This window comes from Streptomyces sp. NPDC104814 (genome assembly GCF_055583185.1).
In genome coordinates this window covers 183,391-294,978 of record NZ_JBVJOL010000007.1, presented here as the reverse complement: position 1 = coordinate 294,978, position 111,588 = coordinate 183,391, and the positions used below count along the sequence as shown (strand labels likewise).

Genomic DNA, 111,588 nt, shown 5'->3' with positions numbered 1-111,588 from the left:
AGTACGTCTTGCCGTGCCGCGCGTTGAGGGTGCGGCAGCGCCGGTACGCGGCGCGCAGCACCGGGTCGCCGATGCCCGCCGCGTCCAGTTCCCGGTCGGTCATACGGTGGTCTCCTTCGACGGGGCCGGGCGGATGCCGGCCGGGATGCGGCCCGGTCGGCCGGTGACGCGGGCGGCGGCGAGCTTCCCCGACACGAGCACGGTCGGCACGCCGACGCCCGGGGTGGTGCCGCAGCCGGCGAGGACGGCGTTCTCGGTGCCGCGCACCAGGTTGCGGGGCCGGAACGGGCCGGTCTGGGCGAAGGTGTGGGCCGCGGAGAAGGGCGTACCGGCGGCGTGGCCCTGCGCCTGCCAGGCGGCCGGGGTGACCAGGCACTCCTCCTCGATCGCGTCCCCGATGCCGTGCAGGCCGCGCCGCTCCAGCTCTCGCAGCAGCGTCGCCCGGTAGCGGGGGGCGAGGTCGCCCCACGCGGCGGCGCCCGGGCCGATGTCGGTGTTGGGGCAGGGCGCGAGGATGTAGTGCAGGTGGCGGCCCGGCGGGGCCAGCCCGGGATCGGTCGCGGTGGGACGGGTGATCAGCAGGGACGGATCGCTCATCAGCCGCCCGGTGCGCGTCAGCTCGTCGAAGGTGCCGCTCCAGGCGGCCCCGAACGACAGGGTGTGGTGGGCGAGTTGCGGCCAGGTGCGGTCGGTGCCGGCGTGCAGGACGACGGCGGACGGGGAGTGCCGCAGCCGCACCGGGCGCCGGGGCCGGCGGCCCAGCAGGCGGTAGGAGACGGGCAGGTCCGGGGTGAGCACGACCGCGTCGCAGGGGATGCGGTCCTGGTCGGTGACGACCGCGGTGACCCGCGCGCCGGACCGCTCCAGCCGGGTCACCTGCCGGCCGAACCGCAGCTCGGCGCCCGCGTCGGCGGCGGCGTCCGCCATCGCCTGCGGCAGCGCGTGCATCCCGCCGCGCGGGAAGTAGACCCCGGCGACGGTGTCCATGTAGGCGATCACGGCGTACGCGGCCAGCGCTCGCGCCGGCGGCACACCGGCGTACAGCGCCTGGAAGGAGAAGACCCGCCGCAGCCGCTCGTCGTCCAGGAAACGGCCGATCCGGGCGTCCAGGCGGCCGAAGCCGCCGAGCGCCGCCAGCCGGGCCAGGTCCGCGTTGACCAGGCCGAGGGGCGAGTCGAAGTTCGCGTCGATGAAGCGGCCCATCTGCGCTCGGTACAGCCGCTCCAGCCAGGTCCGCAGCCGCCGGTACCCGGCCGCCTCACGGACTCCGGCGAAGCGTTCCACCTCCGCCGCCATGGCGTCCGCGTCGGTGTGCACGTCCAGCGTGCTGCCGTCCGCGAAGCAGGCCCGGTACGCCGGATGCAGGGCGATCAGCTCCATCCGCCGGTACAGGCTGTCGCCGACGGCGGCGAACGCCTCGTCGGCCAGGTCCGGCATGGTCAGCACGGTGGGTCCGGTGTCGATCCGGTAACCGCCGAGTTCGAGGCGTCCGGCCCGGCCGCCGGGCAGCGCGTCCCGTTCCACGACCGTGACCCGGCGCCCGGCGCCCAGCAGATGGAGCGCGGCCGACAGGCCCGCGAGGCCGGCCCCCACGACCACGACGTGGTCCGTACGACCGGGCAGCCGGTGTGTCATCGTCCGCACTCCCGCCCGCCGAGGCCCGGCGCCCGAGCCGGATCGGGGCCGCCCTCGGCGGCCCGGCGCAGCAGCGTCCGCAACCGGCTCCCGGCCTCCGCGTCGAGCGACGCGCCGTCGAAGTGCCGCAGCCCCCGCTCCACCAGGCGGGCGACCTTCGCCCCGACCACGGCCCGGGCACCGGTCGCCTCCAGCACCTCGCGCACGTCCGCGAGGCCCGCGTCCGTCAGGCCGGTGTCCCCGAGCGACCTGTCCAGCACGGCCAGAGCACGGTCGTCGCCGGCTGCCGCCGCCCGCGCCCGGGCCAGGGCCGTCAGATACGTCGGCTTGCCCTCACGGATGTCCGCGCCCCCGCTCTTCCCGGTCCGTCCGGGATCACCGAAGACGTCGTCCAGGTCGTCGCACAGCTGGAACGCCATGCCGACACAGCGCCCCGCGGCGTCCAGCGCGCTCACCGTCCGTTCGTCGGCGCCGGCGAGCGAGGCACCCAGCGCCAGGGGCCGCGCCACGGAGTACAGGGCGCTCTTGAGGCATGCGGTGTGCAGAGCGCGCGGCAGCGCCTGCGCGGAGGTCACCTGGCCGTGCACGTCGAGGTACTGGCCCGCGACCATCTCCGTGCGCATGTCGCTCCACAGCCGCCGCACCGGCCGTACCGCGGGCGCGGGGAGGACCGTCTCGGCGACCAGGTCGTCCGCCCAGGCGAGGGCCAGATCGCCGGCCAGGATGCCGGCCGCGTCCCCGAACCGTCCGGCGCGCCCGGCGGGGGCCGAACCGGCGTACCGGGTGCGCAGCTCCTGGTGCAGCGCGGGCCGGCCCCGCCGCAGCAGCGCACCGTCCATGACGTCGTCGTGCACCAGGGCGCAGGTCTGCAGCAGTTCCAGCGCGGCGCCGATCCGCAGGGCCGCCGTGACGCTCGCCCGCTCCTCGCCGCCGCCGCACGCGCGCAGCGCCCACCACAGCAGTTGCGACCTGGTGCGTTTGCCGCCGGCCCGGGTGAAGTCCGCGACGCCGGCCGCGAGGTCCGTGGCGAACTGCTCGTCCACGGCGTGCGCGCGGGCGACGCGCTCGGTGAGGACACCGTCGAGGACACGTCCGACGGCGGCGGGCACGTCGGCGTCGACCTGGCGCGCGTCACAGGTCTCCGCCGGGCGGATGGCACCCGTCCGGTCCGTGTGCGCCGGGCCTTTCGGCTCGTCCGGGCGCGTCCGTCCGGGCGATCCCGGCACCGGAAGCAGGCGCGGGACGGGCGGCGGCGCGGCGCCGTGGTGTTCCTTCGCCTGTGTGGGGCTCATCCCGCTTCCTCTCGTCGTGATCGCGATGCACTCGTCGCCACATGCTTCGGCGCGTCGGCCGGGTCCGGATGCGCAGGCGGCCGGCGACGTGTGCGCCGGTGACCGCGCGATGTCCTTTCCCCGTCCGTCGCCGGGGGAACGGCGGAGCACCGCACACGAGTGACCCGCATCCGTTCGGGCACACGGGCGGGAACACCGGCAGGCGGGCGAGGGGATCGGGCACACGGCCGGGTCCACCCGCGGGCGGGCGAGGGGATCGGGCACACGGCCCGGTCCACCGGCACGCGGGCGCGCGGGACATGGTCAGGAGGAGGCGTGGTGCTGGAGGCGGAGGTGGCGGTGGTCGGCGCCGGGGCCGCGGGGCTGTCCCTCGCCCACCGCCTGAGCGGGCACGCGCCGGGACTGCGGACGCCGTCCGTGATCCTGCTGGACGCCCCGCCCGGCCCGCTGCGCCCGCCGAGCCGCACCTGGTGCTTCTGGGAGCGCGGCCGGGGGCGGTTCGACGCCGCGGTCACGGCCTGCTGGGAGCGGCTGCGGGTGCGTCCCCCCGTGGGCACCCCGATCGAGGACGGCATCGCGCCGCTGCGCTACAAGATGATCCGCTCCGACGACTTCGAGGACCTGGTCGGCCGGGACCTCGCGCACAGCCCCAACGTGCGCCGGCTCCAGGCCACCGTGGAGACGGTGGAGGACGTCACCGGCGGCGCCCGCGTGCACCTGCGGGACACCGACGGCACGCACCGCGTCCTGCACACCCGCTGGGTCCTCGACTCCCGCCCACTGGGCAGCCTGCCGGCCGCACGCACCACCCTGCTCCAGCACTTCCACGGCTGGTTCGTCCGCACGGCCCGGCCGGCCTTCGACCCCGGCGTCGCCGACCTGATGGACTTCCGCACGCCCCAGCCCGCCGACGGCCTCTCCTTCGGCTACGTCCTGCCCACCGGACCGCACGAGGCGCTCGTCGAGTACACCGAGTTCTCACCGCGGACCCTGACCGCGAGTGGCTACGAGGCGGCGGTACGGCACTACGCCGACGACGTCCTGCGCCTCGGCGCGAGGGAGGTCCTCGCCACCGAGACCGGCGTCATCCCGATGACGGACGCTCCGATCGCCCGGCAGACCGGCGCGTCCGTCTTCCGGGTCGGCGCCGCCGGGGGCGCCACCCGCCCCGCCACCGGGTACACCTTCGCCGGTCTGCAACGCCAGACACGGGCCGTCGCCGCCGCGTTGCGCGAAGGGCGCCGCCCGATGCCGCCGTCCGCCCACTCCGTGCGTTCGCGCGCCATGGACGCCGTACTGCTGCGCGCCCTGGCGAGCGGCCGGGTCGACGGTCCGGCGCTGTTCAGCGGGTTGTTCGCCCGGGTCCCCATGGCCCGGCTGCTGCGTTTCCTGGACGGGGACACCCGCCTGCACGAGGACCTCGCCATCGGCCTGCGCACCCCGATCCGCCCGATGCTCCACTCGGCACTGGAACTCCCCTCCCTGCCCCGCCGCCCCTGCGACTGACGCCCCGACACCCGCCCCTCCCCTTCCCTCTCTGGAGACCGCATGACCCTGCTGCGCGACGAGGACCTCGCCGCCGCCTTCGACCACGCCTCCCGCAGCTACGACACGCTGGTGGCCGCGAACCCCGGCTACCACGCCCATCTGCGGCGCTCGGTACGCAGGCTCGGCCTGCCCGGGCACGGTGAGGGACTGCGCCTGCTCGACCTCGGCTGCGGCACCGGCGCCTCGACCGCCGCGCTGCGCTCCGCCCTGCCGGCCGCGGACATCACGGCCGTCGATGCCTCCGCCGGCATGCTGGAGCGGGCCGCCGCCAAGCCGTGGGCGGACGGCGTGACCTTCGTCCACGCGCCGGCGGAGCGGCTGGCGGAGGCGGGCGTCAAGGGTCCGTTCGACGCGGTCTTCGCCGCCTACCTGCTGCGCAACGTCGACGACCCCGACGCCGTGCTGGCCGCCGTGCGCGAGCTGCTGGCGCCCGGCGGACGGCTCGGCGTGCACGAGTACACCCTCAGCGGACGCGCCGTGGACCGCGCGGTGTGGACCCTGGTGTGCCGTGGTGTCGTCCAGCCCGCGGGCGCGGCCCTCGGCGACGGCGCCCTCTACCGTCATCTGTGGCGCAGCGTCGTCGACTTCGACACCGCCGGCCGTTTCGCGGACCGGCTGCGCACGGCCGGCTTCGACCACGTACGGGCCCTGCCGCTGCCGGGCTGGCAGACCGGCATCACCCACACCTTCGTCGCACGCCGCCCGAAGGCCACGCGATGACCGGCGACCACCGGGGGACCGGGGAGGCGGCAGCGGGCGGCGACCAGTGGGCGACCGGGGGTCCGGCGGTGGCCGAGGGCCGCGCCGTGCCCGGCGGGCGTCCGGCCGCCGGTCCGGCGGGCGTCCGGCGCGGGCGGGACCGACGGGCCCGGGTCGTGCCCGGCCCCCAGGGCAGGCGGCGCGCCGACGGCGCCCCTCCCACCGCGGCGGTCGTCGGCGGCGGCATCGCCGGGCTGGCGGCGGCCACGGCACTGGCCGAGCGCGGCGTGGCGGTCACCCTCTACGAGCGGCAGCCCTACCTCGGCGGCCGCGTCGGCGGCTGGCCCACCCGTCTGGCGGACGGCACCCCCGTGACGATGAGCCGGGGCTTCCACGCCTTCTTCCGCCAGTACTACAACCTGCGCGGACTGCTGCGCCGTACCGACCCCGCGCTGGAGCGGCTCACCGGTCTGCCGGACTATCCGCTGCTGCACGCCGGCGGGGCCCGGGACGGCTTCCGGCGCGTCCCGCGCACCCCGCCCTTCAGCGCCCTCGGCTTCGCCCTGCTCAGCCCGTCCTTCGGGCTGCGCGACCTGCGCGCCCTGGACCCGGTGGCGGCGCTGCCCCTGTTCGACGTGCGCGTCCCCGACGTGTACACCCGGCTGGACGGCATCAGCGCCCATGACTTCCTCGACGCCGTCCGCTTCCCTGACCAGGCCCGCCATCTGGCCTTCGAGGTGTTCTCCCGCAGCTTCTTCGCCGACCCGCGCCGGCTGTCCGCGGCCGAGCTGGCATTGATGTTCCACATCTACTTCCTCGGCTCCGCCGAGGGCCTGCTGTTCGACGTGCCCCGGGCACCCTTCCCGGCCGCCCTGTGGGACCCCCTCGCCGGCTACCTGAGGGGGCACGGCACCGTGGTGCGCACGGGCACATCCGTCGACCACGTGGCACCCCACGCAGACGGCGGCCACCGGATCACCACCGACCAGGACGAGACCCACCACGACGGCGTCGTCCTCGCTCTGGACACCACCGGACTGCGCTCCCTCGTCGCCCGCTCGGACCGCCTGGGCGACGCCCCCTGGCGTGAGCGGATCGCACGGCTGCGCACCGCCCCGCCGTTCCTGGTCACCCGCCTGTGGCTGGACCGGCCCGTCGCCGCGGACCGGCCGGGCTTCCTGGGCACCAGCGGGTTCGGCACCCTGGACAACATCAGTGTCCTGGAACGCTGGGAGGACGAGGCCGCCCGCTGGGCCACGCGCACCGGGGGGTCGGTCGTGGAACTCCACGCCTACGCGGTACCGCCCGAGGCGCCCCGCGACGTCGAGGAGAAGCGTCTCGTCGAGCAACTGCACCGGGTCTATCCGGAGACACGTGCGGCCACCGTCGTCGACAGCCGCCACGAATGGCGCGAGGACTGCCCGCTGTTCCCGGTGGGCGGCTACCTCGACCGCCCCACCGTCCGCACCCCCGACCCGCGCCTGACGGTGGCCGGTGACCTGGTGCGCACCGACCTCCCCGTGGCACTGATGGAACGGGCGGCGACGACCGGCTTCCAGGCCGCCAACGCCCTGCTGGAGCAATGGGGTCTGCGGGGCCAGACCCTCTGGACGGTCCCGGACCGCGGCCGCAACGCCGTGCTGCGGGGACTGGCGCGGTGGGTGAGCGGATGAGAGAGGCCGCCTGAGGGGCAGGAAGACGTCCACTCGGGAAGCCGTCTTGTAAGGTCCGCTCCCGTGGGAACGGACATCGACGGAGTGATCGAGTGCCACACGGACGGTCACCGCTGGCGGGTCGAGGCCGACGTGCTCGACCTCGGGCTGGGACGCGACTACGACGCGTGGGGGTGCCTCTTCGACGTCCGCGGAGCGGAGAGCATCGACAGACCGCTCTTCGCAGACCGCGGACTGCCGGACGACGTCTGTGACGCGGTACGGGAAGCCGCCGTCGGCGACCACCTGCACGGACACACCCATGTCACCTGGGCCGACGTCGAGGCGGCCGACTGGGACGCTCCGGTCACGGACCGGCCCGCCTGGTACTGGGCCGCCGAATGGCGGGAGGGCGCCCACGGACTCGTCTTCCACGACGTCGTCCGGGCCACGCCCGACCTGGGTGACGCGGCGGCCGACACCTTCGGCGGGCACAAGCTGCTCGCGCCCGCCGAGTGGCCGCCGGGCGGCGAAGTGCGGCTGGACGGTGCGGTGTACCGCCCCGTCGTCCTCACGGCGCGGATGCTCGCGCCGCCGGACGAGGAGCCGTGGATCCGGCTCTGGGCGGCGATGCGCGACCTCGCCGGCGTCCACGGGGACGACCACGTGCGACTGGTCGTCTGGTTCGGATGACGGGCCGGGCCCGCGGCCGCGGCCCGTCGGCGCGGCCGGCCGCCCTCAGCCCGCCGACCGGCCGGCGTGGGCGCGTACATCGCCGCCCCGGCTCCTGAGCGGCACACCCGCTTCACCGAGCACGCGGTGCACGAAGCCGTACGAGCGGCCGTGGGCCTCCGCTATCGCGCGGATCGAGCGCCCCTCCTCGTACTCCTTCTTCATCACCTCGGCCAGCTCCCTGCGCGCCGTACCCGTGATCCACTTCCGCTTGTCCACGACGATCTCCTCTCGCGACGTCGGATGTGATCACCGGTTGCCCGTCTCGCCGCGATCCATGTCGCCGATTCGGCGTCCGCTCCCGGCTAGAACGCGTACCGGATCCGCAGCCAGGGCGCGTGCGTGGCGACGAGCCGGCGCAGGGCGTCCACCGCCTCCGCCTTGACACCGTTGCGGTAACGGACGTTCAGGGCCCCGTTCTGCGAGCGTTTGGCCTGCTGGAGGCCGGGCTGCCACAGCAGTTCCTCGCCGCGGGGGTGCCAGCCGAGGTTGACCTCGTGCAGGTCCTCGTTGTGGGTCAGCATGATCACCTCGGCCGCCGCCTGCCGCTTGACCGGCTCGGGCAGCACATCGTCGAGGTGTCGCAGCAGCTCGGCCCACGCCTCCTGCCAGCCGGGGCGCAGCACGACGGGGGAGAGGTTGAAGTGCACCTCGTAGCCGGCCTCCAGGAAGTCCCCGGCGGCCGCGACGCGGTCGGCGACCGACGACGTGCGCAGGTCCAGGAGGCGGGAGTCCTCCGCGGGCATGAGGGAGAAGCGGATCCGGGTACGGCCGCGCGGGTCGTAGTCGAGCAGACCGGGATTGACGAACTTGGTCGCGAAGGACGCCTTGGCCGTGGGCCAGTGCCGGAAGGCGTGCACCAGATCGGCGGTGTTGTCGCAGATCAGGGCGTCCACCGAGCAGTCGCCGTTCTCCCCGATGTCGTAGACCCAGGCCGTGTCGTCGCACTGGTTCGGCTCGGGCTTCCTGCCCTGGCGTGCGATGTGCCGGCCGAGGTGGGCGATGATCCGGTCGATGTTGGTGAAGACGGTGATCGGATTGGCGTACCCCTTGCGGCGCGGCACATAGCAGTACGCGCAGGCCATCGCGCAGCCGTTGGAGGGCCCCGGGGCGATCCAGTCGGCCGAGCGGCCGTTGGGACGCGTGGTGAGGGTCTTCTTCTCGCCGAGGACCAGGGTCTCGCCCTTGACGCGGACCCAGCGCTCGACGTTGCCCTCGTTGCCGTGCAGGCCGGGGATGCCCCAGTGGGACGCCACCTCGATCACACGGGCCTGCGGGAACCGGTCCAGGATCTGGCGGCCACGGGGCGAGGCGGCGGCGGCCGGCTCGGCGTAGATCTCCCGCACGGGCAGCAGCCGACGGGCCGTGGCACTGCCCCGGAACGCCGGGTCCCGCGAACCTCTGCCCCGGTCGGGCGGGGCAGCGCCGGGTGCGCCCAGGGCCTCCAGGCCGAACAGGGCGTCGGAGCCGTCGTCCGGTGCGGCGTGGGTCATCGAAGGGCTCCGGGAAGTGGCTCGGCCGCTGCGGCGCGTGCGTGTCGGTGCTGGTCGGTCCACTGTAGGACGCTCACGCGCGTGGTGCGGCGGTACGCGGTCACGCGCGCGTGGTGGGCCGTGCCACGCGGTGACGCGCGTGCGAGGTGGTGCCACGCCGTCACGCGCGCGTGGGGCGGCGGCGGGCGCAGCGGCGTCCGGTGCCTGGCTGAAGGCGCGACGGCCGGGTAGACGAGCGCTACGCGCGACCGCCCCGCGGTCCCGTGACCCGACGGACGACAAGGAGCGTCATGGCCACCGTGATGGAACGGATCAAGCAGTTCGCGCGCAGCCCGCAGGGCCGCCGCACCATGGAGCAGATACGGCGCCAGGCCGCCGACCCGCGCCGGCGCGCCCAGGCCCAGCGCCTCCTCGAGCGGCTCCGATCCCGCCGGTGACGCGGACGCGCCGGAAGTGACGGCTGACACGTTTGCCGTAGGCTGGGGGCATGACTCGCGCAACGCCGGGTAACGGCCCGACAGGGACGGCCCGGGGGCACGGAGCGGGCCGGAGCGATCAGGGAGGGTTCGAGATGGCGACGCGCGTCGGCACGACGACGGACACCGGCACACCACTGCCGCAGATCACCGACCCGCAGAAGATCGCCCCTCAGGACGCCCGTACCCTCACCCAGCTGTTCCTCCAACGGCTCGCGGTGCTCGAGGAGGGCACCGCCGAGTACCAGTACGCCCGCAACACGCTCATCGAGATGAACATGTCGCTGGTGCGCTACGCGGCCGGCCGGTTCCGCAGCGGGAACGGCCAGACGATGGAGGACGTCGTCCAGGTCGGCGTCATCGGGCTGATCAAGGCCATCGACCGGTTCGAGATCTCCCGCGAGGTGCAGTTCACGAGTTTCGCCGTGCCGTACATCGTCGGCGAGATCAAGCGGTTCTTCCGTGACACCTCCTGGGCCGTGCACGTGCCGCGCCGTCTGCAGGAGGCCCGCGCCGAACTGGCCAAGGCCACCGAGGAACTCCACACCCGGCTCGGCCGCGCCCCCCGGGTCGCCGAGCTGGCGGCGCTGATGAACCTCAGTGAGGACGAGGTCGTCGAGGCGCAGATCGCGGCGAACGGATTCACCTCCGCCTCGCTCGACGCCAGCATCAGCCAGGACCCCGACGACCACGAGACCGCGCTGGCCGAGGTCATCGGCGTGGAGGACCCGGCGTTCGAACTCGTCGAGAACTTCCACACCCTGGCCCCGCTCATCGCCGAACTCGGCGAGCGCGACCGGCTGATCCTGCATCTGCGGTTCGTCGAGGAGCAGACGCAGGCGCAGATCGGGGAGCAGCTGAACATCTCCCAGATGCATGTCTCCCGGCTGATCTCCCGCATCGTCGCCGGACTGCGGTCGCGGATGCTCGTCACCCACTGAGACAGAGCCGAACCCCGGGCGGGGGCGCCGTCGGTGCCCCCGCCCTCCGCATGCCCTCCGGCGACACCCGTCAGTGTCACCGGCCCTCCGCGTGCCCTCCACGTCTTCTCCCGGCGCGGTGATCCCCCCTCTCCCTCGCGGCCAACTCGCCGCCTGTCGTGGTGTGTTCGGAAGAATCCGGGGCAATCGGGACGACATGACGGCGGCTGGCCGGCAGCCGCCACGGGTCGAGAGGGGGAAGACAAAGCATGCGGAACGCATGGACGAAGTCCGGTGCGCTCATGGTGGCCACGGCCGTGTTAGGCGGAGCCCTGGCCGGCTGCGGAACCGAGGACGGGTCGGACACGCCGGGGAAGGCAGGCCGGTCGGGCGGCGCGCGGGAACCGGGCACGGCTGCGGTGCGCGCCGCCTACGACAGGACGGCTCAGGCCGACACCGCGAAGCTGACCGTACGGGTCAGGGCCACGGCGGACGGGCAGACCGCCGTCTCCGACGGACGGGGCGTCGTCGACCTGAAGGACGGCGACAGCGCCCTGACGGTGACCAGCCAGGGCCGTCCGGTCGAGCAGCGGGTGGTGGACCAGATCCTCTACCAGAAGGTGCCGGGCGCCCGTACACCGGCCGGCAAGCCCTGGGTGCGGGTCGACCTGAAGCGGCTGGCCTCGCAACAGGGCCTGGGCACCCAGGGCATCGGGGATCCGGCCCACTCCGCCGCGTTCGCCAAGGCGGTCACGGACCGGGGGGTGACCGAGGCCGGTCACGAGAGCGTCGGCGGCGTGCCGACCACCCGCTACCGGGTCACCGTCGACGTGGCCGCCCTGCCCGACGGGGCGAACCTGCGCCTGCAGCTGGGCCCGACCGTGCCGATGCAGCTCTGGCTCGACGACGACGGCAGGATCCGGCGCCAGGAGATCCGGACGGCCGTCAAGACGCCGATCCCGGCGTCCGCGGCGGCCTCCGGACAGACCGCGGCCCCGCAGCAGCTGAGGATCGACACGGTCCTCGAGTACTCCGACTTCGGCACGGACGTCGACGTCGAGGCGCCGCCCGCCGCGCAGGTGACGGACCTGACCGACCGCGTGCCCCAGCGGGGCGGCACCCCGCGCGGCTGACACGGTGAACCGATCCCCGGGGCGATCGCTTGATCCGGCCGATCGCGGGCATCCGCGACACTGCCGACGCATGCCGCCAGGGGAGGACCTTCATGAGCCGAGGAAGCCGCATACTCACCGCTCTGCACGCAGCTGTCGGCCTGTGGCTGATCTGGTGCACCGTCCGCACCTGGGGCGTCACGACGACGTGGAGCAGTGTGATCATGGCGGCGGCCGCCGTCACCGTGCTGGCCGGCGTCCTCCACTCGCTGGTCGCCGGCCGGCGTCGCGCCGTGCGTGAGCGGGACGTCCGGCACGGGACGCGGCGCGCCGAGGCCGTCGAGGCGCTCGCCCAGCGGGAGATGTCGGCCGCGTGCTGCGAGCGCTGGTGGACGTCGCTCGGTGCCGACCACGACGGCGCCTGCGCCCGCCGGACGCCCCGCAGCAGCGCCGCGTGACGTCCGGCGGGCGCAGGCGTACCGCCGCGGGGTGTCAGCGCATACGGCGGTGACGGCGCCCCCCGCGGCGGAACCGCACGGCTCCGTAGACAAGGTCGGCCAGCAGGACGATGATGCCGATGATCAGCAGGTAGAGGAGGCCGTGGACGACGGCCCCGATGATGCCCAGGATCAGGGCCACGATGATCAGCAGCAGGAACAGGCTCATCCTGTCCTCCCGGTTCGGGGCGGGCCGGTCAGCGGCGGGCCAGGCGCCGTTCGCCGCCGACTCCAGGGGTGTACTCGAGTTCGTAGTGGGCGAAGACGGAGGGTTCGTCCTCGGCCGGGAGCACTCCGTCGACGTCGATGGACGGAGCCTTCTTGATCACGTTCTTGGAGTGGGTGACCCTGAGGTAGCCCGGTCCGACGGTGGCGCCGGTGAGCGGAACGAACACCAGGCGGCGGCGGGTGGGCAGCCCGACGGTGACGGTCGCGAAGTACGGCTGGTCGGTCGACGTGTCCACGTAGACCGACTCCAGTGTTCCGATCTTGTGGTCGTCGCTGTCGACGACGTCGTGGCCACGCCAGTTACGGATGTCGTCCGCCTCGAACATGTACGGCCTCCCGTTCCGGGCCCCTTCTTCATCTTGCCCGGCGCCGGGCCGCGGCGAGCCGCGGTGGGGGCACTCGGGTGAAGTGACTCCATGCCGGTACCACCGAGTGGTGCGCCTCACACTCATCGGGGCAAGAAACCCATGCGGTTGACCGTTCAACATAATGCGGGCGCGGAGGGGACAGTGTCCCCGGGCCTCACCCCTGGCCCGTGGGGACGATCGTTCGGCTGAAGCCCCACGGAGCCCCTCGCCGAGAGGCGACCGCCCTCCGCCCCGCTTTGACCGCCCCGGTCGGCCTCCCCCGAGCCGCCCAGGCCTTTCGCACGCGGTGACACCGCGACCCCTCGCACCCCGGTGAGTGCTCAACTTCGGCACCGGCCGAGCTGTTTCGGGCACGCCGACGGCCCCGCCGCCCCCCGCAGGTTCTAGCGGATCGAGGGAGTGAACCGGACCGGCAGGGTCGTCAGCCCGCGCATCCAGATCGACGGACGCCAGGTCAGCTCCTTGGCGTCGACCGCCAGCACCAGGTCCGGCAGATGCTCCAGCAGCGTCTCCACCGCCGTACGCGCCATCACGTCCGCCAGCAGCGGGGCCGGATAGGGGCAGCGGTGCTCGCCGTTGCTGAAGGACAGATGCGCGGAGTTCCCCTGGCCCACGTGCGCCTCCGGCCAGATCTGCGGATCGGTGTTGGCCGCGGCGAGGCCCAGCACCAGGCAGTCGCCCTCCCGGATGAGACGCCCGCCCAGTTGCGTGTCGCGCACGGCCCACCGGCCGATGAACGCCTGCGTCGGCGTGTCCAGCCACAGCACCTCGTTGAGCGCGTCCCCGACGCTGACCCGGCCGCCCGAGACGTTCACCGCGAAGCGCTCGTCCGTCAGCAGCAGCCGCAGGGTGTTGCAGATCCAGTGCGAGGTCGGCTGCTGGGCCGCGGCGATCACGGAGATGAGATCCTGCGCGATCTCCTCGTCACTGAGCCCGGCCGGATGCAGCAGCATGCGGGAGACGACATCGGGCCCCGGACGCTCGCGCTTCTCCTCCACCAGCCGGGCCAGGCGCTCACCGACCCGCACATACGCCGCGACCGGGTCGTCGCCCTCACCCGCGTCGAGCGAGATCCGCAGATCGTCGACCAGCTGCTCGGTGTCCGCGCTGCCCTGGTCCACCCCGCACATCCACAGCACGCCGCGGGCCGGCAGGACATGGGCGTACATGCTCATCAGCTCGGCCTGGCCGCTGCCCGCGAAGGCCGCGATCAACTGCTCGGCGATCGACTGGCACTCGCGGGCCAGCTCGAACTGGTCCACGCCCTCCAGCGCCTGAGTGATCACCCCGGCCCGCCGCTGGTGCTCCGGCCCCTCGGCGAACAGCACCGACGGCTGGTATCCGACGAACGGCAGCAGGGGCCAGTCCGGCGGGATGTGGGGCCACTGGTTCCAGCGCCGGGAGTCCCGCGCGAACAACTCGTCGTGACTGGTCACATAGCAGACCTCGGGGTAGCCGAGCACGAACCAGGCCGGGATTCCGCCGTCGAGCAGGACGGGCGCCACCGCTCCGTGTTCCTGGCGCAGGGCGCGGTACAGCTGTGCGGGGGTCTGCTGGTACTCCAGGCCGCCCAGGCGCACGGCGGAGGCGTGCGCGGGGCAGCGGGGTGCGGGCGCGCCGGCGTGGGGGGAGCCGGTGGTGTCGCTCACGGTGTTCTCTCCTGGGACAGGGCCATTGCGTACAGGTGGTCCACCAAGGTGATGAGAACCTCCTTGCCGGAGGACCTGACCCGCGCGTCGCAGTCGACCATCGGCACGTCCCCGTTCAGGGCGAGGGCCTGCCGGATCTCCTCGAGCGAGAAGCGGTTCTCGTCACCGTCGAAGCGGTTCACGGCCACCACAAAAGGGGTGTTGTGGTGTTCGAGCCGGTCTATCGCGTACCAGGACTCCTCCATACGGCGGGTGTCGACCAGGACGACCGCGCCCAGCGTGCCGGAGAACAGCCGCTCCCACAGGAACCAGAACCGCTCCTGCCCGGGCGCGCCGAACAGGTACAGGACCATGCGCTCGTTGAGCGTGATGCGCCCGAAGTCGAACGCGACGGTGGTGGTGTTCTTCCGCTCCACCCCGGCCGTCACGTCGACGCCCTGCCCCGCCTGCGTCATCAACTCCTCGGTGTTCAGCGGCCGGATCTCGCTGACCGAGCGCACCAGGGTGGTCTTGCCGACCCCGAACCCGCCCACGACCACGATCTTCAGGCCGGTGTCGGCGGCATCGGCCAGCGGCGTGCGCTGGGAGGGCACCTCAGAGGTTGCGGAGCCCATGGAGCACCTCCTGGAGCAGTGCGGTTTCGGGGAGGGACGCGACGGACGGAGCCGCGCGCGGGTGCCGGACGCTGATCCGGCCGGTGCTGTGCAGATCGCCGAGCAGGATCCGTACCACCGTGATCGGCAGTTTCAGCTCGGCCGCGATCTCGACCAGCGCCGTGGGATGCCGGCACAGGTCGAGGATCCGCGCGTGCTCGGACTGCATCCCGGCGGCCGGCTCGCACTCGCCGACGATCAGCGTCACCAGGTCGAAGCTCTCGTCGGCCTCGCTCCGGCCGCCCGTGACCGTGTAGAGCCGGTCCGGATCGCCGACGTCCACGGGGTGGTGCATCACGCGGTGGTGCCCCGGGCGACCGCGGCGCGGGGCTCCGCCCGCAGGTGCTCGCCGATCTGCTCCACCAGCTCCGTCATCTGGTGGCCCACGATGCCCGGGTCGGCGCTCTCCTGGGCGACGACCGCCAGATGCGCGCCCTGACCCGCCTGCACGATGAACAGCAGACCCCCGTGGAACTCCGTCATGGAGTGCCGGACGCCGCCCGAACCGTCGCCGAACTCCATGGACGCGCCCTGGGCGAGGGCCTGGATGCCGGAGCAGATCGCGGCCAGCTGGTCGGCCTGGTCCAGCGTCAGATGATCCGTCCAGCACAGCTTCAGACCGTCCCGGGACAGGACGAGCGCGTGGCGCGTGCCCGGCGTGCGCTCCAGGAGGTTCTTCAGGAGCCAGGTGAGGCTGTTGTCAGTGGTCTCCATGGTGGGTGGGCGGGGCGACCGGCTGGCGGTCGACCGGCCCCTTCCTCCAATCCAACGAGGTGCTGTGAATCGGTGCGGGGTCAGGCGGTTGGAGTCGCAGCGAAGGTGCGTGGCCCGACCCTAGTCGTCGGCCGTGGCGTCGGGCCTGTGCTCGGCGCCGGGCGTGGCGGCGGGGTCGGTGGCGCCGTGCCGGCCCCGGTGGAAGGCGCCGAACCGGCTCCCGGCATCGCGGGCCACCCGCCCCTGGTGCTCCTCGGCCCCGGGACCGTCGGCCACCGGCTGCTGCCGCGTCTGTTCCGCCTGCGCCATCGTGTGCCCCGGCGACCTGACCGGCAGCCCGTTGGGCGTGGCGGCGTGCCGCCGGGGCACCTCCGGGCGCGGCCCGGGCACGCCGTCGGCCGACGAGACCTGTGTCTGCCGTACCGGGAGGATCGCCTCGGCGACCGGGGCGGGCACAGCCGTCTCGGCCCCGACGGGCTCGCGCTGCTGGGCCACCAGCTGAGGCGGCACGAGGACGACGACACCCGTCCCCCCACGGGACGACGGACGGTAGTTGACGCCGATGCCGTACTTGGCCGCGATCCGGCCGACGACCGCCAGTCCGAGCCGCGTGCCCTGCAGCGAGGCGAGGTCGGTGAACTCGCCCGACACCGCGTCCTCCGCCCGGCGCAGGGCCGCGTCGGACATCTTCAGCCCGCTGTCCTCGATGGTGATCACGACACCGGCGCTGCGCTCCTCCACGTACACGTGGACCTCGTCGATGGGCGGTGAGAAATTGGCGGCGTTGTCCATGAGTTCGGCCAGCAGGTGCATCACGCCCTCGGCCGCGAAGCCGGCGATGGCCGCCTTGCTGGAGGAGTGCAGTCGCACCCGCCGGTAGGCGGCGATCCGGCCGACGGCCCCGCGCAGGATGCTCTCCATGACGATCGGCTTGTTCCAGACCCGGCTGGGACGGCCGCCCATCAGCAGCGCCAGCCGGTCGGTCATCAGCCCCAGCTGGGAGGTGCTGTGGTCCAGGCGCAGCAGATCGCCGAAGACCTCACCGGTGTGCCGGTCCTGCATCTCCCGCAGCGCCGCGAGCATGCTGACCGTCTTCGCCTGCACCCTGCTGAGTGCTTTGACGGAGGCGGCCTGGGCGGCGGCCGAACGCCGTTCGCTGTAGGCGAGTTGGCGGACCACCCACTCGGCGGGCCCTTGCAGCAGCGGGCTTTGCGGCCAGTCGAGGCGCGCGAGGACGGTGTCGGCGGAACTTCCCTCGCGCAGCAGTGCCATCGCGGTGGGCAGTGTCTCGCCGGTCAGCCGCTCGAGTTCCGCGGTGCCCCGGGCCAGTTCGGCCTGGGCGGCCCGCGCCGCGGCCTGGGCCTCCGCGCCCCGCCGAACCGATTCCGCCAGCTCGGCGACGACCAGGTGCAGCAGCCGGCTCTGGAGCGGGTCGGACGGCGCGGCGACACGGGAGAGAACCTCGTCCGCACTCGCCCCGCTGTGCAGCTGCTTGGTCACGGCCGGCAGCGTCACGTTGACCAACTGCGCCGTACCGGCGCTGTGCTGCGTCCAGTTCTGTCTGACCAGCTCCAGCTCCTCGGCCCGCTTGGCGGCCTGCCGCCGGGTGCGCAGCAGCAGCCCTGAGGCGGAGCCGGCGAGAGCCGCCACGCAGCCGAATCCGGCGATCGCCGTGCCCAGCGCCCACGCGCGCGCGGTGGCGGGAGCCAGGGCGGCCACTACGGCGACGCCCAGGGCCGCCACCGACAGCGCCACCGCGGCCAGAGCCGGCGAGGAGCGTGCCCCTTCGGCGGATCGACGCTGGCGGGGGTGGGGAGGCACTGGCATTGAGCGGTTCCTCGGTCGGTGCGAGCAGGACGTGCGGGCACGTCGGGGACGATCGCCGCGATCCGGTGGCCGGCCCGGCCGGGTGGACCGGGAGATCGGCACCCTTCCGGCCCCTTCCGGGCCCTTCCGGACCTTTCCGGATCAAGCGCGCCGCTCATGCTAGCCACGCCGTGCCCTACCGGTACGCCTCTTACCGGGCCACCCCACGCATGAGTTCACTTCGCCGGAAAGCATCCGAAGCATCCCCCGCATGTGATACGAGGCCTCTGTCGGATACGGCCGCACCTTCCGGCGCCGGCCGCATCCCGGGAAGTCCCGGCCGACGCAGGGAAGATGACGACAGCTCAGCAGGTCAGCGTGTCGTCCGCGGCGGCGTTCCCCACCGGTACCCAGGGAGCCGGCCCGCTGCCGTCGCTCCACGCGTGCAGCGCCGACCGGTCGACGCACACGATGCCGCACTGCGCGGCGTACTCGACGGCCGGTGCGGTGAAGTCGCTCGTGGTCACCAGGACGGCGACATCGGCCTCGTGCACGGTGTAGCAGGTGCCGCCGAACCGCTGGAGGTCCTGGGAGCCGACCCGGTGATCGCCGCTGTAGTGCTTGCACTGGACGACCACCCGCCGTCCGTCCGGCGTCACGGCCAGCACGTCCGCGCCCAGATCGCCGGCACCGCCGACGACTTCGACCCCGGTGCACCCGTCCCGTTCGCACAGTGCGGCCACGGCCTGCTCGAACTCGTCGGCGTCGAGGGCGTCGTAGTCGATCAGGGTGTGGCGCGGCACGACCTCGTCGGCCCCGTCGCGAGGCAAGGTGTCGCCGACAGGCTCGTACGGCAAGGTCTGACCGGCCTGTCGTGGCACGAGCGGCGAGGGCGGGGCAGGTGTCTCCAGCGCTTCCAGCGCCGTGTCCGTCGCCGCCTCCAGTGCCGCGGCGGCCTGCCGGGCGGTGCGGGCGGCGGTGACGCGGCGCTTGCGGCGGCCCAGTGCGAGGAGCGCGGAGACGGCCACGAGGCACAGGGCCGCCTGCCAGACCGGCCGCCGCACCGCGGCCGCGATCACGGTGCGGACGACGAACCCGAGGGCGCACACGACGAGGGCGAGAAGGCCGAAGTACACGGCGGTGGCGCGCAGGTCGAACCGGCGCCGCCCGGTGCCGCGTATGCGGCGTGCGGGTGTGGTCACGGTGATGCGTTCCCCCTCCTGACAGTGACGCGATCGACTCCCGCCGTCTGCCCGCGATCAGCGAGTTCACCGGTCGGCCTGTCATGCGGCGCGGCTTGACGGACGCCTGCGCGCCCCGTGGATACGCTCACCGGTGAGAGCGCCGCAGGAGGTTCTTCATGCAGATCTCGCCCCAAGTGATCCGCGTCGCACGTGCCTTCGACGGCGAACGCGTGCTGTCCGGCGGTGTGGCGGTGTTCGTCCGGGACGGCCGGATCGCCGGCGTGGGAGCGGCGGGGGCTCCGGTCCCGGACGGCTGGGAGCTGGTCGACCACCCCGACGCGATGCTGCTGCCGGGGCTCATCGACATGCACTGCCATCTCGGTGCCGACAGCGAGGACGGGGCGCTGGAGCGGATGGCCACCGACTCGCGGGCACGGCTGGAGGAGGTGATCGACGACTCCCTGCGGCGGCAGCTGGCGGCGGGCGTCACCACGGTGCGTGACCTGGGCGACCGTGACTGGTCCGTGGTCCGCCGCCGCGATCTGGCCCGCACCCCCGGCACGAGGGGTGTGCCGGCTCCCGAGATCCTCGCCGCCGGGCCGCCGATCACCACGCCCGACGGCCACTGCGCGTTCATGGGCGGCGGTGCCGAGGGCCCGGAGCAGTTGCGCGCCGCGGTGCGCGAGCGCGTCGAGCGCGGCGTCGACGTCGTGAAGGTGATGGGCAGCGGAGGGGTGCACACGCCGGGCACCGACGTGGCCCGCTGCCAGTTCACCCTGGAGGAGCTGCGGCTCGTCGTGGACGCCGCGCACGCCGCGCACCTTCCGGTGACCGTGCACGCGCATGCCCTCGCCGCCGTGGAACAGGCGCTGGACGCCGGGGTGGACGGCATCGAGCACTGCACCTGCCTGACCGCCGACGGCCTCCTCATCCCCGACGAGCTGCTGAAACGTCTGGCCCGGCGGAACACCGCGGTGTGCCCGACGCTCGGCAAGACGGCCGAGGGCGTGCCGCCGCCGCAGGTGCAGGCGGTCATGGACCGTTTCGGTCTCGGGCTGGAACAGCGGCAGAAGGCGGCCGCCCGGATGCACCGCGCAGGTGTCCGCCTCGTCTCGGGCTCGGACAGCGGTATCAACGGCGCCAAGGCCCACGGCATCCTTCCGGCGGCGGTCGCCGAACTGACCGCGGGGGGCATTCCCGCGGACGTCGCGCTCGCCACCGCCACCTCGCTCGCGGCGGACGAGTGCGGCATCGGCGACCGCAAGGGCAGGCTCCGCGAAGGACTCGACGCCGACCTGCTCGTCGTACGCGGCGACCCGGCCACGGACATGGCGGCCCTCGCGGATCCGGTCGCGGTGGCGGTACGGGGTACCTGGGTCTTTCCGGGGCGGTGACGACCGGGGGGAAGGGACCCATGGCCGAATCGACCCCTTTCCCCGGGTGGCCGAAAGAGAAGCCGCTCTTCCGCATGGCCGAAACGGGGGAGGCGCCGCGTGCGGGAGTGGTGGAGTGTGGGCGCCAGGGAAACCGTGCCGGAAGGAACCGTGCCCCAACGGAACGGAGAGGCAGGCGATGGCCACCACAGCGGGTGCAGAACGGGCGGTTGCGGCGGCGGGCAGCCTTCAGCTGCCGGGGATCATCCTCGGCGTCGGGCTCGGCGGCTTCGTGGACGGCATCGCGCTGCACCAACTCCTGCAGTGGCACCACATGCTCACCAGCACCAATCACGACCACATCGGCGTGAAGTACTACGACCCCCACACCGTCTCCGGACTGGAGATGAACACCCTGTGGGACGGCATCTTCCACACCGTGTGCTGGCTTGCCGTCCTGCTGGGCCTGGCCGTGCTCTACTCCCGTGTCACCCACCAGCGGCGGGCCGTGTGGGCATCGAGGGTGCTCTGGGGCTGGATCCTGGTCGGCTGGGGCCTGTTCAACCTCGTCGAAGGTCTCCTCGACCACCAGATCCTCGGCATCCACCACGTCCACGGCGGCCCCCACCAGGCCTGGTGGGACGCCGGATTCCTGCTCCTGGGCGCCGCGCTCGTCGTCGGCGGCCATCTCCTGCAGCGCAGCGGCCACCCCGTCGCGCCCGGTGCCGAGCGGGCCGGAGGCCACGCCTGATGCACCACACGCACCCCGGGAGCGGCGAGCACGGCGTCGCCGGCCCGTCGGCCGTCCTGATCGTCCTCGCACTGCTGGCTGCCGCCGCCGGCTACCTGCTCGCCGTGCGGCGGGCCCGGCGCCGCAATCCCGCCCAGGGCTGGAGCCGCCCCCGGACGCTCTCCTTCCTCACCGGGCTGGCCCTGCTGGCCGCGGCCCTGCTCCCCCCGCTGGCGCCGGCCGCGCACACCGACTTCCGCGGCCACATGACCCAGCACCTGCTCATCGGCATGTACGCGCCGACCGCGCTGGTGCTGGCCGCCCCGGTCACCCTCCTGCTGCGCGCGCTGCCGCCGCCCCGGGCCCGCCGGGTGACAGCCCTCCTGCACAGCACGCCCGCACGGCTGCTCGCGCACCCGGTCGTGGCGCTGACGCTGAGCACCGGGACGCTGGGGCTGCTGTACTTCACGCCGTTGTACAACACCGCCATGGCCCACCCGGCGGGGCACGGGCTGATGCACGCCCACTTCCTCGCCTCGGGGTTCGTCTTCGCTTACGTCGTCGCCGGCCCCGACCCCGCGCCCGCCCGGCCCGGCGTGCGCACCCGGCTGGTCTGCCTCGGCATCGCGATCGCCGCGCACGCGCTGATCGCCCAGGCCATGTACGGCGGCTTCTTCGTCGACATCCACGCCCCCATCGACCAGGTACAGCGAGGCGCGGAGATCATGTACTACGGCGGTGACATCGCCGAACTCCTCCTGGCGGCCGCGCTGGTGGCCACCTGGCGACCGGAGCGCCGCACCCCGCGCACAGCGCAGCGGGGGAGGGACGGTATCCGAGGCCCGGCCGGAACGGTCGGTCCGAGTCCCGTGCGATGAAACCCGGCCGCCGGCCGCGACCGCGCTCGACCACTCAGTCGTCGGTCACGCCGAGCAGGCGGTTGTGGTGTGGACCAGCTGCGTCGCGACGCTTCGCCGAGGGGCAGGGCGGGTGGCGAAGATTGGTGGTGGCGGGTCCGCGTGCCGGCGGCGGCTGCGACGGTCATGGGCCTGCGGTGGCCCGGCGGGAGCGGGCCCGGAAGGTACGGCGGTAACCGGTCGGGGTGATGGCGGCGTCCCTGGCCAGGTGCAGGCGGAGGTTGGCGGCTGTGCCCAGGCCGCAGCGGCGGGCGATCTCCTCGACGGGCAGATCGGTGACCTCCAGCAGACGGCGTACCTCGTGCAGGCGCTGCGCGGTCAGCCAGCGCAGCGGGGTCGTGCCCGTCTCGGCGGTGAAGCGTCGGGCGAACGTGCGCGGGGAGACGCCGGCCCGGCGCGCCAGATCGGCCACCGTGAGCGGCTGGTCGAGACGCTCAAGCGCCCAGGCGCACACCGCGGCCATGCCGGTACCGGTGCCGGGCATGGTGCGCGTCAGATACTGGGCCTGCCCGCCCTCCCGGTGGGCCGGGACGACGAGCCGGCGGGCCAGTTCGGCGGCCGCCTCGGCGCCGTGGTCCTCGCGCACCAGGTGCAGGCACAGGTCGATCCCGGCGGCGAAACCGGCACTGGTCAGGACGGGGCCGCGGTCGGTGTAGAGCAGGTCCGCGTCGACCTCGACCTCGGGGTGGCGCAGCGCGAGTTCACCGGCGTCCATCCAGTGCGTGGTGGCACGCCGGCCGTCGAGCAGGCCGGCCGCGGCGAGCGCGAACGCGCCGGTGCACACGGAGACCATGCGCGCCCCCCGTGCCGCCGCGGCGCGCAAGGCGTCGAGGACGGGCGGCGGTGGGGACGCCGGCGGTTCATAGCCGGGGACGACCACGGTGTCGGCCTCCGTGAGGGCCTCCAGGCCGCGGGGTGCGACCAGGTCGAAGCCCGTGGTGGTGGGGACCGGCCCGGGCTCCGCCGCGCACAGGGTGAACCGGTAGGAGCCCGGCCCGTTCGGATCGCCGAAGATCTGCGCGGGGATGGCGAGGTCGAAAGCGACCACGCGGGCGAGCGCGACTGCCACCACATGATGCATGGCAGCAATCTTACGGAAGCTGGCATTGCTGCCACTCGTGCCGTGCTCGCCGCGGAGGAGAGGCTGAAGCGTGCCGCACCGGCAGGACAGCCGACCTCACACCCGTGGAGCAGTTCCCATGCGATTCCTCGACGCCGCGCAGTACACCGCCGACCGCCCGTGGGGCGCCGTGGACCTGGCGGAACTCGACACGGCGACGGTCCGTCTGCACTGGACCGACCAGCCCTACGTCTGGCACGTCAACGACGAGCCGGAGGTCTTCGTCGTCCTCGACGGGGCCGTCGACATGCACTACCGCGAGGGCGGCGTCGAACGCATCGAGCGGCTCACACCCGGGCGGGTGTGCCTCGTCGAGCCAGGCGACGCCCACGTGGCACATCCCAGCCCGGAGGCACGCATCCTCGTGGTGGAGCGCAAGGGCAGCGTATGAGTCGTGCTGCACGGGCAGCGTATGAGTCGTGCGGCACGGCGGAGGGGTGCGGCCGAGGGGCATGGGCCCCGGCGGCCGCCGTGCCTCGTCGCTCACCGGGGATCAGGCGGGCCGTCGTGCCCCCGCCGCGCACCGGACGGCGGACGCCGATTCCTCCGTATGGTCCGTCCGGCCCTGTCGGGTACCCGGGGCGCGCGGGAGGGTGGGGGAGTGCGGACCGGCACGCCACCGCCCGACACCAGATCCGGAAGGGACCCGACATGTCCGTCGACAACCGGCAGGCGCCCACGCGACTCGGCGACGAGGAGCTGAGGACCCTGGACGCCCACTGGCGCGCCGCGAACTACCTGGCCGTCGGCCAGATCTACCTCATGGCCAACCCACTGTTGACCGAGCCGCTGCGGCCGGAGCACGTCAAGCCGCGGCTGCTCGGCCACTGGGGCACCTCACCCGGCCTCAACCTCGTCCACACCCACCTCAACCGGGTCATCCGCGCCCGTGACCTGAACGCCCTGTGCATCTGGGGGCCGGGGCACGGCGGGCCCGCGGTGCTGGCGAACTCCTGGCTCGAGGGGTCGTACACCGAGATCTACCCCGACGTCACCCGGGACGCGGCCGGGATGGCCCGGCTGTTCCGGCAGTTCTCCTTCCCCGGCGGTGTGCCCAGCCACGTCGCGCCCGAGACGCCCGGCTCGATCCACGAGGGCGGCGAACTCGGCTACTCGCTCTCCCACGCCTACGGCGCCGCCCTGGACAACCCCGACCTGGTCGTGGCGTGCGTGATCGGGGACGGGGAGGCGGAGACCGGTCCGCTGGCCGCGTCCTGGCACTCCAACAAGTTCCTCGATCCCGTGCACGACGGCGCCGTGCTGCCGATCCTCCATCTCAACGGCTACAAGATCGCCAACCCCGCGGTGCTGGCCCGGCTGCCCGAGAGCGAGCTCTCCGATCTGCTGCGCGGCTACGGCCATGAGCCTGTGCACGTCACCGGCGACGATCCGGCGGAAGTGCATCGCGCGCTGGCACAGGCGATGGACACCGCCCTCGACCGGATCGCCGAGCTTCAGCGGGCCGCCCGCGAGGACGGCGCCGACGAGCGCCCCCGCTGGCCGATGATCGTGCTGCGCACCCCCAAGGGCTGGACCGGCCCGCCGGAGGTCGACGGCCTGCCGGTCGCCGGCACGTGGCGCTCCCACCAGGTGCCGCTGGCCGCCGTACGCGACAACCCTCAGCACCTGCGGCAGCTGGAGGCGTGGCTGCGCTCCTACCGCCCCGACGAACTCTTCGACGAGCACGGCCGTCCCCACCCGGACGTCCTGGCCTGCGTCCCCGACGGTCGCCGCCGCCTCGGTGCCACCCCGCACGCCAACGGCGGGCTGCTGCTGCGGGAACTCCCGCTGCCCGCGCTGGAGAAGTACGCGGTCGATGTCGACAAGCCCGGCACCACGCTGCACGAACCGACCCGCGTCCTCGGCGACATGCTCCAGGACGTGATGGCGGCGACGGCACAGCGCCGCGACTTCAGGCTCGTCGGCCCCGACGAGACGGCCTCCAACCGGCTGCAGGCGGTCTACTCCGCCAGCGGCAAGGCATGGCAGGCACAGACCCTGCCGGTGGACGAACATCTGGACCGGCACGGCCGGGTGATGGAGATCCTCTCCGAACACACCTGCCAAGGCTGGCTGGAGGGTTACCTCCTGACGGGGCGCCACGGGCTGTTCTCGTGCTACGAGGCGTTCGTGCACATCGTGGACTCGATGGTCAACCAGCACGTCAAATGGCTGCGGGTGACGCGCCGTCTGCCCTGGCGGGCGCCCATCGCCTCCCTCAACTATCTGCTCACCTCACACGTGTGGCGCCAGGACCACAACGGCTTCTCCCACCAGGACCCCGGCTTCGTGGACCACATCCTCAACAAGAGCCCCGAGGCCGTCCGTGTCTATCTGCCGCCGGACGCCAACACGCTGCTGTCGGTGGCCGATCACGTGCTGCGCAGCCGCGACTACGTCAACGTCGTCGTCGCCGGGAAACAGCCGTGCTTCGACTGGCTCACCATGGAGCAGGCGAAGGCGCACTGTGCGCGCGGCGCCGGGATCTGGGACTGGGCCGGCACCGAGGACGGCGCCCGGGAACCCGACGTCGTGCTCGCCTGCGCGGGCGACGTGCCCACCCAGGAGGTCCTGGCGGCGGCCCAGTTGCTGCGCCGGCATCTGCCCCGGCTCGCGGTGCGCGTCGTCAACGTCGTCGACATCGCCCGGCTCCTGCCCGCGGAGGAACACCCGCACGGCATGGGTGACTTCGAGTACGACGGGCTGTTCACCAGCGACAAGCCCGTCATCTTCGCCTACCACGGCTACCCGTGGCTCATCCACCGCCTCGCCTACCGCCGCACCGGCCATGCGAACCTCCATGTGCGCGGGTACAAGGAGATCGGGACCACCACGACCCCGTTCGACATGGTCGTGCGCAACGACCTGGACCGCTACCGCCTCGTCATGGACGTCATCGACCGAGTCCCCGGCCTCGCGGTGCGCGCCGCGCCCCTGCGCCAGCGCATGGAGGACGCCCGCCAGCGCCACCACGAGTGGATCCGAACCCACGGCACGGACCTACCGGAGGTAGCAGACTGGACCTGGACCACCTGACCACCGAACACGCCGTGCGCGGCCCGGAGAGGCAGCGCCTAGGCGCCGGTGATCCGCGGAAGGAAGTACAGCGCTGTGTCCAGGTCGCGCGGTGTCCAGCTGCGGTATCGGTCCGGGGCCGCGGCCAGCAGGCGGTCGATGGTTTCGATGTAGCGGCCGTAACGTCCACGGCTGTCGCTGAGGGAGATGTGCAGGGAGCGCAGTCCGGCGTGGGCGCGGCGGTCGTAGACGGCCATGCGGTCGGGTGCGGCAGCTGTCAAGACGGCGGACGCCAGCGCGTCGCCGGAGCGGAACCCCGGCAACGCGGCCAGCGCCGCGCGGCCGTCCCGGGCCGCTGCGCCAGGGCTCAGCGAGGTGTCGCGGACGGCGGTGACGGCTGTGGCTGTCACCTTGCGTACGGTGCTCTCGGCGAGCGCGAGCTCTTGCCACTGGGCTTCGGAGAGGGCAACGTCCTGATCGTTCGCGTTCACCTGTGTTCTCCCGTCAGCGGATGGTGTCCGGGCGGTGTGCGAACTGCCGACCGGGCGCGGGGCGGTGGTCCGTCCCGCGACCGGGTTTCGGTGCCGTGTGGCTCAGCCGTGGTACGTGATGTAGCCGTTGCCGTCGCGGTCGTTGGCGCTCTTGGTGTAGGAGTGCACGTCCGCGCGGGCGCCGCCCGGCTTGTAGAGGTAGATGGTGTCCTTGTCGTTGTTCCATATGAAGTTGCAGTTCTGGCGGTACACGACGTTGTAGCGGTCGGAGTCGGTACCGCGGCCGCCGCGCAGCTGGACGTAGTCGCCCGGCTCGAGGGTGTGGTTCGCGGTGAAGGCGAACCTGTTGCCGGCGGCGTCCTTCACGACGTAACCCTTGAGGTTGACGGTCGTGCGCGAGTAGTTCTTGATCGTCAAATACTCGTTCTTGGTGTTGCCGCCGTTGCAGCGGTTGTCGTCGCGGCCCGGCGCGTCGTACTGGACGCCCTTGATCTTCAGGGCCGAGGAGTACTCGGCGGCCTGGGCGGGCGCGGCGGTCACGACGGCCATCATCGCGCCGGAGGCGGCGGCGAACGTGACAGCGTGGCGCAAGCGGATGTGCATGAGGTGATCCCCCCTCAGTTGTGGCAGTGGTGCGGGCTGGAGCCTACCGGTCGTATGAGATGTGTGGCGGCCATGTGGGGGAAATGTGAAGCGCAAGGCTCGGCGGCTGGATGCGTAATACGCATGATTCATGCCTCTTGCGCGATAGAGTGGACCCGTGGTGATGGGTCTCGATGAACGGATGCGGTCGGCTGTGGCCGCACTGCTGCATGCCTCAGGGGAATCGCAGGGGGATCTCGCCGCCGGGCTGGGGGTGAGCCAGGCCCAGGTGAGTCGCCGCCAGTCCGGTACGGCCTCGTGGAGTCTGGCGCACTGCGACGCGGTGGCCGCGCACTACGGTATCGACGTCCTCGATCTTCTCGCCGGACCGACCCGGGCCGTCCAGGCGCTGCCCGACGAGCGCCGCCGCGTGCCCGGCCGTAACACCGCCACCGCACATCCCGAGACCGTGAGGGAGGGTGGAGCGCGGTGACCGACTTCGAAGCGATCGACGCCCTGCTGGCCGGCGCCCGCAAAGAGGTACCGCTGCCGTCCGCCGAAGAGCGGCGCGCGCTGCGCGAAGGGCTGAACCTCTCGCGCGCCCAGCTCGCGCAGGCACTGAACGTCAGCCCGTCCACCGTGGGCGGCTGGGAGAGCGGACGGGACCCGAGCGGCGACGTACGCGAGAAGTACGCCTACTTCCTCAACGGCGCGCGCAGCAAGCTGGATGCCGCCGCGGCCGAGGAAACCGGGGAAGGGACAGAGGCCGAAGAGAAGGTGGAGGAGCAGGATCTGTCCGCCGGCCTCCCGGGCGACCCGCTCGCCGCCGCGGAGCCCGACCTGTACTCCGGCCAGGACGACGTCGAGGCTCTGGCCGCACCCGAGCCGTGCGTCCTGTGCGGGCAGCCCGCCCGGCACCAGGTCGCCGGTTTCCCTCAGCACCTCGACCCCGCCGAATGCGGCACGGCCGAGCCCGCGCAGACCGTACGCCCGCCGCAGCGACGGCCTGCCGCCGAGCAGGCCCCGCCCTCCCGGCGGCAGGGCGCCGAGCAGGCCCCGCACGTCCGGCGGCAGGGCGCCGAGCAGGGCCGCCCTTACGGACGGCAGGCGCCGGCATCCCGGTCGGACGCGCAGAAGGTCGTCCCGGTCGGCCGCCGGCTGAAGAGCGCCGACACCCCGGACATGATCGGGGCGGCCGTGTCCGCCGTCCTCGCCGAGCACGGCGGCGACGTCGACGCGGCCACGAAAGCACTGGTGAAGCGGGCCATCCCCGATGCGATGGCCTTGCTGGACGCCACCCGCAAGGGCGGCCGGTACGACATCGTGGCCCACCCCTGGCTGCCCGACATCCTGCGCAAGCAGACCGCGCGCGGCGCCGACGAGATCTGGGAGGCCCGGCCCAAGTGGTCGCGCACCCACCTCCCGCCCGGCGAGCACGAGGTGACCGCCCTCGACATCAACGGCGCCTACCTGTCCGCGCTCAAGACACATCTGCCGCTCGGCCAGCTGGAGCACAGCACTGGCGACCAGCACGACCGCCGCCGCGCCGGCGTCCACCTCATCACCCCGCCCGCCTGGGAGCACGACGCCTACCTGCCCAACCCGATCGGCAACCGGGACGAGCCGGGGCCGCTGTGGGTCACCGAGCCGACCCTGCGTCTGCTGCTGCGCCTGGCGGGACCCAAGTACGGCCTGTGCGACCCGCCGGAGATCCACGAGTCCTGGACCTCGGGGGCCACGGAGGGCCTGCTGGAGAAGTTCCGCGTCGCCTTGAAGGACGCCCGGGAACGGGCCCTCGCCGAGGACGACACGGTCACCCTGGAGTACGTCAAGGCGATGTACTCGAAGTTCGTCTCCACGATGGGGGAGTCGAACTACAACCGTGAGCTGTACCGCACCGACTGGATGCACCTCATCCGCTCCCAGGCGTTCGTCAACCTGTGGTGGAAGGCGCACCGCGCCTACGACGAGGGCCTGATGGTCGTCCGCGCCATGGGCACCGACGAGCTGCATGTGATCGGTGACTGGCGCGCGGTGTTCCCCGAGGGACGCGGTGTCACCGAGGTGAAGGTGAAGGACGTCTACACCGTCGGCACCCCGGCCACGGAGGACGAGGGCCCGCCACCGCAGTGAGGCGTCGCGTGGCCGCGTTCGGCAGGTTCCAGCCGGTGCCCCGGACCCGTCCCACAAGGTCAGCCCGCGTCGGTGAGCCGTTCCGGGAACCCTTCCTGGTCCGCCTTCCGCCGTGCCGCGGCCGCGTTGTAGTCACGCACCGCTGCCAGCCACCGCCACGGCTTGATCTCGTCCAGGGTCAGCCCGGGACAGGCCAGTTGGTGCGGGATCCGGCAGGTCTCACCGGGGCGCGGCTCGTCCAGGCCGCCGTTCCAGGCGACACCGTTGCCGTCGACGTGCCAGCGATGGCCGCCGGGAACGAGATGGGCCGGCACCTTGAGCCGGGGTTCGAGGAGCACGTGCTGCCCCGTGTAGGTGCGGCGGCGGTCACCGGTCAGTCCGCAGTGGGGGCACCGGGGAGGGTCGGGTGGCTCGGGGCCGGTCGCGCCCTCACGCGCGGCCTGGGCGCGATCAGCCCTCTCCCACGGCGCGGGCGTGCCCGGCGGCCGCTGCCGCTGACCGTCCGGGCCGGGCAACGCGATGATGCGTTCGGTGTCGTCCCCCATGGCTTCGAGCGTGGAGGCGAACCGCCCCGGGCGGGAAGGGCGCGATCCGGGCGCAACGGGAGCATGCGGGCGGGGCACACGGGGTCGCTCGGGTGTCGTGCGGGCCGCCGCCGCGTGCGCCACGACGGGCCGCCGCCGGGTACGCCTCGACGGCCCACCGACCCGACCGCCCCTAGCCGTTGATGTCGAGCGCCGTCCCGTACAGCCGGTCCACCTTCAACCGGACGACCACTCGTCGCTCGGCGACCAACTGCTCCAGGAACTCCTGCTCATCCGCCGGCCGCGCGTCCTGCGGGATCATGTCGAGCAGCTCCCGGCCGACGGCGTCACCGGGGACGGCCGTGGCCTGCGAGACCTCCGCCTCACCCTCGGCGACGGCGAACGACCAGACGTCGCCGCCCTGCACATGCAACGCCGCACGCGGGTCACGCCGCAGGTGCGTGACCTTGATGCGATCCCCGGTCGTCGAGAAGCGTGCGATCCGCGCCTCGGGATCCCAGCTGTACAGCATGGTCGTCAGATGCGGGTGACCACTGCGCTTGACGGTGGCGAGCGTACCGAAGCGCTGCGTGCCGAGCAGGTGCGAGAGGGCATCGTCGGACAGGGGGCGAGGGGCGGGTCCTTGAGTCATGACGTGATCAACACCCGTGGGTCCTGCGGTATTTCACCGTCACGGGGCAGTGAGCGGCACGGGTCGGCCCCGACCTGCCGTCACCCGGTTCCCGGCCGGCCCCAGTGCGGGTCGCCGGCCGACAGGTGGTGGACCGTCACCGATGTCACCGCGACCAGCACCAGAGCCAGGACGAGAGTGAGCACCAAGTGGCCGCGCACGACAAGGGCCCCACCGACGAGCGCGCCCAGGAACATCGCCAGCACCGACAGCAGGCGCCGGGCAGGCCCGGACGTCTCCCCGCCGGCCGGGGTGGAGTCGGCGGCCAGTCCCGTCAGGGTCTGGGTCAGCACCGTGGTGGTGAGGTCGGGGACGGCGAGCCGCCGGGCGACCGCGTTCTGCAAGCCCATGGCGAACCCCAGGAGCGCGATCAGCGCGTAGCGGACACCGTCCGTGACCTGCCCGTCCCCGGCCGCGGCGACCGCCACGGCCGCCGCGACCAGGACCGTCTGCACGCCCGTCGCCGTGCGCAGCAGGTGCCCGCGGTGCGCGACGCGCCGGCCGCCGACCCGGCCCCCTGCCACCGCTCCGATGAGGAACGTGCCCAGCGACACGGCGGACGCGAGCGCGGACAGGCTCGTGGTGCCGCCCAGGGCGAAGCCCAGGAGGACCACGTTCCCGGTCATGTTGGCGACGAAGACATGCCCGAGCGCGAGGTAGCTGACGGCGTCGACCAGCCCGGTGACCACGGTCAGCGTGAGCAGCAGCGGCGGCAGCGGCCCGTGCCGGTCCTTCTGGGGCGGCACCAGGGTGCGCAGGACGTCGCTGAGCAAGCGGCGCATACGGGGCTCTCCTCCCACGACGACGGACGGCCGGTACGGCCTCGCCTCGCCGGCGCCCGCTGCCGGCTGCGCACGCCGTCCCGGTGCGGTTCCAGGACATAGTGCAGGCCGCCCCGATGTCAGGCGCGGACGCGCGTCGGCCGGCCCGGCGCGAATCCAGGGGGAACAGCGCTGCGTGCGCTGAGGGAAAAGCAGACGTGCGCTCGTCGGCAATCCCGCCTTTCCGGGCGGATTTAGCGTGACGCCCGGCGCAATCGAAACACAGAGCCAGGAGACAGACATGCCCGATGCCGTCGAGCCCGTGCAGCCCGTACTGGAACCCGCGGCCGCCGCGTTCGCCGAGGCGACCGCCAACCCGCCCTACCTCTTCGACCTGACCCCCGCGGAAGGCCGCAAGGCCGTCGACGAGGTGCAGTCCGGTGAGATCGCCAAGCCGGCGATCGACGAGGCGTGGGTGACCGTACCGGGCGGACCCACCGGCAGCGTCCGGGCGCGGATCGTCCGGCCCGCCGGCGCCACCGGCACCCTGCCGGTCATCCTCTACATCCACGGCGCCGGCTGGGTCTTCGGCAACGCCCACACCCACGACCGCCTGGTGCGCGAACTCGCCGTCGGCGCCGAGGCCGCCGTGGTCTTCCCCGAGTACGACCTGTCGCCCGAGGCCCGATACCCGGTCGCCATCGAGCAGAACTACACCGTCGCCCGCTGGATCGTCGACGAGGGCGCCGGCCAGGGCCTGGACGGCACGCGCCTGGCGGTGGCCGGCGACTCGGTCGGCGGCAACATGACCGCCGCCCTCACCCTGATGGCCAAGCAGCGCGGCGGGCTCCCGCTGCGCCGGCAGGTGCTGTTCTACCCGGTGACCGACGCCGCCTTCGACACCCCGTCGTACCACCAGTTCGCCACCGGTTACTTCCTGCGCCGTGACGGCATGCAGTGGTTCTGGGACCAGTACACGACCGACGAGGCCGAGCGCGCCCAGATCACCGCCTCCCCGCTGCGCGCCACCACCGAGCAGCTGAGTGGACTGCCCCCGGCGCTCGTGATCACCGGCGAGGCGGACGTGCTGCGCGACGAGGGCGAGGCCTACGCCAACAAGCTCCGCGCCGCCGGTGTCCCCGTCACCGCGGTCCGCTTCCAGGGCATCATCCACGACTTCGTCATGCTCAACGCGCTGCGGGAGACCCACGCCGCCGAAGCCGCCATCACGATGGCCGTCCGCACCCTGCGCACCGCCCTGCACGGCGCCTGAACCCAGGAGGAACCCCTCTCATGACCACTCCCACCGTCCTCCTCGTCCACGGCGCGTTCGCCGACGCCGGAAGCTGGACCGGCGTCATCTCCCGACTCCAGGACCACGGCGTCCCCGTCGTCGCCCCGCCCAATCCGCTGCGCGGCCTCGCCTCCGACGCCGCCTACGTCGCCTCCGTCGCCGCCCAGATCGACGGGCCCGTCGTGCTCGTCGGTCACTCCTACGGCGGCGCCCTCATCACCGTGGCCGGCACCACGGAGAACGTCGTCGGCCTCGTCTACGTCGCCGCCTACGTCCTGGAGGAGGGCGAGAGTCTGGGTGAACTCCAGGGCCGCTTCCCGCTCTCCCCGCTGGTGAGCAACCTCAAGCAGTGGACGTACCCGGTGCCGGGCGGCGAGCCGGCCGTCGAGGTCACCATCGCCGAGGACGCCTTCCCGTCCGTCTTCGCAGCCGACGTACCGGTGGAGACCACCAAGACCCTGGCCGCGGCGCAGCGCCCGCTCGCCGCCGCGGCCTTCGAGGAGACCGCCTCCGCCGCCGCGTGGAAGACCAAGCCGTCCTGGGCGCTGGTGGCCGCCGCCGACCAGGCCATCAACCCGGAGGTCGAGCGCTTCGGCGCGAAGCGGGCCGGGGCGACGATCGTCGAACTGGAGGGTGCCTCACACGCGGTGGCCGTCTCCCGGCCCGAGGCGGTCGCCGACCTGATCCTCGAGGCGGTCCGCGCGACCGGCTGACCCGTACGGCCCGCACCCCGGCCGCGCAGGCGACTCCCCCCGCCTGCGCGGCCGTTCGGCATGCCCGCACTCAGTCAGCGGCGGCCGCAACCATGTCTGTGCCGACGCGCACACGGACACATGAGCCGAGGCGCACGCGGACACGCCTTGGCCCGTACGGACTTGCCGCGCAGGACATGCGCTGAGGCGCACACAGGCGTGCGCTCCGGGACAAGGCAGCCCGGGCGCCGGCGCATAGCGTCACCGGTGTACACAGCGCAACGCACCGCAGGAGGCGGAACATGACCACCGACACCACGCACGCCGGCAGCCAGCCCCGGTTGCACCAGAAGGGCCGCGTCATCCAGGAGTTCGGCACCGTCAAGCAGTTCCCGCTGGCCCTGTCCTACGAGGCCCGCATGTACTCCTGCCAGCGGTTGAACAAGGTCCTCGCGGACACGCAGATCCTCCACGGCCTCTACAAGAAGCACCACTGGCTGATGCGGGGCGCGACCTTCTACCAGCTGCACCTCGTGCTGGACAAGCACGCGGGTGAACAGCTGGACCTCGTGGACACCCTCGCCGAACGCGTCCAGACACTGGGCGGCGTGGCCGTCGGCGACGCCCGCCATGTCGCCGAGCTGACCTCGATCCCGCGCCCGCCCGACGGTGTCGAGGAGGTCCCCGCGATGCTCTCCCGTCTGCTCGAGGCGCACGAGACGATCCTCGCCGACGCCCATGACGCGGCGGCCCGCGCGGCGGAGCTGGGTGACGACGGGACCAACGACCTGCTGGTCTCCCAGGTGATCCGCACCGGAGAGCTCCAGACCTGGTTCCTGGCCGAGCACTTGGTCGACACGCCCCTGGTACGGGCGTAGCCCGCAGGCGCTCGGGACAGGATCGCGTCCTTCTGTCCGCCGTCCATCCGCAGCGCGGGTGGCGGCCGGGCCGTCGGCTCCTCGCGCTCAGCGGGGAGGTGCCGGGCGTACCGGGTGCTTGCTCAGGACGGAGACCCGGTTGAAGGCGTTGATGGTGATCGCCACCCAGATCACGGCGGAGATCTCGTCGTCCGACAGGACGGCACGGGCGAGGGCGTACGCGGTGCTCTGCGCCCCGGCGTCCGCCGGGTGGGTGGTGGCTTCGGCGAGCGCCAGGGCCGCCCGTTCGCGCGGTGAGAACAGCTCGGTGTCGCGCCAGGCCGGCAGTACGCCCAGCCGCTGGGTGGTCTCCCCGGCGCGCAGGGCCGCCCGGGTGTGCAGGTCCAGGCAGAAGGCGCAGGCGTTGAGCTGCGACACGCGGATGTTGACCAGCTCGACCAGCACGCGGTCCAGTCCCGCGTCGGCGGCGACCTTGCGGACCGCTTCGGCGGTGGCGGTCATCGCGCGATAGGCGTCCGGGCTCTGCTTGTCGACGTACACCCGTCCGCCGGTGCTCGCGGTCACGGTCTCCGTCACCGTCTCAGCCACGTGATCTCCTTCATCGCGCGATCTTACGACGTACGTCCTATCATCATCGAGTGAATGTTGAAAATCGAACTTTCCTTTCCGGGGGAGGAGCAGAACGGTGAGCAACACAGAAGCGCTGCCCGCCCCCGTCGCCTGCGGCGGCGAGACCGGCGGACCGGCACCCGCCGACATCGAGATCCTCACCCCGCGCGACGTACCGCTGGGCGGCCCCCGCGCCATGCGGGTGCGGCGCACACTGCCGCAGCGCGCCCGGACACTGATCGGGGCCTGGTGCTTCGCGGACCACTACGGGCCGGACGATGTCGCGGCCAGCGGCGGCATGGACGTCGCCCCGCACCCCCACATCGGCCTGCAGACCGTCAGCTGGCTCTTCAGCGGTGAGATCGAGCACCGCGACAGCCTCGGCATCCACGCCTTCGTCCGGCCCGGCGAGCTGAACCTGATGACGAGCGGTCACGGCATCTGCCACTCCGAGGTGTCCACCCCCGCGACCACGGTCCTGCACGGCGTGCAGCTCTGGGTCGCCCTGCCCGAGGAACACCGCGACACCGCACGGGACTTCCAGCACCACGCCCCCACGCCGGTCCCGCTGGACGGCGGGCAGGCCCGGGTGTTCCTCGGCGCCCTCGCCGGGGACACCTCGCCGGTGCGCACCTTCACCCCTCTCCTGGGTGCCGAACTGCACGTGGCCCCGGGCGCCACGCTCACCCTCGACGTCGCCCCCGACTTCGAGCACGGCGTGCTGGTCGACACCGGGCACATCGTCCTCGACGGGACCGCGCTGCAGCAGGCGGAACTCGGTTACGCCGCCCCGCACCGCACGACCCTCACCCTGACGAACCCCGCGGACGAGCCGGCCCGCCTCATCCTGCTGGGCGGCCCGCCGTTCCAGGAGGAGATCGTCATGTGGTGGAACTTCATCGGCCGGTCGACGGAGGAGATCGCCCAGGCCCGCCGGGACTGGACGGAAGGCCGACGCTTCGGCGAAGTCCAGGGCTACGACGGCGACGCCCTGCCGGCCCCGGAACTGCCGACGGTACCGCTGAAGCCGCGGGGCAACCGACGCTGAGCTGCCGGGGGGGGCGCCCGGTTCGCGAGCCCTGCCTGGCCGCCCCTCCTCGTGATGGTCGCCGGCCTGCACGTCGACGCCCGCCGCATCGTCGACCAGGAGGTGGGACCTGGTCCCCGGCCCGACCGGCGTGTGTGCCGGGCTGCGGGCCGGCTCCGGCTTAAGGTCGGTCAGACGCTGACATCCGGAGTGAACATGCAGAAAACGGATGAAATGGTCGACCGTACGGCGGGAGCGGCGGTCGCCGCCGCCGTTCCGACCGTGCCCCGCCTCCGGCCCCGGTGGCCCTTCCGAGCCGTCTTCGCGGCGACCGCCTGCCTGGCGGCCGTGCTGCTTCTCGCGGGCAGCGGATGGCTGAGCCACCCGGCCGTCCAGGCCTGGCGCACCGTCTGTCTGGCCATCACCGTCCAGGCGCTCCCCTTTCTCCTGCTGGGCACGGCCCTGTCCGGCGCGATCAGCGCCTTCGTGCCGGCGGAACTGTTCACGCGGGTGCTGCCCAAGCGGGCCGCCGTCGCCGTTCCGGTGGCCGGTGTCGCAGGGGTGGTGCTGCCCGGCTGCGAGTGCGCGTCCGTCCCCGTCGCGAACAGCCTGATCGGCCGCGGTGTCACCCCGGCCGCCGCCTTCGCCTTCCTGCTCTCCGCCCCGGCCGTCAATCCCGTCGTCCTGACCGCCACCGCCGTCGCCTTCCCCGGCAACCCCGCGATGGTCGCCGCTCGCCTGCTGGCCTCGCTCGCCACCGCCGCCGTGATGGGCTGGCTGTGGCTCTGGCGGGGGAGGGAGGAGTGGCTCAGGCCCACCGTCCGGCACACCGGACATCACCACGGGCACAGCCGCCGACGGGAGTTCGTGGAGGGCTGTCGGCACGACTTCCTGCACGCCGGCGGCTTCCTCGTCCTCGGTGCCATGGCCGCGGCCACCTTCAACGTCGTCGTTCCGCGTTCCGTCCTGGACACCTTCTCCGCCTCCCCGTGGCTGTCGGTGCTCTTCCTCGCCGGGCTCGCCGTCGTCCTCGCCGTCTGCTCGGAGGCCGACGCCTTCGTCGCCGCGTCGCTCACCGGCTTCTCGCCCACCGCACGGCTCGCCTTCCTGGTGGTCGGGCCGATGGTCGACCTGAAACTGATCGCCCTTCAGGCAGGAACTTTCGGCCGGGCCTTCGCCTGGCGCTTCTCCACCGCGACCACGGTGGTGGCGGTCGCCACGAGCGTCCTGATCGGAGGGGCACTGCTGTGAAACGCCACGCACAGGTACTGCTTCTGGTGCTGACCGGCATCGGTCTGCTGCACGCGGCCCTGTTCACCGATCTCTACCTGCGCTATGTCAAGGAGGGGCTGCGCGCGCCGCTGATCGTCTCGGGCGTCGTGCTGCTGCTCCTCGGTCTGGCGGGCGCGGTGCTGATCGAAAAACGGACCGAGCACGCCGGCCATGCGCACGGCCACGACCACTCCCGTGTCCCGGGCGTCGCCTGGCTGCTGTTCTTCCCGGCGCTGAGTCTGCTCCTCTACGCCCCTCCCGCCCTGGGCGCGTACACCGCCGCGCGATCCAACGACAAGGCGGTCGAGAAGCACAGGACGTTCGATCCGCTGCCCGCGACCTCACCGCTGCCCATGACCCTCGGCGACTTCACCGCCCGCGTCCAACAGGACCACGACCTGAGCATCAAGGGCCGCACCGTCCAGATGACCGGCTTCGCCACCCCGGCCGGAAACGGCGGCGGCTGGTTTCTGACCCGGATCATCTTCACCTGCTGCGCCGCCGACTCGCAGACCGTGAAGGTGCGGATGTACGGCACCGAGGCCCCGCCCGCCAACACATGGCTGGCCGTGACCGGCTCCTGGCATCCCCGTGGCACGCTCGGCACGAGGAGCGCGGAAGCCGCCCTCGACATCAGGAGCACCAGGCGCATCGCCCCGCCGGTCAACGCCTACACCGACGACCTGCCTCTCGTACCCTCCTGAGGCCGGTCCCGCTCCTTCCGGCCCCGGACCCGTGCTCAGGGGCGTGTTCGGCAACGTGCGGCCTAGTGGGCCCCGAAGCCGCCCCGGCCACCGTCATGTGGCGGCGTTGTCCGGGTAGTTGAGCGACATGACCCTGCCCAAGCCACTGAAGACCGCGTTGCTCGTCGTGCTGGCGTACGTGTGCATCGTGCTGATCATGCGCTACCGCAGGGACGGCATGGACTGGGGCCCGGCACTCCTGATCGGGCTGTTCGCGACGCCGCTCGCACTGCTGTGGTCGCGGGGGCGGGACCGCCTGATGACCGCCGCGCGAGGAGCCGGTGAGCGGGCGCGCGAACGTCGCCGCCGGGGCTCGTCCGACTGAGTCACCAGGGCACGGGGCGCCGGATGTGCCGTTCGAGGGACGGAGTCCGTGTCCCCCGCCCACCCATGATCGTTACGTCCGGTGCCGTCGCAGACCGGCGGCACCGGGTCCTTCCAGCGGACCCGGGAGCGAGACGCAACCGGGTGTGGTGACCGCAAGGAGTCGCTGGTGGGAGGCTGGATCAGTGTCGGGTTCGGCGCAGTTGCCGCTCTGTGTCCGTTTCCCCAGCACGGTGACGTCGGGGTGATCGTCGACCACACGTCGACGGCCGGGCGGGTCGTCGTCTGCGCTCCCGACGTATGGATCGAGGTGAGCGACGGCGAGACCGCCGCTTCCGAACCGCAGTGCCGGCCGACTCCGCCTCCACCCGAGCCCAGCCGCCCCGCGGCCGCACCCTCCGAGGCGCCCGCACCGCCCGCTCCGGGCGCGGAGCCGCCCCGATCGGAGCCCGAAGGTCCGCGACGGCAGAACCCCGCCGATCCGCCCCAGGAACCTCCGGCGGCGCCTCACCGTCAACCGGCCCGGCCGGCCCCGGAGGAACCCGCGCCCGAACGCCCCGTCGCACGGAAGCCGGCCGTCGCCCGCACCGCACCCAAGGCGTTCCGGTGGGTGCCCCGGCGGCACTACACCGGCGGCCCGCGGCGACCGGTACCGGCGGGGATGCCGACGACGATGACCACCGTCGTCGTCACCACCCCGGCCATCCTGGCCGCCGCCGTGCTGCGCCCCTCCTCCCGCCGCCGCAACCGGCGCTGACCGCCGGCCGCGGCTGGCCGTCACGGCCGTCGCGGATGCCGGACCACCTCGATTCCCCCCTTCCTCCCTGGAGTTGCGCTGTGCCCGAGTGGCTTGTCTACACCGTGGCGTCCGTCCTGGTGTGCCTTCTCGTCGTCGTCGCCACGGTCGTGCGGCACCGCCGTGTGGCCGACGACGAAGACACCTCCGAGACCCCCGACGTCCTCGAGTACATGGTGATGATGGTGGGAGTCGTCTACGCCATCGTGGTCGGCCTGGCCATCGCCGGCGTGTGGGAAGCACGCGGCGCCGCAGAGGACACCGTCCAGCGGGAGGCGCAGGCCCTGTACGAGGTCGACCAGCGCCTGGACGTCTACCCGGCCGCCTTCCGCACCCAGGTGCAGCAGCACATCGACGACTACACCCGGCACGCCGTCAGCGCCGAGTGGCCCGCCATGCAGGACGACAAACCCGTCGACGCCTCCGGTGCCACGCTGCTGCGCCGCATCCGCAGCGACATCGCCCACCACACGCCGGCCGACGAACTCCAGGCCCAGGCCTACCAGCCCCTCCTCGACCAGGTCGCCGCAGCGGACGACGCACGCCACCAGCGCCTGGACAGCGCCGGCACGACCTTGCCGGGGGCGGTCTGGTTCGGCCTGGTCGCGGGCGGCGTCGTCACCCTCGGGCTGCTCTACACCCTGCAGATCCGCCGCTCGACCCGCGAACTCCTCCTGGCCACCGCCTTCAGCGCCCTGGTGGTCTTCCTCCTCTTCCTCGTCTGGAGCTTCGACGCCCCCTTCGGCCACTCGGGGACGGACTCCGCCCAGCCGTTCACCGATCTGCTCACGAACCTGTGAGGGAGCAGGGGGCGGTCAGGCGTCCGCGAGGAGCGGGTCGTACGGGGTGGAGCGGCGGCGGCCGGACATGAAGGACAGGAAGTCCTTGACGAACGCGCCGCGTGTGTACGCCTCCTCCGTCCCCTCCGCGCCGGCCGTGTCGCGCAGGAAGGCGGTGCGGAACAGGGCGCGGTACTCGTCGGCGTCGATGCTCTGGTCGCCGTCCTTGTCGGTGGCGTCGAAGAGGACTTCCGCGACCTTGATGAGCGCCGGGCCGGCCAGCGAGGGCACGGCCGCGGCGTACTCGTGGGCGCTGATCCGGCCGTCGCCGTCGGTGTCGAGAGCGGACTGCAGTTCGCGCCACCAGCCGGCGAACGCGTCATAGAGCCTGGTCTCCTGCGGCTCGTCCAGGTCGAGACGACCGGACAGCTCCCGGGCCATCGCCGCCAGGTCGGGCCAGTCGAGGTAGCCGTTGCCGGTCTGGTCCAGCACCTCCGCGAAGAACTCCTCCGCGCTGCGCTGCGTGCCGCCCTCCGCGGCGGGCTCGGGTTCCGGGGGAAGCGGGGTGATGAGCCGGATCAGCGCCCCGGCCCGCTTCATCCTGTCCCGCAGGGCGGTGATCGTGCGCGCCCGCGGATCGTCGCTGTCGGGGGAGAGGGCGAGCAGGTCGGTGATCCCCTCGGCCGAGATCCACCCCTCCGGCAGCAGACGGGCCAGTCCGGCGGCCAGGTAGGCCCCCTGCATCAGAGTCCGGGTTCCCGGCAGCTCGGGCAGGCCCGCCCGGCGGCGGAACGGCTCGGGCAGGGACGCCACCGTGATGGCCCCGATGACGGGGCCCACGACCGCGCGGCCGACGGCCCAGAAGGTGGGCAGGCCGTGCAGCAGTGGCGGCGCCGGAAGGTGGTCGAAGAGCTTGTAGAGGATGATGCGCATCGCCTCCGTGTGCTCCAGCTCCTCCTCCACCACCCGGTCGTAGTAGCTCCAGAACTCGTGCAGCGTGGGCGGCAGATGACCGCCGTCGTCGCCCAGGACGGCGAGGTACGCCCGGAACTCCTCGTACAGCCGCTCCGTCGTGTCCTGGCCGAGGGGCTGCCCGCTCATCCGGCACATCGTGACGGCACTCTCGAACAGCGTGGCGACCACCCAGGCACGCACCGCAGGGTCCAGCGCGTCGTAAGGACGGTGCTGGGCGTCGGTGCCCTTCAGCCGTGCGTGCAGCCGGTTGAGCCGGGCCGCCTCCCGCTGCCGGACGTGGTCGTCGGGGCCGAACATGCGCTGCAGGCTCAGCAACGTGTTGCGCAGCCGGCGCCACGGATGCGTGACGAACGTGGAGCTGTCGATCAGGGCCGCACCGATCTGCGGGTGAGCCGCCTCCAGTACGGTCGCCCGGATGATGGCGAGACCCCAGCGCGGGTCGTCGAAGAGCTCGCGGAACTGCGAACGGGACCCGAACAGGGGCGTTTCCGGCTCGGTACCCGGTCGTGCGGCGTGCCCGTCGCGCTCTGTCGCGCCGGCGCCGGTGCTGTGGGGCGAGCCGCTGTCTGCGTGGGTCACGGCAGGGGGTCTCCGTTCTGGTGCGGCAGCACGCCGCCGAAGCGGCGATCGCGTTGCTGGTAGGTGTGCAGGCATTCGAGGAAGTGCGGTGCGCGGAAGTCGGGCCACAGCACCGGTGGGAAGACCCATTCGGCGTAAGCGACCTGCCACAGCATGAAGTTGGAGATGCGCTGCTCCCCGGACGTCCTGATCACCAGGTCGACGTCGGGGGTGTCGGCGAAGGGCAGATGCGCGGCGAAGTGCTCCTCGTCGACGGCCTCGGCCGGCACGCCGCTTCGGATCAGGGAGCGCGCCGCCTCGACGATGTCCCGGCGCCCGCCGTGGTCGAACGCCACGGTCAGGGTCATGCCCCGGTTGTCACCGGTCAGGGTCATCAGGTCCTCGAAGTCCCGGGCCAGCGCCGGGGGTACCCGCGGATCGGTCACGCCGAGGAAGCGGCAGCGGATCCCGCGCGCGTGCAGCAGCGGTGCGTGTTTGCGTACGACGCGGCGCACCAGCCGCATGAGGAAGTCGACCTCGGTGTGCGGGCGACGCCAGTTCTCGGTGGAGAACGCGTACAGGCTGAGCCAGCCGACCCCGGCCGACCGGGCCGCCTCGATGACGTCGATCACCGACGTCTCGGCGGCCAGGTGACCCGACGTCCGTGGCAGCGAGCGCCGCGCGGCCCACCGCCCGTTGCCGTCCATCACACAGGCGACATGACGGGGCACCGTGAGCGGTGGCTCCGTGTCCGGACCGGGGGAGTCGACAGCCCCGACAGCATGCCGATGTGTCACATCCGCCCCCCATGAGCCGACTGTGATCCCCCTCGGTGATCACTGACAGCAGAGTGCCAGCGCAGGACCCGCCAAGCGGTGCCGGCCACGGTACTTCACCCTTGGTACGCCTGTACGACGCCGGAACGCGCAACGGTCTCCGGCTCCCGGACCACTGCCCGGGCGGCCGGAGACCGCAGTGTGCGTCGACGCCGTATTGCCCTACGGCTCAACTCCCGTCGGCCTGCTCAGGTTTGGCGAGCCGGCCTCGGAAGCCGAGGTTCAGACCTTGATCCCCCAGGCCTGCACGGGCGTCCTGAGGGACGAGCCGTAGGACGAGCAGTAGGCGTACGAGGTGGTGCCGGACGCGGCGGCGGCGCCCTGTGCGACGCGGCCGTTCTTGCACTTGGCCGCGGCGATGAACGTGCCGCCCGTGCACTTCACGCCCGCCGTGTTCCTGTCGTGCCACGCCAGCTTGCAGCTGAACGCCTTGGCGCTCGCGGGAGCGGCGGTCGCCGGTCCCGTCGCCGCGGCCGCACCCGACAGAGTGAGAGCGGCGACGGTCAGGACACCGGCCAGCTTGCGCTTCATGGTTACCCCCTTGTGGTCGTTGCCGGAGGTCGTCCCGGCTGGAGAAGAACTTACGCAGCCCGACGGGACCTCACATCAACCCTCCGTCGGTCCTGTCGTAAACCCTCGCGGTAGCCGCGGGCCGACCGCCGCCGTACGACGGGCGGTGGACCGTGGCGACCAGCACCACCGCCGCCGACGGCGCGCCCCGCGGTCTCCAGGGGTTCTGACATCGTTGTCAGGTCGTAGGTGTCGCCGTCGGCGTCAAGGTTTCGCTCACCTCGGGCGTACGGGATCCCGGGCTCGCCACGAACAGGGTCCCTGTGCCCCGCACCGTGACCCCCTCGTCGGAGTCGGGGACGAAGCACGAGGCGCCGGGGCGGAGCGTGAGGGGGGCACCCGCCGGTCCTGTCAGTTTGGCCGAGCCGTCGAGGCACAGGGCGACACGAGGCCCGGACGCAGGAGTCAGCGGCATCGGTGCGGCGGAGAGGGTCATCCGGTGAAGGGCGAACTCCTCCGCCGGGCAGTCGTACGAGTGCGCGGTGCCCGGGCCGGGGAGGGGTCGCGGTCGGACGGCGGCCACACGCACCGACGGGTCGGTGATCCGCAGCAGCTCCGGTACGTCGATCTCCTTGGCGGTCAGTCCCGCGCGCAGCACGTTGTCGGACGCCGCCATGACCTCCACGCCCACACCCCGGACATAGGCGTGCAGCCCGCCGGCCGGCATGAACAGTGCGGCGCCCGGTTCGAGGACCTGGTGCCGCAGCAGGAGAGAGGCCACGAGTCCGATGTCACCGGGGTGGTGCTCGGCCATGCGCGTGACCGCTTCGTAGGCGGCCGCGTACGGCCCGGTCTGTCGGGCGAGCCGGGCGCATGCGTGGACGACCTCGTCGACGAGCGTGCTTCGGCCCTGCGCCGGCCATTCCAGCAGCGCTCGCAGCGCGGAGGTGAGGGCCGCCGCACCGCTCTCGGTCTCCAGGAGCGCGAGGACGGGACCCAGCGCGGGAAGGGCGAGCCCGTCCAGGACGCGGGCGGCCTCCTCGCGCGTCCGGAAGCCGGCCAGCACCTCGAACGGGGTCAGTGCGCAGAGGAGTTCGGGCTTCGGCCAGTCGTCCGTGTAGGGGCCGTGACCCGTGCCTGCGAGCTGGGCGGCGAACCCCTTTCGGGCCTGGGCGCGGTCGGGGTGCACCTGGATGGACAGCGGCTGGTCGGCGGCCAGGATCTTGAGCAGGAAGGGCAGTCGGCCCCCGAACCGGGAGGCGCAGTCCGCCCCCAGTTCCCGCTCGGGACGGCCGGCCACCACATCCTGCAGGGTGACTGTCTCTCCGTCGCGGGTGAGGCCCGCCGGACCCGCCGGGTGCGCCCCCATCCACAGTTCCGCCTCCGGACCGGATGACGGGGTGCTCCGTCCCTGTATGCGGGCGAGAGCGGTACGCGAGCCCCAGGCGTAGTTCTTGATGATCGGTTCCAGTAGATCCACGCAGGCATGCTATCCAGGGGGGTCGGGCCTCCGTCCGCTCCGCCTCTGGTCGTGGAGCGGGGTCGTATCCGTCCGGGAGTGTGTCCCGTCGTAAGGCCTGCGCGGCGCGCACGTATGCCCTCCACCCCGTGAAAGTAACGCGCACACGGGGTGTTTGCCGGGGCGGGACGGGAGCACACGACGGCCAGGAGGTTGATAACGATGGTTCCCCTGCTTCTGGTTCTGCTGCTGGCTCTGGTCCTCTTCGGTGCGGGCTTCGCACTCAAGGCCCTGTGGTGGGTCGCGGTGATCGTGCTCGCGGTGTGGCTGCTCGGTTTCGTGGTGCGTCCGGCGGCCGGTGGCGGCCGCCGGGGTCGCTGGTACCGATGGTGATGACCGGTACCGCGCACTGAGCGGTTCGCGGGCGGCGTCGCAGGCGACGGTGTCCGTGAGGGTGGGTCGGCCCGGAAGGGTCGGCCCACCCTTCTTTTGTGTGTTTCCCGGCCCCTCCTTCTGTGCTTCCCGGACGGCACTCGGGAGAGGACGTCACCACGGAACAAACGGGACGTACGGCTTGGTTGGGGCGTACCGGGTGGGGCGACGGGTACTGGAGGGCGAGTCGGCCCCCGTGAACTCCGCAGTGGGAACCTGCGCCTCCTGGTTCACGGGGGCCGACGTCGCGACGCAGGGGCGGCTCTCGGTTCAGCCGCGTACCGCGTCGCCGTGGGCGGTCGCTTCCCCCGGCGCGGCCAGCTTCGCCAGGTGGCGCAGCGAGTTGACGAGGTGCTCCGGGCCGAACGGCGGGAATCGGATGCCGCGCGCGCGGATGTACTCCGGCACCGCCGACCAGTCGTAGGTGAGCGTGATCTTCGTCTGCGTCCCGGACGGCCCGAGCGGCTCGAGGTCGTAACGCCAGAGCCAGCCGCCGAGTTCCAGCGTTCCGTCGTCCTTCTCCTGGCCGGTGAACCAGCCGATGGTGTGCGGCGCGTCCAGCATCTGGACCTGGTTGACCACCTGGTAGTCACCGTTCGGATGGTTGGAGTGGTACATCGCCATCCGGAAGATCTGTCCCGCCTCGGTCAGTGGCGCCGGATCGACGGGCTCCTGGACCCAGCCGGTGCCGTCGATCGACGCGTGGGTCCTCGGGTCCGCCAGGACCGCGAACACCCTCGCCGCGGGGACGGGGACCGTCAGGGTGGCGCTCACGTGTTCCTGATCCGGCTCCATGGGGCTCACGCTCCTCGTGCTCTCGCATCGGGCCTCCCGCGGTCGCGGGAGGTTCCTCCCTGCAGACCCGGTGGCGGGGTGGAACTCATCGGTCCCACGACCGTCCGGTCCTGCGCAGCGGCCCGCCCCGGGGTACAGAGCGGTCTGCCCTTCTTGATCAAATCCACTTCCGACATCTCCTACAATGTTCAAGTAATGAGGTGGGTGGAAGGGGCGGGTATGTCCGCGCGCGACGTGGCCTTCGGGCCGCTGCTGCGGGAGATGCGACTGGCGAAGTCGTTGACGATCGAGGCGCTGGCGGACGCGTCCGGTGTCAGTGTGCGCGGCATCGGTGATCTGGAACGCGGCCGGCGGGCCGCCCCGCAGCGGCGGACGGTCGCCGCGCTCGCGGACGGGCTCGGCCTCGGCGACACCGAGCGGGAGCAACTGCTCGCCGCCGCCCGGGTCGGCCGTACACCCGGACACAGCCCGGTCGGCGTGCGGTCCTTTCCGCGCGGCATCGACGACTTCGTCGGCCGCGCGGACGAACTGGCGGAACTGGAGAAGCTCGCCGGACCACCGCCCAGGGACGACGACGCCGAAGCGAGACGCGGTGCCACGGACGACGACGCCCGAGCGAGAGGCGGTGCCACGGACCACGCCGCATCAGCAGGAGCCGGTGCCACGGACGCCACGCCCGTCGTCGTCGCCGTCCACGGCGCCCCCGGTACCGGCAAGACCACCCTCGCCCTGCGCGCCGCCCGCCGGTTCGCCGACCGCTTCCCGGACGGCCAGCTCATGGTGGACCTGCGCGGCACCGACGACACTCCGCCCGCACCCTCGGAGCTGGTCGTCCGGATGCTCAAGGCGTTCGGCGTTCCCGACCGCGACCTGGCCAGATCGGGGCCGCAGGCCCACCCCGCCCTCTACCGTGAGGTACTCGCCGACCGCCGCTGCCTGCTCGTCCTCGACAACGCCCGCGACGAGGCGCAGGTACGCCCGCTGCTGCCCGGCGCCGGCCGCACCCTGGTCCTGGTGACCAGCCGCCGTATGCTCACCGGACTCGACGGCGTGCACCGGCTGCCGCTCGGCCGGCTCGACCCCGCCGAGTCGGCCGCCTTCCTCACCGCCCTCGTCGGCGAGGACCGTGCGACGGCCGAACCGGAGGCACTGCACGAGGTCGCCCAACTCTGCGAACACCTCCCGCTGGCCCTCCGCGTCGCGGGCAACTGGCTGGCCACCCGCACCGGTTGGAGCCTGCGACGCCTGGCCGACCGGCTCGCGCACGAGGAACGGCGACTGGACGCGCTGTCCGCCGGTGACGTCCGGGTGGCCGGTGCCTTCGACCTGTCCTACCGCCAGCTCACGCCGCCCGCCGCCCGCATTTTCCGGCGCCTGTCCCTGGTCCCCGGCCCCGACGTCGGCGCGGCCTGCGCGGCCCGGCTCACCGGCCAGGACCTCTACGACGCCGAGGACACCCTGGAGGAACTGGTCGAGGCCGGCCTGCTCGGCGCCACCGGGGACCGCTACCGGCTGCACGACCTGCTGTGCCTGTACGGCCGCGCCCGGCTCGCCGCCGAGGAACGCGGCGAGGACGTCGAACGGGCCCGGCGGTCGATGAACGACTGGCTGCTGGAGACGGCCGTCGTGGCCGGCCGGTGGTACGAGCCCGACCACGGCGCGCCGCCCACCTCCTGGCAGAGCGCCGTCGACCTGTCCAGCGCCGACAAGGCACGCGAATGGCTCCAGGTTGAAGCCGTCAACTGGCTGGCCGCGCTGCACGCGGCCGCGGCCGACGGCGAGCACGCCACCGTCGTCGAGGTGGCCGAGTCCCTGCACTGGTTCTCGGACCAGTGGATCTTCTGGGGACACTGGCCCGAGGTCTTCCGCGCCGCGGCACGCTCCGCCGGCGCGCTCGGCGACCCGCTGCTCGAAGCCACCCAGCTCAACTACTACGCCTGGGCCGTGCTGCTGTGCGAGGGCCGGCCCCGGGACAGCCTGGAGCACTCCGCCCACGCCCTCGCCGCCGCCCGGCGCGCGGGCGACCGCATCCAGCAGGCCTGGGCGCACCAGTACGCCGGCTGGGCGCACAACCTGCTCGGCGAGCGCGACCAGGCCTTCGAGCACACCTCCCGCGCCATCGCCCTGTTCGAGGCCGCGGGGGACCTGCTCGGCCTGCTGCAGGCCCTGCTCGCACGCGCCCTCGACCTGCAAGGTGCCGGGCGCGACGAGGAAGCGGTCGAGGTGTACCGGCAGTCCCTGGTGCGGCTCGACGAGGCCGCCGACACCATCGAACCGCACATCGCCGCCGTCACCCGCGGCAACGCTCTCGCGGGCCTGGGACGCAGCCTCGGCAGGCTCGGCCGCTGGAACGAAGCCGTGGAGCACCTGCGGGCCTCCGTGGCGCTGTGCCGGGCGGACGGCAACATCGCCCTGGAGAGCCGCTATCTGCTCGCGCTCGGTGACGTCCTGCTCGGCGCCGGCCGCGCCGCCGAAGCACGCGAGGCGTTCACGCGCTGCGTCGCCCTCGGCTCCGGCTCCGATCCCCAGCGGGTCGCCGAGGCCCAGTCCCGGCTCGCCCGTCCGGACGCGCGCTGACCCGGGCCGCCGCCCCGCGCCTTCGCCGGCTTACGGGGGCCGGGGCGGCCCGAGTCGCCTGTGTGCGCACGGCCCTGTTGCGTGCGCGCACTTCCCGGCTCTGCCTCTTTCTGCCTGCGAACTGCCTGGTGCCGGGACCGGCCCGGCTGGTTGATTGCTGCGCAGGAGAGAGGGGAGAACCAGGTGGATCTCGTGCTGTCGACGGACACGGTGCCCGTCGGGGACAGACTCGACCGCTGGCGCGCCGCACTGGCCACCGCCCTGCTCCCGATGGCCGTGACACCGCGTGGCAGCGGCCCCCTCACCGGCCGGATCACCGGCAGGCGCCTCGGACACCTGCGCGTCTGCTCCCTGCGGGCCGACGCCCAGCGCGTCAGCCGCAGAGGGCCGGGGGAGGCGGCCGTCGGCATCCTCGTCCTGACGTCCGGCACGGCGAGGCTCCTCCAGGACGGGCGGCACGCCGTCGCGAGCGCCGGTGACCTCCTGGTGTACGACGCGGCACGGCCGTACCTCCTCGACTTCCCCGACCGGTTCGCCTGCCACGTCGTCCATCTGCCCCGCCGTGGGCTGGACATCTCCGACGACGATCTGCGCCACGTCACGGCGACCGCCGTCAGCGGCACCGACGGCATCGGCGCGATCCTCGGCCCCTTTCTCGCACGGCTCCTCGGCTCGGCCGGCTCCTACGGCCCGGCCGTGGCGGCGCGGCTCGCGTCCGGTGTCGAGGACCTGTTCGCCACGCTGGTCGCCGAACGCGGCCCGCTCGGCGGCGCCGACAGCGGACGCGGTGAACTCGTGCTGCGCATCCGTGACCACATCGACCGCCATCTGGAGGACCAGGCCCTGACACCGGAGACGGTGGCCGCCGCCCACCACATATCCGTGCGCTATCTGCACCGGCTCTTCGAGGAGGAGGGCATCACCGTCGCCCGGCTCGTCCAACGCCGCCGGCTGGAGGAGTGCGCTCGCGAACTGGCCCGCGGCGGCGGGGCCGCGCTCGCCGTGGCGGCCGTGGCGCACCGCTGGGGCTTCGTCAACGCGGCGCACTTCAGCCGGGCCTTCCGCCGGCAGTACGGCCACTCGCCGCGCGAGTGGCGGCAGTTGCACACGTCGGGCAGAGTGCCGGGCCAGGGGCAGGAGGAGCCGGCGCGGGGCGGCGCAGCGGTCCCGGTGTCGCGGGCGGAGGGCGCCGCCCCGGCCTCCGCTGCTTCTCCGGTGTCCCGCGCCGGGCGCGCCGCCCCCGACGACCGACAGGGCGTGGACCGTGCGGCCTGAGGTGCCTCCGGCGCGGCCCGTCGCACGCGACGGGCCGTCGGCGGCGGCGTCGGCGTCGACCGGGGGACACCCGGGCCTCCTCCCGCCGTCACCGTCACCGTCACTGTCGCCGCCGGGCGCGCTCGCCGCCGCTCCCCGGCCTCAAGCACTCCCGGCGCTCGCGGGCCGTGCCTCCGAGCAGGCCCTGTTGCGCCGGGTGCTGGACAACGCCCGCTCGGGGAGCGGCGGAACCGGCACCCTGGTGCAGGGCGCCCCCGGCCTCGGCAAGACGGCCCTGCTGGACTGGGCCCACGCCGAGGCACGCGCCCTCGGTTTCACCGTGCTGCGCGCGGTTGGCTCCGAAGCCGAGGCCGGCGTGACGTTCGGCGCGCTGCACCAGCTGCTGTGGCCGCTCACGGGCCGTATGCGCGCGCTGCCCGAGCCGCAACGGCGGGCGCTGGCGTTCGCGCTCGGGGAGACGGCGGAGCCCGTGCGCGGCGGCTTCCTGGTGGGCGCGGCCGTGCTGGCGCTGCTCGCCGGGGAGGCGCGCATGCGCCCCGTACTCGTCCTGGTGGACGACCTGCAGTGGGTGGACTCCTCCAGCGCGGCCGTGTTCGCGTTCCTCCAGCGCAGAACCGCCGAGGTGCCCGTCGCACTCGTCAGCGCGGGCCGTCCCGAGGGCCCGACGACCGAGGGCAGGCCCGGTAGCGTCGTCGACCTGACCGCGCTGGACGGCGACGACGCCCGGACACTGCTGCGCACCCGGCACCCGCATCTCGCCGTCACCACCGCCGACCGCATCCTCCAGGAAGCGGCGGGCAATCCGCTGGCCCTCGTCGAACTGCCCGTGCACCTCCACCCCGACCAGGCGCGCGGCGTCATGCCGCTGCCGAGAAGGTTCCCGCTCGGACACCGGCTGGAGCGCCTCTTCGCACCCAGACTGGAGCGGCTGTCCCGCGACGCGGCCCACGTGCTGCTGTACGCGGCGCTCGGCGGTACGGCGGCGACATGGGTGACACCTGCTCTGCTGGAGGGCTTCGACGCGCAGTGTGCCGACGACGTACTGGACGAGATCGAGACCAGCGGACTGGCGCACCTGGAACCGGACGGCCGGCTCACCTTCCGGCACCCCCTGGTGCGCGGAGCCGTCGTCGCCCGTGCCTCGGGACCCGAACGCCGGGCCGCCCACCGCCGGCTCGCCGCCGCGCTGCCGTACGACGATCCGCGGGCGCTGGGGCACGAGGCGGACGCGACCGTGCTGCCCGACGAGACCCTGGCCGGGCGGCTCCAGGAGGCCGGCCGCCGGCTCGCGCTGCGCGGCGGCGACGCCGAGGGCGCGCTGCTGCTGCACCGCGCGGCCGCCCTGAGCACCGCCCCCACGGCCCGCGCCCGCCGACTGACCTGGGCCGCCGCCATGGCCGCCCGTGGCGGACGGCTGCCGTACGCCGCGAAACTCGTCGAGGAACTGCGCGGCGCGCCCGTCCCCGCCGACAGCGCACCGCTGTACGCCTACGCCGTCGTCTACGTCGACCAGAGCCACCACGTCGACTTCGAGTCGTCGTTCACCCTGCTCCCGCAGGCCCTCACCGCGCTCGCCGGGGTGGGCTCGGGCGCCGGGCCGTTCGACGACCTCGCCGAGCAGGTCTACTTCAAACTGCTGCTGGCGACCGTCTACACGGCGGACCCGCGCGGCTGGGCCGCCCTGAGGACCCACCGGCACCAGGTCTCCGCGCTGGCCGACCTGTGCCGCCGCGCCTGGTCGGACCCCGCCCGCACGGCCCACGGCACCGGCGCCGAACTGCGCGCCATGGCCGCAGCCATGAGCCAGGAACAGCAGGCGGGCGCGGCCTGGCTGCTGCTGTGGACGGCCGCCGCGGTCGACATGGCCGACGCCTCGCTGTGGCGGCGCTTCCTCGGCCAGCACGCCTACGCCACCCAGGGCAGCATCGCCAAGGCCGGCGGTTACCAGAACTACCTGCGCGGCGACTGGGACCAGGTGGAGGTGTGCCTGCGCGAGGCGGAAGCGGCCGACGCCCTGGGCTACCACTGCAACGCCCTGCTCTTCAGGCACCACTACGCCCATGTCCTCGCCGGACGCGGGGACGAGGAAGCCCTCCTGGCACTGGACCAGGTCCTGCGGCCGCCGGCCGAACGCGCCCGGATGACGTTCGTGACGGACCATCTGACCCATCTGCGCGCCCTGGCCGCTCTCGGCCACGGCCGCGACGAGGAGGCGTACGGAGTCCTGGCCGGACTGACCCCGCCGGGTGTGCTTCCGGCCGGACTTCCGTGGTTCCACCTGCCGTTCTTCGACTTCGTGGACGCGGCCCTGCGCACCGGACGGACCGCGCAGGCCCGGGCGCACGTGGCGGCGGGCGACGCGGCACGCATGGGCGACATCTCCCCGCACCACGCGTTCCTGCTCGCCGCCGCCCGGGCGCTCGCCGCGACCGACGACGACGCCGACGCGCTGTTCGAGGCGGCGTACGCCGTGCCCGGCGCCGACCAGTGGGCGTTCGAACTGGCCAGGCTGCGGCTGGCCCATGGCATCCGGCTGAGCGACCGTCGCCGTCCGCAGGCGCGGCGGACGCTGGAACAGGCCCTGGACACCTTCCGTGCCCTGCGCGCCACCCCCTGGGCCGGGCGTGCCGAGCGCGCACTGCGCTCCACCACCGGCCGCGACGGCGGCCCGCGCTCGCTCACCGCTCAGGAGCTGCGCATCGCCCAGCTGGCGGCGGACGGGCTGAGCAACAAGGAGATCGGCGCGCGGCTGAGTCTGTCCCCGCGGACCGTCGGCGGGCATCTGGCGAAGGTCTTCCCCAAGCTGGGCATCGCCTCGCGCGCCGCCCTGGCGCGGGCGCTGCAAAGAGACACGTCCTGACGGCTCACGCGGGCCAGGGGTGCAGCGCCTCGTGCAGGGTGTCGAGCACCTGCGTGCGGGCCGCCCGGGCCGCAGGGGTGCCGCGCAACTGCTCGAACAGCAGGAAACCGTGCACGGGGTCCCGTGATAGCGCATCGACACCACCGGCACCCCCGCCCGCCGCAGCCGCGCCGCGTAGGCCTCGCCTTCGTCGCGTACGACGTCGGCCTCCGCTGTGATCACCAAGGTGGGCGGCGGCCCGGCGAGTTCGGCGTCCGCCGCCCGGGCGGGAGACGCCGTGCCGGCCGGCCGGTCGGCGGCGTCGGGGACGTACTGCCGCCAGAACTGTTCCATGGCCTCACGGCCGAGGAAGTATCCCGCACCGAATGGCCGGTAGGACGCGGTGTCCATGCGCGCGTCCGTCACCGGGTAGACCAGCGCCTGGTGTGCGAGCCGCGGTCCACCGCGCCGGTTCGCGGCAGGGCCAGCGCCGCCGCGAGGTTCGCCCCCGCCGACACCCCGGCCACCGCGAGCCGGCCGCCGTCCAGCGCGCGCTCGCCGCCGTGCGCGGCCGGCCACCCCGCCACGGCGTACACCTGCTCCAGAGCCACCGGATAGCGGGCCTCGGGCGAGCGGTCGTACTCCGGGACGACGACGGCGTCCGCACCGAGCGCGAGGTCGGCGAGCAGACCGCGGTCCCGGCGGGGCCGGCCACTCCTCGTCCACGCCCGGCAGCCCGCCGCCCCGCCCGGCGAGCGCCGCCACCTCGGCCCGCGCTCGCCGCGACCTGTCGGCAGACGGGATCCGGCGAACTGATCGTGGCGCGCGCCCCGCCGGCTGCCGGGCCGACCCCAGCCGCCGCCGTCCCGTCGAACACGCCGTGCGTGCACCGGGGCATGCCGCTGAGCGCATACGTCGGTCCACCCCTGAACGAAGGACAGGTCATATGACCTAACCCCTCCCCGATGCGCCCGACCAGGCTGAAGACGTCACGTAGCTGAAGACGCCACGTATCCGTCCCGTCGGGACCGGACGACAGAGAGGGGCCGCCGTGCAGGACGAGGTCGGCACAGCGCCGATACCGGGGCCGGACCTGGCCCGGCAGTGGGAGCAGGCGGTACGGCGGCGGCTGGCACCCGTGGACGTCACCCTGCCTGCGGGGGACGCGGCCTTCCACGGCACGCTCGGCTCCGGTGACGCGGGCCGGCTGCGCGTGCTGTCCATGAGAGCCGCACCGGTGCGGCTGAGCCGTAGCGCCACCGCCGCGTCGGATGCGCGAGACGACCGCCTGGTCCTGGTCCTCCAGGAGGAGGGCACCGGTGCCCTGCGGCAGGACGGCCGGGAAGCCGTCGTAAGCGCCGGGCAGCTGGCCCTGCTGGACCTGCGCCGGCCCTTCGCGCTGGACCAGCACACGCCGTTCCACCTGTACGCCCTGCGCCTGCCCGAACACGCTCTCGGGCCGTCCGCGCTGGACGTCCCGCGGGTCACGGGTCGAGCCATCCCCGCGGCGGACGGCGTGGCGGCACTGCTGCGGCCCCTCGCCACCCACGTCGCCCGCGGTGCCGGCGACCTCGCCGACCACGTCAGGGAACGCCTCGCCGGTCACCTCGCGGACCTCGTGGCCACACTCGTGGACGAGCAGGCGCGCGGGCACGGCGAGAACGCGCCCGACACCCCGCGCGCCCTGCTGATCGCCGAGATCCGCGCCCATATCGACGCGCGGCTGCGCGACCCGGCCCTGTCACCGGCCCGCGTCGCCGACGCCCACGGCATCTCCCTGCGCCACCTGCACGTGCTGTTCGAGGATGAGGACACCACCGTGCACCGGCTCATCCAGCAGCGGCGGATCGAGGAGTGCGCACGCGAACTGCTGCGCCGCGCACGCGTCACCCGCACCGTCTCCGCCGTCGCCCGCGGCTGGGGCTTCGCGAACGCCGCCCATTTCAGCCGCGCCTTCAAATCCGCCTACGGCTGCTCTCCGAGCGAGTGGCGCAGCGCGGGGGTTGCGCCGGGGGTGCGGAGCCGGGGACGTGCGGGCGCCGGCGCGATCTGACCCGGACGGAAGTCGAGGCCGGTGAAGTCGTGAGCCCGTGCGGACGGCTCGAGGGGCTCTTGGGTGTGCCGGTCCCGGCGTTCCGCGGTGGGGCCCTCAGCCGCCGCGGACGCGGCCGCAGGCCTGCAACCGGATCAGTGGAGCGTCTCGTTCACTGGCCCACCCGGCCGTCCACGCACTCGCGCAGGAGGTCTGCGTGGCCGCAGTGGCGGGCGTATTCCTCGATGCGGTGGACCAGGAGTTCCCGTACGGCGATCCGTTCCCTGCCCACGTGTTCGCCCAGGTCGGGGTACGCGGCCAGCGCGGCGTCGGTCGCGGCCTGCTCGCGTTCCAGGTCGGCGAACGCGGCGTCGACCACCGCCTGTTCGCCGACGGCGTCGTCGAAGTCCGCGTCCCGCTTGCCGTACAGCTTCGGCAGCGGGTCACCGTCCGTGATCCAGTTGCGCCAGTTCCGCTCCACCTCCGCGAGGTGCCGGACCAGGCCGAGCAGGGACATCGTCGACGGTGGCACCGACCGGCGGGCCAGCTGCTCCGGGCTGAGGCCCTCGCACTTCATGCGCAGGGTCAGGCGGTAGTTCGTCAGGAAGTCCTGCAGGGTCGGCAGTTCGCCGTCCGGACTCGGGCCTTCGCTGTTGCGGGGATCGTCGTCCGGATTCGCCCACATGTCGGGGTACACGGTCGCCTGGGTCCATCGCGCGGGTCGCTCGGTCATGCGTGGCATGCTGCTGCACAAGTATCCGTATCCGCCACCGAGTTATTTCCCGGCCCGGGCCGGGGGAAGTCGTTTCGTACGAACCCGCCAGGGCATCCGCATCCCTATGCATCACGACGTGCCCGTGCAGGCGTCCGAGGGAGGCGGGTCGAGTCCCGTCCTCGTGCCGATTCTGTGCCTCTTGCTGGTCATGGGGGTGATCCAGGTCGTGCGCCCGCAGCTGCTGTGGCGGCTGAACAGCCGCCTCCAGCGGGGCTGGGTGAAGGATCCCGAGGCGACCGAACCCACGCGGAAGGGGTACGCGGTGCAACGCGTGACCGGGCTGGTCTTCCTGGCCGTGGCCACCTGGACGCTGATCCAGCAGTTCTGACGGCGGACGGCCGGTCAGCGCAGCGTGATGTGGGGTTCGAACGCGTCCAGCAGCAGCTCCCGCATACGGGCCGTCGACATGTCGCCCGTGCCGGCCAGGACCTGGATCGCCAGGCCGTCCACCATGCCGGTGAACCGCCCGGTCAGGGCCTCCGCGTCGGCGCCCGCTCCCATGCCCTCCCGCTGGCAGGCGCGCACCAGGTCGAGCACGATCTGCCGCCAGCGGGCGTAGACGGTGCTCTGTCCCGGACGCAGGGTCGGGTCGAGGATCGCCTCGTTCCACGACTGCACCCACACCGACCACTCCTCCACGTCCTCCTCGCCGGCCGGCAACTGCACCTCGATCAGCCGGCGCAGCTTCTCCACCGTGCTGCCCGCCGTGCGGAACTCGGCCTGCAGACGGGTGTGGAAGCGCTCGGCGTAGTACAGCAGGGCGGCCCGCAGCGCGTCGTCCTTGGTCGGGAAGTGGTAGTGCACGGTGCCCGTGCTGGTGCTGCACGCCCGGGCGATGTCGGCGACGCGCACCTTGTGGAAGCCGCGCCGGGCGATGAGGCGGGCGGTGGCCTCGAGGATCTGGGCCCGGCGCGCCTCGGCGTCCAGCGCGTCGGCCCGCCGCCGCGGACTCGCACCGGCGGCGGCGTCGCGCGGCACGGGAGGCCGTCCCGCGCCGGTGCGCAGATACCGCAGCGACACCTTGCCGACCTGCGCGATGGCCGCGACCTCGTGCTCCTTCAGCCGGCGGCTGCCGCGCAGCGCCTTGGACAGCGCGGTGGGGTCCATGCCGATGCGGTCGGCGAACTCCCGCTGGCTGATCGGAGCCGACGTCACGACCAGCCGCGCGCGGTCCGCCAGGGTCGGGGCCCCGGTCTCGGCGTCCCCCGCCGGGCCGTGAGTCGCGGTCATGCTGCGTGGTCCCTTCAGCCGTCCGCCTGCAGGGAGGCGATGACGTCGTCGGCGGCGCGGTAGCCCGAGGATATCGCGCCGTCGATGTACCCGTTCCAGACCGTGGCCGTCTCGGTCCCCGCCCAGTGCAGGGGCCCGGTCGGCTCCCGCCAGCCGCGCCGGCCGTAGCCGGTCCAGCCGCCGGGGGTGGTGTACGCCTCGTATCCGCCGCGGGCGAAGGCGTCCTGGGACCAGACCTTCTCGGTGTAGTCGAGGGGCTGTGCCGCCTCTTCCCCCACGACGCGGCCGAAGGCGGCCAGTACGGCGTCCCGGCGTGCTTGCGGAGCGAGCTCGGCCCATCGGGTGAGCCGGTCGCCGTACACGAAGCCGACGAGCACGCCGGGGGTGCCCGCGGGCGGGGAGTTGTCGTAGACGACGCCGACCGGCCCGTCGTCGTAGAGCGTGGCCGTCCCGGACAGGCCGCGGGCGCGCCAGAAGGGCGTGTCGTAGAGGGCGTGGACCTTGGCGACGCGGCCCATCGGGCTGTGCGCCAGCCACCCGTCCCGGCTGACCGGAAGGCCGGGTGCGAAGCGGATGGCGCGGACCGCCTGCGGCGGCAGCGCCACGATCGCGCGGCGCGCCTCGACCACCGTCGACGCCGTGTGCACGCGGACGCCGCCGGCGTCGTACTCGACCGCGGTGACCGGCTCGCCCAGCCGCAGCCGGTCACCGAGCAGAGCGGCGACCGCGCGGGCGGGACCGGCCGCCCCCGCCGTGAAGCGGCTGTCCTGGGCGCAGTCCCGCGTCTCCATCAGCTGCTCGTAGCCCCCGGCGGCGGCGATGTAGAACAGCACGTGGAACAGCGAGATCTCGTACGGCTCCGCGCACCACACCCCCTGGACGGTGAGCGCCAGCCGGCGGCGGGCGTCCGGGTCGCCGGTCCGCGCCCGGAAGAAGGAGTCCGCCGTGCACGCGTCGAACTCCTCGAAGCGCGGGGTCCTCCAGGGCGCGGCGGTGTCCACGGTCCGCGCGAGGTCGTCCAGGAGGGCGGTGACGCGGTGGTACTCGGCGATGCCGGGACCGTCGTCCGGTGCCGGCCCGGCGTAGGGGACCGCGGTGCCGTCGTGCCACACCTCGATGTGCTTGCCCGCGTCCCAGGTGGGGAACGTCCCGCAGCCGAAGCGTGCGGCGAGCGCGAGCAGATGCTTCTGCGTGGGGCCGACCCACTGGCCGCCGTGATCCAGCGTCAGCCCGGCGCCCCGGGTCTCGCTGAGCACGCGTCCCCCCACCCGGCCGGCGGCCTCCAGGACCGCGCAGTCGACGCCCGCGTCCCGGAGCCGCAACGCCGAGGCGAGCCCGGCATAGCCGGCCCCCACCACCACGACCTCGGATTCGATCAGGTCCGTCCCTGTCTCTTCCCACATGGTCTCTTTCCACATGGCGGCCGAGCATGACGCAAGACTGACGTAAGCGTCAATGCTTGCGATCCATGGTGTCGGCGGCATTGACACCCGGCCCTTGTTCCGCATCATTGACCCGGGAATCAATATTGCGATTCCGATGATGTCGGGCGCTCCACGGCCGAGTCCGGTGCGCGCCCCGTGGAGGCCCGCGCACCGGCGCGTCCGGACGCCGCAAGGGCCCACTGTCGCGAAAGGCGCGGCCCGGGCCGTCGGCCTTTCACCCCTCGAGACCCTGGATAGGGGGTCGATGATGGCAACCACCGCACGCACCACATCGGACGAGGACGCGGGCGGAGGGCTGCGGACCGGCGCACTGTCGATGGCGACGAGCCTGATCCTGTCCGTGGCGTCGGCCGCGCCCGCCTACAGCCTCGCCGCCACGCTGGCCTTCATCGTGGCCTACGTCGGCTTCCAGGCGCCGGTGATCGTACTGCTCGCCTTCGTGCCGATCCTGTTCGTCTCCTTCGGCTACGCCGCCCTCAACCGCCGCAACCCCGACTGCGGCACCATCTTCACCTGGGCGGGCGGTGTCCTCGGTCCGCGCGCCGGCTTCATGGGCGGCTGGGCCGTCATCGCCTCCTTCGTCCTGGTGATGGCGAGCCTGGCCCAGGTCGCGGGGCAGTACGTCTTCATCCTCTGCGGCGCGGACGGCATCGGCTCCGACCCCGCCAGCCCTTGGGTCCTGGCCGTGGGGCTCGGCTGGATGGCCCTCATGACGGCCGTCTGCTACCGCGGCATCGAGGTCGCCGCCGCCGTCCAACGCGCGCTGCTGTTCCTGGAGTTCGCCATGCTCGTGGTGTTCTCGGTGGTCGCCCTGGTACGCGTGTACGCCGGACACGGCGCCCCCGGCGCGCGGCGGCCGAGCCTGGCGTGGCTGAACCCGTTCGAGATCCCCTCGGCCGGCGCGTTCGTCAGCGGCCTGGTCATGATGCTCTTCATCTACTGGGGCTGGGAGACGGCCGTCACCGTCAACGAGGAGACCGCCGACCGCCACCGCACCCCCGGCCGGGCCGCGGTGTGGTCCACGATCGTGCTGCTGGCGCTGTACCTGGTCGCGACCGTCGCGACCCTCGCCTTCGCCGGCGTCGGCACGACCGGGGTCGGACTCGGCAACCCCGACAACTTCGGCGACGTCTTCTCCGCGATCGGGCAGGCCGTCTTCGGCACCGGCGCCCTCGGAACCTTCCTGTGGCACCTGCTCGTCCTCATGGTGCTGTCCTCCGCCGCCGCGTCCACCGAGACGACCGTGCTCTCCCTCGGCCGCACCCTCCTCGCCATGGGCCGGCAGGGCGCCGTACCGCGCGTCTTCGCCAAGACCCACCCGCGCTATGCCAGCCCGCATGTCGGCACCGTCGCCATCGGGCTCGCCGGAGCCGTCTGCTACGTCGTGATGAACCTCCTCGCCGATGGCCTGGTCATCGGTGACGCCGTGTCCTCGTGCGGCTTGATGATCGCCTTCTACTACGGCCTCACCGGGCTGACCTCGGCGTGGGCTTACAGGGGAGGTGGTCGGCGCGGCGCCGGGGACCTCTGGCTGCGCGTCGTCCTGCCCGCGGTGGGGGGAGTGGTGCTGCTGGCGGCCGGTGCCTGGAGCCTGGTGAACGACTGGGACCCGGCGAACAGTTCCACGTCCTGGACGCTTCCCTTCGCGCCTCACTGGCACATCGGCGGGGTCTTCCTCATCGGCGCGGGCGCGCTCGCGGCCGGCTGGCTGCTGACGGCGGCCGGCGCGCGCCTGGCACCCCACTACTTCCACGGCACATCCCGCCGCACCCCGGCCACCGCCGGCACCACCCCGGGCGACTGATCCCCCGACTGAATCTTCATTCAGCACGCACGGTCATTGACAGGGGTGACCCGGCCTCCGAATACTGACTGACGATTCAGTAGAAGCCGCCCCTTGAGACGTCGGGACGCCGAGAAGTCCCCCTTCCTCGTGTCTGGAGAGGTCATGTCAGAGCTGCCCACCGAACTGGTCCCGCTGACCCAGGAACAGCGGGACATCGTCGATCTCACCCGCTCCTTCGCCCAGGAGGAGATCCGGCCGAGGGCCCGCGCCGTCGACGAGGCCGACACCGAGACACCCTGGGACCTGTGGCGCAAGGCCGCCAAGGTCGGCATCACCGGGTTCATGCTGCCGGCCGAGTACGGCGGGGGCGGCTTCACCGACGTCTTCACCCAGGTCCTGGTGCAGGAGGAGCTGTGCGTCGGCGACCTCGGCATCGGCAACCTGCTGTGCTCCAACGGCTTCTTCGCCGACCCGCTGCTGGAACTGGGCACCGAGGAACAGCAGCGCACCTGGCTCACTCCGCTCGCCGGCCCCGACACCCCCATGACGTCGCTGGCCACCACCGAGCCCGGCGCCGGCTCCGACGCCGCCTCCATCACCACCACGGCCACCCGCACCGCCGGCGGCTACCGCCTGAACGGCCAGAAGGCCTGGATCTCCAACGCGGGCGAGGCCGAGCACTACGTCGTCTTCGCGAAGACCGACCCGGCGCAGCGCTCGCGCGGCGTGACCGCGTTCCTGCTGCGCAAGGGCACCGACGGGATGGAGTTCGGCGAGCCGATGCGCAAGATGGGTCAGCGCGCCATCGTCTGCCGGGAGATCTTCCTCAACGACGTCTTCGTCCCCGAGGAGGACCGGCTGGGGGAGGAGGGCCGCGGCTTCCACGGCCTGATGCGCACCTTCGACATCTCCCGCACCGTGCTCGGCGCGGCCGCCACCGGCGTCGCCCGCGCCGCCTACGAGTACGCCCGCGACTACGCCAAGAGCCGCGTGCAGTTCGGCAAGCCGATCGTCGAGCACCAGGCGGTCGCCTTCCGGCTCGCGGACATGCGCACCCGCATCGAGCAGGCCCGGCTGATGACCTGGCGCGCCGCCAAGCGGCTCGACGCCGGTCTGGACGCCACCGCCGAGGCCGCGATGGCCAAGCTCACCGCCTCCGAGACCGCCGCCTACTGCACCTGGGCGGCCGTGCAGACACTGGGCGGCTGGGGCTACTCGCGCGAGTACCCGGTGGAACAGTGGATGCGGGACGCCAAGCTGGAGGAGATCGAGGAGGGCACCTCCGACATCATGCGCCTGGTCATCTCGCGGAGCCTGTGATGACGTCCGTGACCACCGCGACCGCATCCGGCGCCACGACAGCCCCCGCTCCGGAGGCCGCGACCGGCGCCGCATCCGAGGCCGCGGCCGCCACCGCATCCGAGGCCGGGCGCACGAGTGCCCCGGTCGGCGCGCTGACCGGCGGCGAGGCCCTCGTGCGGGCGCTCGCCGCGCACGGCGTGACCCGGGCGTTCGGCATTCCCGGCACCCACAACCTGGAGATCTACCGGCACCTGTCCGGCTACGGCATCGACCACGTCAACCCCCGCCACGAACAGGGCGCCGGGTACGCCGCCGACGCCTACGCACGCGTCAGCGGGAACCCCGGCGTGGCCCTGACCACCACCGGACCCGCCCTGCTGAACATCGCGGCGGCCGTCGGCCAGGCGTACTCCGACAGCGTGCCGTTGCTCGTCGTCTCGCCCGGCATGCCGCTGCGCCACCCCCGGCAGCCGACCGGACTGCTTCACGAGATGCGCAGCCAGACCGAAGCGCTGCGCGGCGTCGCCGCCTTCAGCCACCGCGTGTCCTCGGTGGACGAGATCGGCGCCGCGGTCGCCCGCGCCTTCACCCTCTTCCGTACGCAACGGCCCCGGCCCGCGCACATCGAGGTGCCGCTGGACCTGCTCACCACGGCGGAGCCGGCGGGCCCGGTCAGGACCGCCCCGCCGGCCGCGCCGGCGCAGCCCGCCGCCGACGCCCTCGCGGCCGCCGCCGAAGCCCTGCGCGCGGCGGCCCGCCCGGGGATCGTCCTGGGCGGCGGTGCACGCGCGGCGGCCGGCGAATGCCTGCGGCTCGCCACGGCGTTGGACGCGCCCGTGGTGACGACGGCGAACGGCAAGGGCGTCGTCGCGGAGACCCACCCGCTGGCACTGGGCGTGTCCCTGCACAGCCAGGCCGTACGGCGGTGGCTTCAGGAGCGGGACGTGATCCTCGCCGTCGGCACCGAACTCGCCGAGTCCGACGTCTGGGACGCCCCGCCCTCGCTGAGCGGCACCCTCATCCGCGTGGACATCGACCCGGCGCAGATGTACGCGGCCCTGCCCGCGCACATCCCGCTGGTCGCGGACGCCCGCACCACCCTGCGCGCACTGCTGGCCGCCCTCGGGCAGGACGACGACAGCCCGAGCCCGGGCCCCGGCGACGCCCGGAGCGCCGCCTCCCCGAGCGCGGACACCGACGCCGCCCACCGCGCCGTCGCCGCCCTGCGCGCCGAACGGGACGCCGAGACGCACACCCGGGACGCGCACCTGCTGCCCTGTCTCGCGGCGATCCGGTCGGTGCTCCCCGACGACGCGGTGCTGACCTCGGACAGCGCCCAGTGCTGCTACTACGGTGCCCTCCCGCACCTGCCCGTCGGCCCACGGGGCCGCTATCTGCACCCGACGGGCTTCGGCACCCTCGGCTACGCCCTGCCCGCGGCCATCGGCGCCAAGACCGCCGACCCCGCTCGGGCGGTCGTCGCGCTCAGCGGCGACGGCGGCCTGCAGTTCTCCGTCCAGGAACTCGCCACCGCCGTACAGCTGGGACTGCCGCTGCCCGTCGTCGTCTTCGACAACGGCGGCTACGGCGAGATCCGCGACGAGATGCTCCACCGTGGCGACCGCCCCGTCGCGGTCGACCTGCCGCCCGTCGACCTGCCCGCCCTGGCCCGCGCCTACGGTGGCCACGGCGTACGCGCCGACACACCCGGCGCGCTCGCAGCCGCGCTGCGCCACGCCCTGAGCACCCCCGGTCCCACCCTCATCACCGTCCCCGAGGAGCCCTCGCGATGACCACGCCCCCCACCACCTCGCCGGCCGCCGCCGGACACCAGGAAAGCGGACCGCGGCGGCCCGGGGCGGACGCGCCCGCCCCGCTGGTCTCCCTCACCTGGACCGACCATGTCACCGGCCGCCAGGGGTTCCTCGTCATCGACCGTCTGGTGCGCGGCGTCTCCAGCGGCGGCCTGCGCATGCGCCCCGGCTGCACCCTGGAGGAGGTCACGGGCCTGGCCCGGGGCATGACGATGAAGGAGGCACTGCACTACAACCCGCAGGGCCGCTACATCCCGCTCGGCGGCGCCAAGGGAGGCATCGACTGCGACCCGCGCGACCCCGCCGCCCACGGCGTCCTGGTCCGCTACCTGCGCGCCGTGCGCCCCTACGTCGAGCAGTTCTGGACCACCGGCGAGGACCTCGGCCTCACCCAGGACCTCGTCGACCGGGCCGCCGCCGAAGCCGGACTCGTCTCCTCCATCCAGGCGGTCTACCCCCTCCTCGACGACGAGGAGGCCGCCCGCAAGCGGCTCGCCGACGCCTTCGCCATCGACGTCGACGGGATCGGCCTGGACGAACTGGTCGGCGGCTGCGGGGTGGCAGAGTCCGTACTGACGGCGCTGGACCACGCCGGAGTCCCGTACGAGGGCACCCGGGTCTCGGTGCAGGGCCTGGGCACCATGGGCGGGGCCACCACACGCTTCCTGGCCCGCGCCGGGCTGCGGGTCGTCGCGGTCGCCGACATCAAGGGCACCATCGCCAACCCGGACGGCCTCGACGTCGAGGCGCTGCTCGCGGCCCGCGACGGCCACGGCAGCGTGGACCGCGCCGCACTGCGCCCCGAGGACCGGGAACTGCCGGCCGGGGCCTGGCTGACCGCCGACGCCGAGGTACTGGTCCCGGCCGCCGTCTCCTACGCCGTGGACACCACCAACCAGGCCGGGATCACCGCCCGCTGGATCGTCGAGGCCGCCAACATGCCCGTGGTGGCGGAGGCGGAGGAACTGCTGGCCGCGCGCGGCATCACCGTGCTGCCCGACGTCGCCGTCAACTCCGGTACCAATGCCTGGTGGTGGTGGACGCTGTTCGGAGACATCGGCGCCGACGCCGACGAGGCGTTCGCCCACACCCGGCGCTCGATGCGGGCCCTGGTCGGCCGGCTCCTGGCCCGTGCCGAGGCCGAGGGCTGCACGCCCCGCGCCGCCGCACACGCCCTGGCCGCCGACCGGCTGCCGGTCATCGCCGAGCGCTTCGGAGTCTTCCGTTGACGGCCGCGGACATCGAACGGGCCACTCGCCCCGCAGGGCTCGCCCCGCTCTTCGACCCGCGGTCGGTGGCCGTCGTCGGCGCCTCCGACAACCCGGCGAAGTGGGGGTACTGGCTCGCCTCGGGCGCGCTGACCGGCCGCCGGCGCCGCCGGGTGCACCTGGTCAACCGGCGGGGCGGCACCCTGGACGGCACACGGTTCCTGCCGGACCTGGCCGCGCTGCCGGACACCGTGGAGCATGTCGTGGTTGCGGTCCCCGCCCCACAGGTGCGCGGCGTCGTCAGCGACGGACTGGCCGCCGGCGCGCGCTGCTTCACCGTCATCACCTCCGGCGGCGCCGGCGCCGACGAGGAGCGCGCGCTGGCGCGGCTGGTCACCGAACGCGGCGCGCGCCTGCTCGGACCCAACTGCATGGGGGTCGTCGACACCACCGCCGAGCTGCGCCTGAGCTGGGGGGACTTTCCGGCCGGCCAGGTCGGACTGGTCTCGCAGAGCGGCAACCTCGCCCTGGAGATCGGCCGCCTGCTGGCCCGCGCCGGGCAGGGCTTCTCCCGTTTCGTCTCCCTCGGCAACCAGCGGGACATCGACGCCACAGACGCCCTGGAAGCCCTGATCGACCACGAGCCGACCAAGGCCATCGCCGCGTACGTCGAGGACTTCCGCGACGGCCGGCGCCTGGCACGCGCCCTCACCGCCGCGCACGCCGCCGGCAAGCCGGTGCTGCTGCTCACCGTGGGCCGCAGCGAGGCCTCCGGACGGGCCGCGGCCTCCCACACCGGCGCCCTGGTCACCGCCCGGGCGACGGTGGAGGCGGTGTGCCGCGACGCCGGTGCGCTGCTGCTGGAGTCGGCGGGCGAGGTCGTGGACACGGCCGTATGCCTGCTGGCGGGTGCGGGTGCGGGTGCGGGTGCGGGTGCCGGTGCGGGTCCGGGTCCAGGTGCGAGGGGTATGGACGCGGGCGGCGGCGCGGGTTCGCGTCCGAGCGCCGGTAGCGCGCGTCAGGCTCCCGCCGCACAGGACCCGCCCGAGGGCCTCCCCGGCGCCCGCCGTGCCCGTGTGGCCGTCGTCGGCGACAGCGGTGGGCAAGGCGCCCTGGCCGCCGACGCCTTCGCCGCCCGCGGCCTGGACGTCCCGCCCCTGTCCGAGCCCACCCGCGCAGCGCTCGCCGCGCACCTGCCGGCCGGTGCCGGCTGCGGCAACCCCGTCGACCTGGCCGGCGCGGGCGAGGCGGACCTGACGGCGTACGCCCGCATCGCGCGGACCCTGCTGTCCTCCGGCGAGGCCGAAGCGGTCGTCCTGACCGGCTACTTCGGCGACTACGCCACCGCCAACCCCGCGCAGGAACAGCAAGAGTGCGCCGTAGCGGCCCGACTCGCCGACGCCGCCGAGCAGTCCGGCCGTACCCTCCTGGTCCACACCATGGCCCGGGACACGGCCGCCCTCGCCGTCCTGCGCGGCCGCGGCATCCCCGTCTACGAACGCATCGAGCACGCCGCGGCCGCCCTCGCGGGCACGGAACACCTGCGTACGACCACACCGGCGCCCCCGGCTCCGCCCCAGCCGCCGACGACCGCGCCGACCGTGGCCGACGGCGGCTACCGCACCGTCCGCGAGCTGCTGCGCGGCTACGGAATGGCCTTCCCCGACGCCGAGTTCGTGCGGAGCGCCGACGAAGCGGTGCGCGCCGCACGCCGCATCGGACACCCGGTCGTCCTCAAGGCCATGGGTCTCGCCCACAAGACGGAGGCGGGCGGCGTGGCGCTCTCGCTCACCGGCGACCACGCCGTACGCGCCGCCTTCACCGCGATGCGCGCCGCGACCGGCGCCGACCACTACGCCGTCGAGGCGATGGCCGCCGAGCCCCACGCGGTGGAACTCATCGCCGGGGTGCGGCGCGACCCGGCGTTCGGCCCCGTCCTCATGGCCGGCATCGGCGGCGTACGCGCCGAACTCCTCGGCGACGTCGTGCTCGCCCTCGCCCCGCTCACCCCGGAGCAGGCCCGCGACCTGCTGCGCTCGCTGCGGCACGCCCCGCTGCTCGCCGGCTGGCGCGGCGCCCCGGCCGTCGACCTGGACGCGGCGGCGCAGGCGCTGTGCGCCCTCGCCCGGGCCGCGGTCGACCACCCCGAACTCGCCGAGCTGGAAGTCAACCCGCTGCTCGTCCACCCGGGCGGCGCCCTCGCCCTGGACGCGCACGCGGTCCTCGCCCCGACCGAAAGGCCCCGCACATGACGACCCGCGACACCGCGGAGTTCACCGGCCGCACCTACATTGTCACCGGCGGCGGCAGCGGCATCGGCCGCGCGATCGCCCTGGCGCTCGCCGCCGCGGGAGCCCGGCCCGTCGTCGCCGGACGCACCCCCGAACGCCTCGACGAGACCGTCGCCCTGGTCGAGAAGGCCGGGGGCAGCGCGCTCGCCGTCCCCACCGACGTACGCGACCCGCAGGCCGTCGACGCACTGGTGGCCGCCGCGGTCGACCGCTACGGACGCCTGGACGGGCTGGTCAACAACGCCGCGGGCAACTTCGTCACGCCCGGCATCGACCTCAGCCCCAACGGCTGGCGCGCGGTCGTGGACATCGTCCTCAACGGCTCCTACTACTGCACCCGCGCCGTCGCCCGCCATCTGCGCGAGACGGGCAGCGCGGGCTCGATCCTCTCGGTGATCGCCACGTACGCCTGGCACGGTCACCCGGGCACCGTCCACTCCGCCGCCGCCAAGGCGGGTGTGCTCGCCATGAGCCGCACCCTCGCCGTCGAACTGGCCCCGCTCGGCATCCGGCTGAACTGCATCGCGCCCGGGCCGACCGAGACGGACGGGGCCGGCGCGGCGCTCTGGGCGACACCCGAGGCACGTGCCGACGTCCTCTCCTCCGTCCCCGCGGGCCGCTTCGCGCGCGTCGAGGAAGTCGCGGACGCGGCGCTCTTCCTGCTCGGCGACCGAGCGTCCTATCTGACCGGCGAGTGCCTCACGCTCGACGGCGGACAGTGGCTGGGCAAGCAGATCTACGGCCGCACCACGACGACGGCGTAGCCCTCCGGCGGACGACCGGCGGCGCGGCCCCCGCCGTGCCGCCGCTCAGCCATGCCCTGCGTGTGTCGCTGTTCGGCCGAGCCCTCCGCGTGGAGCCGCTCGGCCGAGTCCGTGTCGCTGTCGCGCACCCGCGGCCCAGGGCTCGTCCCCGACTCGGGAAAACCTGCTCCCGCTCTCTTGACGCACCCGCGCGACGCACGCCACAGTCGCCCACTACTGACTGTTCATTCAGTCAGTCGGCCTAGGTCGTACGCCCCCCGACGGTCCCACCCACACCGCCACGTCCCCCAGGAGCCGTGCACGTGACCCAAGCGACCCCGAACCCCGGCCCGAGCACCCCCGACCTGTCCGAGGGGTGGAGCGAGCAGCGCTCCCACCTCCGCAAGGACCTGCGCCGCCTGGATGTGCTCTTCTTCCTCATCTGCACGCTCGTCGGTCTCGACACCATCGGCTCGGTGGCGGCCCAGGGCCCGCAGGGGCTGACCTGGATGGCCGTCCTCGCGCTCGCCTTCTTCCTGCCCTACGGCCTGCTGGTGGCGGAACTCGGCTCCGCCTTCCCCGTCCAGGGCGGCCCCTACGTCTGGACCCGGCTCGCCTTCGGACGGCTGGTCGCGGGCCTCAACCAGGTCCTGTACTGGCTCTCCAACCCGGTGTGGCTGGGCGGCAGCCTGTGCATCATCGCCCTGACCACCTGGGAGGAGTTCTTCACCCCGCTGCCGGGCCTGTGGAAGTACGCCGCCGGGCTGGCCTTCATCTGGATCGGCGCCCTCGCCGTCATCCAGTCCGTGCGCGTCGGCAAGTGGGTGCCCACGGCCGGCGCCGTGGCCCGGATCGTCCTGCTCGGCTTCTTCCTCGTCTCCGTCGTCGTCTACGCCGCCGAGCACGGCGTGCACGCGCTGCCCTCGGCCGAGTTCAGCCCCACCTACGCGGGCTTCGTCGCCCTCGTGCCCGTCCTCATCTTCAACTACGTCGGCTTCGAACTCCCCAGCTCGGCCGCGGAGGAGATGACCAACCCCAAGCGCGACATCCCTCTGTCCATCCTCCGCTCCGGCTTCGCCTCGCTGATCCTGTACGGCGGCCCCATCCTCGGGATCCTCTTCGTGCTGCCCGCCAGGGAAATCGGGAGCCTCGCCGGCTTCATCGACGCCTGCAAGGCGGTCTTCACCGTCTACGGCGGCCATGTCGCCGCCGACGGCACCGTCGTGCTGACCGGCGCCGGCTCGGTGCTCGGCGGCGTCGCGGCGGCCGGGCTCATCATCGGCCTGCTCACCAGCGGCGTCACCTGGGCGATGGGCGCCCACCGGGCCCAGGCGGTGGCCTGCGCGGACGGTGCCGGACCCGCCTGGCTGGGCAAGGTCTCCGAACGCCACGGCACCCCGGTCCGCGTCAACCTGCTCTCCTCCGTCCTCGCCTCCGTGCTGCTGATCGTCGCCCTCAACCTCACCAGCGGCGACGGCGAGAAGTACTTCGCCGCCGGACTCGGTCTCGCCATCAGCACCACCTTCATCTCCTACGTCATCACCTTCCCGAGCCTGATCGTGCTGCGCCGCAAGTACCCGGACACGCCCCGGCCGTACAGCGTGCCCGGCGGCCGCTTCGGCCTGTGGACGGTCACCGTCCTCGCCACCGGCCTGGTCGCCTTCACCGTCGTGGTCCTGATCTGGCCGGGCTTCGGCGTCGGCTGGTTCGGCACCGCGGGCTCCGCCGCCGACTCGCTGCCCCCGAGCTTCGCGGGCGAGCGACGGGCGTACACCCTCAGCCAGGTGCTGCCGCTGGTGCTCTTCCTCGGGGTGGGCGCGCTCTTCTACGCCTGGGGCGCACCGGCACGCCGCCGCGCACGCGCCACCGAACGCGCCTTCGCTCACGGCGGCCACGACCTGGCCCACCCCGCGCGCAGCGCCGCCACGGCCGAGCAGTGAGCGGGGCGCCCTCGGACCCGCCGCGATGCCGCCCCGAGCACCGTGTCACCGGGGCGGCGGGTAGACCAGGTGTCCGTCGTGGACCTGCGCGTGCTCGTTCAGCACGGCCGGCTTCGACGTCGTGGCGGACATGATGTGCACGACCTGCGCACCCGCGACGATCAGGGCGTCGGTGATGAGCCTCCGGTGACAGCGCCAGGGCACCGCCTCGCTGCACATGATCGCCGGCCGTTCGTGCTCGGCCAGGTGCAGGAGTTCACCGAGCCCCGCCGCGAACTCCTCGCCGGCCATGTAGTCGGCGTAGTCGCGGAAGGCCTTGACCCGCCACGCGCCGTTCTCGCTCGGCACACCCTTGGGGGTGTGCCGCCGGCCGCCGAGCCGGCGGATCCAGTGGTAGCCGATGCCGGGCGGCAGGGACTCCTCGATCGCCGCCTGGTTCCACTGCGGGTACTTCCGCGACGAGGGGAACGAGCGGACGTCGACCAGGCAGGTCACGTCGTGCGCCCGCAGCATCTCCAGCACCTCGTCGAAGCCGCGCGTCGAGTGCCCGACGGTGCAGATACGGTTGGTCATCCGGCCGGCACACCTTCGTCCGCGATCCTCTGGTCCTGACACACGTACCCCGTCGACCGGCGCGGCGCCGCCGATCAGCGCGGGCGGCGCCTGGGCCACCTGGAGGGGTACCCCGGCGCGCACGGGTGGCAGCCGTCCGCGCTGCATCGTCGCGCAGGCCGGGTACCACACTCCGAGGAGACATACGCCGCTACACGCCCGGAAGAGGAGACATGAACCAGAACGGGATGTCGTTGGCCTACCTGTCGGCGGCGTTCGGACTGTGTGCGGTCATCGGCCTCGAACGCGAGTACCGGCGCAAGTCGGCAGGCCTGCGCACCCACGTGCTGGTGGGGCTCGGCGCGGCGCTGTTCATGCTGGTGTCGAAGTACGGCTTCGCGGACATGCTCGGCCGGCCCGGCGTGGCACTGGACCCGTCCCGCGTGGCCGCGCAGATCGTGTCCGGCATCGGGTTCATCGGGGGCGGCCTGATCTTCGTCCGCCGGGACGCCGTGCGGGGCCTGACGACGGCGGCGAGTGTCTGGCTGGCGGCCTCGATCGGCGCGGCCGCGGGCGCGGGGCTGCTCGTGCTGGCGTGCGGGGTGACGGTGGCGTACCTCGTGGTGGCGTTCGTCTTCCCGGTCCTCGCGCGGTGGCTGCCCAGGTCCCCGGCGGAGACCGTGCTGCTGCGCATCAGCTATCTCGACGGCCGTGGACTGCTGCGCGACATCGTCGGCGAGTGCACCGCGGCGGGCTTCCACGTGGCGGGTCTGCGCACGACGGCCGCCCTGCCGACGCAGACCACTCAGGTGGGAGTCCTGCTGGAACTGTCCGGCAACGGCACCCGCGAAGAACTGCTGCCCCGCCTGTCACACCGCGAGGGCATCACCGAGGTGACGTTCCTGGAGGACGAGACGGACTGAGCGGCGAGCGAGGTATCCGAGGCTCGCGGCGTGGGATTCGCAGGGCGGTGGGTACCCGATGATCCGGCGAGGGAAGGAGTGATGAGCGTATGGCAAGCGGAGACGAATTCTATTCCAAGGACCGTCCCGACAATCCCGCGCTGGAGGAAGACCGGCCGCGCGGCGGCGGGCCGGAAGACCGTCCGCAGACCGGGCACCGGCACGTCTGGATCTGGTGGCTCGTAGGTGCCGTGATCGTCCTGATCCTGTTCTTCATGTTCATCTGACGGCCCTCTCTCGCCGTCGCCGCGGTATGGCGCCCACGCGAGGGAGGCCCACGAAACCGCTCGCCCCTGAGACGGGCGGCACCGGCGGTGCACCCCGCGAGGGCGATGTGCCTCGGCACGCAGGAGGTGGCCCGCACCCGGCCGACGGGTGCGGGCCACCTCCTGCTCATGCGCCGGCCACGGCCGCGCGGGGCGGACCGTCGCCGCGAGAGTGCCGACGCCCATCCGCAGGCACCCCGCGTCACGCCGGACACGCCGTGTCGCCGCTGGAGTGCCGTGGTCAGCCGAGCTCTGTGCCCGTCTCCTCGGCGAGGGCCCGCAGGAGACGGTCCTGGAACTCCACGTCGTGGACCGCGCGATGGGGCTGCCGGCGCTCACGGTGGTACCAGTACCCGCCGCTGGTGAGGGCCTCGGCTTCGTCGCTGACGGCGAGCCACTCCTGCGTCCGGTGGCCGAGCTCCAGATCGTCGGGGGCGCTCGGTCCGCCCATCTTCGTCGGCACCCAGCCCGGGTCCACGGCGTTGCTCAGCACCCCGGGACGCAGCCGGGCCACCGCGGCCATGAGTGTCGTGACGTACAGCTTGCTGTCGGCGTACGAGCCCGCGCCGCGGCCCCGCCAGTCGACCCGGGCGAGCGAGTCGCGCCCGCCGAAGTGCGAGCCGCTGCTGAGGTAGACCAGGCGGCGCGGCCCCCGCAGCAGGGCCGTGAGCAGGTACGGCGCGACGATGTTGACCGGCATGACGGCGGGACCGCTCCACACGCCGGCGTTGTGGATGACGGCGTCGACGGGTCGCGCGTCATTGAGTTCGGCGGCCGTCCGCCGTACGGCGTCGCGCTCGGTGAGGTCGCACACCACCAGGGCCGCCCCGCGATCGACCAGTTCCCGGAGCGTCGCCGCCCGCGCCGCGTTCCGGGCGTGCACCACGACCTCGTGGCCGGCCGACAGAAGGGAGTCGGCCGCGGCACGACCGAGACCGTCGGCGGAACCGGTCACCAGGACCCGGCTCATGACCGCACCGCCTGCGACGCGGCGGCCGAGGAGGCGGGCAGACGCGGACCTTCCCCGGAGACGGAACCCGGCTCGCCGGACGGCAGCCCGGCCCGCCCGGGGGTGGTCTTCGCTCGCCGCGAGGTGAGGAACCCGCGGGCCTTGTCACAGTTGTCCACACCCCGACCGTACGACGTGCGCACCGCCGATGGGATGCACCAGCGGTACACCCCTCACCGGTGTCGGCGCGGCCTGCGCGGGCTCTCTCCACGCACCTTCCGGCTCCGTGGTCACATCTCGCGCAGCAGCGTGGGCAGTTTGCGCATGTCGTGGAAGACGACCGTGGCACTGCCTGCCAGGCGCTCGGCCGGGGTGAGTCCGCCCGCGTAGCCGAGCGCGCGCATACCGGCGGCCCGGGCGGCCTCGACACCGGGGCGACTGTCCTCGACCACCACACAGGCCGCGGGATCGACACCCATCCGCTCGGCGGCGTACAGAAAGAGATCCGGGGCGGGCTTGCCGCGCGCGACCTCCGTCGAACTGTGGATGCGCCCCTCGAACCGCTCGTACAGGCCGGTGCGGCCCAAGGTGTGCCGCATCTTCTCGTGGGAGCCGCTGGAGGCCACGCAGGTGGGCAGCGTGATCTCGTCCAGTGCTTCGAGCAGCCCCTCGACCGGCGTCAGCCCGGCGTCCACGGCCTCACGGTGCAACTGCTCGAACCGCTCGTGCCAGACGGTGGCCGTCTGCGGGCCGAGCCGCTCGGCGACCTGGTCGCGGATGGCGGTGTGGGAGCGTCCGATGAACCGGGCCACCACATCGTCCTCGGTGAGCGGCCAGCCCAACTCCGCGCCGAGGGCCACCTGTACCCGCACCGCGATGCGTTCGCTGTCGACCAGAACTCCGTCGCAGTCGAATATCACGAGTTCAATCGGCTTGATCATCCGAGCAGCATAGGGCGCACGCCGGTTCAGCTCTGCGGTACGTCCTTGACGAACACGAGGCCGTCGATGTCGGGCAGGTGAGCCGGGTCGAGGGGTGCGTAGCCGAACCAGGGGGAGGTGCGGGGCGGCGGCGCCGTGTCGCCGAGGGCGGTGGCCAACTGCGGGGCGTCGATGACGTGGCGGTCCCCGGGGAGTGCGTAGAGGAGACCTTCGACGGTGTCCGGCGGTGGCGTGCCGACTCCATGGTGGCGGATCGTGCCGAGCGCCGTGGCCACGAAGGCGTAGTCCTCCCGCAGCCGGGCGCTCACCAGCGCGCCGGCGCCCCACCACTCCACCGGCCCCTGCCACATCCGCATCGTGCTCTTCCGCCGCTGGAGATGGCTGTTGTGGGCGTGGACGAGCACCGGGCCGCGTGCGGCGAGGGCGAGGAGGTTGTGGGCCATCATCTGGTCGCGGGCGCTCACCAGCCGGGTCATGCGGGCCGGTGAGGTGTCGGCCATCCAGTGGTGGTAGCGCAGCAGGCCGGTCGCGGTACGCCCGTACAGGCCGGCCAGGTCCCATGCGTCCGGTGAGGTCGCCGTCCTCAGGTGCGGCGTGTGCTCGTCGAGCAGCGCCACCAGATCGGCGGCGATCAGCCGCAGTTCACGGGCTTCGCGGGACTGTCCCACGGACTGGGCGGGGTCCGTCATCGCGGCCGGATCCGTCCACCGGTCGTCGGAGCCGAGGAGATCGTCGAGGGTGTCCGCGGTGCAGGGGAGGAGCTGCGCGTCGACGTGGGCCGCGAGGTAGCCGTGGAGTGCGGTGAGCGCCTGGCGGGGGCTCGCGGCGCCGGTGATCTCCAGGGGGCCGTCGAACCCGGCGAACCGAATCCGGTCGGACACGGGACGGCTGTCGTTGTGGTCGCGCATCCAGCGCACCAGCGCACGGTTGCCCGCATGGGCGCCCCAGCCGTGGCTGAACCCGTGTTCCATGACCTTCTCGAGCGTGCCCGTGCCGGAGGTGACATAGGCGTCCACGGCCAGGGCCGCCAGGCAGTCGCTCTCGATCGCGATCGTGCGGTAGCCCTCCTGCTCCACGAGTTGCCGGAAGACTTCGTTGCGCAGATCGAGCAGGGCCTCCTCGCCGTGCGTGGGCTCGCCCAGGGCGAGCAGCCGGGGCCGTGCGGGCAGGAGCCTCATGATGGCGGCAGCGTCGACGGTGCGGGCGATGTCCCCGATGTCAGTAGCCATGCCTTCAACGCTATCGTTGAACCTCCGATGGAAACTCGGGCGCGAGACAGCCCGCGATACTGTCGGTGTCATGCGGCAAAACCTTCAAACCGGCGAAAGGCTGAGGCCGGTCGATCTGGCGCGCGGACACGGGCTGTCCACCCAGGCGATCAGAAACTACGAGGCGGCCGGCATCCTCCCGGCCGCCGCGCGCACCGCGCACGGCTACCGCACCTACACCCCGTTGCACGCGGCGGCCCTGCGCGCGTTTCTCGCCCTGGTTCCCGGCCACGGCCATCGGACGGCTACGGCGATCATGCGGGCCGTGCACCAGGGCACGGCCGACGAGGCATTCCGCCTCATCGACGAGAGCCACGCCCAGCTCCTCACCGACCGGCAGACCCTCAAAGCCGTGGAAGGCGCTCTGCGCGACATCGCCCCGGCCGCCTCGACGGTGCCTGACTCCGCCCAAGTGCCCCCGTCGGGCGGCACGTTCATCGGACCGCTGGCGCGCCGGCTCGGTATCCGGCCCGCGACGCTGCGCAAATGGGAGCACGCCGGACTGGTCCGTCCGCGCCGCGACCCGGTGACCGGCTACCGCGTCTACGACGAGGCCGACGTACGGGACGCCCGCCTGGCCCATCAACTCCGGCGCGGCGGCTACCTGCTGGAGCAGATCGCCCCGGTGATCGCGCAGGTGCGCTCGGCGGGCGGACTGGAACCGCTGCAGGCCACGCTGCGCGACTGGCACGAGCGTCTGGGCGCCCGCGGGAGGGCGATGCTGGCCGGCGCTGCGGCGTTGGACGCCTACCTGCGCGAGCGTGGCTGAGGCCGGTGCGTGCGGGTGGCGCCGGGGTCGTCAGAGGACGTCGTAGAGCAGATGCGTGGCCGTGGAGGTGGAGGTCACGCTCCGCTGCACCAGCGTGCGCGGCGGTGTACCAGTGAACAGGGGAGTCCCGGAACCGAGCACGACGGGCGCGAGGTGCAGGCTCAGGACGTCGACCAGCCCGGCGCCGAACGCCGAACCGACCGTGGCTCCGCCGCCCATGATGACCACGTCGAGGTCCTTCCCGGCGGCGGACGACGCCACCTCGGCGCGCTCGCGGGCGGCGGCGACGGCGTCGGCCACACCGGTGGTGACGAACGTCCAGTCGAGGCCCGTGAGTCGTACCGATTCCGGCGGCGAGCTCGTCACGACGACGAAGGCGGGCTTGCCGACCTCTCCGGCGCCGTAACCGGTCGTGTCGTCCCAGCCGGCCGGCCCGTCGACCAGGTCGAAGAGACGGCGGCCGAGGACGACGGCGCCCGAGCGGGCGGTCGCCTCGCGCAGCAGCCGGCGGTCGTCGGGGTCGTCGGAGAAGGCCCACGTGTGCAGGGCCTCGCCGCCGGTGCCCAGCCCTTGTTCCGGGCTCGGGTCGGGCCCGGTGACGAAGCCGTCGAGGGAGATCGAGATGTCAGCGATGATGCGGGTCATATTCAGGCAGACCCGAGGCACCGCCGAAAGTCATCGATCGCGTGAGGAGGCGGGTGGGGAAGCGGTCGTTCCGGCGGTCCCGGGCTCAGGAGGCGGCGGAGGTGTTTCCGCGTCGAGGGCCGCTGCCCGGAGCGCGGCCGCGACCCGGATGCCCGGCTCGGTCGGCGGGTGGGGGAGGCGGGCCAGCAGCAGGCGCCGCTGTTCCTGGGGGCCACCGCGGACGGGCAGGACACGGACGCCGGGTGGGACGGCGGACACGAGGACGGCGGGCACGGTGGTCAGTCCGCAGCCCGCGGCGACGAGCTGGAGTTTGGCGAGCCAGTCACGGGCGGTGTGGGCGATCTCGGGTCGTTCGTCCAGGCCCGGCCAGACGCCCATCAGCCGGTCCTCCCCCGAGGAGGCCCCGGCGATCCAGCGCTGCCCGCGCAGGTCTGCCACGTCCACGTAGTCGCCGCGCGCCAGCGGGTGCGTCGCGGGTACGGCCAGACGGAGCGGGCGTTCGGTGAGTGTCCGGAGCGTGAGCGGGGGCGACTCCGCGTCCGGCGGCCGAAACGGTGGAGCCGAGGCGAGCAGAGCCAGGTCGAGGCTGCCCGCCCGCAGAGCGCGCACCAGCGCCGGGGTGGTGCCCTCGCGGCCGACGACATTCAGATCGGGGTCCGTGCGGCGCAGCGCGGCCAGGGCGCGCGGGATCAGGACGGCACCGGCGCTGGGGAACCACCCCAGACGGACCGTGCCGGACTGTCCGGGCAGGCCGGACAGCTCGCGCGCGGTCGCGTCGATCTCCTCGAGCACGGTCGCCGCGCGGCGCATGACGACGCGGCCCGCCGCGGTGAGCCGTACTCCGTCGCGTCGCCGCTCCAGCAGCTCCGCGCCCGCGGCCCGTTCGATCGCGGCGATCTGCCGGGACACCGCCGACTGGGTGTAGCCCAGCGACCCGGCGGCCGCGGTGAAGGTCCCCTGTTCGGCCACCGCCCGGAAGACCCGCAGCGCCGTGAGTGACACATCGGTGAAGTCCATGACGTTCACGCATACTACTCGTGCGGAACTTTCGTTGGACGCATGGTCGTCGGGTTTCTAGCGTGGCAGGCATGAACGCTTCCCGTATCGCCCTCGTCACGGGCGCCAACCAGGGACTCGGCCGCGCTCTCGTCGAGGGGCTCGCGGCCCGGATGAACCCCGGCGACCTGGTCCTGCTCACCGGCCGCAACCCGCAGCGCGTGAGCGACGCCGTCCGCGCGATCCGTCGGCTGCCCGGAACACGCGCCCGCGTCGAGGGGCAGGTCCTCGACGTCACGGACACCGACGCGATCACCGCTCTCGCCGAGGATCTGGGGGCCCGGCACGGCGGGGTCGACGTCGTCCTCTCCAACGCGGTCGCCCGCGTGCTGCCCGGGGACTCGCAGTCGGAGCGGGCCGACGAGTTCATCGACGTCTCCAACACCGCCACGCACGCGATCCTGCGCTCCTTCGGTCCGGTCCTGCGTCCGGGCGGCCGGCTGCTCGTCGTGGCCAGCAGCCTGGGCACCCTGGGCCACCTCGATCCGCGACTGCACGACCTGTTCGACGCGGCGAGCCTGGAGCAGGTCGAGTACGCCGTGGAGTCGTGGCGCAGCGCCGTCCACCACAGGACCGCACAGGAAGCGGGCTGGCCGGTCTGGTTGAACGTGCCGTCCAAGGTGGCTCAGGTCGCCGCCGTCCGTGCCGTGGCGGCGCAACGCCGCGAGCGCGACCTGGCCACCGGGACCTTGATCGCATCCGTGTGCCCGGGCATGGTCGACACCGCCACCTCGCGGCCCTGGTTCAGCGACTACAGCCAGGCGCAGTCCCCGGCCCGGGCCGCATCCGCCGTGCTCGACCTGGTCTTCACCGAGGGCGCCGACCCCGCCCTCTACGGCGAGTTGGTCCGCTTCGGCGCAGCGCTGGACTGGCACAGCGGTACACCGTTGGTGGAACAGGACCGGATGCTCACCCCCTGAGGCGGCGGCCGACGACGGCCGGGACACAGCGCCGAAGAAGATGCGGGCTGAGGGAAATCGGTGTGCATATATCTGCGGAGCCCGGGCAGCAGCAGAATCAGACGTGCTCGGGGGAGTTGGTCCCCCCCTCCGGCCCCGGGCACCGAGCGGTCCCGCCACCGATTCCCCCCGACGGTGGCGGGACCGCCTCCCTCCCCGGTCGGGAGCGACGTCAGGCGGCCCTTCGGCGCTGCTGCCGGATCGGCTCACCGACCCGGTGCAGATGCGTGAGGGCCTCGCGGTAGGACTGGATCAATCCGGTCTCGTGGTAGGGAACGCCGATCTGAGCGCAGTAGGCGCGGACGACGGCCTGCGCACGCCGCAGATGGGGCGTGGGCATGCTGGGGAACAGATGGTGCTCGATCTGGTAGTTGAGCCCGCCGAGCAGCACATCGGTCAGCCGTCCGCCGCGCACGTTGCGTGAGGTGAGCACCTGGCGGCGCAGGAAGTCGGGCCGTTCGTCGCCGCGGAACGTGGGCATGCCCTTGTGGTTCGGCGCGAAGGTGCAGCCGAGGTAGACGCCGAAGAGACACTGGTGCACGGCGAGGAACGCCACCGCCTTGCCCGGGGAGAGCATCAGGAACAGGGCGGACAGATAGGCCCCGAGGTGCAGCAGGAGCAGAGCGGCCTCCAGCGTCCGGTGCTTCATGCCCGGCGAGCGCAACGCCCGCAGGCTCGCCACATGCAGGTTGAAGCCCTCCAGCGTCAGCAGCGGGAAGAACAGCCCCGCCTGGTGACCGCCGATGAGGCGGGCGAGCCCCCTGCTGTCGCGGGCCTGTTCCGTGGACCACACCAGGATGTCCGGGGCGACGTCCGGGTCGAGTTCCTCGTGGTTGGGGTTGGCGTGGTGGCGGGTGTGCTTGTTCATCCACCAGCCGTAGCTCATGCCGATCCCGAGATTGCCGAACAGCCGGCCCCAGACCTCGCTCGGCCTGCGCCGCCGGAACACCTGACGGTGCGCCAGATCATGGGCCACGAGGGCGATCTGGCCGAACATCAGCGCCAGGAAGGCGGCCGTCGCCATCTGCCACCAGGTGTCTCCGAGCGCGGCAAAGGCCCCCCAGCCGCCCGCCGTCAGGGCGATCACCAGACCCAGCCGCGTCGTGTAGTAGCCGGGACGGCGTCTCATGAGTCCCGCCTCGGTGATACGACGAGAGAGCCGGGCGAAGTCGCTGCCGGCTCCGGCGTCGGAGGGACGGGGCCGGGCGGCGGGCAGGGTGGCCGCGACCGCGGCCTGCGGGGAAATCGTCATGCCCCGAGTCTCCGCGCCTGTGACCAGCCGAAACAGCCTGCCAGTCACCGTCTCGGACAGGGGGTTTTCCCCAGGTCGGCCGCGGGTGCTGCCCCGACACCCACCGGCCCTGGGCGAGATTCCCAGGGCCTGCGACGGGTCTCCTCTGGACCGGCCAGGCCCTGGGGGAGCATGCGGGAGGCCGGCGGGTCAGGGGGTGCACGGTGGCCCCTCGGTGCGGCTCGAGCGGCCCTCGTCGTAGGCGCCGCAGACCAGTACGGCCTTCGGCTCGTCACCGAGTTGACGCAGGATCACCAGTGTCTTGTCGACGGGCGGTGCGTTGCCGCCCTGACCGTAGGAGACCTCGCCGGTCGCGCCGTTGAAGTGGATCCCGCCGCTGAGGGCGACCAGCACCGAAGCGCGGTCGATGTCCTTGTCCCGCAGCCACGCCTGGGCCACCGCCTGCGACAGGACGTGGAAGGCGTCGTAGGACACCGCCGAGTGGCCGTCCTGCCGCCAGGGGTCGGTGCCGTCGGTGCCCGCCCGCACGAACGCGTCGTACGCCGACACGAACAGCCGGGTCCGGTCGCTGGCGTACTCGCTGCTGACCGGCAGCCGGTGCGCCGAGTAGTACAGGCGCAGCCAGTTCTTGTTGGCGAAGGCGCCGGTCTGTGCCACGTTGGTCAGCTCGTTCCCGCCGAGCACGGTGACGGGGCGGTCGATGCAGGTGCCGCGGGTGTCCATGGCGGTGATGAACGCGGTGAAGTCCTTGGCCCGCGCCGACCAGTACACGACCGACTGCGGCTGCTCGGCGAGCGCCTGGCACAGCTGCTCGGCGAGCATGTCGGCGCTGGACAGGTTGGGTGCGCCGCCGGGCGGCTGCGGGTCGAAGTCGCCGGCCTGGTTGAAGTTGAAGATCCGTGTGGTGCCGGAGAAGGCCTCCACGAACCGGCCGGCCAGACTGCGGCTGTACAGGTCGGCCGAGGACTCGATGACGATGGCCTGCCGGGCGGGGGAGCAGCCGGTGCCGCCGTCGCCCCGGGCGATGATGTCGGCGCGGCGCGCGAAGTCCGCCTCGATACGGGCCTCGCGGCCGTTGTCCGGTGTGAAGGGCCAGTAGGTGAGACTGGCCGCACCGGCCAGCATCTCGTTCGCGGTGGCGGTGGTGCCCACGGTCGGGATCCGGCCCTCGCCGAGCACCTGGAGGGCGGCTCGCGTCTCGTCGCGGCTCTGGGCGTACGCGAGAACGCCGACGACCTTGGTGTCGTCCTCGGCCCTTCCTTCGGCGCGCACCTCGGCGACCAGCTTCCGCGCCTCCGGCACGGCGTTGCGGAACCCCTCTCCGGTGGGGCGCACGTCGACGCGCAGCGGCACGAGGTTCTGGTCGGAGGACGCGTCGGAGTTCAGTTTCTGCTGCCACATGGCGATGCCGCGCAGCTCCGGGATCGTCCCGTCGAACCGTGTCTCGTCCTCGGTGCGTGGTCTGCTGGACACGAACGCGACGACGGTGCGCACGGTGCGGCCCTGGCGGGCGTAGTCCTCGGCGCGCCTGTTCTGCCGGCTGATCGCCCGCAGCGCGGCGTCGTACCAGCCGCCGGGGTCCAGCGGGACGGGGCTGGTGCGGGCCGCCGTGGCCACGGACGCGCTGCCGCCGAGGCAGGTGTGGTCGCCGCCGTCGCGGACGCGGTCCACGGTGACGCCGCCCGCGGTGAGGGCGAGGGCGCCCGTGACGGCGAGGAGCGAGGCCGTGGTGCGCCAGCTGGTGCGGAACCGGCGGTGCGGTTCGACCTGGGCGACGGGCAGGCCCGGACCGGTCAGGGAGGGCTCGCGGAACACGACCATGACGGGGCCGCCGTCCTGCGCCGCGAGCGCGCTCGCGGCCTGGGACAGGGTGCACTCACGCGGCTGCAGCTCGGCGAGGAGTTCGGGGGACGGCTTGCCCACCGCGACGACGAGCGGTCCCGGGCGCGGCGCGGTGTCGTGCAGCGCGTGCAGGACGCGCAGGAACCGCTCGGCGCGGCGGGCGCCCTCCGTGCCGGGTGGTGGCACTTCCACGAGCAGTACCGGGCGTGCGGTGCGGCGGCGCCGCTTGGGCAGGTACCGGCCGATCCGCGGGGTGGCGAGGTCCTCCAGGAGGGCCCGCAGCAGGATCCTTTCCAGGGCCTGCAACGCCTCCTCGTGGCGCGGCTCGCCGGCCGCGCCGCGCAGCCGGGGTGCCTGCATGGTGGCGACATGGGCCATCGCCCGGTACAGGTCGGTGCGCCCGCCGGCGTCCGGCGTGCCGGCGAACCAGCGCCGCATCACCTTCCGTGAGATCCAGCGGGACCAGGCCCAGCGGGGGAGATGGCTGGTGAAGGACAACCAGAACACCCGGACCAGCCAGCCCTTCAGGTCGGCGCCGTCCGGTGCGAGGCTGGTCGAGTCGGTGCGGGGCAGGTGCCCCAGCAGGCCCCGCCGTTCGGCCTGCCGGCGGTCGCAGGCGTACCGGCGCAGCTCGTCGGCGAGCCCGCCGACCGGCTGCCGGGGGTTGGTCCGGATGTGGGTGACGAGTGACCGCACGACGTCGAAGTGCGGGTACCGGTCGGGGGTCATGTGGCGCGGCGTGCCGTCCGCGAGCGCGAGTCCGGCCTCCTCCGAGAGCAGCACGGGCTCGTCGGCGGCATGCACCACGGCGTACGGGACGAGCTTGCCCCGGTCGTCGAGGGGCCGGCGTAACGCCTCCAGGATGCGCGCGGTGCCGTCCTCGTACACGCTGCCCTCGGCGTCGACCCGGAAGAGGATCAGCGGCGGGCGGGTGGCCAGCCGGGCGGGATCGGAGGGTGTGACGACCGTCGGGTACTCACTGACGAAGGCGTCGGCCCTCGCGTTGTCCGGGTCGGGAAAGAGCTCGTCGGAGTCACTCCGGAATGGCGTCATGCGCAAGGCCCCCCGTTGCCGGACTGCTGCCGCCCCTGATAGCGGGGGGACAGGTTACGCGTCCAACAGCCCCGTCAACAACGGGTGTTCACAGGATGCCTGAATTGCAACAACGGGTGCTTGGGCGAGCGCCGGTGCCGCTGTCGCGCGGCCCACGGTGGGACGTCTCACCTCCGCGGGCCGGATCGCGTCCCGCGCCGTGGCGGGACGCGTCACCTCTGCTCGCCGGGATCCCCCTACGCGTCGGTGGTCACCAGCAGGCGCAGCACTTCGGAGAGCGTCTTGCGGACCTCCGGGTCGCTGATGGTGCCGTTCTCGCCGACCGCGTTGCGGTCCACCGGGATCCTGACGCAGGCGGACTCCACGACATGGGCGCCGGTGTAGCCCAGTACCGTCCGCAGCGTCGCCTGCGCGCCCTCGCCCCGGCCGGGGGCGGCGGCGTTGACCCAGGCGGCGGGCTTGTCGGAGATCTCCGTTCCGCCGACCGTCCAGTCGAGCAGGTTCTTGAACGATCCCGGCAGGGTGCCCGCGTACTCCGGGGTGCACACGAGGATCCCGGCCGCTTCGTCGATCGCCGCGCGCAGTTCGGCCACCGGCGTGGGCAGGGGGTCGGTGTCGTCGTCGGGATTGAAGTGCGGAAGCCCCGCCAGACCGTCGTACAGGACGGCACGGACGTTCACGGAGGGCGCCACGTCCTGCGCGGTGCGCAGCACGGTCTCGTTGGTGGAGCCGCTTCGCAGGCTCCCCGACAGCAACAGAATCACCGGTGGTTCGGACATCCGCTCAACGTACCGTGCCCGAGCGGGCCTTGGCCAAGGACGGCCGGGGACCGCCGAGGCGAGGGCGGCACCCGGGAGGAGCCCCGGATGCCGCCCGTCACCGGTGTGTGTCAGTTGACGTTGACGGCGGTCCAGGCGGTGGCGACCGCCTTGGCCTCGGCGCTGTCGGCGCCGTAGAGATCGGCGGCCGCCGACAGGGTGCCCTTGCGGGCGGCGGCGTAGTCGGTGGTCGACGTGAAGTACGTGGTCAGTGCCTTGTACCAGATCTGCAGCGCCTTGTCCCGGCCGATGCCGGTGACGGTGGAGCCGTCCTGGGTGGGGGAGTCGTAGTCGACCCCGTTGATCGTCTTCTTGCCGCTGCCCTCGGCCAGCAGGTAGAAGAAGTGGTTGGCGACGCCGGAGGAGTAGTGGACGTCCTTGTCGCCCACAGTGGAGGACCAGTAGTCGGCGGAGCCGCCGTCCTTGCTGGGCTTGTCCATGTAGCGCAGCGGCTTGCCGTCGCCGTTGATGTCGATCTTCTCGCCGATGAGGTAGTCACCGGGGTCGGAGGCGTTGTTCGCGGCGAACTCCACGCCCGTGCCGAAGATGTCGGAGGTGGCCTCGTTCAGGCCGCCGGACTCACCGGAGTACTCGAGACCGGCGGTGTTGGAGGTGACGCCGTGACTCATCTCGTGGCCCGCGACGTCGAGCGAGGTCAGCGGGTCGTTGTTGCCCTGTCCGTCGCCGTAGGTCATGCAGAAGCAGCTGTCGTCCCAGAACGCGTTCACGTACGCGTTGCCGTAGTGGACGCGGGAGTAGGCGCCCACGCCGTCGTTCTTGATGCCGTTGCGGCCGAAGGTGTTCTTGTAGAAGTCCCAGGTCTGCTGGGCGCCGTAGGCGGCGTCCGCGGCGGCGGTGGCCGCGTTCCCGGTGGTGCCGTCGCCCCAGGTGTCGTTGTCCTGGGAGAACAGCGTGCCGGTGCCCGAGGAGCCGTGGTCCAGGTTGTACGTCTTGTGGCCGCCGCGCGTGGCGTCGGTGAGGGTGTAGGACGAGCCGGACCGAGTGCTCGTCAGGTCGACCTTTCCGCTGTACTTGGTGTTTCCGACGCCCGTCTCGATGCCCTGGTACTGGAAGAGCTTCTTGCCGGTGGCGGCGTCGGTGATGACGTGGAGCTGGTTCGGGGTGCCGTCGTCCTGCAGGCCGCCGACGACGGTCTCGTAGGCGAGGACGGGCGTGCCGGAGCCGGCCCAGACCACCTTGCGCGGCGCCTGATCCGCACGGGACTTCGGAGAGCCGGCGGCCTTCGCCGGTCCGAGCGCCTGCTGTTCGGCCCGGGCGGGGGAGAGGCGCGGGGTGAGCGAGGCGAGCTTCAGCGTGCTCTTCGACGCTCTGGTCACGCCCTCGGTCCTGCCGGACTTCGCGGTGTGCACGATGAGGTCGCCGCCGAGCACGGGCAGGCCGGCGTAGGTGCGCTCGTAGCGTGTGTGCACGGTGCCGTCGGCGTCCCTGACGACGTCCTTGACGACCAGCTTCTCCTGGGAGCCGAGTCCTATCGCCTTCGCGGTGCCGGCGGCCTGCGCCTGGGCCTGCTGGACGAGGGTGGTGCGGGCCGTCGCGGACAGGGCGACCGGTGCGGCGCCGGCCCGGACCGGACCGGCGGGCTGGGCCGTGGCGGCGGCGCTGAGCGTGGTGCTCAGCAGCGCTCCGGCGGCGACGGCGGTGGCAACGGCCGGCAGGGTGCGCTGGTGACGCTGGGAACGGGAGGTCACGCAGACTCCTCGGGTGTGTGTGGGGGGTGGTCCGGCCGGTACGGGGCCGGCCGGTTGGTCGTGGGGGTGTTCGTGGGGGGTGGTCGAAGCCGTGCCGTGGCATGACGACTTGCGCATGTCATGCGCATGACAGGAAGTGGCGCTGGGTGGCGGCGTCGGCGGACGCCGATCGCACAGCTTCTCGCGTACGTGAAGATGCGACGGTGCCCGGCGCGTGCGGGCGACGCGTCTACGGTCTCCGGGTGAGGCCGAGGCTTCCCGCGAGCCGGTCGGGCACACGGGTGGCGGGCAGCCGGGAAGGCGGCGCGGCACATGAAGTCTCCAAGAAGTGTGGGGGGTTGGAGAGGTGAACACGACACAACCCCAGCCGTGACGCCGCCCGCCATGCCCGACTCCAAGATCCGACAACTCTCCCACGCCTCCTTCACCGGCGGGACACACAACCGCGGCCTGGACCGAACCTTTCGCCGTGCGGCGCGACGGCCGGTCACGCGGGGCTCCGTGGATGGGCCGCCGTCGTGGAGCGAGGGGGCCAGGCGTGCGGGGCGAGGATGCCGAGCACATAGGCGCGGGCCACCAGCGCGGGCCGGGTGGCGGCGCCCAGGAGGCGCCTGAGGCGGGCCAGATGGTAGTCGACCGTCTGCCGTGACAGACGCAGCGCCTCGGCGATGCCGGCGTTGCTGTACCCGGCGGCCAGCAACGCGAGTATCCGCACCTGAGCGGCGGTCAGCGCGAGATGCGGCTCGTGGCTCAGGCCGGGCCGTGTGACGACCGCCCACACGCCCGGCTCCCGGCCCTGGGTACGGCTGACGACGCTCAGGTGGACCCACACGCGCCGCCGGCGCCGCTCCCCGTCGACGAGTACGGCACTGGACTGCGCGCTTCTGCGCCGGCCGCCGGTGAGGTCGTCCCAGATCGCGTGCAGCGCGGCGCGTTCCGGTGTCTCGGCCAGCAGGGCGTCGGCCGGTGACCCCACCAGGTCCCGCAGCCGGATCCGCAGCAGTTCGGCGGCGGCGGTGCTGGCCTCCCCGACCACCCCGTCCCCGGACAGCCGCAGGCAGGGCAGACCGCTGTGGTCCCGCAGTGCGCGCAGGTCCTCCTCGGCCCGGCGCCGCTGGTCCAGCGCGTGGACGTACTCACTGACGTCCACGTAGATGCCCGCCACGCAGCGCAGCGCGCCCCAGGCCACGGGGAAGCGGTATCCGGCCGCATGACCCTGGGAGCCGTCCGGGCGCCGGTAGACGAGCGTGTGCCGCACGGAGTGACCGCCCGCGAGCACCTCCTCGTCGAGGGCGAGGAACCGGGCCGTGTCGTCGGGGCCGTCGAACTCGCTCAGGTGACGGCCGATCAGGCGGTCACGTGTCGTTGCGTACAGATGGGCGTAGGCGTGATTGGCCCAGACGTAACGCCCGGCGGGATCGCGCACGAACACGGCCGCCGGGCTCAGGTCGGCGAACGACGCGTACGCCGCTGTGCCCGCGGGAGCGTCGCCCACCTCGACCGCGACCCCACGGCTGCGCCGGCGCCGTCCGCCGTCGCCCGGGGCCCACCAGTTGACGTCGAAGGTGCGGCCCTCGAACCGTGCCTGGTGGGGGCCGTCGTCACAGCGGGCCGACGGGCCGCCGAGGTCGGCCCGCAGCGCTTCCACGAAGCGCCGGACGGTGCGCGCGTCGGCGAGGGCGCCGCCCCCGCTCTCGACCACCCCCGAGCCGCCGTCGGCCTCCCACCAGGACACCGGGAGGGACGCGAGCAGCGTCTTGAAATCGGCCTCGTCCACGGCTCAACTCCTTCAACGTTCGACGAACATCACTGTCTGTGACACCTCATGCGTGTCCCGTAGGCCGCCTGACACAACCTTCCCGAGGACGACAACGCCCGCGCCGACTCAGGCATTTGCCTGAGACGTCCGCGCTCGGCACGGCGAGCGACGGGAAACCGGACTGCTTCGCTGGAAGAGACCGCGAAGCAAGAACCCTCACAGCAGAAGGAGTTGGAGTCCCGTGGCGAAGGTGCTGTACGTGCATGCCAAAGGCGGGCCCCCGGTCGGGTACGCCCTGCCCAGGGTGGCCGCGAGGTCCGAGGTGCACCTGCTGGCACTCAGCGAACTGCCCGCAGGCCGTGCGCTCGCACGGCAGTGCGCCTCGGTCGTCGCGCGTGGGGCCGCAGGGGAGGACGATCTGGTCGCCCTCATCGTCTCCCGGGCCCGCGAGGTCGGCGCGGACGCGGTCGTCACCTTCTCGGAGTACGCGGTGGTCGCCGTCGCCGAGGCCTCGCGCCGCCTCGGACTGCGCGGCGCCGGACCGGCCGCGGCCCTCGCCCGGGACAAGCGCCTCATGCGCGCGGCCTGGGAGCGCCGCGGCGTCCCGCAGCCCCGTTTCCGGCCCGTCGCCACCGCGGACCAACTCGCGACCGCAACCCAGGAGTTACGCTGCCCGCTGCTGCTGAAGGCGGCCTGGAGCGCCGGGTCGACCGCGCACCAGATCATCGCCGCCCCCGCCGACGCCCCCGCCGCCTGGGCCCGCTCGTACGCGGTGATGACGGAGTCGGCACGCCTGGGATACGCCGAACTGCATGTCGCGGACGCCGGTGAGGACTTCATCGTGGAGGAGATCGTCAGCGGCTGCGCCGGGCAGTGGTTCGACGGGCCGGGCTGGGGCGACTACGTCAGCGTCGAGGGCGTGGTCGTCGACGGCGACTTCCGGCCCGTCTGCCTGAGCGGCCGGATGCCGACCGTGGCACCGTTCACCGAACGCGCCGGCATCACCCCGGCCGCCCTCGGAAGCGAGGCGCAGGGCAGGATCGTGGAACTGGCCCGGCAGGCCGTGGAGGCGCTCGGCCTGGAGAACTGCGGCACCCACACCGAGATCAAGCTCGGTGACGGCGGCCGCATGTGGGTGATCGAGACGGCGGCACGGTTCGGTGGTGCGATGACCGTGCCGCAGATCGAGGAGGTCTTCGGGCTCGACCTGATCGCCCTGTTCACGGACCAGCTGCTCGGCGGCTCACCCGAGTGGCCGTCGGAGGCGCTGACGCCCGCGGACGCCAAGGGCGCGGCCGGGTCCCTGGTGGTCCTCGCCGTCGACGGCTCGGGCGCACCGTGGCGCCACCGGCACGTGTGGGACTCCGCCTCGGTGGTGCGGTCCGCCCCGCTCGGCGAGGGCAGCACGCTGTCCGTCGTGGGGGAGAGCTCGCTGCCGGACGGCAGCCCCGTCCCGGTCTACGACCCGGCCGCGGGCGCCAACACCATGGCCGGCCTGTGCCTGCTGTCCGCCGACCGTCCCCAGGCCGTCGTCCGCGACCTCACCGCCCTCGTGGACGCCCTGCCCGGCATCCTGCCCGTGTACGACACCGCACAGGAGGTGCGCGCATGACCTTCACACTGGAGAGGGCGGATGCGCCCGAGGCCGGCGGGGACCGCACCGTCGTCGGCGCCAACCTGTCGCTGCCGCTGTTCCGCACCCTGTCCGGGGTCCTCGCCGGACACCCGTACCTCAAGGTCGTCGTGGACCGGGCCGAGCACACCTGGCACCTGCTCGACACCCGCGCCCACCCCTTCCACGTCAACTACATCGCCACCCGCATCCTCGGCATGACCCTCGACGAACTCGACGCGAACCTCGACGCGTTCAACGCCTCCGTCTACACGGACCCGGAACGCCGGTTCCTGCTCGGCGTGCTCTCCCTGCACACCGATCACGCCGAGGACGGCTCCGAGTGCCCCTTCCTGGTGCTGGAGACCACCGAGGCGGACACCATGCACGGCGCCCTGCTGGAGGAGTTCTACCTCTATGTCCGCGGCCGGGTGGACGGACGCCTGCCGCTGCTGCTGAAGCCCGCCAACCACGGCCAGGAAACGGAACTCGCCCAGATCGGCGAGGCCCACGTCCCGCGCATCCTGAGCCACACGCTCTTCGGCAACCGGACGCGCACCTGCCTGAACCCGGGCGAGGCCGAGGGCCGACTGCGCCACTTCCGCACACCGGCCGAGTACGAGGCCGCCGCCGCGGAACTCGGCTGGGCGGACATCGTCGCCATGCCCCGCCTGCCCGACGACGTGCCCAGGGTCGCCGGCTTCATCAACACCGCCCCCATCACCCCGCTCTCCCACACGAACGTGCTGGCCTCGGGCTGGGGCATCCCGAACGCCATCGTCCGCGACCTTGACGCCCTCACACGGCACGACGCCCTCGACGGCGCCTGGGTGCGCTACCGGGTCAGCGAGGACTCCGTCACCCTGGAGCCCCTCGCCGCCGCACCGGACCTCGAGAAGCCGGCCTGGCACCAGCAGCGCATCCGCATCGAGACGCCCCTGCTGGAGGAGCAGGCCCCCGTCCTGGCCCTGCACCGGCTGCGCCGCACCGACCGCGACAGCTACGGCACCAAGGCGGCCAACCTCGGCGAACTCCACCACGTACTGGACAGCCGTACCGCCGACCTGACGGAGTTCTACGCCCGCCCACGCCCGCCGCGCCGCGACCTCCTCGGCCATCTCGGCGCCCGGCTCGGTGAGCAGGACGCCTCACGGGAGCGACTGCGCGCCGCTGCGGCCCGGTGGGTGGCGCAGACGGTCCGCGCCCCCGAGGGCGTGGCACTGCCCTTCCGCCTGCACCACGCCTTCCTCACCTCCTCGCCCGCCCTCCAGCAGGGCATCGGCAAGCTGAAGATGGCCCTCGAACTCGAGGCGTTCGACGTCGTGGACCCGCTCTGCCTGAGCCTCCAGCACCTCGTGCGCACGACCCCGATGCCCGAGGAGGTGGCCCGCACGATCACGGCGTCCGTGCCCGCGCTGCTGGCCGGCGGCCACCGTATGGTGGTCCGCTCCTCCTCCAACGCGGAGGACCTGCCGGGCTTCTCCGCCGCCGGGATCTACGACTCCGTGACCACCGTCAGGGGAGCCGACCAGCTCATGGACGCCGTACGGCAGGTGTGGGCGTCGCTGCTGTCGCCGCGCAGCGTGCGCCTGCGGCACCAGGTGGGCATCTCCCTGGACGACACCTACATGGGCGTGATCGTGCAGGAGTACCTGCCGGCGCGCCTCGGGGGAGTACTGGTGACCTGCAACCCCACCCGGCGCGAGGACTTCCGCACCGTGTACGTGAACTGCACGCCCGGATCGCCGGAGCGGGTGGTGGACGGCACGGTCCTGCCGCACCAGTACCTCTACAACACCGTCGAGGGCGGCGGACGCACGCTCGACGTCGGCACCTCGGGCCGGGACCTGCCCCCGCAGACCCGCGAGGCACTGGCCCGACTGGCCCTCACCGGACGCCTGTTGCAGTCCCACTTCAGCGCGGACGACCCCGACGACGCCCTGGACATCGAGTGGCTGATGACCGACGAAGGGGCGTTCCGCCTGGTCCAGATCCGCCCCTACGCCCGGTGAGCGCCCCCATGCGCCGACCGCTCGCCCGCCTGCCCCGTCGCGCGCAGCGGGTCACCTCCCCGGTGGCCCGCCGCATCATCCGCCTGAACAACGGCTTCCAGCTGCTGTTCAACCTGCTGTGGTGGATGCCCGTCTTCTACGCCTACCAGCGCGACGCCGGCCTGTCCGACGGGCAGATCTTCGGCATCCAGAGCATCTACTACATCGCGTTCTGCCTGTTCGAAATCCCCACCGGTGTCGTCGCCGACCGCATCGGCGCCCGCAACTGCCTGCGCGCGGGCGCGGTCGTCATGACGGCAGCGAACCTGGCGCCGGTCCTGGCCCCGTCGTACACCGGCTTCCTCGTGCACTTCCTCGCCATCGCGGCCGGGCGCTCCCTCGCGTCGGGCGCCGCCAGCGCCTATCTCTACGACGCTCTGCGCGCCGAGGGAGCGCAAGCCCACTATCTGAGGGCCGAGGGCACCGCGCGGTCACTCGGACTGGCCGCCAAGGTCGTCTGCTGGCCGCTCGTCGGCCCGCTGATGGCGCTGGCCACACCCACCCCGTACGTGCTCAGCGCCGTCGGCGCCGCCGGTTCGCTGGTCTGCGCCCTGGCGCTGCCCCGCCTCGCACCGCGCCCGGCGGACCCCGGGCCGGGCACCCGCGGACGCCGCGGCGGCACCCTGCTGCGCGACACCGGGGCCGCCCTGCGGGCGCTGCGCGTCTCCCCGTGGCTGCCGCTGCTGATGGCACAGGGCGTGGCCGTGTTCACGCTGTCGCGTATCTGCCAGGTCAACCTGTTCCAGCCCGTGCTCCTGGACCACGGGATCAAGGAGAGCACTCACGGCAGCGTGCTCGCGGCCATGACGGTGGCCGAAGCGGTGGCGTCGGCGCGTCCGCAGTGGCTGAGCCGCCGGCTGTCGGCGGCCCAGTGGGTGTCCCTGCTGAGCGTGGCGCTCGCCGCCGTCCTGGCGTGCACCACTCTCGGCGGCCCCTGGCTCGTGGTGGCGTCGCTGTGCGCGTTCGCCGCGATCACCGGATTCGTCTATCCGGTGCAACGCAAGCTCGTCAACGACGCCATCCCGGCCAACGCGCCGCGCGCCACGCTGCTGTCCGTGGAGAGCATCGTGGACCGCGGGGTGTGCGCCCTGGCCGCGGTCGCCGCGGGCGCCTGCCTCGCGGCCGGCCGGCTGGACGCGCTGCTGTGGCAGAGCGCCGCGGTCACCGGTGTCCTGATGCCGGTCCTGCACCTGGCGCTGCGCCGGGCGCGGCGGGCGGCGCAGCGCACGCCACCCGGAGCCGGCGTCCCGGCCGGCGCGGCCGAGGGCCACGGGAAGGGCTTTGCCGCTCGCTCCGCCGGCGAGATGGAGGAACCCGTGCCCCTCCCCGTCGACGAAGGGGCGGCGCAACCACCGTCGGGGCTCTCCCCGGGGTCTGTGACGCGGGGTCGCTGAGGGCCGCGTCGCCTACCCTCGTACCCGAAGGGCGTCGGACGGCGTGGGCATCCAGTGCGGGGAGGCGATGGTGCTCGGTAGGGGCGCGCGTCTGGTGGCGGGCGCGGTGATCGTGGCCTGCCTGGTGCTCGTCGGCCCCAGCGCACCCGTCGGGTCGGTGCCGGTCGCGGCCGCCAGGGACGCCGTACCTAACCGCGTCCTGACGTGGAACCTCTGCAACCCGTGCAAGGCGAGGAACGTCGACCGCGCAGCGGAGATCGCCGCCTCCGCGCCGCAGGTCATCGGCTTGCAGGAAGCGTGCGTGCGGGACGTCGACAGGATCCGCGCCGATCTGGAGCGCTACTACGGGCTGCGCTACCACGTCGAGTACGGCGCGGTCCTGCGAAACTGGGGCCGCTGCGGGGGAGCGCCGTGGAGCCCGGGAGGCTTCGGGCAGGCGCTCCTCACGGCGGCGCCCATGACAGACGTCGTCACGGCGAGGTATCCCGACGGCGGATCCGAGAACCGTGGCTACATGGCGGTCACCACCACCGTGGGCGGCCAGTCCGTCCGGGTGTTCAACACGCACCTCGCGCAACGGCGTCAGGAGGCGGTCCGGGCGGCACAGATCCGCGTCCTGGCCGCGGCCGTCGCCCGGTACGACCGCGTGATCGTCCTCGGTGACTTCAACGCCGTTCCGGCCGCCCCGGAACTGAAGGACATGTGGGCGTTGTCGGTGGACGCGGATCCCGGCTGCCGCCCCCTGCCCGCCGGCGACTGCGAGCCGACCACCGACTGGCAGAGCACGTTCGACTACGTCTTCCTGCGCGGCATCGCCCCCGTCGGGCACCGGGTGCGTCCGAGCCCCTACTCGGACCACCACCTGCTGCTCGCCGACCTGCGGCCCGCCGGTGTCAGCCGGGCACCGCGGCGCTGAGGGGAGGCACCGACGCTCAGTCGGCGCGGTCGGCCCCCCGGGAGGGCGACGGTTCAGGCGACGACGCCGACGGCGCGGGCGTCGGCGTGGGCGCGGCGGGCGGCATCGGCGGCAGGCCGGCCGCGAGGTCCGGCAGCAGAACGGGCTCCAGCCGCACCCGCTCCTGAGCGGTCAGGTACCGCCTGAGCTCCGGCGGCCGGTAATCCGGGTCGCGGTCGTAGCGCTCCTTGGCCGGGACCGCCAAAAACTCGTTCCCGTCGGGCTCATTCTTGTCGTTCACGGCGCTGCCCAGGGGCCGGTGGTAGTCCTTGGCCAGCAGGTAGAAGCCCTTCCGGGACTCGTGCAGCGGGCCCGAGCCGTTCGGTTCGACCCGGAAGCCGGCACTCTCCTGCGGCCTCATCACCTTCGGCCCGGACGCGCGCAGCGCGTCGTCGTCGAACGCCAGCCCGTAGCGCCGGGCCTGGTCGACCATCCACAGCAGAGTGACGTCGGACAGCCCCGTCTCCTGGTAGCCGCCGCCGACATCCATGTGCACCCCGGCGAACCAGACCTGCTTCAACTCCTGTCCGTGCCGGGCGGCGTCGGACCGCTGGTGCCACAGCGTCGGCCGGAACGCCGAGCGCCTCTCATCGATGGCCAGCGCGTGGAAGGCCCCGTTGACCCACCCGCTCAACTCGGTGTCGTGGAAAGCCCAGCGGTGGTTGAACCGGTTCACCGCCGGCTGGAGCGCGGCGATGTCCGGCACCGGGATGCCCAGCGCGCCGACGGTGTCCCACACCCCGATGAACCGGATCTCCGTCTCGTGCGCGTACGAACGGCGGAACAACGTGCAGGCCGCGCCGTTCGGTTGCTCGATCCGGTCGCGGTACAGGGCCCAGGCCTCCCGCATCCGGTCGGTGTGCTCCCGGCGCAGGATGCCGCTGTTGCGCACGAGCCCCGCGAGGCTGCGTGCGGTGAACGCGCCCCGGCTGAACCCGAGGAGGAACAGTTCGTCGTCGGGCTCGTACGTCTCGACGAGGAACCGGTAGGCGTCCTCGACGTTCCGCGACAGCCCCACGCCGAAGGCCCCGCCCCGCAGCCGTTCCCCGCGTTGTGTGCCGACTCCGCTGTGGTAGTAGATCCGCTGTTCCTTGCCGGAGGCGGACCCCTGGCGCACGGAAAGAGCGACCTTGGCCACGTTCGTCTTGCTGGGCTGGTCGGCGAAGTTCCATGTGCCGTCGCAGCAGACGATCAGACGCTTGGCCATGACCATCCCTCCTCGCGAGAGCGTGGAGTGGCGGATAGCACCACTTCCATGCTTCCACCACTCGGCGGCCCTCGCCATACGGGAGCGGTCCCCTGAGGAGTGCCCGTACTCCGGGTCCGCGCCGCCGCGTTGGGACTGGCCATGAGCCGTGGCGGGACTGGGCCATACCGAGGGCGCCGCCCCGGTCGCCGTACCCGACGAGTCCTTGTTCAGGCAGCTTTCAGGAGGTCGTCGACCGTGCGGCGCACCTTGGCGACGACGTCCTCGTCTCCCAGGCGCAGAGCCGTGTTGGCCGCGCAGAGCACGGAATCCAGCTGGAAGACCGCCAGGTCGACGTCGAGTTCGGCGATCTCGCGGGATGCGACGGCGGTGCGCAGTTCCTCACCGAGGGTGCCGAGCCACTCCCGCTGATGGCGCAGGAGGGCGTCGCGGATGCTTCCCGGTTTGCTGTCGAATCGGGCGATGTTCGCGACGCGGAAGCAGCCGCCTTCGAACAGCGGTGTCGTGGCGTACGCGATCCAGTGCTCGATCAGCGAGCGCAGCCGGTCGAGGCCGGGCGCCGCTTCCCGCGCAGGGCGGACGACCGCGTCGACGAACATGGCGCGCGCATAGTCGATGGTGGCGAGCTGGAGCACTTCCTTGGACCGGAAGAGGGTCTGGATGCCGGCCTTGCTCATGCCCGTATCGGTGGCGAGACGTCCGAAGCTGACGTCGTCCAGTCCGTCGAGGGAGGCGATGTCGACGGCGCGCCGCAGGACCGTCTCCCGCGCTCGCGCCCCCTTGAGGAGACGCTTGTCGGTGATCGACACCGTGTCCGCCCGTGTGACGAACGCGCGCGCCCCAGTGTCCATACGGTCGATCGTACCCCTTGCGGTTGTGCGGGAGAGGAGCGCCCGCTCCCGCTCTGCGTGCCGGCCGGCGTCAGGGCGTGGCGCGAGCCAGGGCGGCGGCCAGCGCCCTGACCATCTCGCTCGCCATGACGGCCTGGCCCGAGGTGGAGAAGTGGATGCGATCCGCGCTGAGCAGGTTCTCGCGGGAGTTGACGGGGTGGTCCCACATGTCGACCACCACGGCGCCGTACTCGTCGGCAAGGAGGCGCGTGAGGTCGTTCAGGGTGAGCACACGCTGCGTCCAGTCGGGGAAGACCGGCACGACGTAGGAGCGCCCCAGGGTGAACACCGTGAGCTGCGCGTCGGTGCCGGCCGCCCGGTCGTACATCCTGCGCAGGTCGCGCTCGATCCGCCCAAAGTCCGGGGTGCGGCGCAGAAGGTCGTTGGCGCCGGACGGGATGTGCAGCAGGTCCGGGGCGAAGTCCCTCATGGCGCCCAACTGGTGGTCGAGGGCGTCGAGGGTCGTGGCCCCGATGACCGCCGTGTTCAGGTAGGCCAGATCGGGCCTCACCTGACGCAGGATGTGCGCGAACCGGTCCGGCCAGCCCCGGTTTCCGTAGCCGGCGCTTGTGTCGCCGGTTCCGGCGGAGAGGCTGTCGCCGATCACGCCGTAACGCCGCCAGGGGGCGTCGAACAGCATCGCCGCGGCGTCGACCGTGGCCAGGCAGAACGGATCGGTCTCCTCGGTGAGGGACTCGGTGCGGGAGCTGGACGTCATAATCAAAGAGTGCGGTCGGCCGTATGTAATGTCAACGCCCAGGTCGGGCTGGTCCGTGCCCGGATGTGGGTGCGACAGAAGATCAGGGAGCGTCCTTGAAGAAAATCTGTCGTGGTGGCAGTAGACATTGCTTCGTCGTGCGGTTACTGTTTCGGTGTACTCAGGAAGTCGAAGAGGCGCGGCAGACACGTAACTGCCGCGCCGCAGGCCAAGCAGGAAACGGCCCGTGGGGCCGCGAGCAGTACCAGCAGTACGACCGAGTAATCGAAGGTAAGGAGCAGAACGCCATCAGGATCGCCCGGGCGAGGAGCAGTCCGCCCGGGTACCGCAGGCCCCGGATTGGAAGGTGGTCCCCGGTCACGCATCCGCGATCCCCGCAGCCCGGCCCTCCGGCCGGACCCTGCGGACACAAGAGACCGGCGTGATGTGCCGGTAGATGGTGTTGAAAGCTCGGGGCCCGGGTGCCGTACGGCACCCGGGCCCCCCGACGCGTCTCTCGAAAGAAGAGGTCTATGCCCCCTGGCAGTACCCGCGCCGTCAGTCCTCTCGACGACGACGACTATCCCGCCTACACCATGGGCCGGGCCGCCGACATGCTCGGCACGACCCCCGCCTTCCTCCGAGCCCTCGGCGAACACCGCCTCATCACCCCGCTGCGCTCCGAGGGCGGCCACCGCCGCTACTCCCGCTACCAGCTGCGCATCGCCGCCCGAGCCCGCGAACTCGTCGACGAGGGCACCCCCATCGAGGCCGCCTGCCGCATCGTCATCCTCGAGGACCAGCTCGAAGAAGCGCAGCGCATCAACGAGCAACTGCGCGCCGGCCGCCCCGGCGAGCCCCAGCCGGAGTCCACGACCTGAAGCACTCGTGTGGAGTGAGGGCCGCAGCCGTGGGTACCTGCGGCTGGGTACGACCCACGCATCATCGCGGGAGGTATCCATGGGCAAGCTGGGAGACCTGGCGAACAAGGCCAAGGAGATGGCGAAGGGCCACCCGGACCAGGCCGACAAGGGTGTGGAGAGCGCCGAGCGGCTGGTCGACGAGCGTACCGGCAACAAGTACGACACCCAGACGGACAAGGCCGCCGACGCCGTGCGCCGCTCCTACGGAAGCGGCGGTGCCGAAGAGCGCTGACCCGCAACCCCGGCCCCTGGCCCCCCACGCGCGCCGTGCGGGGGCCAGGGGTCTCTTCGTCTCCCGGGGCGGAACTGCACGCCCCGCCCGAAGTCCCCCATGACTACGGGTCGTTGAGCCGATCCGAACCGAACGGCGACGCGCGCGTCGTCACGGCGACGGTCTGTGAATCACGCGGTCCAGGAGTTCGGCGTCCAGCGGTGGGCGGCTGAAGGTGATGCGCGGGTTCCGCAAGCCGGCCACGACGACGTCGAGGTGCCGTTCCCAGGCGTCCGGCGCGAGCGTGTCGGCCGTGGCGATGACGCCTCGCAGCCCCCACACGGCGGCGGCGATGTCGGACAGGGCGACGTCGGCGGCCACCGCGCCGGCCTGTTTGCTCTGCTCCAGCAGGTCGGCGGTCAAGGCGTAGATGCGTTCCCGTTGCGCGGGGGAGGCCATCTCCCCGAACGCGTCCGGCAGGACGCTGTGGCTGAGCGCCAGGTGCAGGCCGACGGTGCGCAGGAAGCGCTCCAGCTGCTGATCGACCGGCAGGCGGGGGATCTGCTCGGCGTGGGACAGAAGCCGGTCGTAGAAGGCCTCGGCCAGCCTGGCACGCAGGACGTCAGGTGTGGGAAAGCGCTGGTAGAGCGCCGCCGGTGCGAGCCCGGCCTCACGGGCGATCTGGGCCATGCTCGCAAGCGGACCGAGCTTGCGCATCGCGGCCGCGATGTCCCACAGGGTCTTCTCCTCACCGGCCTGTGCGAGCCCCTCGTCCGGGGTGTCCGTCGTCATGCCGTCGTCATCCGATTGCTCACGCACAGCGACTCCGCTCGATACACATGTCGTCCCCCTGACCCTAGGAGAAATCATTACAGATCCGGCATAAGTCAGGGTCCCCCGATCGGTGGCTACCGCCGCCGAGCCCGCTGCCGGCCACTTCCGGTCGACGATCGCGCTCCGCGCCGCGCCGTTCGTCTAGAGTGCCCTGAGCGTCTACGCCCTTGTAGTCACCCCTCGGGGTCGGGTGCCCATGACCACGACCCGCGCCTCGTCCGCCGTCGTCCCAGCCAGCCGTCCCGCCGAGGAGCCGCAGCCGAACCATGCGTCACAAGATCCTGGTCGTCGAGGACGATCACGTGCTGCGCGACATGGTGCGGCGCGGCCTGACCGAGGAAGGCTTCGACTGCGTTCCCGCTGCCGACGGCGCCACGGCCCTGCGGCTGGCCACCGCCGACATCGCGGGGGCCGTGCTCGACGTCGGGCTGCCCGACGCCGACGGGCGGGACGTGTGCCAGGCCATGCGCGCCAACGGCTTCGGCGCCCCCGTGATCTTCCTGACCGCCCGGCACCGGCTCACCGACCGGCTGTCCGGCTTCGCCGCCGGCGGCGACGACTACCTGCCCAAGCCCTTCCACCTCGTCGAACTCGCCGCCCGGCTGCGAGCCGCCCTCAGAAGGGCACCGGCTCCACCGCACACCTCCGCCACGGCCGGCGACCTCGTCCTGGACGCCGTAGGACACCGGGCCACCGTGCACGGAGCCCCTCTCTCCCTCACCCCGACGGAGTTCCGGATCCTCGCCACCCTCGTCACCGCGGCCGGATCGCATGTGGCCCGTCGAGAGCTGGTCAGGGCGGGCTGGCCCGAAGGCGCCTACGTCAGCGACAACACCCTCGACCAGTACCTGACCCGGCTGCGGCGCAAGCTGCGGGAGGCCGGCAGCACGCTCAGGATCGGCACGGCACGCGGAGTCGGACACCACCTGTCATGAACACCGACCGCGTCGTGCACCGTCTGATGCCCCGCACCCTGCGTGGCCGGCTCTCCCTCGTGGCGCTGACCTCGGCGGCCCTGCTGGTGACCGTCCTGACGGTGGTGTTCAACGCGGCGGTGGACCGCCATCTGCACCACCAGGCGGACGCCGAGCTGCGCGACCGAGCCGCCGCGGTGGCCACGACCGTCGACGCCCGCGGCCCACGGGTCCGCGTACAGGAGACCGCCGCCGACGGTCTCCTCGACGCCAACGCCTGGATCTACGAGGGCACACGACTGCTCGAAAAGCCCCCGTCGACCACCGCCGGCAGCCCGCTCACCCGGGCCGCCGACCGCCTGGCGGCACCCCGCACCGCGGCGTGCACGACCGTCGAGACACAGGAGGACCGGCCGATCCGGCTGTGCTCCCGGCCGCTGCCCGGACGCCACGCCACCGCGACCGTGGTCACCGCGCTGGACCTCGGCCCCTACCGCGCTTCGGCCGACACCCTGCTGCTGGGGTCACTGATCCTGGACGCCGTCATGCTCGCCTGCACCTACGTCCTCACGCGCCTCGCCGTCGGCCGGGCACTGCGTCCGGTGCGGACGATGACCGATCAGGCCACCCAGTGGAGTGCCGTGGGCTCCGACCAGCGCTTCGGCACCGACCGGCACCCGGTCGAACTGGCCCGCCTGGGCGCCTCGCTGGACGGGCTCCTGGACCGCATCCGCACCGTCCTGCGCCACGAACAGCAACTGACCGCCGAGCTGTCCCACGAACTGCGCACCCCGCTCACCCGGATCGTCATGGAACTCGACTGGTGGCGCTCCCGTCCCCGCTCGGACGCCGAGACCCGCGCCAGCCACGACGTGCTCGCCGAAGCCGCCCGGTCGATGCACACGATCTGCGACACCCTGCTGAACGACGCCCGCGACACCGCGCTCACCCCACCGTCCACCGCCCCCGGAACCGCTGACGTGGTCACCGTCCTCGACGGGACGGTCCAGCGTCTCGACCCGGGCGGCCGGGTGAAAGTGGCAGTCGAAGACGGAGACGGCCTGCTGGAGGCAGGGGTCGCCCCCGCTCTCCTGGAACGCATCGTCAGCCCCCTGCTCGCCAACGCCGTGCGCTACGCCCGGTCCGGTGTCACCCTCACGGCGCGCCCCACGCCCGGCGGCGTGCGGATCGACGTGGTCGACGACGGTCCCGGTGTGCCGCAAGCGTTCGTCGGCGACCTGTTCCAGCCCGGCCGACGTGCCGACGACAGCGACGGGCACGCCGGCGCCGGCCTCGGGTTGCCGCTCGCCCGCCGGCTCGCCCGCGCCGCCGGCGGCGAGGTGGCGTACGACCCCGCGTACGCCCCGGGCGCGAGGTTCGTGGTCACCCTGCCCGCCGCCTGACCCACACGGCCGGTGTCGCGGCTGCCCGCGGGCGGCCGCGACATCCGCTGTCCGACCGTGCCACCCGGTACCTGAACGGATCCTGACCGCCGCCGCGTTCCATCCCGTCCGGCCCCGCGGCGGGCGCACCATGGCGCCATGCACATCCACGCGCACCGGCCCCGCATAACGGCCTTCCGTCTCGCCCCTGCCCCCGCGACGGAAGAAGACCGCCTTGCACACCCCGGCCACCGCCCCGGCACGCACTGACCGCGCCACCGCCTGGCTGCGCCGCCGACTGGGCCGGGCCGCCGCCCTGGCCTACGCCGCCGCCCTGCTGCTGCCCGGTCCCGGACTGTGGCTGCGCCACCCCCGGTCCCTGCCGCTCGGACCGCTGCCCCATGTGCCCGTCTCCACCGCGCCCTGCCTGCTGTGGATGGTGCTGTTCTCGGCCGGACTCCAGGTCCCGGTCCGCGCGCTCGGCCGCGTGCTGCGGCGCCCGGGCGCACTCCTCGCGGGCCTCGCCCTGCACCTGGTGATCCCGCTGCTGGTCATCCCCGTCGTCGCCTTCCTGCTGCACCGGTCGCCGGACACCGACGGCGGCAGCGGCCTGGTCACCGCGATGATCCTCATCGTGGCCATGCCCGTCGCGGCGGGCGCCACCGTGTGGACGGGCAAGGGCGAGGGTGACCAGCCCACCATGGTGGGCCTGGTCCTCGCCTCCACGCTGCTGAGCCCCCTGTCCACCCCGCTGGTGGTCCACCTGCTGACACCCCTGCTCAGCGGCGGCTACGCCGACTCGCTCGCAGTGGGCGTCCGCGCCGCGGACGGCGGCTTCACGCTCGTCAGCGTGGTCCTGCCGTGCGCGGCCGGCATCGCCGCCCGGCTGGCGCTGCCGGAATCCCGGCTCGGCCCGGTGCTGAGCGTCGTCGTCCCCACGGCGCTCGCCGGCTCACTCGTGCTGACGTACGTCAACGCCAGCGGTGCCCTCGGCTCCTTCGTCGCCCGGCCGCGCTTCCTGCTGCTGGGCGGCGCGCTGGTCGTGGCGGCCCTGGTCTGCCTGCTGTCGTTCGTGCTGGGCCGGTGCGCGGCCCGGATACTGCGGCTGGACCCACCGGCCGCGTCCTCGCTCACCCTGGCCTGCGGCATGAACAACAGCAGTGCCAGCGCCGTGCTGATCACCGCGGTGCTCCCGGACAAGCCGCATCTGCTGCTCCCGGTCCTGGCCTACGGCCTGCTCCAGAAGACGGCGGCCAACCGGGTGGTGCGCACCCCTTGAGGGCAGGTCCGTCGGATCGCCCGGCCGGCGCTCAGCCGGAGCCCCCCTGCGGCCGCGTCAGACCGTGGTCGTACGCGAAGATCACCGCCTGGATACGGTCGCGGGCGCCGATCTTGGACAGGACGCGGCCGACGTGGGTCTTCACCGTGGACTCGGCGAGGACGAAACGGCCGGCGATCTCGCTGTTGCTCCAGCCCTTGCCGATGGCGACGAGGATCTCGCGCTCGCGGTCGGTGAGGGAGGCCAGCCTCGGGTCCTCGGCACAGCCGTCGCCGGCCGGCGGGACGAGGCGCGCGAACTCCTTCAGCAGGCGCCGGGTGAGCGTGGGGGCGATCACGGCGTCACCGGCGGACACCGCGCGGATGCCCGCCAGGAGCTCGTCGGGGCGGGCGTCCTTGAGGAGGAACCCGCTCGCCCCGGCGCGCAGGGCCGCGTACACGTACTCGTCGATGTCGAAGGTGGTCAGGACGAGGACACGGGAGCGGTCGCCGGCGGCGACGATCCGGCGGGTGGCCTCGATGCCGTCCATCCCCGGCATACGTACGTCCATGAGGACGACGTCGGGACGCAGCTCGGCCGCCATGCGCACCGCCTCCGCTCCGTGCCCCGCTTCGCCGACCACCTCCGTCTCGGGCACCGAGTCCAGCAGCATGCGGAAGCCGTACCGCTGGAGCGGCTGGTCGTCCACGATCAGCACGGTGGTCACCGGGCACCGTCCTGGGGGGTGAGGTCGAGGTCGGCCCGCACCGTCCAGCCGGCGCCCGAGGGGCTCGCGCTGACGTGACCGCCGTAGAGCGCCGCTCGTTCCCGCATGCCCACCAGGCCGTGTCCTTCCTCGTTCGCCGTGCGGGGAGGACCGGCCGGGGCAGGCGGCCCGGAGTCCTGGACGGTGATGGTCAGCCGCGTGTCCTCCACGACGACCGACAGGTTCGCACGCGCACCGGTCCCGGCATGCTTCAGGGTGTTCGTCAGGGCCTCCTGCACGATGCGGTACACCGTCAGCTGCACCCCGCTGTCGAGGGCGTCGATGTCCCCGGCCGTACGGTAGACGACGTCCAGGCCCGCGGCGCGCACTGCCTCGCACAGCGCGTCGATGTCCGTGACACCGGGCTGCGGGCTCAGCTCGGGCTCGGCCGTCGATCCGTCCGCCTCGCGCAGCACGCCGAGCACGCGGCGCAGCTCGCCCAGAGCCTGACGGCCGGTGTCCCCGATGAGATGCAGCGCCTCCTTGCCCCGTTCGGGAGCGGCGCCCGCGGCATAGGCTCCGGCGTCGGCGAGGGTGATGATGACGGACAGGTTGTGGCCGACGATGTCGTGCATCTCCCGGGCCACTCGTGCCCGCTCGGCGGCGACGGCGAGCCGGCCGCGCTGATCGCGTTCGATCTCCAGCCGCGCGGCACGGTCCCGCAGCCCGGCGAGTTGCGCCCGCCGGATACGGATCACCATGCCGAGCGCGAGGGCCGCGGTCGCCGTGCTGAGCAGGAAGAACAGCGCGTCCCAGACCGACATCGCCCCCGACACCCGCGCCGCGACCAGGCTCAGCGCACCGGCTGCGACGGCACAGGCCCAGGGCAGCTGCCGCAGCCGCCCGTGCAGGGCGAGGCTGTACAGGGCGACGAAGAGGGCGACGTCCGCACGGAGGGCGGCGCCGAGGGACCACTGCAGGACGAACACCGCCGCGACGGCGCCGAAGGCGACCGCCGGTGCCCGGCGGCGCCACAGCAGCGGCAGCACCAGCCCGGCCTGCAGGGCGAGCATGCCCGCCACCGGCAACCGGGTGAACACCACACGGAAGCGGTGCGGGCCCTCGCCGTCACCGTCCCCGCCGATCACACCCACCGCGTGCAGCAGGTCCGGCAGACAGAACAGCAGGAAGACCCCGGCCACCACCGCGCTGTCCAGTACCCACGGTCGCGCCCGGTCGGCATGCCGGAACCGCTGGCCGGCCCGGCCGAGCCGGGCGACCAGCGGTCCCATCCCGCTGAGATCTTCGGTGGTCATGGAGGTCACCGGACCATGATGCGGGTGACTGCCGCTCAGACGTCGCTGCGCAGCAGCCGGTACGCCGCACCGGCCAGCGCCAGCGCCGTCCAGCCGAGGAAGACCAGCAGCCCGGCGCCCGGTGACAAGGTGGTCGAGTCATGGGTCAGGGCGAAGATCGACTCACCCGCGTTGCTGGGGAGGTAGGGGCTGATGTCGCCCTGCCAGGAGCTGGGCAGCAAGGAGACCAGCCCGGGCACGAGCATGAGCGCGGCCACCAGCACCGAGATGCCGCCGGCCACCGACCGCAGCAGCGCGCCCAGGGCGGTCCCGATCACGCCGACCAGGCCGAGGTAGAGCCCGGCGCCCAGCAGGCTGCGGACGACGCCGGCGTGGCCGAGGCCCATGGCGGCGGGCGTGCCGGAGACGATCCGGCTGCCGATGAGGAAGGCGACGAACGCGCCCACGGTCGCGATCACCAGCGCGACCAGCCCGTACACCGTCGCCTTGGACCACAGCACGGGCAGCCGGCGCGGCACCGCGGCCAGCGTCGAGCGGATCATGCCGGTGGAGTACTCGCCCGCCGTGACCAGCACGCCGAGCACACCGAGGGCGAGCTGGGCGAAGTTCGTGCCGAAGAGGGACAGGCTCGCGGCGGTCGCGGTGGCGAAGTCGCGGTCCATGTGACGGCCGGAGCCGAGGTTGGACTTGTAGTGGCTCGCGGCGATGACGCCGAACGCCACGAGGAACACCAGGCCCAGGCCGAGGGTGATCCAGGTGGAACGCAGGGACCAGAGCTTGGCCCACTCCGAGGCCAGCACGCGCCGTCCGGTCACCCGGTGGACGGGCCGGGACGCGGCCGCGGCGGTCCCGGGGGTCTCAGGGGTCTTCGGGGTTGCCGTGAGGGTGCTCATGCCGCGCTCCCGGAGGTCTCGGTGCCGGTCGTGGAGCCGTGGTACTCCACGGCATCCCGGGTCAGTTCCATGAACGCCTCCTCGAGCGACACCGCCTTGGTGGTCAGCTCGAACAGGGGGATGCCGTGCTCGGCCGCCTTCAGGCCGATCTCCCGGGCGGGGACGCCGGTCACCTGCAGCTCCTCCGAGCCGATGCGACCGGTGATCTCCACGCCCGGCCCGGCCAGCACGTCCCGCAGTCGCGCGGGGTCGTTCGTCGCGACGCGCACGGTGTCGCCGCCGGCCTCGCGGACCAGGTCCTGCACGGTCGTGTCGGCCAGCAGCCGCCCCCGCCCCACGACGATCAGGTGATCGGCCACCAGCGCCACCTCGCTCATCAGATGCGAGGAGACGAACACCGTGCGTCCCTCGGCCGCGAGGGAGGTGAGCAGGTTGCGGATCCACAGGACGCCCTCGGGGTCCAGTCCGTTGACGGGCTCGTCCAGCATCACGGTCTGCGGGTCGCCCAGCAGGGCGGCCGCGATGCCCAGCCGCTGGCCCATGCCGAGCGAGAAGGCACCGGCCCGCTTCTTCGCGACGCTGCCGAGACCGGCGAGTTCGACGACCTCGTCGACCCGGCGGCGCGGGATGCCATGGGTGAGGGCGAGGGCACGGAGGTGGTTGTGAGCCGAGCGGCCGGGGTGGACCGACTTGGCCTCCAGCAGCGCGCCCACCTCCTGCAACGGCCCCTCGTGGCGGGCGTAGCGCTGCCCGTTCACCGTCACGGAGCCGCTGGTCGGCGCGTCCAGTCCGACGATCATGCGCATCGTCGTGGACTTGCCCGCACCGTTGGGTCCCAGGAATCCGGTCACCGTGCCCGGCTTCACGGTGAAGTCCAGACCGTCGACGGCTGTCTTCTCCCCGTACCTCTTGGTGAGCTGCTGTGCCTCGATCATTCGCGTTCTCTCTCTCGGACTCCGGCGCCCGCAACGCCCGACGCCTCCTTGCTCACGCTAGGGCCGTGACCTGCCGGTTTTGGTGGTACCGGGGGGTGAACCCGGCCGGGCGGGTGGTACCGCGGTACTACGGCCGCGGTGCCCCCGGCTCCCGTCGGGCGTCGCCGGCGAGGGAGGCGACGATCGAACGGACCGTCTCCTCGGTGATCCCCGGGTGCAGGAACGCCAGGCGGGCGACCGTCTCGCCCTCCCAGACGCTGGGCGTGACGAACGCGAGGCCCGAGGCCAGGAGCCGCTTGGACCAGGCGTAGTAGTCCTCCGGACGCCACCCGGCGCGACGGATCAGCACGACCGTCAGTTCGGGCTCCCGGAGCAGCTCAAGACCCTCGGTAGCCTCCACGAGGCGCGCGGTGAACCGGGCGATCCCGGCGCCCCGGGCCACCGCGTCCCGGTAGGCGTCGGTGCCGTGGACGGCGAGCGAGAACCACAGCGGCAGGCCGCGCGGACGCCGGGTGAGGTGATAGGCGTAGTCGCTGGGGTTCCAGTCGGCGTCGTCGTCGGCTCCGTCCGCGCCGTGGATGGCGTCGAGATAGGACGCGTCCTGGGTGTGCACGGCGCGGGCCAGGTGCGGCTCCCGGTACAGCAGGGCCCCGCAGTCGAACGGCGCGAACATCCACTTGTGCGGGTCGACGACGAGGGAGTCCGCGTGCTCGATGCCGCCGAGGCGTGCCCGCAGCTCCGGTACGAACAGGGCCGCCCCGCCGTAGGCGGCGTCTATGTGCAGCCACAGATCGCGGGCCCGGGCCTGTTCCGCGATGCCGGCGAGGTCGTCGACGATGCCCGCGTTGGTGGTGCCGGCGGTGGCGACGACCGCGACGACGGGGGCGCCGCCGTCGGCCGAGGCGGCGTCGAGTGCCGCGGCGAGGGCCGCGCCGGTGAGCCGGTGGTCGTCGGTCGGTACGACGAGCGGTTCGACGCCGATGATCCGCAGGGTGTTCCCGACGGAGGAATGGACCTGGTCGCTCACGGCGATCCTGACCGGGTCCCTCGCCTCCAGATGGCGCCGGTGCCTGCCCGTGTCCCGGGCCACGACCAGCGCGGAGAGGTTGCCGGCCGAACCGCCGCTCACGAAGCATCCGCCCGCGCCCTGCGGCATCCCGGCCAGGTCGGCGAAGAGGCGCAGCACCTGGTTCTCCGCGGCGACGGCGCCGGACGCCTCCAGCCAGGACACGCCGTGCAGCGAAGAGGCCGAGAGGACCATGTCGAACAGTGCGGCGGCCTTGGTCGGTGCCCCGGGGATGAACGCCAGGAAGGCGGGGTGATCGCACGAGACGATCGTCGGCTCCAGCGCGTCCGTGTAGGTGCGCAGTACGTCGGCCGGGCGGCGCGGCCCGCTGCCGATGGCGTCCTTGAGCGCCAGGGCGAGTTCCTCGTGCTCGCCGAGCCGGCCCAGCGGCGGGGGGTCGAGGCGGAGCCGGTCGAGAAGATGGCCCATGACCTGCTGGGTGAGGTCCTCGTCGTAAGCGTGCACGGAGGGCTCCTGTCGGAACGAGCGATTAATGGATCTGTATCGGATCCAATTCGGACCTTAGGGCTCCGCGCGAGCGGTCGTCAACTGTGGGAAAGGTGAGGGGGTCGGTGACGGGCGGGGGCGCGGCAGCGGGGGAGACCCCGTGGGCGACCGCCGGGATGCGGCGCCGGGGAAGACCCGGCGGCCGGTCAGCCGGAGGTCGTGGCGAACTGGTCCAGCAGGACCAGGAACTGCCGGTGCGACTCCTGGAGGTGCTCACGCATCCGGCGCTCGGCGGTCTCCCCGTCGCCCGACAGGACCGCCAGGGCGATCGCCTCGTGCTCCTCGCGGAACGCGCGCCCGAAGTCCCGGCCGGTCGGATACACCGGCGTCCAGTCGGAACCCAGCCAGAGCGCGTTGCCGGCCACGAACATCTCCGTGCGCGCCCGCGTCACGGCCTCGGCGAGCACCTCGTTGCCGCCCGCCTCGGCGATGCCGAGATGGAAGCGGGTGTCCACCCGGTGGTACTCGCCGAGGTCGGCGACCTTCGCCTCCAGCATCTCCACGAGCCCGCGCCTGCTCGCCGCACCGCCCCGCTCGGCCGCGAGCCGGGCCGCGAACGGCTCGATGGCCTGGCGGTACTCCATGTAGTCACGCAAGGAGGCGCGGATGCCGGCGGCGATCGCCGCCCGGCTGCCGTGGCCACCCCCAAAGGCGGCGGCCACCCGGGTGCCGCCGGAGCGCCCCAGCGTGGTGACGACGAGCCCCTCGTCGGCCAGTTCCCGTACGGCCTGGCGGACCGTGTTGCGGCCGACGCCGAAAACCGTCGCGAGGTCGCGCTCGGTGGGCAGCCTGTCGCCGGGGCCGAATCCGCCAAGGGCGATCCGCTGACGCAGGGCCTCGGCCACGACGGCGTGCGACGGCGCCTGCCGGGCGGTGGCCCCGCCGGTCGCCCCGCCGGCCGCTCTGCCGTTCTGTGTGCGGGCGTCGCGGCCGCGCTGGTCCGCGCGATCGTCCTGCTTGCCCGCTGCGTGGCCGCGCTTGGCGGCGCCGTCGTTCCGCTTGCCCGCGTCGTCGTCGCGGTTCGCGCTCGTCCCGCCCATGGCTGCCCCTCGCCTCTGGATTCCGTTCCGCCCGGTCGGACTCAGTGTATTGGGATCGCCGCGAACCCTATTGACAGGCCATGGAGGCAGCCCTAGCGTCGCCCCATCGATTTTGGGTCCACTCCGAACCCAATCGATGTCCCCAAGGAGCCACGCATGAGCCAGTCCACGGGCACCGCAGCCCCCGCCGCCGGGGCGCCACGCCGCTCCGGGCCCTGGAAGATCGCCACCGCCGCGATGATCGGCACGAGCGTCGAGTGGTACGACTTCGGCATCTACGCCACCGCCGCCGCCCTCGTGTTCCCCGAGCTCTTCTTCCCGGAGATGAACCGGGCCCTGGGCACCGTGATGTCCTTCGCGACCCTGTTCGTCGGGGCCCTCGGCCGGCCCCTGGGCGCCGTCCTCTTCGGGCACATCGGCGACCGGCACGGCCGCAAGAAGGCGCTCATCTGGTCGATGACCCTGATGGGCGCCGCCACCGTGTGCATCGGCCTGCTGCCCACGTACAGCGAGGCCGGTGTCCTGGCGCCGCTGCTCCTGGTGCTGATCCGCATGATCCAGTCACTGGCCGTGGGCGGCGAATGGGGCGGGGCCGTCCTGTTCGCGGTCGAGCACGCGCCGCCCCGCCGCAAGGCGTTCTTCGGCTCCTTCCCCCAGGTCGGCGATGGCGTCGGCTACTTCCTGTCGACCGGCGTCTTCGCCCTGGTCGCCACCCTCGGCCACGACGCGCTGGCGAACTGGGCGTGGCGCATCCCGTTCCTGCTGTCCGCGGTGCTCGTCGCCGTGGGCCTGGTCATCCGCCGCTCGATGGACGAGTCACCCGAGTTCGAGGCCGCCCGGCGAGCCGAGGAGGCCGCGGGCCCGGGCGACCGGGCCAAGGAGACCGCGCCCGTGGTGGGCGTACTGCGCCACGCGTGGAAGACCTGGCTGCTGGCGACGGGCGCGTTCCTGATCACCGTCGGCGGCTACTACATCGTCGTCACGTTCATGTCGACCTACGCCGTCACAGAGCTGGGCTTCACCGACGCCCAGGCCGCGGGCGCCGGAACTGCGGCCTCCGTCGTCGTCATCGTGTGCACCCCGCTCAGCGCGCTGTTCGCCGACCGCTACGGCCTGCGCCGGGTCACCCTCATCGGCGTCCTGCTGCACCTGGTCGCGGCCTTCCCGATGTTCTGGCTCGCGGACACCCGCTCGGTCACCGGGCTGTGGCTCGCCACGTGCCTGCCCATGCTCGCCAGCACCATCGCCTACGCCTCCCTCGGTACCCTCGCCTCCGGCTGGTTCACGCCGCGCGTCCGCTACACGGGCCTGTCCATGAGCTTCCAGACCGCCGGCCTGCTCGGCACCCTGGCCCCCGCGGCGACGACCTGGCTGTATTCCACCTTCGGCAACAGCTGGGTCCCCGTCGCGATCGCCTTCGCCGCCATGGCCGCCGTGAGCGCCGTCTGCCTGATGGCGTGCCGCCCGGCACACGACTCCCCGGCATCCCCCGACGCGCCGCAGGCCCACCCGGCCGCCTCCGAGACGGCCACGGGAGCCCCCGTGTCCCCCACGCACGGGTCCTGACGTCCTTCAGCCGTTGACGTGCAGTCCTGCCGAGCCGGCGTCCTCCGTGGCGGCCAGCGAGGCGAGCAGCCGCAGCCCTTCCTCCGAGGCGGAGCCGGGCTCGGCGGTGTAGATGGTCATGTGGAGCCCGGGTTCGGCGGCCAGGTCCAGGGACTCGTAGGCGAGGGTGAGATCGCCGACAGCGGGATGGCGGAAGCGCTTGGTTCCGGTCCCGTGCCGACGGACGTTGTGCGCGCCCCAGCGGGTGCGGAACGCCTCGCTGCGCGTGGACAGCTCCCCGACGAGATCGTGCAGGCCCTTGTCGTGGGGGTCGCGGCCGGCTTCCCGGCGCAGCATGGCCACGGCCATGTCGGCGAACCGCTCCCAGTCGGGGTAGAAGTCGCGGGAAGCCGGGTCAAGGAAGTTGAAGCGCGTCAGATTGCGCTGGTTGTCCGTGTGGGCCAGGAGGTCGGCGTAGAAGGCGCGGGCGAGCGGGTTGGCCGCCAGGATGTCCCCGCGGCCGTTGCTGACGAATGCGGGGCCCGCCGTGATCGCGTCGAGGGTCCATTGCAGACTGCGGTGCGGGGTCCACGGCCGTGCGGGGCGGCGGCGCCGGGGGCGGGTGAGGACGTCGGAGCCGTCGGCGGCCTGGGCCAGGTGCAGGAGGTGGGCGCGCTCGGCGTCGTCCAGCTGGAGCGCGCGGGCGACGGCCTCGAGGACGGCCGGGGAGGCGCCGGCGAGGTTGCCGCGCTCCAGTTTGGCGTAGTACTCGACGCTCATGTCGGCCAGCGCCGCCACCTCGCTGCGGCGCAGCCCCGGCACGCGCCGCCGGGCACCGGCGGGCAGGTCGGCCTGCTCAGGGGTGATCTTCGCTCGCCGCGAGGTGAGGAACTCGCGGACCTCCTCACGGTTGTCCATACCTTCGACCGTACGGCTTGGCCGCCCGGGGAGGGATGTACTGCCAGTACACGTCTTCCTGGTGACTGGCAGGCCGGCGCCATGACCGATTGCCTGGAGAGGAAGGCAATTCCCGAGCGGGGGCCACCGCCTCAGGCCGGCCCCCGCCAAGAACGTAAGGACCCCTCATGCGCGGAGCTGTGATCCACGCCCCCGGCGACGTCCGCTTCGAGACCCTCGACGATCCCAAGATCCTCAAGCCGACGGATGCGGTCATCCGCACGGCGGTGACCTGTGTGTGCGGTTCGGATCTGTGGCCCTGGCGCGGTCTGGACGCGACCGAGGCGGCCCATCCGATGGGCCATGAGTACGTCGGTTTCGTCGAGGAGGTCGGCTCCGAGGTCACCGCGGTCAGGCCGGGCCAGTTCGTGGTGGGGTCCTTCGCGACGTCGGACAACACGTGCGCGAACTGCCGGGCCGGCTGGCAGTCCAGCTGCCTGAACCGGGAGTTCATGAGCACCTGCCAGGCCGAGTACGTGCGCATCCCGAACGCGCAGGGGACGCTGGTGGCGACGGCGGAGGTACCGGGGGAGGAGCTGTGGCCCGCTCTGCTGGCCGTCTCCGACGTGATGGGCACCGGCTGGTACGCGGCCGACGCGGCCCAGGTCGGGCCCGGCTCGACCGCGGTGGTCGTCGGTGACGGCGCGGTCGGGCTGTGCGCGGTGATCGCGGCGAAGGAGAAGGGCGCGGAGCGGATCATCGCGATGAGCCGCCACGCGTCCCGTCAGCGGCTCGCGCGCGAGTTCGGTGCGACCGACATCGTCGCCGAGCGCGGCGAGGAGGGCGTCGCCCGGATCAAGGAGATGACCGGCGGGATCGGCGCCGACGCGGTGCTGGAGTGCGTCGGTACGGCCGAGGCGATGCGGCAGGCGCTGCAGTCGACGCGCCCCGGCGGCAACGTGGGCTTCGTCGGCGTCCCGCACGAGGTGGCGATCGACGGCCAGGAGCTGTTCTTCTCCCACGTCGGCCTGCGGGGCGGCCCGGCTCCGGTGCGCCGCTACCTGCCGGACCTGATCGAGCGCGTGCTGAGCGGCCGTATCGACCCGGGCAAGGTCTTCGACCTCACCCTGCCCCTGGCGGACGTCGCCGAGGGCTACAAGGCCATGGACGAGCGCCGCGCCGTCAAGGCACTCCTCAAGCCCTGACCCCACCCCCCACGGCAACCCACGCCTCGGCCCCGTGCCGTAGCCCACGAGAAGGAAACGACCGTGCAGATCACCCGAAGCTCGATCACCACCGTCAAGGGCCCCGCCGACTGGTTCACCGGCGATGTCTACATCGACGCCGTCGCCGCCGCGCCCGAGCCCTCCCGGGTCACCGCCGCCCTGGTGCACTTCATGCCCGGAGCACGCACCCACTGGCACCGCCACCCGCTGAGCCAGACCGTCTTCGTCACCGAGGGGGTCGGGCTGTGCCGGCGCCGGGGCGGCCCCGTCGAGGTCATCCGGCCCGGCGACCGGGTGCTGTTCGAGGCCGACGAGGAGCACTGGCACGGCGCCGCGCCCGACCGGCTGATGGTCCACCTCGCCATCAACGAGAGCGACGCCGACCACGACGTCGTGCACTGGCTGACGCCCGTCACCGACGAGGAGTACACCGCGGCCCCGGCCACCGGCTGACCTCAGGCCGCCCACTGCCACCCGGCCGTCGCGTCGGCGTCAGGTGCGGAAGCCGACGTGCACGTGGTCGTGGTGGGTGGCGTCGCTGAAGAACTGACCAGGGCCGCCGCCCGACAGCAGGACCGGGCCGCCGACGTTGTAGGACCCGGCCGCCGCCGCGTCACGCATGAACCGCTCCACCAGGCCCCGCGGTGTCGCCGGGTCGACGACCGCGTGACCGTCGATCCGCCATACGTCGAAGGCGCGGCCGTGCGGATGGTCGCTCGGCCTGCGGGTGCCGAACACGTCCAGCGGGTGCCCGGAGCGCACGACGCTCACCTCCAGCCGGTACGTCCGCGCCAGCGCGAGCATCGCCTCCGCGACACTGCTGTGCACCTGACCGCTGCGCAGGTCGGCGACCGCGGCCGGCGGCAACGCGATCCGGTCGTCGGACAGCACGGCCCGGACAGCGGGCGCGAGCGACCTGGCGGCCGGTCCAGGACGCGCCGGGTGGAGGGCACCGACCGTCCATCCGGACCCCGACCGGGTCAGCCGTACGTCGACCGTCGTCCCTCCGGCGATCACCCGGCCGCCGCGCCGGATCCACTGCCGGCACACCACCAGCACGCTGGCGGACCGCGCCAGAATGCCGCCGTACTGCGCGTCCAGGACCTGCAGCACCGCCTGGTCCGCCGCCGGCCGGAGCGGCCCCGCCTGATCGGCGAGGGCCGCCGGCAGCCCGAGCCGGGCCACTCGCGCCCGTGCCGCGGCCGTCCCGCCCTGCCCCTCGCCCCAGGCGCCGATCGCCTCCACCACCTGCACGGCCCGCAGCTTCGCCGCCGGCTGCACCTCCGCCGACGTCGGCAGCCATGGCGTGGTGTGCGGCAGCGCGGGGGAGGGCGACGTTGCCCCGCTGCCGGTGTGTGCGAGAGGGGAGGACGGTGTCGTGGATCTCTGGGGCGGGCGCGCGGCCGAGGCCGTACGGGCGGAACAGCCCGCGGCGCCGAGCGCCACGCCGGCGAGGGCCGCCAGCACGGTGCGGCGGCCGGGTGGGGGAGCGGCGGGCGCACGAGTGTGGGTCATACGGCCCAGTGTCCGCCGCGCGGCGCAGACCTGCCGTGCATCGGATCCACAGTCCGGCCGGGCAACAGTCCGGCCGGGCCGTATCCCCCTGAGACGGACCGCCCGCCCGATCACCTCGCATTCGGGCCGGCGGCGAGGCGGGGCGGGGATTCGCGGCCGCGCCGCGGTACAGGCGCTGCACCATGCCGTCGGAGACGGCACGCGCGCATGTCCTGTGCTTTACGGATGAGTTGGACAATTTGACCGGGCTTCGGCCCGTGCCGGCCGCCGCGTTGTCGGTGGCCCTTCCCGGAATTGTCAGTGATCGGTAACAGACGCATCCGGCGGAACCTTTTCCTCGTCCTGTCAGTTGGTCGCACGGCGGCCGACGGTGGTGAGGAACCGAGGGGAAGCAGGGGGCGGACATGGCGCGTCACGGCGGCGGGCGGGGCTGGTACGGCAGGACGGTCGGGGCGGCACTCGGGGTGACGCTGCTGGCCGCCGGTGCCGCGGTGTGGACGGCGCAGGCCGATACCGTGGACCGCACTCCGCCGCGGGCGTCCACGCCGGCGAAGCCGGGCGCCGCCCCGCAGTCGGTGGCGGC

105 protein-coding genes and 1 pseudogene (2 of these 106 cut by a window edge) are annotated in these 111,588 nt (G+C 72.9%); 53 read left to right on the top strand and 53 right to left on the bottom strand.

Annotated elements, in window-relative coordinates; genetic code table 11:
- The 3 genes in view from ACZ64A_RS24150 to ACZ64A_RS24140 are tightly spaced (each overlapping or abutting the next) and all read right to left on the bottom strand, a layout consistent with a single transcriptional unit that may run on beyond the window.
- Nucleotides 1-103, bottom strand: partial view of a phytoene/squalene synthase family protein gene (locus tag ACZ64A_RS24150; protein WP_469812990.1) — the beginning only. 920 nt of this gene lie to the left of the window's left edge; 103 of the gene's 1,023 nt are visible here — the first part of the coding sequence; it begins with the start codon at nt 101-103; the stop codon falls past the left edge of the window.
- On the bottom strand, nt 100-1,635 hold the full coding sequence (crtI, locus tag ACZ64A_RS24145; protein ID WP_469812989.1) for a phytoene desaturase family protein: 1,536 nt from the start codon (nt 1,633-1,635) through the stop codon (nt 100-102). Before crtI ends, ACZ64A_RS24150 begins: the two co-directional genes overlap by 4 nt.
- The gene (locus ACZ64A_RS24140; protein ID WP_469812988.1) at nt 1,632-2,927 is read right to left on the bottom strand and encodes a polyprenyl synthetase family protein; all 1,296 of its coding nucleotides are present in this window, start codon (nt 2,925-2,927) and stop codon (nt 1,632-1,634) included. The genes crtI and ACZ64A_RS24140 overlap by 4 nt, the downstream gene beginning before the upstream one ends.
- A 318-nt stretch (nt 2,928-3,245) precedes the next feature.
- Here ACZ64A_RS24140 and ACZ64A_RS24135 point away from each other — a divergent pair, with 318 nt between their 5' ends.
- The 4 genes from ACZ64A_RS24135 to ACZ64A_RS24120 all read left to right on the top strand — a co-directional run bounded on the left by ACZ64A_RS24135 (nt 3,246) and on the right by ACZ64A_RS24120 (nt 7,519).
- A complete protein-coding gene (locus ACZ64A_RS24135) occupies nt 3,246-4,433 on the top strand; it encodes a lycopene cyclase family protein (protein WP_469813226.1) in 1,188 nt (395 codons plus the stop codon).
- 42 nt (nt 4,434-4,475) lie between these two features.
- Nucleotides 4,476-5,195, top strand: coding sequence for a class I SAM-dependent methyltransferase (locus tag ACZ64A_RS24130; RefSeq protein WP_469812986.1), 720 nt, complete (start codon nt 4,476-4,478; stop codon nt 5,193-5,195).
- Nucleotides 5,192-6,847, top strand: a complete 1,656-nt coding sequence (locus ACZ64A_RS24125) for an FAD-dependent oxidoreductase (RefSeq protein ID WP_469812985.1) — start codon at nt 5,192-5,194, stop codon at nt 6,845-6,847. The genes ACZ64A_RS24130 and ACZ64A_RS24125 overlap by 4 nt, the downstream gene beginning before the upstream one ends.
- A 63-nt stretch (nt 6,848-6,910) precedes the next feature.
- A complete protein-coding gene (locus ACZ64A_RS24120; RefSeq protein WP_469812984.1) occupies nt 6,911-7,519 on the top strand; it encodes a hypothetical protein in 609 nt (202 codons plus the stop codon).
- A 45-nt stretch (nt 7,520-7,564) separates the two neighbouring features.
- On the opposite strand, the gene ACZ64A_RS24115 is transcribed toward ACZ64A_RS24120, so the two are convergent.
- Both ACZ64A_RS24115 and ACZ64A_RS24110 read right to left on the bottom strand, forming a co-directional pair.
- On the bottom strand, nt 7,565-7,777 hold the full coding sequence (locus tag ACZ64A_RS24115; RefSeq protein ID WP_469812983.1) for a helix-turn-helix domain-containing protein: 213 nt from the start codon (nt 7,775-7,777) through the stop codon (nt 7,565-7,567).
- Between the two features lie 86 nt (nt 7,778-7,863).
- A complete protein-coding gene (locus ACZ64A_RS24110; RefSeq protein WP_469812981.1) occupies nt 7,864-9,051 on the bottom strand; it encodes a spore photoproduct lyase family protein in 1,188 nt (395 codons plus the stop codon).
- 290 nt (nt 9,052-9,341) lie between these two features.
- Here ACZ64A_RS24110 and ACZ64A_RS24105 point away from each other — a divergent pair, with 290 nt between their 5' ends.
- The 4 genes from ACZ64A_RS24105 (at nt 9,342) to ACZ64A_RS24090 (ending at nt 12,017) form a co-directional block, all read left to right on the top strand.
- The gene (locus ACZ64A_RS24105) at nt 9,342-9,488 is read left to right on the top strand and encodes a hypothetical protein (protein WP_469812979.1); all 147 of its coding nucleotides are present in this window, start codon (nt 9,342-9,344) and stop codon (nt 9,486-9,488) included.
- Between the two features lie 134 nt (nt 9,489-9,622).
- A complete protein-coding gene (locus tag ACZ64A_RS24100; protein WP_469812977.1) occupies nt 9,623-10,468 on the top strand; it encodes a SigB/SigF/SigG family RNA polymerase sigma factor in 846 nt (281 codons plus the stop codon).
- Between the two features lie 248 nt (nt 10,469-10,716).
- Nucleotides 10,717-11,580, top strand: a complete 864-nt coding sequence (locus ACZ64A_RS24095) for an SCO4651 family lipoprotein (protein ID WP_469812975.1) — start codon at nt 10,717-10,719, stop codon at nt 11,578-11,580.
- Nucleotides 11,581-11,672: 92 nt separating this feature from the next.
- Nucleotides 11,673-12,017: a hypothetical protein gene (locus ACZ64A_RS24090; protein ID WP_469812973.1), complete on the top strand. Its 345-nt coding sequence runs from the start codon at nt 11,673-11,675 to the stop codon at nt 12,015-12,017.
- A gap of 34 nt (nt 12,018-12,051) precedes the next feature.
- Here the strand turns inward: ACZ64A_RS24090 and ACZ64A_RS24085 are convergent, their stop codons facing one another.
- The 8 genes from ACZ64A_RS24085 to ACZ64A_RS24050 all read right to left on the bottom strand — a co-directional run bounded on the left by ACZ64A_RS24085 (nt 12,052) and on the right by ACZ64A_RS24050 (nt 18,676).
- Nucleotides 12,052-12,225 carry a hypothetical protein gene (locus tag ACZ64A_RS24085; protein WP_469812972.1) on the bottom strand — a complete coding sequence of 58 codons (174 nt, stop codon included), beginning with the start codon at nt 12,223-12,225 and terminating at the stop codon, nt 12,052-12,054.
- 28 nt (nt 12,226-12,253) lie between these two features.
- Nucleotides 12,254-12,610, bottom strand: a complete 357-nt coding sequence (locus tag ACZ64A_RS24080; RefSeq protein WP_469812970.1) for a PRC-barrel domain-containing protein — start codon at nt 12,608-12,610, stop codon at nt 12,254-12,256.
- Nucleotides 12,611-13,035: 425 nt separating this feature from the next.
- Nucleotides 13,036-14,301 carry a cytochrome P450 gene (locus ACZ64A_RS24075; RefSeq protein WP_469812968.1) on the bottom strand — a complete coding sequence of 422 codons (1,266 nt, stop codon included), beginning with the start codon at nt 14,299-14,301 and terminating at the stop codon, nt 13,036-13,038.
- Nucleotides 14,298-14,915, bottom strand: a complete 618-nt coding sequence (locus ACZ64A_RS24070; protein WP_469812966.1) for a GTP-binding protein — start codon at nt 14,913-14,915, stop codon at nt 14,298-14,300. The genes ACZ64A_RS24075 and ACZ64A_RS24070 overlap by 4 nt, the downstream gene beginning before the upstream one ends.
- Nucleotides 14,896-15,252 (bottom strand): DUF742 domain-containing protein, encoded by a 357-nt coding sequence (locus ACZ64A_RS24065; RefSeq protein WP_469812964.1) that lies wholly within the window; start codon nt 15,250-15,252, stop codon nt 14,896-14,898. The genes ACZ64A_RS24070 and ACZ64A_RS24065 overlap by 20 nt, the downstream gene beginning before the upstream one ends.
- Nucleotides 15,249-15,668, bottom strand: coding sequence for a roadblock/LC7 domain-containing protein (locus tag ACZ64A_RS24060; RefSeq protein ID WP_469812962.1), 420 nt, complete (start codon nt 15,666-15,668; stop codon nt 15,249-15,251). Before ACZ64A_RS24060 ends, ACZ64A_RS24065 begins: the two co-directional genes overlap by 4 nt.
- Before the next feature lie 120 nt (nt 15,669-15,788).
- Nucleotides 15,789-17,495: an ATP-binding protein gene (locus ACZ64A_RS24055; RefSeq protein ID WP_469812960.1), complete on the bottom strand. Its 1,707-nt coding sequence runs from the start codon at nt 17,493-17,495 to the stop codon at nt 15,789-15,791.
- 344 nt (nt 17,496-17,839) lie between these two features.
- Nucleotides 17,840-18,676, bottom strand: a complete 837-nt coding sequence (locus ACZ64A_RS24050) for a restriction endonuclease (protein ID WP_469812958.1) — start codon at nt 18,674-18,676, stop codon at nt 17,840-17,842.
- Nucleotides 18,677-18,834: 158 nt separating this feature from the next.
- Here ACZ64A_RS24050 and ACZ64A_RS24045 point away from each other — a divergent pair, with 158 nt between their 5' ends.
- From ACZ64A_RS24045 to ACZ64A_RS24035, 3 genes are all read left to right on the top strand, one after another.
- Nucleotides 18,835-20,052: an amidohydrolase family protein gene (locus ACZ64A_RS24045; protein ID WP_469812957.1), complete on the top strand. Its 1,218-nt coding sequence runs from the start codon at nt 18,835-18,837 to the stop codon at nt 20,050-20,052.
- A 178-nt stretch (nt 20,053-20,230) separates the two neighbouring features.
- Nucleotides 20,231-20,782, top strand: coding sequence for a DUF2243 domain-containing protein (locus ACZ64A_RS24040; protein ID WP_469812955.1), 552 nt, complete (start codon nt 20,231-20,233; stop codon nt 20,780-20,782).
- On the top strand, nt 20,782-21,639 hold the full coding sequence (locus ACZ64A_RS24035; RefSeq protein ID WP_469812953.1) for a cytochrome c oxidase assembly protein: 858 nt from the start codon (nt 20,782-20,784) through the stop codon (nt 21,637-21,639). The genes ACZ64A_RS24040 and ACZ64A_RS24035 overlap by 1 nt, the downstream gene beginning before the upstream one ends.
- 163 nt (nt 21,640-21,802) lie before the next feature.
- Here ACZ64A_RS24035 and ACZ64A_RS24030 read toward each other — a convergent pair whose 3' ends face one another.
- Nucleotides 21,803-22,759 carry a GlxA family transcriptional regulator gene (locus ACZ64A_RS24030; protein ID WP_469812951.1) on the bottom strand — a complete coding sequence of 319 codons (957 nt, stop codon included), beginning with the start codon at nt 22,757-22,759 and terminating at the stop codon, nt 21,803-21,805.
- Nucleotides 22,760-22,877: 118 nt separating this feature from the next.
- On the opposite strand from ACZ64A_RS24030, the gene ACZ64A_RS24025 reads away from it, so the two are divergent.
- Complete coding sequence (locus ACZ64A_RS24025; RefSeq protein ID WP_469812949.1) at nt 22,878-23,189, top strand: AraC family ligand binding domain-containing protein; 312 nt, start codon at nt 22,878-22,880, stop codon at nt 23,187-23,189.
- A gap of 260 nt (nt 23,190-23,449) precedes the next feature.
- Nucleotides 23,450-25,834: a phosphoketolase family protein gene (locus ACZ64A_RS24020; protein WP_469812948.1), complete on the top strand. Its 2,385-nt coding sequence runs from the start codon at nt 23,450-23,452 to the stop codon at nt 25,832-25,834.
- 38 nt (nt 25,835-25,872) lie between these two features.
- Here the strand turns inward: ACZ64A_RS24020 and ACZ64A_RS24015 are convergent, their stop codons facing one another.
- Nucleotides 25,873-26,304 (bottom strand): hypothetical protein, encoded by a 432-nt coding sequence (locus ACZ64A_RS24015; protein WP_469812946.1) that lies wholly within the window; start codon nt 26,302-26,304, stop codon nt 25,873-25,875.
- Nucleotides 26,305-26,406: 102 nt separating this feature from the next.
- Nucleotides 26,407-26,907, bottom strand: coding sequence for a lamin tail domain-containing protein (locus tag ACZ64A_RS24010; RefSeq protein ID WP_469812944.1), 501 nt, complete (start codon nt 26,905-26,907; stop codon nt 26,407-26,409).
- 163 nt (nt 26,908-27,070) lie between these two features.
- Between ACZ64A_RS24010 and ACZ64A_RS24005 the strand changes: the two genes are divergently transcribed.
- Entirely contained in the window at nt 27,071-27,379 is a 309-nt protein-coding gene (locus ACZ64A_RS24005; RefSeq protein ID WP_469813224.1) for a helix-turn-helix domain-containing protein, read from the top strand.
- A complete protein-coding gene (locus ACZ64A_RS24000) occupies nt 27,376-29,019 on the top strand; it encodes a helix-turn-helix domain-containing protein (protein ID WP_469812943.1) in 1,644 nt (547 codons plus the stop codon). The genes ACZ64A_RS24005 and ACZ64A_RS24000 overlap by 4 nt, the downstream gene beginning before the upstream one ends.
- A gap of 59 nt (nt 29,020-29,078) precedes the next feature.
- Here ACZ64A_RS24000 and ACZ64A_RS23995 read toward each other — a convergent pair whose 3' ends face one another.
- The 3 genes from ACZ64A_RS23995 to ACZ64A_RS23985 all read right to left on the bottom strand — a co-directional run bounded on the left by ACZ64A_RS23995 (nt 29,079) and on the right by ACZ64A_RS23985 (nt 31,016).
- Entirely contained in the window at nt 29,079-29,564 is a 486-nt protein-coding gene (locus ACZ64A_RS23995; RefSeq protein WP_469812941.1) for a DUF6083 domain-containing protein, read from the bottom strand.
- Nucleotides 29,565-29,736: 172 nt separating this feature from the next.
- The gene (locus tag ACZ64A_RS23990) at nt 29,737-30,195 is read right to left on the bottom strand and encodes a TIGR03618 family F420-dependent PPOX class oxidoreductase (protein ID WP_469812939.1); all 459 of its coding nucleotides are present in this window, start codon (nt 30,193-30,195) and stop codon (nt 29,737-29,739) included.
- 80 nt (nt 30,196-30,275) lie between these two features.
- Nucleotides 30,276-31,016 (bottom strand): YoaK family protein, encoded by a 741-nt coding sequence (locus ACZ64A_RS23985; RefSeq protein WP_469812938.1) that lies wholly within the window; start codon nt 31,014-31,016, stop codon nt 30,276-30,278.
- 280 nt (nt 31,017-31,296) lie between these two features.
- Here ACZ64A_RS23985 and ACZ64A_RS23980 point away from each other — a divergent pair, with 280 nt between their 5' ends.
- The 3 genes from ACZ64A_RS23980 (at nt 31,297) to ACZ64A_RS23970 (ending at nt 33,859) form a co-directional block, all read left to right on the top strand.
- Complete coding sequence (locus ACZ64A_RS23980; protein ID WP_469812936.1) at nt 31,297-32,268, top strand: alpha/beta hydrolase; 972 nt, start codon at nt 31,297-31,299, stop codon at nt 32,266-32,268.
- 20 nt (nt 32,269-32,288) lie between these two features.
- Nucleotides 32,289-33,002, top strand: coding sequence for an alpha/beta fold hydrolase (locus ACZ64A_RS23975; RefSeq protein WP_469812934.1), 714 nt, complete (start codon nt 32,289-32,291; stop codon nt 33,000-33,002).
- Nucleotides 33,003-33,283: 281 nt separating this feature from the next.
- A complete protein-coding gene (locus ACZ64A_RS23970; RefSeq protein WP_469812932.1) occupies nt 33,284-33,859 on the top strand; it encodes a Dps family protein in 576 nt (191 codons plus the stop codon).
- Nucleotides 33,860-33,946: 87 nt separating this feature from the next.
- Here ACZ64A_RS23970 and ACZ64A_RS23965 read toward each other — a convergent pair whose 3' ends face one another.
- Nucleotides 33,947-34,447 (bottom strand): carboxymuconolactone decarboxylase family protein, encoded by a 501-nt coding sequence (locus ACZ64A_RS23965; RefSeq protein WP_469812930.1) that lies wholly within the window; start codon nt 34,445-34,447, stop codon nt 33,947-33,949.
- Nucleotides 34,448-34,544: 97 nt separating this feature from the next.
- Here ACZ64A_RS23965 and ACZ64A_RS23960 point away from each other — a divergent pair, with 97 nt between their 5' ends.
- The 5 genes from ACZ64A_RS23960 (at nt 34,545) to ACZ64A_RS23940 (ending at nt 39,430) form a co-directional block, all read left to right on the top strand.
- A complete protein-coding gene (locus tag ACZ64A_RS23960; RefSeq protein WP_469812929.1) occupies nt 34,545-35,516 on the top strand; it encodes a pirin family protein in 972 nt (323 codons plus the stop codon).
- Nucleotides 35,517-35,729: 213 nt separating this feature from the next.
- Nucleotides 35,730-36,746, top strand: a complete 1,017-nt coding sequence (locus ACZ64A_RS23955; protein WP_469812927.1) for a permease — start codon at nt 35,730-35,732, stop codon at nt 36,744-36,746.
- Nucleotides 36,743-37,471, top strand: coding sequence for a TIGR03943 family putative permease subunit (locus ACZ64A_RS23950; RefSeq protein ID WP_469812926.1), 729 nt, complete (start codon nt 36,743-36,745; stop codon nt 37,469-37,471). The genes ACZ64A_RS23955 and ACZ64A_RS23950 overlap by 4 nt, the downstream gene beginning before the upstream one ends.
- A gap of 127 nt (nt 37,472-37,598) precedes the next feature.
- A complete protein-coding gene (locus ACZ64A_RS23945) occupies nt 37,599-37,835 on the top strand; it encodes a hypothetical protein (RefSeq protein WP_469812924.1) in 237 nt (78 codons plus the stop codon).
- Between the two features lie 836 nt (nt 37,836-38,671).
- Nucleotides 38,672-39,430, top strand: coding sequence for a bestrophin-like domain (locus tag ACZ64A_RS23940; RefSeq protein WP_469812923.1), 759 nt, complete (start codon nt 38,672-38,674; stop codon nt 39,428-39,430).
- Between the two features lie 15 nt (nt 39,431-39,445).
- On the opposite strand, the gene ACZ64A_RS23935 is transcribed toward ACZ64A_RS23940, so the two are convergent.
- The 4 genes from ACZ64A_RS23935 to manA all read right to left on the bottom strand — a co-directional run bounded on the left by ACZ64A_RS23935 (nt 39,446) and on the right by manA (nt 43,768).
- Nucleotides 39,446-40,864: an oxygenase MpaB family protein gene (locus ACZ64A_RS23935; RefSeq protein WP_469813222.1), complete on the bottom strand. Its 1,419-nt coding sequence runs from the start codon at nt 40,862-40,864 to the stop codon at nt 39,446-39,448.
- A gap of 95 nt (nt 40,865-40,959) precedes the next feature.
- Nucleotides 40,960-41,673 (bottom strand): polyprenyl diphosphate synthase, encoded by a 714-nt coding sequence (gene uppS / locus ACZ64A_RS23930; protein WP_469812922.1) that lies wholly within the window; start codon nt 41,671-41,673, stop codon nt 40,960-40,962.
- Nucleotides 41,674-42,000: 327 nt separating this feature from the next.
- Nucleotides 42,001-42,309, bottom strand: coding sequence for a hypothetical protein (locus ACZ64A_RS23925; RefSeq protein WP_469812921.1), 309 nt, complete (start codon nt 42,307-42,309; stop codon nt 42,001-42,003).
- Nucleotides 42,310-42,526: 217 nt separating this feature from the next.
- Nucleotides 42,527-43,768, bottom strand: coding sequence for a mannose-6-phosphate isomerase, class I (gene manA / locus ACZ64A_RS23920; protein WP_469812919.1), 1,242 nt, complete (start codon nt 43,766-43,768; stop codon nt 42,527-42,529).
- A gap of 201 nt (nt 43,769-43,969) precedes the next feature.
- Between manA and ACZ64A_RS23915 the strand changes: the two genes are divergently transcribed.
- The gene (locus ACZ64A_RS23915; protein WP_361637512.1) at nt 43,970-44,140 is read left to right on the top strand and encodes a hydrophobic protein; all 171 of its coding nucleotides are present in this window, start codon (nt 43,970-43,972) and stop codon (nt 44,138-44,140) included.
- Between the two features lie 309 nt (nt 44,141-44,449).
- Here ACZ64A_RS23915 and ACZ64A_RS23910 read toward each other — a convergent pair whose 3' ends face one another.
- Entirely contained in the window at nt 44,450-44,974 is a 525-nt protein-coding gene (locus ACZ64A_RS23910; RefSeq protein WP_469812917.1) for an SRPBCC family protein, read from the bottom strand.
- A 219-nt stretch (nt 44,975-45,193) separates the two neighbouring features.
- Between ACZ64A_RS23910 and ACZ64A_RS23905 the strand changes: the two genes are divergently transcribed.
- The 3 genes from ACZ64A_RS23905 to ACZ64A_RS23895 all read left to right on the top strand — a co-directional run bounded on the left by ACZ64A_RS23905 (nt 45,194) and on the right by ACZ64A_RS23895 (nt 51,686).
- Nucleotides 45,194-47,551, top strand: a complete 2,358-nt coding sequence (locus ACZ64A_RS23905; protein ID WP_469812916.1) for an ATP-binding protein — start codon at nt 45,194-45,196, stop codon at nt 47,549-47,551.
- A gap of 183 nt (nt 47,552-47,734) precedes the next feature.
- Entirely contained in the window at nt 47,735-48,826 is a 1,092-nt protein-coding gene (locus tag ACZ64A_RS23900) for an AraC-like ligand-binding domain-containing protein (RefSeq protein WP_469812915.1), read from the top strand.
- 103 nt (nt 48,827-48,929) lie between these two features.
- Nucleotides 48,930-51,686, top strand: coding sequence for an AAA family ATPase (locus ACZ64A_RS23895; protein ID WP_469813221.1), 2,757 nt, complete (start codon nt 48,930-48,932; stop codon nt 51,684-51,686).
- A 174-nt stretch (nt 51,687-51,860) separates the two neighbouring features.
- Here the strand turns inward: ACZ64A_RS23895 and ACZ64A_RS23890 are convergent.
- Together ACZ64A_RS23890 and ACZ64A_RS23885 are read right to left on the bottom strand one after the other, a co-directional pair.
- Nucleotides 51,861-52,091: pseudogene (locus tag ACZ64A_RS23890) on the bottom strand (alpha/beta hydrolase fold domain-containing protein); the annotation flags it as partial.
- The gene (locus tag ACZ64A_RS23885) at nt 52,088-52,555 is read right to left on the bottom strand and encodes an alpha/beta hydrolase fold domain-containing protein (protein WP_469812914.1); all 468 of its coding nucleotides are present in this window, start codon (nt 52,553-52,555) and stop codon (nt 52,088-52,090) included. The pseudogene ACZ64A_RS23890 and the gene ACZ64A_RS23885, both read right to left, overlap by 4 nt.
- A 161-nt stretch (nt 52,556-52,716) precedes the next feature.
- On the opposite strand from ACZ64A_RS23885, the gene ACZ64A_RS23880 reads away from it, so the two are divergent.
- Entirely contained in the window at nt 52,717-53,718 is a 1,002-nt protein-coding gene (locus ACZ64A_RS23880; protein WP_469812912.1) for an AraC-like ligand-binding domain-containing protein, read from the top strand.
- Nucleotides 53,719-53,869: 151 nt separating this feature from the next.
- Here ACZ64A_RS23880 and ACZ64A_RS23875 read toward each other — a convergent pair whose 3' ends face one another.
- Nucleotides 53,870-54,430 carry a DinB family protein gene (locus ACZ64A_RS23875; RefSeq protein ID WP_469812910.1) on the bottom strand — a complete coding sequence of 187 codons (561 nt, stop codon included), beginning with the start codon at nt 54,428-54,430 and terminating at the stop codon, nt 53,870-53,872.
- Between the two features lie 181 nt (nt 54,431-54,611).
- Here ACZ64A_RS23875 and ACZ64A_RS23870 point away from each other — a divergent pair, with 181 nt between their 5' ends.
- Nucleotides 54,612-54,800, top strand: a complete 189-nt coding sequence (locus tag ACZ64A_RS23870; protein ID WP_469812908.1) for a DUF6199 family natural product biosynthesis protein — start codon at nt 54,612-54,614, stop codon at nt 54,798-54,800.
- Between the two features lie 14 nt (nt 54,801-54,814).
- On the opposite strand, the gene ACZ64A_RS23865 is transcribed toward ACZ64A_RS23870, so the two are convergent.
- Together ACZ64A_RS23865 and ACZ64A_RS23860 are read right to left on the bottom strand one after the other, a co-directional pair.
- Nucleotides 54,815-55,702: a TetR family transcriptional regulator C-terminal domain-containing protein gene (locus ACZ64A_RS23865; protein ID WP_469812907.1), complete on the bottom strand. Its 888-nt coding sequence runs from the start codon at nt 55,700-55,702 to the stop codon at nt 54,815-54,817.
- 14 nt (nt 55,703-55,716) lie between these two features.
- On the bottom strand, nt 55,717-57,105 hold the full coding sequence (locus ACZ64A_RS23860) for a flavin monoamine oxidase family protein (RefSeq protein WP_469812905.1): 1,389 nt from the start codon (nt 57,103-57,105) through the stop codon (nt 55,717-55,719).
- 289 nt (nt 57,106-57,394) lie between these two features.
- Here ACZ64A_RS23860 and ACZ64A_RS23855 point away from each other — a divergent pair, with 289 nt between their 5' ends.
- The 7 genes from ACZ64A_RS23855 (at nt 57,395) to ACZ64A_RS23825 (ending at nt 68,231) form a co-directional block, all read left to right on the top strand.
- On the top strand, nt 57,395-58,951 hold the full coding sequence (locus ACZ64A_RS23855) for an APC family permease (protein ID WP_469812903.1): 1,557 nt from the start codon (nt 57,395-57,397) through the stop codon (nt 58,949-58,951).
- Between the two features lie 144 nt (nt 58,952-59,095).
- Nucleotides 59,096-60,253, top strand: coding sequence for an acyl-CoA dehydrogenase family protein (locus tag ACZ64A_RS23850; RefSeq protein WP_469812902.1), 1,158 nt, complete (start codon nt 59,096-59,098; stop codon nt 60,251-60,253).
- Nucleotides 60,253-62,028 (top strand): 5-guanidino-2-oxopentanoate decarboxylase, encoded by a 1,776-nt coding sequence (locus tag ACZ64A_RS23845; RefSeq protein WP_469812901.1) that lies wholly within the window; start codon nt 60,253-60,255, stop codon nt 62,026-62,028. Before ACZ64A_RS23850 ends, ACZ64A_RS23845 begins: the two co-directional genes overlap by 1 nt.
- Nucleotides 62,025-63,278 (top strand): Glu/Leu/Phe/Val dehydrogenase dimerization domain-containing protein, encoded by a 1,254-nt coding sequence (locus ACZ64A_RS23840; RefSeq protein WP_469812899.1) that lies wholly within the window; start codon nt 62,025-62,027, stop codon nt 63,276-63,278. The genes ACZ64A_RS23845 and ACZ64A_RS23840 overlap by 4 nt, the downstream gene beginning before the upstream one ends.
- Nucleotides 63,275-65,509, top strand: coding sequence for an acetate--CoA ligase family protein (locus ACZ64A_RS23835; protein WP_469812898.1), 2,235 nt, complete (start codon nt 63,275-63,277; stop codon nt 65,507-65,509). The genes ACZ64A_RS23840 and ACZ64A_RS23835 overlap by 4 nt, the downstream gene beginning before the upstream one ends.
- Nucleotides 65,506-66,312, top strand: a complete 807-nt coding sequence (locus ACZ64A_RS23830; protein WP_469812897.1) for an SDR family oxidoreductase — start codon at nt 65,506-65,508, stop codon at nt 66,310-66,312. Before ACZ64A_RS23835 ends, ACZ64A_RS23830 begins: the two co-directional genes overlap by 4 nt.
- 302 nt (nt 66,313-66,614) lie before the next feature.
- Entirely contained in the window at nt 66,615-68,231 is a 1,617-nt protein-coding gene (locus ACZ64A_RS23825; RefSeq protein WP_469812895.1) for an APC family permease, read from the top strand.
- Nucleotides 68,232-68,276: 45 nt separating this feature from the next.
- Here ACZ64A_RS23825 and ACZ64A_RS23820 read toward each other — a convergent pair whose 3' ends face one another.
- Nucleotides 68,277-68,804 (bottom strand): DUF488 domain-containing protein, encoded by a 528-nt coding sequence (locus ACZ64A_RS23820; protein WP_469812893.1) that lies wholly within the window; start codon nt 68,802-68,804, stop codon nt 68,277-68,279.
- 212 nt (nt 68,805-69,016) lie between these two features.
- Between ACZ64A_RS23820 and ACZ64A_RS23815 the strand changes: the two genes are divergently transcribed.
- Together ACZ64A_RS23815 and ACZ64A_RS23810 are read left to right on the top strand one after the other, a co-directional pair.
- Complete coding sequence (locus ACZ64A_RS23815) at nt 69,017-69,706, top strand: MgtC/SapB family protein (RefSeq protein WP_469812891.1); 690 nt, start codon at nt 69,017-69,019, stop codon at nt 69,704-69,706.
- 89 nt (nt 69,707-69,795) lie between these two features.
- Nucleotides 69,796-69,972, top strand: coding sequence for a hypothetical protein (locus ACZ64A_RS23810; protein WP_469812889.1), 177 nt, complete (start codon nt 69,796-69,798; stop codon nt 69,970-69,972).
- A 280-nt stretch (nt 69,973-70,252) separates the two neighbouring features.
- On the opposite strand, the gene ACZ64A_RS23805 is transcribed toward ACZ64A_RS23810, so the two are convergent.
- From ACZ64A_RS23805 to ACZ64A_RS23795, 3 genes are all read right to left on the bottom strand, one after another.
- Complete coding sequence (locus ACZ64A_RS23805; RefSeq protein ID WP_469812888.1) at nt 70,253-70,981, bottom strand: SDR family NAD(P)-dependent oxidoreductase; 729 nt, start codon at nt 70,979-70,981, stop codon at nt 70,253-70,255.
- Between the two features lie 269 nt (nt 70,982-71,250).
- The gene (locus ACZ64A_RS23800) at nt 71,251-71,901 is read right to left on the bottom strand and encodes an HAD family hydrolase (RefSeq protein WP_469812886.1); all 651 of its coding nucleotides are present in this window, start codon (nt 71,899-71,901) and stop codon (nt 71,251-71,253) included.
- A 26-nt stretch (nt 71,902-71,927) separates the two neighbouring features.
- Nucleotides 71,928-73,130, bottom strand: coding sequence for an erythromycin esterase family protein (locus ACZ64A_RS23795; protein WP_469812884.1), 1,203 nt, complete (start codon nt 73,128-73,130; stop codon nt 71,928-71,930).
- A 70-nt stretch (nt 73,131-73,200) separates the two neighbouring features.
- Between ACZ64A_RS23795 and ACZ64A_RS23790 the strand changes: the two genes are divergently transcribed.
- Complete coding sequence (locus tag ACZ64A_RS23790) at nt 73,201-73,938, top strand: TioE family transcriptional regulator (RefSeq protein WP_469812883.1); 738 nt, start codon at nt 73,201-73,203, stop codon at nt 73,936-73,938.
- A gap of 30 nt (nt 73,939-73,968) precedes the next feature.
- On the opposite strand, the gene ACZ64A_RS23785 is transcribed toward ACZ64A_RS23790, so the two are convergent.
- Together ACZ64A_RS23785 and ACZ64A_RS23780 are read right to left on the bottom strand one after the other, a co-directional pair.
- On the bottom strand, nt 73,969-74,583 hold the full coding sequence (locus tag ACZ64A_RS23785) for a dihydrofolate reductase family protein (RefSeq protein ID WP_469812881.1): 615 nt from the start codon (nt 74,581-74,583) through the stop codon (nt 73,969-73,971).
- A 30-nt stretch (nt 74,584-74,613) separates the two neighbouring features.
- Nucleotides 74,614-75,600, bottom strand: a complete 987-nt coding sequence (locus ACZ64A_RS23780) for a LysR family transcriptional regulator (protein ID WP_469813219.1) — start codon at nt 75,598-75,600, stop codon at nt 74,614-74,616.
- Between the two features lie 71 nt (nt 75,601-75,671).
- On the opposite strand from ACZ64A_RS23780, the gene ACZ64A_RS23775 reads away from it, so the two are divergent.
- Nucleotides 75,672-76,559 (top strand): SDR family NAD(P)-dependent oxidoreductase, encoded by an 888-nt coding sequence (locus tag ACZ64A_RS23775; RefSeq protein ID WP_469812879.1) that lies wholly within the window; start codon nt 75,672-75,674, stop codon nt 76,557-76,559.
- Nucleotides 76,560-76,770: 211 nt separating this feature from the next.
- Here ACZ64A_RS23775 and ACZ64A_RS23770 read toward each other — a convergent pair whose 3' ends face one another.
- The 5 genes from ACZ64A_RS23770 to ACZ64A_RS23750 form a co-directional block, all read right to left on the bottom strand.
- Nucleotides 76,771-77,850: a fatty acid desaturase family protein gene (locus ACZ64A_RS23770; RefSeq protein WP_469812877.1), complete on the bottom strand. Its 1,080-nt coding sequence runs from the start codon at nt 77,848-77,850 to the stop codon at nt 76,771-76,773.
- Nucleotides 77,851-78,039: 189 nt separating this feature from the next.
- Nucleotides 78,040-80,745 (bottom strand): ABC transporter substrate-binding protein, encoded by a 2,706-nt coding sequence (locus tag ACZ64A_RS23765; protein ID WP_469812876.1) that lies wholly within the window; start codon nt 80,743-80,745, stop codon nt 78,040-78,042.
- Between the two features lie 236 nt (nt 80,746-80,981).
- Nucleotides 80,982-81,524, bottom strand: coding sequence for an NADPH-dependent FMN reductase (locus ACZ64A_RS23760; protein WP_469812874.1), 543 nt, complete (start codon nt 81,522-81,524; stop codon nt 80,982-80,984).
- A gap of 110 nt (nt 81,525-81,634) precedes the next feature.
- The gene (locus ACZ64A_RS23755) at nt 81,635-83,272 is read right to left on the bottom strand and encodes a M4 family metallopeptidase (RefSeq protein ID WP_469812873.1); all 1,638 of its coding nucleotides are present in this window, start codon (nt 83,270-83,272) and stop codon (nt 81,635-81,637) included.
- A 487-nt stretch (nt 83,273-83,759) separates the two neighbouring features.
- Nucleotides 83,760-85,049, bottom strand: a complete 1,290-nt coding sequence (locus tag ACZ64A_RS23750) for a PAS domain-containing protein (protein WP_469812872.1) — start codon at nt 85,047-85,049, stop codon at nt 83,760-83,762.
- A 223-nt stretch (nt 85,050-85,272) separates the two neighbouring features.
- Between ACZ64A_RS23750 and ACZ64A_RS23745 the strand changes: the two genes are divergently transcribed.
- The 4 genes from ACZ64A_RS23745 to ACZ64A_RS23730 all read left to right on the top strand — a co-directional run bounded on the left by ACZ64A_RS23745 (nt 85,273) and on the right by ACZ64A_RS23730 (nt 91,004).
- A complete protein-coding gene (locus ACZ64A_RS23745) occupies nt 85,273-86,643 on the top strand; it encodes an ATP-grasp domain-containing protein (RefSeq protein WP_469812870.1) in 1,371 nt (456 codons plus the stop codon).
- Nucleotides 86,640-88,655: a PEP/pyruvate-binding domain-containing protein gene (locus ACZ64A_RS23740; protein ID WP_469812868.1), complete on the top strand. Its 2,016-nt coding sequence runs from the start codon at nt 86,640-86,642 to the stop codon at nt 88,653-88,655. The genes ACZ64A_RS23745 and ACZ64A_RS23740 overlap by 4 nt, the downstream gene beginning before the upstream one ends.
- Before the next feature lie 8 nt (nt 88,656-88,663).
- Nucleotides 88,664-90,088, top strand: a complete 1,425-nt coding sequence (locus ACZ64A_RS23735; RefSeq protein WP_469812867.1) for an MFS transporter — start codon at nt 88,664-88,666, stop codon at nt 90,086-90,088.
- Nucleotides 90,089-90,155: 67 nt separating this feature from the next.
- Nucleotides 90,156-91,004, top strand: coding sequence for an endonuclease/exonuclease/phosphatase family protein (locus tag ACZ64A_RS23730; protein WP_469812865.1), 849 nt, complete (start codon nt 90,156-90,158; stop codon nt 91,002-91,004).
- A gap of 16 nt (nt 91,005-91,020) precedes the next feature.
- Here the strand turns inward: ACZ64A_RS23730 and ACZ64A_RS23725 are convergent, their stop codons facing one another.
- From ACZ64A_RS23725 to ACZ64A_RS23715, 3 genes are all read right to left on the bottom strand, one after another.
- Entirely contained in the window at nt 91,021-92,250 is a 1,230-nt protein-coding gene (locus ACZ64A_RS23725) for a DUF2235 domain-containing protein (RefSeq protein WP_469812864.1), read from the bottom strand.
- 209 nt (nt 92,251-92,459) lie between these two features.
- A complete protein-coding gene (locus ACZ64A_RS23720) occupies nt 92,460-93,101 on the bottom strand; it encodes a TetR/AcrR family transcriptional regulator (RefSeq protein ID WP_469812862.1) in 642 nt (213 codons plus the stop codon).
- Between the two features lie 70 nt (nt 93,102-93,171).
- Entirely contained in the window at nt 93,172-93,858 is a 687-nt protein-coding gene (locus tag ACZ64A_RS23715) for an SGNH/GDSL hydrolase family protein (RefSeq protein ID WP_469812860.1), read from the bottom strand.
- A gap of 512 nt (nt 93,859-94,370) precedes the next feature.
- On the opposite strand from ACZ64A_RS23715, the gene ACZ64A_RS23710 reads away from it, so the two are divergent.
- Nucleotides 94,371-94,718, top strand: coding sequence for a MerR family transcriptional regulator (locus ACZ64A_RS23710; protein WP_469812859.1), 348 nt, complete (start codon nt 94,371-94,373; stop codon nt 94,716-94,718).
- A 79-nt stretch (nt 94,719-94,797) separates the two neighbouring features.
- Nucleotides 94,798-94,992 carry an antitoxin gene (locus ACZ64A_RS23705; RefSeq protein ID WP_469812857.1) on the top strand — a complete coding sequence of 65 codons (195 nt, stop codon included), beginning with the start codon at nt 94,798-94,800 and terminating at the stop codon, nt 94,990-94,992.
- 150 nt (nt 94,993-95,142) lie between these two features.
- Here ACZ64A_RS23705 and ACZ64A_RS23700 read toward each other — a convergent pair whose 3' ends face one another.
- Nucleotides 95,143-95,763, bottom strand: a complete 621-nt coding sequence (locus ACZ64A_RS23700; RefSeq protein ID WP_469812855.1) for a TetR/AcrR family transcriptional regulator — start codon at nt 95,761-95,763, stop codon at nt 95,143-95,145.
- 308 nt (nt 95,764-96,071) lie between these two features.
- On the opposite strand from ACZ64A_RS23700, the gene ACZ64A_RS23695 reads away from it, so the two are divergent.
- The 3 genes from ACZ64A_RS23695 to ACZ64A_RS23685 all read left to right on the top strand — a co-directional run bounded on the left by ACZ64A_RS23695 (nt 96,072) and on the right by ACZ64A_RS23685 (nt 99,380).
- Nucleotides 96,072-96,740 carry a response regulator transcription factor gene (locus tag ACZ64A_RS23695; RefSeq protein ID WP_469812853.1) on the top strand — a complete coding sequence of 223 codons (669 nt, stop codon included), beginning with the start codon at nt 96,072-96,074 and terminating at the stop codon, nt 96,738-96,740.
- Entirely contained in the window at nt 96,737-98,122 is a 1,386-nt protein-coding gene (locus ACZ64A_RS23690; RefSeq protein ID WP_469812852.1) for a sensor histidine kinase, read from the top strand. The genes ACZ64A_RS23695 and ACZ64A_RS23690 overlap by 4 nt, the downstream gene beginning before the upstream one ends.
- 214 nt (nt 98,123-98,336) lie before the next feature.
- Complete coding sequence (locus ACZ64A_RS23685; protein WP_469812851.1) at nt 98,337-99,380, top strand: bile acid:sodium symporter family protein; 1,044 nt, start codon at nt 98,337-98,339, stop codon at nt 99,378-99,380.
- Nucleotides 99,381-99,411: 31 nt separating this feature from the next.
- Here the strand turns inward: ACZ64A_RS23685 and ACZ64A_RS23680 are convergent, their stop codons facing one another.
- From ACZ64A_RS23680 to ACZ64A_RS23655, 6 genes are all read right to left on the bottom strand, one after another.
- Entirely contained in the window at nt 99,412-100,086 is a 675-nt protein-coding gene (locus ACZ64A_RS23680) for a response regulator (RefSeq protein ID WP_469812849.1), read from the bottom strand.
- On the bottom strand, nt 100,083-101,381 hold the full coding sequence (locus tag ACZ64A_RS23675) for a sensor histidine kinase (protein ID WP_469812848.1): 1,299 nt from the start codon (nt 101,379-101,381) through the stop codon (nt 100,083-100,085). The genes ACZ64A_RS23680 and ACZ64A_RS23675 overlap by 4 nt, the downstream gene beginning before the upstream one ends.
- Before the next feature lie 35 nt (nt 101,382-101,416).
- Nucleotides 101,417-102,274 (bottom strand): ABC transporter permease, encoded by an 858-nt coding sequence (locus ACZ64A_RS23670; protein WP_469812846.1) that lies wholly within the window; start codon nt 102,272-102,274, stop codon nt 101,417-101,419.
- Nucleotides 102,271-103,209, bottom strand: a complete 939-nt coding sequence (locus ACZ64A_RS23665; RefSeq protein WP_469812844.1) for an ATP-binding cassette domain-containing protein — start codon at nt 103,207-103,209, stop codon at nt 102,271-102,273. The genes ACZ64A_RS23670 and ACZ64A_RS23665 overlap by 4 nt, the downstream gene beginning before the upstream one ends.
- 127 nt (nt 103,210-103,336) lie before the next feature.
- On the bottom strand, nt 103,337-104,740 hold the full coding sequence (locus ACZ64A_RS23660; RefSeq protein WP_469812843.1) for a pyridoxal phosphate-dependent decarboxylase family protein: 1,404 nt from the start codon (nt 104,738-104,740) through the stop codon (nt 103,337-103,339).
- A gap of 188 nt (nt 104,741-104,928) precedes the next feature.
- Complete coding sequence (locus tag ACZ64A_RS23655; RefSeq protein ID WP_469812842.1) at nt 104,929-105,822, bottom strand: FadR/GntR family transcriptional regulator; 894 nt, start codon at nt 105,820-105,822, stop codon at nt 104,929-104,931.
- Nucleotides 105,823-105,978: 156 nt separating this feature from the next.
- Between ACZ64A_RS23655 and ACZ64A_RS23650 the strand changes: the two genes are divergently transcribed.
- On the top strand, nt 105,979-107,388 hold the full coding sequence (locus ACZ64A_RS23650; RefSeq protein WP_469812841.1) for an MFS transporter: 1,410 nt from the start codon (nt 105,979-105,981) through the stop codon (nt 107,386-107,388).
- A gap of 6 nt (nt 107,389-107,394) precedes the next feature.
- Here the strand turns inward: ACZ64A_RS23650 and ACZ64A_RS23645 are convergent, their stop codons facing one another.
- The gene (locus ACZ64A_RS23645) at nt 107,395-108,285 is read right to left on the bottom strand and encodes a helix-turn-helix transcriptional regulator (RefSeq protein ID WP_469812840.1); all 891 of its coding nucleotides are present in this window, start codon (nt 108,283-108,285) and stop codon (nt 107,395-107,397) included.
- A 167-nt stretch (nt 108,286-108,452) separates the two neighbouring features.
- Here ACZ64A_RS23645 and ACZ64A_RS23640 point away from each other — a divergent pair, with 167 nt between their 5' ends.
- The gene (locus tag ACZ64A_RS23640) at nt 108,453-109,469 is read left to right on the top strand and encodes a zinc-dependent alcohol dehydrogenase family protein (RefSeq protein ID WP_469812838.1); all 1,017 of its coding nucleotides are present in this window, start codon (nt 108,453-108,455) and stop codon (nt 109,467-109,469) included.
- A gap of 63 nt (nt 109,470-109,532) precedes the next feature.
- Complete coding sequence (locus tag ACZ64A_RS23635) at nt 109,533-109,943, top strand: (R)-mandelonitrile lyase (RefSeq protein WP_469812837.1); 411 nt, start codon at nt 109,533-109,535, stop codon at nt 109,941-109,943.
- A 39-nt stretch (nt 109,944-109,982) separates the two neighbouring features.
- On the opposite strand, the gene ACZ64A_RS23630 is transcribed toward ACZ64A_RS23635, so the two are convergent.
- Entirely contained in the window at nt 109,983-111,005 is a 1,023-nt protein-coding gene (locus ACZ64A_RS23630; protein WP_469812836.1) for a hypothetical protein, read from the bottom strand.
- Between the two features lie 404 nt (nt 111,006-111,409).
- On the opposite strand from ACZ64A_RS23630, the gene ACZ64A_RS23625 reads away from it, so the two are divergent.
- Nucleotides 111,410-111,588, top strand: partial view of a polysaccharide deacetylase family protein gene (locus ACZ64A_RS23625; protein WP_469812835.1) — the start only. Its footprint extends 595 nt past the window's final position; the window shows 179 of its 774 coding nt (coding positions 1-179); the start codon lies at nt 111,410-111,412; the stop codon falls past the right edge of the window.

Excerpts from the sequence above, each read along its gene's own strand:
- crtI (WP_469812989.1), bottom strand. The coding sequence starts at position 1,635 with ATGACACACCGGCTGCCCGGTCGTACGGACCACGTCGTGGTCGTGGGG.
- ACZ64A_RS24140 (WP_469812988.1), bottom strand. The coding sequence starts at position 2,927 with ATGAGCCCCACACAGGCGAAGGAACACCACGGCGCCGCGCCGCCGCCC.
- ACZ64A_RS24130 (WP_469812986.1), top strand. The coding sequence starts at position 4,476 with ATGACCCTGCTGCGCGACGAGGACCTCGCCGCCGCCTTCGACCACGCC.
- ACZ64A_RS24125 (WP_469812985.1), top strand. The coding sequence starts at position 5,192 with ATGACCGGCGACCACCGGGGGACCGGGGAGGCGGCAGCGGGCGGCGAC.
- ACZ64A_RS24110 (WP_469812981.1), bottom strand. The coding sequence starts at position 9,051 with ATGACCCACGCCGCACCGGACGACGGCTCCGACGCCCTGTTCGGCCTG.
- ACZ64A_RS24105 (WP_469812979.1), top strand. The coding sequence starts at position 9,342 with ATGGCCACCGTGATGGAACGGATCAAGCAGTTCGCGCGCAGCCCGCAG.
- ACZ64A_RS24100 (WP_469812977.1), top strand. The coding sequence starts at position 9,623 with ATGGCGACGCGCGTCGGCACGACGACGGACACCGGCACACCACTGCCG.
- ACZ64A_RS24095 (WP_469812975.1), top strand. The coding sequence starts at position 10,717 with ATGCGGAACGCATGGACGAAGTCCGGTGCGCTCATGGTGGCCACGGCC.
- ACZ64A_RS24090 (WP_469812973.1), top strand. The coding sequence starts at position 11,673 with ATGAGCCGAGGAAGCCGCATACTCACCGCTCTGCACGCAGCTGTCGGC.
- ACZ64A_RS24085 (WP_469812972.1), bottom strand. The coding sequence starts at position 12,225 with ATGAGCCTGTTCCTGCTGCTGATCATCGTGGCCCTGATCCTGGGCATC.
- ACZ64A_RS24080 (WP_469812970.1), bottom strand. The coding sequence starts at position 12,610 with ATGTTCGAGGCGGACGACATCCGTAACTGGCGTGGCCACGACGTCGTC.
- ACZ64A_RS24070 (WP_469812966.1), bottom strand. The coding sequence starts at position 14,915 with ATGGGCTCCGCAACCTCTGAGGTGCCCTCCCAGCGCACGCCGCTGGCC.
- ACZ64A_RS24060 (WP_469812962.1), bottom strand. The coding sequence starts at position 15,668 with ATGGAGACCACTGACAACAGCCTCACCTGGCTCCTGAAGAACCTCCTG.
- ACZ64A_RS24055 (WP_469812960.1), bottom strand. The coding sequence starts at position 17,495 with ATGCCAGTGCCTCCCCACCCCCGCCAGCGTCGATCCGCCGAAGGGGCA.
- ACZ64A_RS24045 (WP_469812957.1), top strand. The coding sequence starts at position 18,835 with ATGCAGATCTCGCCCCAAGTGATCCGCGTCGCACGTGCCTTCGACGGC.
- ACZ64A_RS24040 (WP_469812955.1), top strand. The coding sequence starts at position 20,231 with ATGGCCACCACAGCGGGTGCAGAACGGGCGGTTGCGGCGGCGGGCAGC.
- ACZ64A_RS24035 (WP_469812953.1), top strand. The coding sequence starts at position 20,782 with ATGCACCACACGCACCCCGGGAGCGGCGAGCACGGCGTCGCCGGCCCG.
- ACZ64A_RS24030 (WP_469812951.1), bottom strand. The coding sequence starts at position 22,759 with ATGCATCATGTGGTGGCAGTCGCGCTCGCCCGCGTGGTCGCTTTCGAC.
- ACZ64A_RS24025 (WP_469812949.1), top strand. The coding sequence starts at position 22,878 with ATGCGATTCCTCGACGCCGCGCAGTACACCGCCGACCGCCCGTGGGGC.
- ACZ64A_RS24020 (WP_469812948.1), top strand. The coding sequence starts at position 23,450 with ATGTCCGTCGACAACCGGCAGGCGCCCACGCGACTCGGCGACGAGGAG.
- ACZ64A_RS24010 (WP_469812944.1), bottom strand. The coding sequence starts at position 26,907 with ATGCACATCCGCTTGCGCCACGCTGTCACGTTCGCCGCCGCCTCCGGC.
- ACZ64A_RS24005 (WP_469813224.1), top strand. The coding sequence starts at position 27,071 with ATGGGTCTCGATGAACGGATGCGGTCGGCTGTGGCCGCACTGCTGCAT.
- ACZ64A_RS23995 (WP_469812941.1), bottom strand. The coding sequence starts at position 29,564 with ATGGGGGACGACACCGAACGCATCATCGCGTTGCCCGGCCCGGACGGT.
- ACZ64A_RS23990 (WP_469812939.1), bottom strand. The coding sequence starts at position 30,195 with ATGACTCAAGGACCCGCCCCTCGCCCCCTGTCCGACGATGCCCTCTCG.
- ACZ64A_RS23985 (WP_469812938.1), bottom strand. The coding sequence starts at position 31,016 with ATGCGCCGCTTGCTCAGCGACGTCCTGCGCACCCTGGTGCCGCCCCAG.
- ACZ64A_RS23980 (WP_469812936.1), top strand. The coding sequence starts at position 31,297 with ATGCCCGATGCCGTCGAGCCCGTGCAGCCCGTACTGGAACCCGCGGCC.
- ACZ64A_RS23975 (WP_469812934.1), top strand. The coding sequence starts at position 32,289 with ATGACCACTCCCACCGTCCTCCTCGTCCACGGCGCGTTCGCCGACGCC.
- ACZ64A_RS23970 (WP_469812932.1), top strand. The coding sequence starts at position 33,284 with ATGACCACCGACACCACGCACGCCGGCAGCCAGCCCCGGTTGCACCAG.
- ACZ64A_RS23955 (WP_469812927.1), top strand. The coding sequence starts at position 35,730 with ATGGTCGACCGTACGGCGGGAGCGGCGGTCGCCGCCGCCGTTCCGACC.
- ACZ64A_RS23945 (WP_469812924.1), top strand. The coding sequence starts at position 37,599 with ATGACCCTGCCCAAGCCACTGAAGACCGCGTTGCTCGTCGTGCTGGCG.
- ACZ64A_RS23925 (WP_469812921.1), bottom strand. The coding sequence starts at position 42,309 with ATGAAGCGCAAGCTGGCCGGTGTCCTGACCGTCGCCGCTCTCACTCTG.
- ACZ64A_RS23915 (WP_361637512.1), top strand. The coding sequence starts at position 43,970 with ATGGTTCCCCTGCTTCTGGTTCTGCTGCTGGCTCTGGTCCTCTTCGGT.
- ACZ64A_RS23910 (WP_469812917.1), bottom strand. The coding sequence starts at position 44,974 with ATGGAGCCGGATCAGGAACACGTGAGCGCCACCCTGACGGTCCCCGTC.
- ACZ64A_RS23905 (WP_469812916.1), top strand. The coding sequence starts at position 45,194 with ATGTCCGCGCGCGACGTGGCCTTCGGGCCGCTGCTGCGGGAGATGCGA.
- ACZ64A_RS23875 (WP_469812910.1), bottom strand. The coding sequence starts at position 54,430 with ATGACCGAGCGACCCGCGCGATGGACCCAGGCGACCGTGTACCCCGAC.
- ACZ64A_RS23865 (WP_469812907.1), bottom strand. The coding sequence starts at position 55,702 with ATGACCGCGACTCACGGCCCGGCGGGGGACGCCGAGACCGGGGCCCCG.
- ACZ64A_RS23860 (WP_469812905.1), bottom strand. The coding sequence starts at position 57,105 with ATGTGGGAAGAGACAGGGACGGACCTGATCGAATCCGAGGTCGTGGTG.
- ACZ64A_RS23855 (WP_469812903.1), top strand. The coding sequence starts at position 57,395 with ATGGCAACCACCGCACGCACCACATCGGACGAGGACGCGGGCGGAGGG.
- ACZ64A_RS23850 (WP_469812902.1), top strand. The coding sequence starts at position 59,096 with ATGTCAGAGCTGCCCACCGAACTGGTCCCGCTGACCCAGGAACAGCGG.
- ACZ64A_RS23845 (WP_469812901.1), top strand. The coding sequence starts at position 60,253 with ATGACGTCCGTGACCACCGCGACCGCATCCGGCGCCACGACAGCCCCC.
- ACZ64A_RS23840 (WP_469812899.1), top strand. The coding sequence starts at position 62,025 with ATGACCACGCCCCCCACCACCTCGCCGGCCGCCGCCGGACACCAGGAA.
- ACZ64A_RS23830 (WP_469812897.1), top strand. The coding sequence starts at position 65,506 with ATGACGACCCGCGACACCGCGGAGTTCACCGGCCGCACCTACATTGTC.
- ACZ64A_RS23820 (WP_469812893.1), bottom strand. The coding sequence starts at position 68,804 with ATGACCAACCGTATCTGCACCGTCGGGCACTCGACGCGCGGCTTCGAC.
- ACZ64A_RS23815 (WP_469812891.1), top strand. The coding sequence starts at position 69,017 with ATGAACCAGAACGGGATGTCGTTGGCCTACCTGTCGGCGGCGTTCGGA.
- ACZ64A_RS23810 (WP_469812889.1), top strand. The coding sequence starts at position 69,796 with ATGGCAAGCGGAGACGAATTCTATTCCAAGGACCGTCCCGACAATCCC.
- ACZ64A_RS23805 (WP_469812888.1), bottom strand. The coding sequence starts at position 70,981 with ATGAGCCGGGTCCTGGTGACCGGTTCCGCCGACGGTCTCGGTCGTGCC.
- ACZ64A_RS23800 (WP_469812886.1), bottom strand. The coding sequence starts at position 71,901 with ATGATCAAGCCGATTGAACTCGTGATATTCGACTGCGACGGAGTTCTG.
- ACZ64A_RS23795 (WP_469812884.1), bottom strand. The coding sequence starts at position 73,130 with ATGGCTACTGACATCGGGGACATCGCCCGCACCGTCGACGCTGCCGCC.
- ACZ64A_RS23790 (WP_469812883.1), top strand. The coding sequence starts at position 73,201 with ATGCGGCAAAACCTTCAAACCGGCGAAAGGCTGAGGCCGGTCGATCTG.
- ACZ64A_RS23785 (WP_469812881.1), bottom strand. The coding sequence starts at position 74,583 with ATGACCCGCATCATCGCTGACATCTCGATCTCCCTCGACGGCTTCGTC.
- ACZ64A_RS23780 (WP_469813219.1), bottom strand. The coding sequence starts at position 75,600 with ATGGACTTCACCGATGTGTCACTCACGGCGCTGCGGGTCTTCCGGGCG.
- ACZ64A_RS23775 (WP_469812879.1), top strand. The coding sequence starts at position 75,672 with ATGAACGCTTCCCGTATCGCCCTCGTCACGGGCGCCAACCAGGGACTC.
- ACZ64A_RS23770 (WP_469812877.1), bottom strand. The coding sequence starts at position 77,850 with ATGACGATTTCCCCGCAGGCCGCGGTCGCGGCCACCCTGCCCGCCGCC.
- ACZ64A_RS23765 (WP_469812876.1), bottom strand. The coding sequence starts at position 80,745 with ATGACGCCATTCCGGAGTGACTCCGACGAGCTCTTTCCCGACCCGGAC.
- ACZ64A_RS23760 (WP_469812874.1), bottom strand. The coding sequence starts at position 81,524 with ATGTCCGAACCACCGGTGATTCTGTTGCTGTCGGGGAGCCTGCGAAGC.
- ACZ64A_RS23740 (WP_469812868.1), top strand. The coding sequence starts at position 86,640 with ATGACCTTCACACTGGAGAGGGCGGATGCGCCCGAGGCCGGCGGGGAC.
- ACZ64A_RS23735 (WP_469812867.1), top strand. The coding sequence starts at position 88,664 with ATGCGCCGACCGCTCGCCCGCCTGCCCCGTCGCGCGCAGCGGGTCACC.
- ACZ64A_RS23730 (WP_469812865.1), top strand. The coding sequence starts at position 90,156 with ATGGTGCTCGGTAGGGGCGCGCGTCTGGTGGCGGGCGCGGTGATCGTG.
- ACZ64A_RS23725 (WP_469812864.1), bottom strand. The coding sequence starts at position 92,250 with ATGGCCAAGCGTCTGATCGTCTGCTGCGACGGCACATGGAACTTCGCC.
- ACZ64A_RS23720 (WP_469812862.1), bottom strand. The coding sequence starts at position 93,101 with ATGGACACTGGGGCGCGCGCGTTCGTCACACGGGCGGACACGGTGTCG.
- ACZ64A_RS23715 (WP_469812860.1), bottom strand. The coding sequence starts at position 93,858 with ATGACGTCCAGCTCCCGCACCGAGTCCCTCACCGAGGAGACCGATCCG.
- ACZ64A_RS23710 (WP_469812859.1), top strand. The coding sequence starts at position 94,371 with ATGCCCCCTGGCAGTACCCGCGCCGTCAGTCCTCTCGACGACGACGAC.
- ACZ64A_RS23705 (WP_469812857.1), top strand. The coding sequence starts at position 94,798 with ATGGGCAAGCTGGGAGACCTGGCGAACAAGGCCAAGGAGATGGCGAAG.
- ACZ64A_RS23700 (WP_469812855.1), bottom strand. The coding sequence starts at position 95,763 with ATGACGACGGACACCCCGGACGAGGGGCTCGCACAGGCCGGTGAGGAG.
- ACZ64A_RS23695 (WP_469812853.1), top strand. The coding sequence starts at position 96,072 with ATGCGTCACAAGATCCTGGTCGTCGAGGACGATCACGTGCTGCGCGAC.
- ACZ64A_RS23690 (WP_469812852.1), top strand. The coding sequence starts at position 96,737 with ATGAACACCGACCGCGTCGTGCACCGTCTGATGCCCCGCACCCTGCGT.
- ACZ64A_RS23675 (WP_469812848.1), bottom strand. The coding sequence starts at position 101,381 with ATGACCACCGAAGATCTCAGCGGGATGGGACCGCTGGTCGCCCGGCTC.
- ACZ64A_RS23670 (WP_469812846.1), bottom strand. The coding sequence starts at position 102,274 with ATGAGCACCCTCACGGCAACCCCGAAGACCCCTGAGACCCCCGGGACC.
- ACZ64A_RS23665 (WP_469812844.1), bottom strand. The coding sequence starts at position 103,209 with ATGATCGAGGCACAGCAGCTCACCAAGAGGTACGGGGAGAAGACAGCC.
- ACZ64A_RS23655 (WP_469812842.1), bottom strand. The coding sequence starts at position 105,822 with ATGGGCGGGACGAGCGCGAACCGCGACGACGACGCGGGCAAGCGGAAC.
- ACZ64A_RS23650 (WP_469812841.1), top strand. The coding sequence starts at position 105,979 with ATGAGCCAGTCCACGGGCACCGCAGCCCCCGCCGCCGGGGCGCCACGC.
- ACZ64A_RS23645 (WP_469812840.1), bottom strand. The coding sequence starts at position 108,285 with ATGGACAACCGTGAGGAGGTCCGCGAGTTCCTCACCTCGCGGCGAGCG.
- ACZ64A_RS23640 (WP_469812838.1), top strand. The coding sequence starts at position 108,453 with ATGCGCGGAGCTGTGATCCACGCCCCCGGCGACGTCCGCTTCGAGACC.
- ACZ64A_RS23630 (WP_469812836.1), bottom strand. The coding sequence starts at position 111,005 with ATGACCCACACTCGTGCGCCCGCCGCTCCCCCACCCGGCCGCCGCACC.